Here is a 112,707-nt window from a genome sequence, read left to right on the forward strand (position 1 = left end):
GCGTCAGCCCGAAGAGCAGGTCGTTCCAGATCCACGTGAACTGGAACACGAACGCCGCGAGGAGGGCACTCGTGGACAGCGGCAGGTGGATCCGGAAGAACATCCGGACCCAACCGGCGCCGTCGAGCGATGCCGCCTCGCGGATCTCGATCGGCAGTCCGGTCATGTGCCCGCGGACGACGAAGAACGCGAACGGGATGGTGAGCGCGACGTACACGAGCAGCATGCCGTACTGGGTGTCGAACAACGACGCGGCGGCGTACCCGGTGAACAGCGGCGAGAGGAACGCCTGGAGCGGCAGGATCGTCCCGATGTAGATCACCCAGAACCAGAGGGTCGGGCGCTTGACGGGCATGATCGTCACCGCGAACGACGCGAGCGCCGCGATGAGGACCGCGGCCCCGGCACCGACGACCGAGTACAGCAGGCTGTTCAGCATGCCCTGCCCGACGTTGGCGTTGCGGAACGCGATCCCGATGTTGTCGAACAGCGACCACGACGTCGGCCACCACGACGGTGATCCGGAGTAGTCGGCGCCCTTCGTGAACGCGTTGACGACGAGCAGGTACGACGGGACGAGCCAGATCAGGGACACGAGTGTCAGGACGACCGCGAGGACGCGGCGGGATGTCTTCGTCACGGGGTGGTTCCTAGTTCTCGTTCGGGCGGAGCTGGCGGCGGAGGTAGGCCCAGGACGCGACCACGACCACGACGGTCAGGAACACCGCGACGGCGGCACCGGCCCCGTACCGCGACAGCGTGAAGGTCTCGCGGTACATGGTGAGGGCGAGCGTCTCGGACGCCGTCCCCGGACCGCCGTTGGTGAGCAGGAGCACCTGGTCGAAGACCTTGAGGCTCCCGACGATGGAGATGCCGACCACGACGATCGTCATCGGCCGGAGCTGCGGGAAGGTGACGCTCCAGAACAGCCGCCACCCGGATGCACCGTCGAGCGACGCTGCCTCGAGCGTGCTCGGCGGGATCGACTGCAGTCCGACGAGGAACAGGATGACGCACGCCCCGCTGGCCTGCCAGGTCGTCGCGATGATCATCATCACGGTGTTGAGCGGCCACTGCAGGAGCCACTGCGACACGAGCGCGTCGAGGCCGAACAGCCGCAGCACGGAGTCGAGCCCGCCGTCGGTGGACAGCATGAACGTCCACACCACCGCGGTCGCCGAACCGGAGATCGCGTACGGCAGGATGATCGCGAACCGGGCGAGGCTGCCGAGCTGCAGCTTCCAGGTGCCGACCGCGACCGCCAGGCCGATCCCCACCGGGAGCAGCAGCGTGCCGACGACCCAGAGGAACGTGTTGAAGACCGACTGCCCGAAGGCCGGGTCGGCAAACATCGCGCGGTAGTTCTCGAGCCCGATGAAGCGCCGGGTGAACCCGTTGTCGTCGAAGAAGCTGCGGTAGATGGTGAACCCGAACGGCACGACGAGGAGCAGGACGACGAGCACGACGGCGGGCGTCAGGAACGCACCGCCCACGAGCCGGGTCCGGATCGACGCACTGCGGGGTGCGGTCGTCCTCGCGCGACGGGGTGCAGGGGTGTCGTCCACCGCATCGCGCGGGATCGGGGGCTGGGTGAGTGTCATGCGGCGTTCCAGGTCTTCCACTCGGTCCGTGCTCGGTCCTGCATCGACTGCAGCGTCGACACTCCGTTCGCCTTCGTCGGGTTCACCATGAAGGCGCCGAGGTCGGCCACGTTGCCCTCGATGAGCGGCGTCGGCGAGGCTTCCCAGTACCGCGTCAGCTCGGTCGGCTTCGTCGTGGCGATGTCCTTCGCGAGGTCCTGCACGAGGTGCGACTTCGGGAGTGCTGCCGGGTTCGGGCTCGTGTCGCCGAGGAACCCGACCCACGCGGTCTGGACGTCCGTGGCGAGCCAGTTCCCGGCGACCTCGACGGCAGCGCGGTGTCGGTGCGCCTTGACCGGCACCGAGAGCGAACCGCTCTCGACGACGATCGCCGGATCGACCGACGCGGTGTGCGGCGGGACCCGGAAGAACCCGATGTCGTCGTCGGTGAGCCCGGCGGCGAGCAGGGTGTTGGCGAACCAGGTGCCGTAGAGCATCATGCCGAACTTGCCCTGCTTGACGAGCCCCGGCAGGTCGTTCGACGTGACGTCCGGCGCGGAGAACATCTTGTCGGCGTACATCGAGGACCACATGTCCATCGCCTGCTTCGCCGGGTCGTCGAGGTAGCTCGCGTGGTTCGTCGTGACGGCCTTGTAGTAGGCCGGGTCGATCGACGCCAGGAGCTGCATGAACCAGATCTCGGCTTCCCAGGTGGTCGCGCCCGGCGACAGGAACGGGGTGATCCCGGCGTCACGGAGGGTGGAGGCCGCGCTCATCAGCTCGTCGAAGGTGGTCGGGACGGTGATGCCCTGCTCCGCGAACGCCTTCTTGCTGTAGAACACCGCGTAGTAGCTCTTGTAGAGCGGGACGCCGAAGGCCTTGCCCCGGTAGGTGAACGACGCACGCTGTTCGGGGTCCACCCACTTCCGCTCGATCGCCGTGTCCCAGACGTCGTTGAGGTCGGTGAGGATGTCGGCGCGGGCGATGTCCTGCAGCCGGTACCCGTTCGTCCACTTGATGAGGTCGGTCGTGCTGTCCGTCTGGGCGGTCATCCGGATGATCTGGGTGTAGTTCGCGACGCTCGCGATCGACCGAGACGTGATCCGGTAGCCGATCCGGTCCGCCAGGACGGCGGAGGCCGCAGCGTAGCCGGGCCCCCACGTCGGGTTGTCGCTGTTCAGGGTGACCGTGCCGGCGGCCGACGGCCGGGTGTCGGACCCCTTGGCGCATGCCGCGAGCAGCGCCGCGAGCATGCCGGACCCACCGACCGCGAGCGCGGTCCTGCGGGTCACCTGGGCTGCGCCGGGACCGGGGCGTCCGGTTTCGGGATGGGGCATCGCCGCTCCTCTGTCGTCGTCGACTGGTGTTGATAACGTTACCAACCACCATACACGCCTGTCGGGGCCGCACAAGGTGAACGGTCCTGTATACCTGGGACATGGGCTCGTCGGCAGATTCGTCCCCGATCGGGACCGGACGGGGTGCCGCGATCACCGTCAAGGACATCGCGCGGGCCGCCGACGTGAGCCCGATGACCGTCTCTCGGGTGCTCTCCGGTGGCAAGAACGTCCGACCCGCGCTCCGAGAACACGTCGAGCAGGTCATCGCCCAGGTCGGCTACCACCGCAACGAGAACGCCAGGAGCCTCCGACCGGGACACCGCTCGGGCCTGATCGGCGTGATGATCACGAACATCAGCAACCCCTACTACGCCGGCGTCGTCCAGGGCATCGAACGGGTGGTCGCGGCCACGGGTCGACGGATCCTCGTGGGGACGACCAACGAGGACGCCGAGCTCGAACGACAGCTGCTGTCGGACTTCCTCGGGCGTCAGGTCGAGGGACTCGTCGTGGTCCCCGTCGGACAGGACGCCGAACGGTTCCGTCCGGAGCGGCTGCACGGCGTGCCACTGGTCCTGGCGTCGAGGACCGTCGAGGGGGTCGCCGCCGACTCGGTGCTGATCGACGACGTGCACGGGGCGCAGCAGGCGGCCGAGACCATGCTCGACGAGGGGCACCGGCGCATCGCGTTCCTCGGCAACAAGGAGACCGTGTCGACCGGGCAGCGGCGCCTCGTCGGGTTCCGGTCCGCGCTCGATGCCCGGGGCGTGCCGCTGGCCGACGACCTCGTCGTGTTCGGGCTGCAGGACGCCGAGGCCGCCGAGTCCGCCACACGCGATCTCCTCGAGCGACCGGACGCGCCGACGGCGGTGTTCGCGGCGAACAACCGGATCAGCATCGGTGCGATCCGGGCCATCCGCGCCGCCCAGCTCGCCGGGGGTGCGCCGGTGCGCCTCTTCGCCTTCGACTCGTTCGACCTGGTCGACATGGCGCCGATCCCGCTGTCCGTGATCGACCACGACCCGGAGGAGCTCGGTCGCGTGTCCGCCGAGATGCTCCTGTCCCGACTCGACGGTCGGAGCGACGGCGAGCGTGCTGACGCCCGTGACGAGGACCATGGGGACGACCGCGGGGATCGCCCGGACGACGTCGGCGACCCGGCCACCGGCCCGCGGCTCGTCGAGCTCCCGGTCCGCGTCGTCCACCACTGAGCGCCGCCGTTTGCGCTGCCGCCGGGGGTCTCGACTAGGGTTGGTAACGTTATCACCGCACAAAGGAGTTCTCCGTGACGACTTCCCTCCCCGCCGGAGTGGTCCCCGGCCTCTACGACAAGACACCGACGATCGACCTGCCCGACGGACACGAGGCATGGTCGGGTGCGGCGACGTGGGCTCGGATCGCGGCGGAGCTCTCCGGGCGGACTCGACGTGTCGTGGCCATGGACACCTACCCGGGCACCGACCTCGTCGCACTCCGCGCCGAGCTCGAGTCCGTCGCTCCGGATGCCGTGCTCATCAACGTCGAGGACGCCGCCGCCAAGTCCTCCGGCGAGATCGATGCACTGATCGCCGGGAACCTCACGGACGACCGGGTCTTCGGCGTGCTCGGGCACCAGGTGCTCTCCGACTTCTACGACCGGGACCGCCTCGACACGACCGCGGCGCGCATCGAGCGTGCCGACGGACCGGTGGTCGTGTTCGGCTGGGGTGCAACCCTCGTGCCGACGTCGTTCGACACCGTCGTGCTCGCCGACCTCGCCCGCTGGGAGATCCAGCGGCGACAGCGAGCCGGCGCCCCGAACTGGCGGGCGGACAACGGGGACGAGGACCAGCTCCGGAAGGTCAAGCGCGGCTACTTCGTCGAGTGGCGCGTCGCTGATCGGCACAAGCGCGACCTGTTCGACCGGATCGACTTCGTCCTCGACGCGAACGACTCGATGCGGGGCGCGAAGCTGATCGAGGCGAGGGCCTTCCTCGCGGGGCTCGAGATCGCGAGCCGTCGGCCGTTCCGGGTCGTCCCGTTCTTCGACCCGGGCGTCTGGGGCGGCCAGTGGATGAAGGACGTGCTCGACGTCGGCGACGAGAGCAACTACGCGTGGTGCTTCGACTGCGTCCCCGAGGAGAACAGCCTCCTCCTCCGCGTCGGCGACCCGACGGGCGCGAGCACGACGGTCGAGATCCCTGCGCTCGACCTGGTCTTCCGGCACCCGCGTGAACTCCTCGGCGAGAAGACCCACGCGCGCTTCGGGGCCGAGTTCCCGATCCGCTTCGACTTCCTCGACACGATGGCCGGCGGCAACCTCTCGCTCCAGGTGCACCCGCTGACCGACTACATGCAGAACACGTTCGGCATGCCGTACACGCAGGACGAGAGCTACTACCTGCTCGACGCCGCCGACGACGCCGTGGTGTACCTCGGGGTCCGGGACGACGTCGACCCGGCCGCCATGGAGTCCGCGCTCCGGGCCGCGGCGGCGGGCGGCGACCCGTTCGACGTGCCGGCGTACGTCAACGCGTTCCCGGCGGCCAAGCACGACCACTTCCTGATCCCGGCGGGGACGGTGCACTGCTCGGGGGCGGACTCGATGGTCCTCGAGATCTCGGCGACGCCGTACATCTTCACGTTCAAGATGTGGGACTGGGGTCGTGTCGGCCTCGACGGCGTCCCACGGCCCGTGCACCTCGACCACGCGCTCGCCAACATCCAGTGGAACCGCGACACCGGGTTCGCCCGCGACGAGCTCGTCGGCCAGGTGGAGCAGGTCGCGAGCGGTGACGGCTGGGTGGAGGAGCGGACCGGGCTGCACGAGCTCGAGTTCATCGAGGTCCGGCGACACTGGTTCGACACCACGGTCGAGCACGACACCCGCGGCACCGTGAACGTCCTCAACCTGGTCGAGGGTGCCGAGGCGGTCGTCGAGAGTCCGACCGGCGCGTTCGAGCCGTTCGTGGTGCACTACGCCGAGACGTTCATCGTCCCGGCGTCGGTCGGTCGGTACACGATCCGCCCCTGCGGCCACGGCGAGGGCCAGCGCTGCGGAACGGTCCTCGCCTCGGTCCGGGGAACCTCGATCGACGACTGAGCCCGGGGTCCCCGACGGGCGACAGACTCCCGGGGACCCCGGGCGACAGACTCCCGGGGACCCCGACGGGCGACTGCGTCCTGAAGAACCTCGTCCGACGACGCCGTCGCGCTGGTCAGGCGGCCCAGGCCGCGGCGCCGACGAGGGGCGCACGCGCTCCGAGCCGGGCGGGCACGAGCTCGGGGGCGATCGTCGGCGCGCCCGCCGCGAGTCCGCGTCCGAGCGGGACCGCGATGACGTCCCACGACCCCGCGATGGCGCCACCCACGACGACGCGGGTGGCGCCGAACCGCTGCACCCACGGCGCCAGCGCACGTCCGAGCGCCCCGAGTGCCGCATCGACCACGACCATCGCGTCGTCGTCCCCGGCGCGCGCGGCCGCGCACACCTCGGCGACGGTCCGTTCCTGGCCGGTCCGTTCGCGGAAGGCATCCCGGATCGCCGGCGACGACATCACCCGCTCGAGCGGGACCCCGTCGATCTCGATCCGGTGCGCGTCGCCGTTCGGGGGCACGTCGGGGCCGCCGTCGACCTCGTGGCCGTCCGCCAGGAACGCCGATCCGACACCGGTGCCGAGCGTGACGCACAGCAGTCGAGCGGCGTGCTCACCGGCGCCGGTGGCCCACTCGCCGATCCCGTAGGCGACCGCGTCGTTCAGGAACCCGATGCGGTCGGTCGTGGTGCCGAGCCGCATCGCGAACTCCGCGCGGAGGTCGACACCGGCGATCGAACGGAACTTGTCGACGCCCTCGAAGCTGCCGACACCGGCGGCCGCGTCGAACGGCCCGGGGATGGCGATCGCCCACCGAGTCGGGGCCGCCGCCGAACCGTCGGACAGCAGGGACCGCGCCGGCGCCGCGAGCCCCGCGAGCAGGACCTCCCGCGGGGCGTGGGGGTCGAGGGACCCCGCGGCCTCCGCCAGGACCTGCCCGGGCTCGGCCGGGTCGATCAGCGCTGCTGTGACGTGTCCGCCGCCGATGTCCATGACACCGACGACGGCTCTGTTCGACACGGTTCCCACACGTCCTCCACTCAGCTGATGTCCCCGAGACGGTCGCTCGACCACCCGAGTGCCGCGAAGACCTGGATCATCGCCGCCTGGTCCAGTGTGGCGGCCGGACGGGTCAGATCGACGTCGCCCCCGCCGCTCGGCTGGAAGTGGAAGAGCCCGGTCGCGGGGTCACGGTTGTCCCGCCACGTCGCGTTCGCCCAGGCCTCGGCCGCCGCGCGGTAGGCCGGGTCGTGCTGCACCGAGTCGAGCAGCAGGAGGTCCTTGAAGTAGAACGCGTTGAACACGGCCGGCTGCTGCTGCAGACGGTTGTCCGTGGTCCAGTACGCCAGCGAACCTCTCGCCGCCGCCCGCGCCTGCTGGAGGTACTTCGGGTCCTGGGTCGCGCGGTACAGGATCGTCGCAGTCCCGATCATGGCGCCCGAGTTGTAGGTCCAGAGCGTCGTGTCGACGGTCCCGTCGTCGTTCCGACTGTTCTGGTAGAGACCCGCGGACTGGCGCAGGCACCGGTTGTTCCAGTCGTACAGCTTCGTGCTCCACCGCAGGTACGACGGGTCCTTCGTCTCCTCGTACAGGTGCGCTGCGAGCTGGGCCCCGAGCCCGGTCACGTTCGCGGCCCTGACGGTGTTGTCCGGCCGGTCGATCCAGTCGAGCCCGCCGGGGCAGGTGAGCGTCGTGTCGGTGTTCCATCCGCGCGAGGCGATGTCGAACGCCGTCCGCGCGGCGTCCAGGTACGAGGCGTTCCCGGTCGCGCGGTACTCGCTGATGTTCGAGAGCCCGACCACGTCGTTGTCGTCGTAGTACACGTCGCCACCCGTGCCGAGCGGTGCCGGCAAGTAGGACTCGTAGCCGGGTCGGCCGCCCGGGAGGACGGCGTAGTAGTTCTGGAACCCGCTGACCCGAGCCGCTGCGGAGTTCGTGTACGCGGCGCCCGCTCCGGGCAGCCCCTGCAGGTCGAGCGCCGCCTGCGTCGCCTCGCGGTACTCCCAGAGGTACGAGTACGGGTTCCCGGTGCTCGTGTCGGTGTTCTCGCGGTACAGCCCGTGCCCCGCGGCGCCGGTGTACAGGCTGTCCTGCATGGCGTCGTAGGTGCTGCTCGCACGGGACTGCCAGACGCCGTCCGGCGAGGTGGCGGCATGAGCGGGGGTCCCCGTCCCGGCGACGATGCTGCCGCCGATGGCGAGGGCCGCGACGGTGGCGACCGTCGCGACGCGTGTGAACGCGGTGGTCGTGGAGTAGCGCGTGGGCGTCATTGCACATCCTGCTTCCGTTTGGTATCGATACCATAACCGGAAGGACCGACCTCCGCCAGCCCCTCCGGACGAGCAACCCATGTTCGACGGTTCGTGTGTTGACTGTTTGAGTTCTAACGGTTAGAGTTCTGATCATGAACGAACCGGGTCCCTCGCTGACGACCAACCTCGACCTCCTCCGGTGGATCGGGTGGGCGCAGCAGCAGGCCGGGCTCGAGTGGATCCGGGAGCGCGACCTCAGCCACCAGCAGAGCTTCGTCCTCGGGTACCTCGTCAAGGCCCCCGGCGCGATCCAGCGAGACATCGCGGAGATCTCCCACACCACACCGGCGAGCGTCTCGAGTCTCCTGCAGGGGCTCGAGCGTCGCGGGCTGGTCGAACGACGCGCCGACCCGGACAACGAACGCAGCAAGCGCGTCCACGCCACCCCCGCCGGAACCGACCTGATCGCCGGGTTCGACACCGCCATGCGCGACACCGAGGAGACGATCCTCGCGCCGCTCGACCAGCACGAGCGGGCGACCCTGCACGCGCTGCTGACCAAGATCACCGCGGTCCTGCCGCAGCCGACCCGGAGCTGACCGGCGGCCGACCGGCCGACCGGCACCGCCCCTCCCGGCCGACTCCGCACCCCACGCGCCCGTCAGGGCGTCCCCCACCACGCGCCGTCCGTCGGCGCTCCCTCAGTCATGCCCGAACGCGCCCCGCGCGCGGGCGCACCATCCCCGAAGGAGCACTCCATGAGCACCTCGAACCCCACCACCGACACCCCCACCACCGACACCGCCGACACGCCCACCGCCGACGCCCACACCCCCGCCACCCCGGGCCCGACCCCGGACGCCGCCGCGACCGTCGGCAGCAACCGCTGGTACCTCGCCACCGCCCCGATCCCCCGCGCCCTCGTGCACCTCTGCGTGCCGATGGCAGCGGCGCTCATCGTCAGCGCGCTCTACAACGTCATCAACGCGGGCGTCATCGGCTCCCTCCACGACGCGACCCTGCTCGCCGCCGTCACGCTCGGGTCCCCGATCCTCGGGCTGGTGATGGCCGTCGGTGGTGTCTTCGGCACCGGCGGCAGCGCGCTCATCTCGCGGTTGCTCGGCGCCTCGGAGCACGACCCCGCGAAGGCGGCCGACATCAAGCACGTCGCGTCGTTCTCGGTGTGGGGCGCCGGGATCGTCGGGGCCGCCCTCGGCGTGGTCGGACTGCTGCTCCTCCGGCCGCTCGTCACCGTGCTCGGCGCGCACGGTGCGACCGTCCCCGACACGAGCGCCTTCGTCGGGGTCATGCTCGCGTTCGTGCCCGTGCTCGCCGCGTCGTTCTGCCTGGAGCAGCTCGTCCGCGCCGAGGGTGCCGCCCGCCAGGTGATGATCGGACTCATCGGCTCGACGGTCGCGAACCTCGTGTTCGACGTGCTGTTCATCCTCGTGCTGCACTGGGGCGTGGCCGGCGCCGCGCTGTCCGTCGGCCTCGCGAACGCCCTGACGATCGTGTACTTCGTCACCTGGCTGACCCGGCACAGCGAGCACGTCAGCCTCGCCCCGAAGTGGTTCACGCTCTCCCCCGCCGTCATGAAGCCCGTCTTCGGCATCGGGGTCGGGGAGCTGCTGCAGGCCGGGTTCCTGATCGTCACGTCCCTCGTCCTCAACAACATGGCCGCCGGGTACGGCGACGGTCCGCTCGCCGCGATGGGCGTCGCCGTCCGCATCGCACAGGTGCCGGAGTTCCTCATCATGGGCGTGACGCTCGGCGTCCTGCCGCTCCTGGCGTACTCGTTCGGCAAGGGTGACGCGGCGCGACTGTCCGCGTCGCTCCGCGGGTCGGCGCTGACCGTGGGCGGGATCGCGCTGGTCTTCTCGACGATCGTCTTCGTGTTCCGCGACCAGGTGTTCTCCGCGTTCGTGTCAGACCGGTCGCTCCTGGCGCTCGGTGCGACGATCATCACGGCCCAGCTCGTCTCGATGGTGTGCAACGGGTTCACGGGACTCATCACGTCGATGTTCCAGGCGGCCGGCAGGGCGCTCCCGGCGACGATCATGTCGATGACCCAGGGCGTGGTGTTCATCCCGATCGTCATCCTCGCGAACCTCTGGTTCGGGCTCGACGGCCTCATCTGGGCGCTCACGGTCAGCGAGGGGCTCGTGCTCGTCGCGGGGATCGTGATGTGGCTCGCCGCTCGTGGCGGCATCGCGCGGGGGCTCGCCGAGGGCAGCCCGGAGCGCGCCGAGGAGGTCCTCGAGGGCGCGGAGGCCTGACACGGGCGAGCAGACCCGGACGCCGTGTCCGGGTCTGCAGGCGTCCCGAGTACCGTCACGCATCGACGCCCCATCCCCCGAGGAGAGGAACCCCATGGCCATCCCCGCCATCGACTACGCCCACGTCCGCATCACCGTCACCGACATCGCCCGCTCACGGAAGTTCTACGACGACGTCTTCGGCTTCGAGGTCCTCGCGGAGGCTCCGCCGGAGGACGCGGACCAGGCGACCAAGGACGCCATGTGGTGGGTCTTCGGCGGCGTGGTCTACCAGTTCCACGGCGGCGTGTTCGGCGTGCGGCCCGTCGCCCCGGCCGGCGACGAGTTCGACCCGGACCGCGTCGGTCTCGACCACGTGAGCTTCGCCGTCCCCTCGCGTGACGACCTCGACGCCGCGGCGACGCTGCTCGACGGCCTCGGCATCGCGCACGAGGGCGTCAAGGACATCGGCTCCGGTCTCATCCTCGAGTTCCGCGACCCCGACGGCATCGCGCTCGAGCTCTTCACACCCACCGCAGGCTGACCGGCGGCCGGTGCGATGCCGGCCACGGTGCGGACTGGAGGGACGGTGCCAGGCCGCCCCGTCCCTCCAGTCCGTCGTTCCGTCACCCTGGTGAGCCGGCCCTCCCATCGGTCGGTCTGGCAAGGTGGGGTCCGTGACCGACATCGCGTGGGACTCCGGGCAGTGGACGAACGAGCCGAAGGCAGTGCAGGTCGCCGACGAGGGCATGCACGTCACGGCGCGCGAGGGCAGCGACGCGTGGCGCACGACGTCCTACGGCTTCGTCCACGACACCGAGCACGCGCTGCTGAACGACCTCCCGCAGGGCACCGCGGTCGAGGTCTCGTTCCGTCTCGACTTCACGGCGCAGTTCGACCAGGCCGGTGTGTTCGTCCGGGTCGACGAGTCCACCTGGGTCAAGGCCGGGGTGGAGCTGAGCGACGGCGAGCAGAGCCTCGGCGCCGTGGTCACCCGCGGGGAGTCCGACTGGTCGCTGTCACCGGTCCCGGACTGGGCCGGCCGCGAGGTCACCGTCCGCGCCAGCCGCTCGGGTGACGCCCTGACGGTCCGGGCCCGCGTCGACGCCGAACCGTGGCGCCTCGTGCGGGTGGCTCCGCTGCCGGTCGATGCCGTCGTCGGAGCCGGACCCTTCTGCTGCGCGCCGTCCCGCGCGGACCTGACGGTGCACTTCACTGCGTGGCGGCAGACGACGGCGGACGCTTCTCTCCACCCGGACGACGGCGACGCCTGACCTCGCGGAGCCGCCGGACGGTCGGCCAGGCTCCGGGCCGCCCTGCCGTCATCGCCACCGGACGATCGCGTCGATGACCGGCTCGTGCCGCGCGGCCATCTCCTCGGACCACGCGTCGAGCAGGTGCAGGGTCGCCATCCGGAAGGCCATCGCGCGGACGACGAGCTGTCGCCACTCCGCGAGCCCGGTGCCGAGCGCCGCGAGGCCGTCCGCGGGATGCCCGTGCCAGCACACCGCGTCGACCGCCGCGATCGCCGCCCCGAACGCCGCCGGTCGCCAGTAGGGCGCCCAGTCGATGACCGCGGGAGGCTCCCCCGGCGCGAACAACACGTTGCCGAGCAGGTCGCCGTGGATCACCTGCGAGGGCGACGACACCGGCGCGAACTCCGCCGCCAGACGATCGAGCAAGCGGTCCCGCGGGAGGACGTCCTCCTCCCACGCCATCCGGTCCGCGCGGCTCCACGGATCGTCCGACGTGGCGATGAACTCGGGCCGCTCGAGTCCGGCAACGGCCGCGTGGAACGCCACACCCGCTGCGATGACGTCCTCGACCCGCGTCTCGTCGGCCGAGCCGGACAGCCGTTCCCAGGCCTCCCAGCCGCCGTGGACCCACCCTCCCTCGACGGTGGCGACGGGTCGCGCGGTCCGGAACCCGGGGTCGGGGCGGATGTCGGCGAGGGCCTGAGCCTTCCAGATCGACTCCTCGACGTCGCCGAGCGGGCGGAGGACCACATCGCCGACCCGCCAGGTGAGGCCCCGACCACCTGCGAGCCGTTCCGGCTCGACGCCACGGACTGGTCCGGCCGTACCAACCGCTCGGACCGCTCCGATGCCGAACGCAGCGAGGACCTCGTCAGCAGGCTTCGTCGCTCCGAGCATGACGCAAGGTTAGGGGCTCGCATGCGCTGGGCGCGCGACCACCTGACGGACTGGAGGCGCGGGACGGCGCCGCCCCGCGCCTCCAGTCCCATGGCGGTCCGGTCCGGCGGGCGTCCGGTCCGGTGCGGCGTCCGGGGATACCCTGGCAACCCTGGGCGCCCAGCCCGCTCGACACCGTTGGAGTCCCATGTTCGTCGGCATCGCGATGCTCGTCCTCGCAGCGGTGTTCGCGGCCCTGTACCTGCTCGCCCGACACCGGGACCGTCGGATGCTCCGCAACGGGGTGTTCCTCACTGCGGCGGTGCTCCTGGCGATGCTCGGAGTCCTCACCGTGCTCGCCGCCCTGCTCCCGGGGGTCGGCGTCGTGGTGTCCGGCCTGCTGCTCCTCGTGCCACTGGTGATCCTCGTGCTCGGCATCGCCCTGATCGGCAACGGCGTCACGATGCTCCGGCTGGAGGGTCGGAGCCTCGGGAACCTCCTCTCGCTCGTCCTCGGCGTGCTGGTGTTGGTCCTGCCGGCGCTCGCAGCGACGCTCATCCTGGTGAACACCTCCGAGCGCGCGGGGTTCCTGACCGCCCTCGGTTCCGCGGTCGCCGTGGTCATCGTGTTCGTGTCGACCTACTTCGCGTTCGCGTTCGTCGCGTTCGGCTTCTACTCGATCGTCTACGGGCGGATGCGACACCGGAAGGCCCCCGACGCCATCGTGGTGCTCGGCTCCGGGTTGGTCCGGGGCGAGGTCCCGCCGCTGCTCCGGAGTCGCCTGGACCGCGCGATGACGGTGTACCGCTCCGAGAAGGACGCCGGCCGATCCCCCGTCCTGATCCCGTCAGGCGGACAGGGAGACGACGAGCCCCGATCGGAGGGTGCGGCGATGGCGGAGTACCTGGTCTCCGTCGGCGCTGACCCGGCCGACGTGCTGCCCGAGACCGAGTCGCGGAACACCGCCGAGAACCTCCGGCTGTCGCTCGCGGTGCAGGCGGCCGCAGGTCGGGCCGGGAGCGTCACGGTCGTCACGAACAACTACCACGTCCTCCGCGCGGCGACACTGGCGCGCAAGGTCGGTGCCGACGCGCAGGTGATCGGGTCGCCGACGGCCCGGTACTACGTCCCGAGCGCGTTCATCCGCGAGTTCGCCGCGGTCGTCGTCGAACACCGCTGGTTCAACCTGCTGGCGTGCCTGCCGTTCGTCGTGCTCGCGGGGTTCCTGCTCTGGGAGACCTACCAGTACCGCTGACGTGTGCGCGGACGCCCGCCATCGCACCAGGTGGCACGCGCCCGCGGCGCATCCGACGAGCGTGATGCGTGCGGCTTGCCGAGAATGCACGCGACCAGCTGCCGGACTGGAGGGACGGGTCGGCCCCGCACCGTGCCTCCAGTCCGGATGCGGTCGCCTCGGCGACTCCGGTCGGCGGACCGGACTGTCGGTCTCCTGATCCGCCCCGATCGGCCGTCATACACCGAGAGTTACGAGGCTGTGACCTGGCATGCCCGATCCGCTCAGGGCTGCTGATGCGTCCGGTTCGGAACGAGCAGGATCCGCCGTTCCGGAGCTGTCGCGAGGCGACATCCGTCGCCCATCTCGCTACCGTCGGTGGCTGTGTCCGCGTGCCGGAACCCGCCGGCCGGACCATGCGAGGAGCGATCAATGGGGTCCGATCCCAGCAGTACCGAGCGTCGACGGCCAGCACGTCGACTCCGCGAGAGCGACATCACCGTCGTCGACAAGGGCATGATGCGCAGGGCCGTCGGCGGGATGGTGGTCGGCAACACGATGGAGTGGTACGACGTCGGCGTCTACGGCTACCTCGCCGTGACCATGGGTCGGGTGTTCCTGCCGACCGCTGAACCGTCGGTGCAGATCCTCTTCAGCCTCGGCGTCTTCGCCGCCACCTACATCGCACGACCGCTCGGCGGCATCGTGTTCGGTCGCCTCGGTGACCGCATCGGTCGGCAGCGCGTGCTGGCGACGACACTGATCATGATGGCGGCGTCGACGATGCTCATCGGCGCACTGCCGGACTACGCCCTCATCGGCGCGACGGCCCCGGTGCTGCTCGTCGTCCTCAAGCTGCTGCAGGGGTTCTCGACCGGCGGTGAGTACGCCGGTGCGACCACGTTCGTGACCGAGTACGCACCGGACCGCCGCCGCGGGTTCTTCGCGAGCATCCTCGACATGGGCAGCTACCTCGGCTTCGCACTGGGCGCCGCTGTCGTGACGGTCCTGCAGCTGACGCTCGGGCAGGACACGGTGACCGCGTGGGCATGGCGCCTGCCGTTCCTCCTCGCCGGACTGATCGGCGTCGTCGCGATCTGGTTCCGACTGCGCATCGAGGAGTCCCCCGCCTTCCAGGCCACCCAGGCAGCGCAGGAGGCCGCGACCGGGCGACGAGCCGACGCCGAGGGACGACCGACCTCCGTGTGGGCGATGGTCCGGCAGTACTGGCGCCCCATCGTGATCGCCGTGATGCTCGTCGCGGCGTCGAACACCGTCGGCTACGCACTGACGTCGTACATGCCGACGTACCTGACGGACGCGCTCGGGTACTCCGCGATCAACGGGACGCTGCTGACGATCCCCGTGCTGGTCCTCCTGGCGGTCCTGCTGCCCCTCACCGGTCGCCTCTCCGACCGCATCGGACGCCGCGTCGTCATGTGGATCGGCGCCGCGACGACGGTCGTGCTCGTCATCCCGGCATTCCTGCTCATCGGGCACGGCGCCCAGTGGTCGACACTCCTCGGCCTCGCGTTGCTCGCACTCATGACGGCGCTGTGGGTGTCGAACCAGGCGGCGTCGTTGCCCGCGCTGTTCCCGACCTCGACGCGGTACGGCGGCATGGGGTTCGCGTACAACTTAGCGATCGCGGTCTTCGGCGGCACGACACCGCTGATCGTGCAGGCGCTGCTGCAGGCCACGGGTGACGACCTCGCCCCGGCGTACTTCCTCATGGCCACGAGCGTGCTCGGAGCGGTGGGCGTGCTCTGGATGAAGGAGTCGTCGCGACGTCCGCTGCCCGGGTCGATGCCCGCGGTCGAGACCGCCGACGAGGCCCGCGAGCTCGTCCGGACACAGGACACCAACCCGCACCTGGACACCAGCGAACTGCCGTTCGTCGCGATGGAGACGCAGGCCGAGACCGCAGCCGCCGGAACCACGAGGGCGTGAGCGCCCGCGTGGTCGCGACGGTGATCGGCCGGCGGGCGCGACTCCGGCCGAGATGCGTGCTGTCGCCGCGGACGAGCGGCCCGCGCCCATCACACTCCGTCGATGTCACATGGCGAGGAGTTGCGCGTTCCGGGCTGCGATCTCCTCGTCGGTGTCCGGAGAGATCATCGGCAACCCGAACTCGACGGTCTCGGACTGGATCTTCTCCACCGTGGGGCGGAAGCTGCGCTCGTACTCCGCGAAGGCACCCACCATGTCGCCGCCGGCCGTGACGAACGCGTCGTACAGGGCCGTCGCGCCGAGGATCGCGACGGACCCACCCATGCCGGCAGCAGGTGAGGGGCAGTACGCGGCGTCACCGACGAGTGCGACCCGACCAGATCCCCACGCGGGCAGGCGGTTCTGGCTGAGCTTGTCGAAGTAGAAGTTGTCGGCGTCCAGGGCCTGGTCGAGGACGCCCGAGAACGGCTCGCCGGCGTCGGCGAACTTGTCGCGGATGATCTGCTTCTGCTGCTCGATGTCGTGGTGGTCGTAGGGGATCTCATCGTCGGAGTGGAACATGAACACCACGTCGGTGGTGGTCGCGTACGAGTTCAGCAGCAGCGTGCGGCCCGGCGCGTTCTGGATCCGGGACGTCCACGGTTGGATGAACATGTCGTCGACCACGGTGACGGACGTGTAGTGGTGCAGGAAGTGGCTGTGGTCCGATTCCGGACCGAACCAGAGGCGCCGCACGGTGGAGTGGTTGCCGTCGCAGCCGAGCACCATCGCGAAGTCCCGCTCCGGGCCGTTGCGGAACGACACCCGCACACCGTCCGCCGTCTCGGCGAGTGCGGTGATCGAATCCCCGAACACCACCTCGACGTGGTCCCGGATCTCGGCGTGGAGGATGTCGAGGAGGTCATCGCGGTGGACCTCGACGTCGTCGAAGCGGTGGATCTCGTACTCGTCGATGACGATGCTCCGGTCCGAGGCGTCCACCGTGTCGGGCTCGTCCGGATCGGCGGTGACGATGGGGGTGCCGTCGAGGTCGGCGATGAGGGTCGTCCGTGGTGGCAGCGCCTTCGCGCGGACGGCCGGGAGGATGTCCATCCGCTCGAAGATGTCCATCGCGTCCCGCCGGAGGTCGACCGGCGTTCCGCCCCGGCGGAGTCCCGGTGCCTGCTCCACGATGGTGACCTCGTACCCGAGGCGACGCATCCAGATCGCCGTCGTCATCCCCGCGAAACTCGCCCCCGAGATCAGGACCCGGCCGGGCTGCTCTGTGGTCTGCGTGTTCATGATGTGTTCCTCCCTGGCGAACCGCCAAGATGTTCTTGGAGTGACTCTACTTTTTCGAGCGTAGCACCGATTTTAGAGTGACACCATGATTGTGCGATGATGATGCGGTGACAGGAGACATGGGCCGTCGTGAGCGCAAGAAGCTCGAGATGCGCCAGCGGCTGACCGACGTCGCGGCGCAGCTCTTCATGGATCGTGGGTACGACGCGGTTGCGATGTCGGACGTCGCACGGGTCGCCGGCGTCGCGGACCAGACCGTCTACAACTACTTCCCGACCAAGCCGAACCTCGTCCTGGACCGCGCTGACGACATGCTCGAACGATCGCGCCGCGCCGTCCTCGAACGGGCACCGGACACGACCCCGGCCGAGGCCCTACGCACGCAGGTGCACGCCGACATCGACCACTTCGCCGCTCGCGACGCCGTCTTCGCGCGCGGCGAGTTCCCCGCGCAGTCCGTGGCCAGCGAATCGCTCCGCCGCTACGCGCTGGAGTTCCGCCACGACCAGGCCGGAGCGATCGCGTCGGCGATCGGTCAGACGGATCCGAGTGTGCCGCCCCTCGTTGCCCGCGCACATGCCAGCGCCCTGACGACCGTCATGCAGGCGGTGACCGATCGGATCGGGGCAGCGATCCTGTCCGGCGCGGACCTCGCGGTGGTCGCCCGAGGTCTCCACGTCGATGCAGACATCGCGCTCACGGATGCTGCGGAGGCGTTCCGATCCACGACCGCGCGGTTCGCCGGCTCAGCCTGACGTCGGAACTGGGCGAACCACCGGAAGTGCCCCTGGAGGGACTCGAACCCCCAACCCTTTCCTGAGGACGGAACTGGGCGAACCACCGGAAGTGCCCCTGGAGGGACTCGAACCCCCAACCCTTTCCTTAGGACGGAACTGCTCTTCCATTGAGCTACAGAGGCCGGCCCGACCACTCTACCGAACGGAACCGCCGTCCCGCCGTCACGCGGCGCCGGCCCCCTCCGCAGCGGGATCCACCACCGGGAAGACCAGGAGGGTGCTGGACGCGGTCGCCACGACCCTCCCGTCCGCATCGCGGAGCTCAGCCTCGGCGAACGCGACCCGCTTGCCGGGCTTCGTCACCCGCCCGACCGCGGACAGGGTGCCGGAAGCGGCCGTGACCGCGCGCAGGTAGCTCACCTTGATCTCGAGCGAGGTGTACCCGAGCCCCTTCGGCAGGGTCGACTGCACGGCGCAGCCGGCTGCGGAGTCGAGCACGGTGCATGCGAACCCGCCGTGCACGGCGCCGATCGGGTTGTAGTGCGACTCCCCCGGCTCGCAGGAGAACTCGACCTCGCCCTCCTCGGCGCGCACGAGGGTCATGTCCATCAGGGCGACGATGGGCGGCGACGGGACCGTCCCGTCGATCATCGCCCGCAGGAAGTCGAGGCCCGCCATCGACATCGCGCGAGTCGCCCCGATGGCCGGGTCCTCCCACTCGACGAGGCGGCTGCGGGCGGTGGTGGCGTCAGTGGTCATGTCCGCCATGCTGCCGCGGCCGCGGCGCTCGGCCTGGAGGGACTGTGCAGGTCCCACAAGCCGGGTCGCCGCCCCGGGCGGTGGCGTTGTGCACTCCCGCGGTGACGCCCGGTGCGGATGCCGGAGCCTCTCCGGGTCACTCCGGCGCGAGCAGCCCCTGCAGGAACGCGAAGTGTCCTCGGAGGGCCCTCGACCCGGCGTCGGTGAGCGACACCCACGTCCGCGCCTGTCCCCGCGCGCGTTGCACCCGTCGGAGCACGACGTACTCGGCCTCGGTCAGGGTCTTCAGGTGCTTGCTGAGGGTGGCGTCCGACACGTCGAGGCCGTCACGGAGCACGGCGAACTCGACCTCGCCGCCGCGGGAGAGCATCGCGCAGATCTGCAGGCGCTGGGGCGCGTGCACGACCGCGTCGAACACCGGCTCGACGCTCGTCACCGGTCGAGACCGCCGACGAGGTCCCGCTCCACGCGCCGTCGTGCGGCACGGTCGGCGAGCGGTGAGCAGACGGCCGTCACGGCAGCCGACACGAGCGCGACGACGGCGACCTGCCAGAGCGGCAGGTGGTGTTCGACGATGAGGAACGCCATCGCGACCACGACCACCGCGAGGACCACCACGGACCACGGCGCACCGAGGCGGAGGAAGGCCCACCGCTCCGGGTTCGCGCGGCTGAACCCGACGGAGCTGGTGCGCCAGCGGCCGATCACCGCGAGGCCCAGGACACCGGCGGGGACGAGCCAGGCGGCACCCTCCGGACGCCCGGCGATGCCGAAGACGGTGATGCCGATCAGGAGGGCACGGAGTCCGTGCACCCACCACGCCGACCGGACGCGGGAGGCCATGCGACCCTGCGCGTCCTGCATCACGCGGCGTGCGGCGACGGCGTCGGGGTACTGCTCGGACTGGTCGTTCGATAGGCTTTCCATGTCGGCAACACTAAGTGTTTCCGCTATGGAAAGTCAACTGCTGATCCCTGGGCCGGCTCTGTGCGTGCGCAGAGGGTGTTCCGTGCCGGGCTTGCTGGGTCATGGCCCGGGGTGACACCACCCTCGTCGCATCACACCACCCGCGACCCGTGGTGTCACGCGCCGATCGTGGTGTCACGCGTCGATCGTGGTGTCACGCACCACGGGGTCGGTGGCTCACAGCGTGGGCTGGAACCCCACCTCGAGGAGCAGGTTGGCGTGCGAGCGCTGGTCGCCCGTCGCGATGACGAGTCCGAGCTCGGGGCCGCGGACGGCGTCGTAGAAGGCGAACCGCTCGAGCGAGGTGAACTGCACGTCCGCACCGAGCGCGGATCGGTAGCCGTCGTGTGCTGCGACGTGCTCGTCGGCCTCCATCACGGTCGCGGACTCCACCGGCACGGCCTCCAGGAGCGTCTCGAGCACCTGGTCGACGTCGAGCAGGCCCGGGCGGTAGTTGAGGTACACGAGCTCCGCCGATGGGTTCATCGCCGTCCGGAACGGGTAGTTGCCGTCGGCGAGCAGGATCTTCGAACCGTGGCCGAGGCCGGCGAGCGCGCTGATCGTCGGCTGGTGCGTGAGGGTGTAGCGGAGCACGGGGCTCTCCTGTCGTTCGGCGAACGGGGTCGTGCGGGCGGTCAGGGCATGTGGGCGAGCGGGGCATGCGGGCAGTCAGGGCATGCGGGCAGTCAGGGCATGCGGGCGGTCAGGGCATGCGGGCGGTCGGGGCGTGCGGGCGGTCGGGGCGTGCGGCGGACGACCGAGCCACCGGCGACGAGTCGTGGGGCGACCGCGACGTCGACCGTGTCATGGCTCGCGTCGGGCGCACCGCCGGCCGCCAACCGCGCGCGGATCCGATCGGCCGCGAGCACCGCCAGCTCGTGGGTCGGCTGCGTGATCACGGTGAGCTTCGGCACCGTGACCCGGGCGAGCTCGAGCCCGTCGAACCCGAGCACCGAGAGGTCGCGGCCGAGCATCAGCCCCGACTCGTTCAGGGCGATCACCGCGCCGAGCGTCAGCTCGTAGTTGGCGCAGAACACCGCGGTCGGTCGGGGATCCGCGACGAGGATTCGCTGCATCGCCGCATGGCCGTGCTCCGCCGTGAGCGGCCCGGAGAGCACGAGTGGCTCGGGTGCGTCCACCCCCGGTCGATCGAGCACCGCGCGGAACCCGGCGGCGCGCTCCCGCATCGTCGAGACCGCCGGGTCGCCGCCGATCACCGCGAGGTGTTCGTGCCCGTGGTCGAGGAGGTGCCTGGCCGCCATGGCTCCAGCCGCCTGGTTGTCGAGGAACACGCCGTCGACGCGGAGCCCCGACGCCCGCCAGTCGATCTGCACGACGGGGATCTGCTCGGCGGCTCGCGACAGCGGCTCGACGTCGTGCTCGGACGGAACGGCGATGATGCCGTCGACCATCCGGCTGCGGAGCAGTTCGACGGCGCCGGCGGCCGCGTCCGGGCTCGATGCCACGATGACGCTCATGCCGTGCTCGCGCAGAGCGCTCTCGACGCCGGCGATGACGGTCAGGTGGAAGTCGTTGTCGAGTGCGGGCAGGAGCACCCCGATCGCGCCGGACCGCCGTGACCGGAGGTTCCGTGCGAACCCGTTCGGTCGGAACCCGAGGCGCCGGGCCGCGTCCTCGATCGCGATCCTGTTCGCCGCGAGCACCGTGCCGCCGTTGTAGTGCTTGGAGATCGTTGCGAGGGACAGCCCGGTCTCACGCTGGACGTCCTTGTACGTGGCCGCCGCCCGACCCGGGTCCACCGAGCGGCCGAGGTCCGTCACGCGACCGGGTTCCCGGACCCGCCGCCCGTGATGGTGCCGTCCTCGTCCCACAGGTCGCGCCAGCTGTGCGCACCACGCCAGAGGAACACCTGGCCCTTGATGAGCCGGGCATCGCGGTCGACGTCGCCCATCGCCGAGAGCTCCTCTGCCGTGAGCGGATCCGTGAGCGCCCCCTCGAGGTTCGCCCGGTACTGCTCCGGCTTCACCGAGAACGGGATCGGGACCTGCCCCCGCGCGACGGCCCACTTGAGGCAGACGATGGCGGGGTGGACGCCGTGGTCGCGAGCGATGCGCCGCACGGTCGGGTGCTCGACGTCCACGGGGTCGTCGTCCTCGCGGTCACGGTCCGGGCGTGACGGGGAGCCGAGCGGCGAGTACCCGACCGGCTGGATGTCCATCGCTCGGCAGAGGTCGAAGAGTTCCGTCTGCTGGAACGTCGGGTGCAGCTCCATCTCGTTGAGCGACGGCGGGACCCGCGCGTCGTCGAGGAGCAGCCGCAGCTTCGGGATGGTCGTGTTCGAGGTCCCGAGGTGGTCGACCAGCCCCGCGTCGACGAGGTCCTCGAGTGCCCGCCAGAGCGCCAGGTACGCGGCATGGTCGTACGGACGCGCCGCAGCGTCCCGGTCCTCGACGGAGGCGTGCGGCGGGTGGTGGTTCGGGAACGGCCAGTGCACGAACACGGCGTCGAGTCGGTCGACCCCGAGGTCCGCGATCGAGCGGTGCACGGAGGCCACCGCGTCGTCGGGGTCGTGCGCGTCGTTCCACACCTTGCTCATCACGAAGAGTTCGTCGCGGGGCAGACCGCTCGCGGCGATCGCGGCGCCGACGGCCGGCTCGTTGCCGTACACGGACGCGCAGTCGATGAGCCGGTACCCCGCGTCGATCCCGCCCTGCACGGCCTCCGCGACCTGCGCCGGCCCGTACCGGTCGGACCCGAAGGTGCCGAGGCCGATCGGTGGGATCACCCGTCCTGTGCGCAGTCGCCGACCGGCCGTCTCGCCGACCGCGGCCGTGTCCGTCGGAGCCATGGCGTCCCTCCAGTCCGGTTCGCGCGCCGGCGCGGACGCGACGGAACGTTTCGCCACCGTAGCGCACGTTCCGTCTCGCACAACATCCTTGACTCCGCAGCACAGCACTCGTACCGTCCTCGGTACAGCGGAACGTTTCGTTCCCGATTCGAACCCGGTCGAACCGCTCGTTCGAACCCGGCCGAACCGCTCGTTCGAACCCGGCGGAACCGCTCCCCCGACCCAAGGACGTGTCATGACCCCGCTCGACCTCACCGCCCTCCCGGACCCCGTCGACGTGTCGGACAACAGCCGTGCGCTCGCCGAGGTCGCCGCGGTCGTCACCGCCGGCCCGTTCGACGCCACCTGGGACTCGCTCCGCCGGTACACGCCGCCGCGCTGGTACGAGGACGCCAAGTTCGGCATCTTCCTGCACTGGGGCGTCTTCTCCGTGCCGGCGTTCCGGAACGAGTGGTACTCCCGCGACATGTACCGCGAGGGCACCCCCGAGTACGAGCACCACATCGCGACCTACGGCCCGCACCGGGAGTTCGGGTACAAGGACTTCATCCCGTCGTTCACCATGGAGCACTTCGACCCCGCGGCCTGGGCGAACCTCTTCCGCCGAGCGGGCGCGCAGTTCGTCGTGCCGGTCGCTGAACACCACGACGGCTTCGCCATGTACGACACCGACCGGTCTCGCTGGAGCGCCACGAAGATGGGGCCGGAACGCGACGTGTTCGGCGACCTGCTCGCCGCGGTCGACGACGCCTGGATGGTCCGGGGCGCCTCGTCGCACCGGGCCGAGCACTGGTTCTTCATGAACGGCGGCACGCGGTTCGACTCCGACGTCCTCGATCCGCGCACGATCGACTTCTACGGGCCGGCGCAGCGCGAGGAGACCGCGCCGAACGAACGCCACCTCGAGGACTGGCTGCTCCGCACCGTCGAGATCATCGACAAGTACCGGCCGCAGGTGCTGTGGTTCGACTGGTGGATCGAGCACCCCGCCTTCGCCGAGGCGCTCAAGACCCTCGCCGCGTACTACTACAACCGGGCGGCGGAGTGGGGCCGCGAGGTCGTCATCAACTACAAGTGGGAGGCGTTCCCGGACGGCGCAGCGGTCTACGACGTCGAGCGCGGTGCCCTCGCGGGGATCCGTCCGGTGGTCTGGCAGAACGACACGTCGGTCTCCAAGACCGCCTGGAGCTTCGTCGAGGGGCACGACTACAAGACGGTGGCCGAGATCATCGCCGAGCTCGTCGACGTGGTGTCCAAGAACGGTGTCCTGCTCCTGAACGTCGGCCCGAAGTCCGACGGCACGATCCCGGAGCCCGAGCAGCGCATCCTCGAGGGCGTCGGCGCGTGGCTGACCCGGAACGGCGAGGCGATCTACGGCTCGCAGCCCTGGACGATCCCGGCCGAGGGACCGACCGAGCAGCAGGTGGGATCGTTCATCGACGGTGCCGCTCCGGCCTGGACGTCGGCGGACATCCGCTTCACGTCACGGCACGACGTCACCGGCACCTACGTCTACGCGACGCTCCTCGCCACCCCGGACGACGGGGTCGCGAGGATCCGGGCGTTCGGGTCGGGCAGCGGTCTCCTGCCGCGGCCGATCCGGAGTGTCGAGGTGCTCGGCACGGGTCCGGTGAACTCGAACACCGGAGGCCTCAACGCGTTCGAGGACACACCGGCGGACGGCTCCGGTCCGGTCTCCTGGCGCCAGACCCCGGAGGCGCTCGAGGTCACGATCGACGGCGAGGTCGGCCCCGACTCGGGGCCCGTCGTGAAGATCTGGCTCGCGCCCGAGCGGCCGACCGAGCGGACCGACGCCCTGCACGGCTGAGCCCGCCATCCCGGCCGAGCCCGCGGTGCGGCCCCCCACCGGACGGGAGGCGCGGTGCCAGCCCGCACTGCGCCTCCCGTCCGCGGACTGCCGGACTGGAGGGACGGTGCAGGCCCGCACCGCTCGTCCCGACCCGCAGACCCCCCCCCCCGGGCCGTCGGGCCGCTAGTGTTCCTGGACGGGACGATCGCCGGCCATCACCACGTCGGCGCGTCCTCGAGGATCGGGGAACACGATGGCGGACACCACGGACGACGACACCGGGCGACGGTCCAACGCCTGGCGACGCTTCTGGGGACGCGGCGGATGGTGGCACGCCGTCCTGCTCGCCGTGGCCTACCTCGTGGTGTACCTCGGGATCAGCCAGCTCATCGGCCTGGTCGTCCGACCGTTCATCGACCTCGGCGACGTCTACGGCGATCCGACGAGCGTCCTGCTCGGCGTGATCCTCCCGATCCTCGTGATGGGATCCCTGCTCCTCGCGTTCGGCAGGAGCCTCGGGTGGTTCCCCCATCTGTTCCGCCGCCGCACCGACCGCGCACCTCGGTGGATGTGGGTCGCCGTCGTGATCACGGTGCTCCCGCCCGTCCTGAAGCTCGCCGGCACGGACTGGTCGCGGTTCACCCCGGCGCTCGTGCTCGCGATCCTGTTCTTCGGACTCTGCGTCGGTCTGGCCGAGGAGCTGCTGACGCGTGGGTTCGCCGTGGAGCTGCTCGAGCGGCACGGGTACAGCGAGCGGGCGGTGTTCGTGCTCTCGTCCCTGGTGTTCGGCCTCATCCACCTGCAGAACCTGCTCGGCGGCGGCAATCCACTCCTGGTGTTCGCCACCGTGGGGTACGCCATGGGGTTCGGCGCCATGATGTTCCTCGCCCTCCGGGTGAGCCGGTGGCTGATCGTGCCGATGCTCCTGCACGCGATCACCGACCCGACGACGCTCATGGCCGCGGGCGGCATCAATGACGTGGCGGCGGCGGGCGCGTCGTCTCCGCTCGTCACGATCGCGTCGCTGTTCAACTTCGTCTACATCGCGTTCGGCGTCGTCGCGATCTTCCTGCTCCCCGGCCGGGGAGCGACGACAGGTGCCGAGGCGTCCACAGACGACGGGCGGGGAGCCGAGCGCCGCTGACCCTCGCTACGCGGCCACGAGGTACTCGTCCCACGCCGACTCCGGCCGCTCGATCCCGCGGACGACCCACGCAGAGCCGTGCGGAGCCTTCGGGCGGAATCGGAGCGTCCAGCCCATCTCGCGCGGGGTGCGGTCGCCCTTGGCGTTGTTGCACGCCAGGCAGCACGCCACGAGGTTCTCCCAGGAGTCCTCGCCGCCGCGCGACCGGGGCTGCACGTGGTCGATCGTCGTCGCGTGCCGGTCGCAGTACGCACAGCGGTTGGCGTCGCGGCGGAGCACCCCGCGACGCGACACCGGGACGAGCCGCGACTGCGGGATGCGCACGTAGCGCGTGAGGATGATGACCGACGGACGGTCGAAGCTCACCGTCGAGCCGAACACCGGGTGTTCCGCATCGACCGTGACGATGGCGGCCTTCTGGTTCATGACCAGTACGAGGGCCCGTCGGAACGAGATGACCGCGAGGGGCTCGTAACCGGCGTTGAGGACGAGAGTGCGCATGGGTTCCCTTTCGACGTGCCTGGACGGCTTCCAGGCGGACGACGTGTCGCCGGTCCACGTGCTCCCGACGGGCGACCACCGGCCCCACAACGAAGAAGAGCACCACCCTGACGGGCAGTGCTCCACGATGCGGGTGCGCCTTGCGACGCGGCGTGCAGGTGCACGCTGGTGGTGGTCGATCGTATGTCGACATGCGCGCGCCGACCCATGGTGCGGGTCGTGCGACAGGCTGACATCTGATCTCCCGTTCGGGCCGAGTGGACCGGTACGGAGAGGTTAACCCACAAACCGGCCGGACACGAGATGTGTCAGGCCGGTTCACGGAGAGTTCGCCGAGGAGCGCCAGGGCTCCGGTCGGGGTTACTTGATGCCGAAACGGACGATGTGGTAGTCGCTCGTCCAGATCGGGCGGATGCTGACGGCACCGCCGGGCTTCGGGGCGTCCATGATCATGCCGTTGCCCATGTAGAAGCCGTCGTGCGCCTCGTTGTTGAAGATGACGACGTCACCGGGCTGCGCGTCGGCCGTGGCGATCCGGGTGCCGGCGGCGTCCTGCAGCGGCACCGAGTGCGCCAGCGAGATGCCGAACTGGGCGTAGACGTACATGACGAAACCGGAGCAGTCGAAGCCGGCCGGGGTCGCACCGCCGAAGACGTACGGGGTGCCGATGTATTGCTGGCCGACGGCGGCGACCTGGTCGAGGCTGAAGCTCGGGTACTTGGGGCTCGCGACGTAGTCCGCGGCGGTCGGTCCGGTGTACGAGGCGTAGGACTTGGCCGTCTGCGCACGAGCGGCCTGCACCGCGGCGGTCTGCACGGCCGCGGTCTGCACGGCTGCCGCGACGGGCTTCGGTGCCGGGGCGGTCGCGGTGTAGGCGTCGCGGGAGGTGTCGGCGAGGGACGCGACGCTCGACACGGACACCGACTGCGACTCGGTGGAGCGGAGGTTCGAGACGTCCGCCGCTGCCTGCGAGGAACCGTCCGCCTGGTCGACGGACTGCTGCGCGGCGATCGCGGGGAGGACCTGGGTGCTGAGGAGACCGGCGGTCAGGGTCATCACGACGACGGGCAGGAACCGGCGCTTCTTCGACGCGGTGCTCCGGCGAGCGACGCTCGGCGCGGAGCTCGTGGCGACGGCCGCTGCTCGGGGCGCGCCGACGCGGGCGACCCTGGCGCGGGTGACCGTGCGGACGGGCTGCGCGGGTGCTGCCTGCTGGCGCTCGGGCACCGCCGCCTGCTCGCGCGGCTGCACCGCCGCCTGCGGGACCTCGGGCGTCACCGCGGCCCGCTCGAGCGCCCGGGCGTCCTCGCGGGTACGGGCCTCGCGGAGGGAACGTCGGGTGGGGAGGGCTTCGGGAGCCTGGTCGCCGTTCGTGGCGTCCGTGCTGGAACCGGTCTGCGTCAAGAGTGTGGTCTCCGGCGCCTCGATCGCACTCGGGTGGCATGCTGCGCCGTTCGGGTACGACCCCATCCGTTCGTCATCGTTTCCGATCAGGCAGGAGACGGGTTCGAGACGTCCTGCCACGGTTCCCGCCAGCTCGCTTCCAGGCTGGTGGGACTCGTCGAGTGTACGTACTGGCCGTGGTGGTGTCGAGCCGAAACCGGCCTTTTGTAACAGAATGGTAAAGAACACCTGATCAGGTCGGTGTTTCGACATCTCGTGGCGAGTCGCCGTCATGACCACCACATCTGGGGGCAGTGCGTACCCCGACCACCCCGAGACGGGGTACAGCAGGGGGGACTCAGGCGCCGATCGCCGGTCAGGCGTCGATGTACACGTGCTGGGCGACCTCGACGGGCAGCTCGAGCCCCTCGTCCTCGCCGTCGACCCGGACGGAGACGTAGGCCCCGGCGCGCTGGACGTGCGCGGCCCGCCCGGGCATCACGCCGGCCGCACGCAACTGGTGCAGGAGCTCCGGCTCGAACTGCACCGGTTCGCCGAGCCGACGGATGACACCACTCGCGATCGCGTCGGTGCCCTCGGTCGCGACGACGATGTTCCGCACGCCGTCGAGGAACCGGCCGGCCGGAGAGTCCCCGAGCTCGTCGAGCCCGGGGATCGGGTTGCCGTAGGGCGACTCGCGCGGGTGGCCGAGCATCTCGATGATCCGACGCTCGACCTGTTCGCTCATCACATGCTCCCACCGGCACGCCTCGTCGTGGACGAACGCCCAGTCGAGGCCGATGACGTCGGCGAGCAGTCGCTCCGCCAGACGGTGCTTGCGCATCACGTGGGTGGCACGCTGCCGGCCTTCGTGCGTGAGCTCGAGGTGCCGGTCGCCGGAGACGACGACGAGCCCGTCGCGCTCCATCCGGGCGATGGTCTGCGAGACCGTCGGCCCCGAGTGTCCGAGGCGCTCCGAGATCCGAGCGCGGAGGGGGACGATCGCCTCTTCCTCGAGATCGAGGATCGTGCGGAGGTACATCTCGGTGGTGTCGACGAGATCGGTCATCGGTTCGCCTCCCGGTCTGGCGGACGCCCCGGTCGGTGGGCAGCCCCGACCAGCCTACCGGCCCCGGGGCGCGGTTCCGGCCCCGGGGCGCGGTTCCGAACCCGCGCGCGGGTGCGCGGCGGCGCAGTGGACGGGTGGACCACCGGACGGGAGGCACGGGTCGGTCCCGCACCGTGCCTCCCGTCCGCGCACCGCAGGTCGGGCATCGCCCGCGCACCGCAGGTCGGGCATCGCCCGCGCACAGCGGGTGGGATACCAATCGGTAGGATCGCTCCATGGCAGACATCGTCATCCCCGCCGAGTTCCTCCCCACCGACGGCCGCTTCGGATGCGGTCCGTCCAAGATCCGTGGCGCGCAGCTGGAGTCCCTCGTGACCCGCGGCGCATCGATCCTCGGCACGAGTCACCGTCAGGCGCCCGTCAAGGACCTCGTCGGCTCCGTGCGCGCCGGCCTCGCGTCGCTGTTCGACGTGCCCGACGGGTACGAGGTCGTCCTCGGCAACGGCGGGTCGACGGCGTTCTGGGACGCCGCCGCGTTCGGGCTCATCGAGCGCCGGGCGGAGAACCTGTCGTTCGGGGAGTTCGGGTCGAAGTTCGCGAAGGCCGCGGCCGCCCCGTGGCTCGAGGCACCGCACGTGGTCACCGCTCCGGGCGGATCGCGTGCCGAGCTCGAGATCGTCGAGGGCGTCGACGTGTACGCGTACCCGCACAACGAGACCTCGACCGGCGTGATGGCCCCGGTGGTCCGAGCCGAGGGCGACGACGGCGCGCTGACCGTCGTGGACGCCACGAGTGCCGCGGGTGGCGCGCTCTTCGACGCCGGTGCCGCCGACGTCTACTACTTCGCGCCGCAGAAGAACTTCGCCTCCGACGGCGGGATCTGGCTCGCGCTGTTCTCCCCGGCCGCCCTCGAGCGCGTGGAGCGGATCGCCGCGAGCGACCGGTACATCCCGGAGTTCCTGTCCCTGAAGAACGCCGTCGACAACTCGCGGCTCGACCAGACGTTGAACACCCCGGCGATCTCGACGCTGCTGCTCCTCGACGACCAGATCGAGTGGATCAACAGCTCGGGGGGCCTGGCGTGGGCGGACGCTCGCACCCGGGAGTCCTCGTCGGCGATCTACGACTGGGCGACCGCGTCCGACTACGCGACGCCGTTCGTGGTCGACCCCGAGCACCGGTCGCAGGTCGTGACGACGATCGACTTCGACGATCGCATCGATGCGGCGCAGGTCGCGAAGGTCCTCCGGGCGAACGGCATCGTCGACACCGAGCCGTACCGGAAGCTCGGCCGGAACCAGCTCCGCGTCGCGACGTTCACGGCGATCGAGCCCGACGACGTCCGGAAGCTCATCGGCGCGATCGACCACACGGTGAGCGCCCTGGGCTGACGCCCCCGCCCCTCCCGTCCCGTCCCGTCCCTCCCGCAAAACACCGAGAAGGCGGCTTCTCGCAGAGCTATTTCCCTGCGAGAAGCCGCCTTCCTGGTGTTTTGCGGGCTCGGGGCCTAGTGGTCCCCGTCGGACTCCAGCGCCTCGGCAGCATGCTCCACGTCGACGCGCTCGAACTCGTCCTCGACATCGTCGTCGAGGTCGTCCTCGTCGTCGTCCAGGTCGTCGTCGTCCTCGTCGTCGTCCGAGTCGTCCTCGTCCGAGTCGTCGTCGTCGTCCGAGTCATCGTCGTCGTCCGAGTCATCGTCGTCGTCCGACTCGTCGTCATCGTCGTCGTCCGACTCGTCCTCGCCCGACTCCTCGTCGCCCTGCGCCGCACGCCAGTCCGCCATGCGCTCGGACCACGGCACCCAGTCCGGCGCGAGCAGCGAGCCGTCGCCCGGCATGAGCTCGACCTCGAGCACGGTGGGCGCGTCGCCCTCGACCTGGGCGACGCTGACCGTCCACCGCCAGCCCGGGTACCCGGGCATGGTGTTCGCGAAGCGCACCGACACGACGCCGTCACCCTCGTCCACGGTGTCGAGGACCGCGCCGACGGTCGATTCCGGGGTGACCTCGAGCAGCGCCTGCTTCGCGAGGATGGTGGGATCGTCGATCATGGTGTGCTCACGCGTCCAGCTGGTCCGCCACGTGGCGGAGGATGGTGGCCGTCCGACGACCGTTCTTGGGGTAGTGGCCGTGCCGCAGGTCGCCACTGATGCGGTCGAGCTCCTTCACGAGGTCCTCGATGATCACCGCCATGTCGTCCGCGGAGCGCCGCTGGATCTTCGCGAGGCTCGGCCCCGCGTCGAGGATGCGGACGGACAGCGCCTGCGTGCCGCGCTTGCCCGCGACCACGCCGTACTCCAACCGCGCACCGGCCTTGATGGTCTCGGCACCGTCGGGGAGGGCGGACGCGTGCAGGAAGACCTGTTCGCCGTCATCGCCAGTGATGAAGCCGAACCCCTTCGCGTCGTCGTAGAACTTGACCTTGCCGGTCGGCATGACTGCACTCCTGTGGTTGATGGTGGATCCGCGTGGTGTGACTGCGCGTTCCGTGGTCTGCGCCACCGCCCGGGATGGGCAGCACCTGTCCGGCACGTTCCCGGTCGTCTATCCTTGCCAGGTGGCCAAGCAGACCCGAAGCACTCCCGAGGCCCGGAACGCCGGTACGCCGATCCAGACACCTGGTCGGACGCCGAGCACACCGGAACCCTCGGTGACGCCCAATCGTAGCGAACGCGCGCTGGCGTTCATGCTCGCCGGGGTCGTCGGCGTCTCGATCCTCTGCATGATCATCATGATCGTGGCGTGGTTGACCATCAAGGAGATCCCCGGCACCGGTGTCTGGCCGGTCATCACGGTGCTCCCGGAGATCGGGTTCCCGATCGGGATCGTGCTCCTCCTGACGCTGCTCGCGGTGAACTGGACCCGCAAGGCCCGCGCGAACCGGAACGAGACCCGCTGAGCGTCCGGCGCACGACCGGGCGACCGGACAGCACCCCCGAGGGTCGATGACGACCGCGGCGGACCTCGCGGCGCGCCTCCGGGCGATGCCGAGCGACCAGCTCGTCGAGCTCGTGACGCGGCGACGGCTCCCCGGCGGTGCCCTCGCGGTGAACGGCCCCGCTGCGATCACGGACTTCTTCGACCTCGCCGACGCGCTGCGGACCCCCGAGTCCGTCGACCGCGCGCTCGACCGGCTCCCCCGCCGGGCACTCGAGGCCCTGCTCGACCCGGCGACCGCCGCGCCCGGAGACCTCGAGCCCGCGGTCGCACTGGTGCTCGCCGATGAGCACGAGGCCGACGACGCCGTCGCTGCCCGACTCGCTGCGCGCACCGATCTCCAGCGCGCCCTGGCCGCCGGACCGGCACCGTCCCTCCAGTCCGGATCGTCCGCGAGCGCGGCCGCGGCCGCGACCGCAGCCGCAGCCGCCGACGCAACCGGACCCGCCGACGCGACCGGACCCGACGACGCAACCGGCGCATCCCGGTCTGGAGGCACGGCTGGCGTCACCGGCGCACCGACCGACCCCGACACGCTCACCAGGGCACGCGGCATCGCCGCGGAACGCGCGTTCACGACCATGACCGCACTCGCCGAGCTCCTCCGGCAGGTCGACGACGGCGCCGTGCACGAACTCGCCAAGGGCGGCATCGGCGCGCCGCTCGCACGCGCCCTCTCCGCGGCCGCCGGCACCGAACAGGGTCAGGTCGCACCGCTGCTGCAGCTCCTCACGATGGTGGACGCCGTCGACACGGGCGAGCAGGTCTGGACCGCCACGGAGACCGGCCGTGCCTGGCTCGTCACCGACTGGGCGGAGCGCTGGGCCGAGCTCGTGGCCCGCTGGCGGAACGCGCTTCCGGACCCGGTCCGCTCGGTGCTCGCACTCGCGGCGGACGACTGGGACCACGTCGCCGAGCTCGGTCGCTGGGCGTACCCGGGCGGGGCGGACTGGCTGGACGCCGACCTCGCTGCGGCCGCCGATGCCGCGGAGCAACTCGGTCTCGTGGTCGACGGGCACACCACCTCGACCGGTCGGACGCTCCTCGCGCTGCCGGAACACCCCGGCGGTGACGTGCCGGACCGCGACGCCGCGGTGGCCGTGGCCCGGGCCGACCTCCCGCCGATCGTCGACTCGGTGTACCTGCAGCACGACCTCACGGTGATCGCACCCGGCCCCCTGGCCCCCGCCGACGACGACCGGCTCCGGGCCGTCGCGGACGTCGAGGCCCCGGGGCTCGCCACGCGGTACCGCATCTCCGAGGACAGCATCCGTCGGGCCCTGCTCGGCGGACGTGGCCGCGAGGAGATCCTCGGCATCCTCGGGGACCTCTCCGCCACCGGGCTCCCGCAACCGGTCACGTACCTCGTCGACCAGGTCGCCGCGCGCGCCGGCAGCATCGTCGTCGACCGGGACACCGGTGGCATCGGCACGGTCGTCCGCGGCCCGGCCGACCAGCTCGACCTGATCGGCGTGGACGCGGAGCTCCGGCACTTCACCTGGGACCGCCGCGCGCTGACGGTGCTCGTGACGCGCTACCCCCTCGACGTCGTCGCGGCCGAGCTCGAGCGGCAGCGCTACCCCGCCGTCGTCGCGGCCGGTGCCCGCGAAAGCCGGTCGACCGCGCCGTCGCCCCGTCGTCCGGCCGCCAGGACGCCCGAGACGCAGGCCAGGGACCTCGTCGACCGGCTGCGGGTCGCCACCGAGCGCGGGGATCGCGAGCCGGAGCAGGAGTGGCTCGGGCGACAGATCGACCTCGCGATCCGCGGCAAGGTCCCGATCCGGGTGATCGTCAGGATGCCCGACGGCACCGAGGCCCCGTTCACGATCGTGCCGACGTCCGTCGCCGCCGGGCGGGTCCGCGGGCGGGACACCCACGCGGACGTGGAGCGGACGCTGCCGCTGTCGCTCGTGGTGACGGTGGAGTCCGAGGCGTAGTCCGAGCCGCCCGCCCTGCCCCGCCCTGCCCTGCCGCCCGCCCTGCCTGCGCTGCCCTGCCCCGCCCTGCGCGAGAGGTCTCACTTGAGCCGTCTCGCGTGCCGACGCGTCGCAGATGAGACTCCTCGGCCCAGGAGCTCGGGCCTGCGGACCTCGCCCGGCGGACCATCGCAGCCACGACGCACCCGCGACACGTAAGCTGGAACGTCTATGAACGGGCCACTCATCGTGCAGAGCGACCGCACCGTGCTGCTTGAGGTCGCACACCCGGACGCCGACGACGCACGTCACGAACTCTCCACCTTCGCCGAACTCGAACGCGCCCCCGAGCACGTCCACACCTACCGGATCACCCGGCTCGGCCTCTGGAACGCCCGGGCCGCAGGGCACGACGCCGAGCAGATGGTCTCCACGCTCGAACGCTTCGCCAAGTTCCCCGTCCCGCAGAGCGTGACGGTTGACATCCGCGACACGGTCGCCCGCTACGGCAAGCTCGTCATCCGGCGCGAGGAGGCCGTCGACGCCCCCGCCGTCGCGAACGACCCGCGCGAGGAGCTCGAGCGCCAGCCGAAGCTCGTCCTCACCGCGCTCGACCCGTCGGTCCTGGCCGAGGTCACGCGCTCCAAGCGCATCGCTCCGCTCCTCGGCGAGCGCCGCTCGGACACCTCGGTCGAGCTGCAGCAGTGGGCCCGCGGGCAGGTCAAGCAGGAGCTCGTCAAGATCGGCTGGCCCGCCGAGGACCTCGCGGGCTACACCCCCGGGCAGCCGCACGCGATCGACCTCGACACCACCGAGTGGAACCTCCGCGAGTACCAGCAGGACGCCGTCTCGAGCTTCTTCGCGCAGGGGTCCGGTGTCGTGGTGCTCCCCTGCGGTGCCGGCAAGACCCTCGTCGGCGCGGGTGCGATGGCCACCGCGAAGGCCACGACGCTCATCCTCGTCACGAACACCGTCTCCGCCAGGCAGTGGCGGGACGAGCTCCTCCGCCGGACGACCCTGACCGCGGACGAGATCGGCGAGTACTCCGGCAGCGTCAAGGAGATCCGCCCGATCACCATCGCGACCTACCAGATCCTCACCGCCAGGCGGAAGGGCGTCTACACGCACCTGTCCCTGCTCGACGCGATGGACTGGGGTCTCGTGGTCTACGACGAGGTCCACCTGCTCCCCGCGCCGGTGTTCAAGCTCACCGCGGACCTGCAGGCGCGTCGCCGACTCGGACTCACCGCGACCCTGGTGCGGGAGGACGGCCGCGAGGGCGACGTCTTCTCCCTCATCGGCCCGAAGCGCTACGACGCCCCGTGGAAGGAGATCGAGGCCCAGGGCTACATCTCCCCCGCCGAGTGCTACGAGGTCCGCATCGACCTGCCGCACGAGGACCGCCTGGAGTACGCCGCGTCGAGCGACGAGGACCGCTACCGCCTCGCAGCGACGAGCCCGGCGAAGACGCCGGTGGTCCGGGAGCTCATCGAGAAGCACCGTGGCGAGCAGATCCTGGTCATCGGGCAGTACATTGACCAGCTCGACGAGCTCGCGGCGCAGCTCGACGCCGCCGAGATCACGGGTGCCACGCCCGTAGACGAGCGGGAGCGGCTCTACCAGCAGTTCCGCCAGGGCGACATCGATGTCCTCGTCGTCTCGAAGGTCGCGAACTTCTCGATCGACCTGCCCGATGCGACCGTGGCGATCCAGGTGTCCGGCTCCTTCGGCTCCCGCCAGGAGGAGGCGCAGCGCCTCGGCCGGCTCCTCCGCCCGAACAAGGACGGCGTCCCGGCGTCGTTCTACACGCTCGTCACGCGGGACACGGTGGACCAGGACTTCGCCCAGAACCGGCAGCGGTTCCTCGCGGAGCAGGGCTACGCCTACACGATCCTCGACGCGGACCAGCTCGCGCCCGCCTGATCCGCGCGGCCAGGAACGCGACCGGGGAGACGGACTGGAGGGACGGTGCCAGCCCGCACCGTCCCTCCAGTCCGGTGATGGGTCGCGTTCCGGACACGCACCGGCCTCGTTCCGGCACCACCCCATCCGTTCCCAGGAAACCCCGAGGGAACGGCCAGATACTTGGGACATGACCGATGGCCCCAAGATCCTGATCGTCGACGACGAGCCGAACATCCGCGACCTCCTCACCACGTCGCTCCGCTTCGCGGGCTTCGCGGTCCGTGCCGTCGGCAACGGCGCCCAGGCGATCTCCGCCGTGCTCGAGGAAGAGCCTGACCTCATCATCCTCGACGTCATGCTCCCCGACATGAACGGCTTCGGCGTCACCAAGCGCCTCCGCTCGTCCGGCTACACCTCGCCGATCCTGTTCCTCACCGCGAAGGACGACACCGAGGACAAGATCACCGGCCTCACGGTCGGCGGCGACGACTACGTCACGAAGCCGTTCTCGCTCGACGAGATCGTCGCCCGCATCAAGGCGATCCTCCGTCGCACGATGAACGACGAAGAGGACGCGATCATCCGTGCCGGCGAACTGACGATGGACCAGGACACGCACGAGGTCACGATCGGCGACGCACAGATCGAGCTGAGCCCCACCGAGTTCAAGCTCCTCCGCTACCTCATGCTCAACCCGAACCGGGTGCTCTCGAAGGCGCAGATCCTCGACCACGTGTGGGAGTACGACTTCAATGGGGACGCCGGCATCGTCGAGTCCTACATCTCCTACCTCCGGCGCAAGCTCGACCAGTACTCGGCCGAGCCCGTCATCCAGACCAAGCGCGGCTTCGGCTACATGCTCAAGGCGTCCAAGGCGTCCTAGCCGCAGGTTGTCGGCGCGACCCCAGGTCCACGGGGGTCGCGCCGATTACTGTGTACGCAGCATGCACACACGCCTCTCACGCTGGTGGAGCGGAATCTCGCTCCGCACCAAGATCACCGGGATCACGGTCCTCCTGGTGACCCTCGGGCTGCTCGTGGCCGGGCTCGGCACGATGACCGCGCTCTCGACCTACCTCATGGGGCAGATCGACAACAACGTCAAGACGACCGCCAAGAGCCTCGACGGGCAGCAGAACTCCGTGACCGCCGAGGGGTACTGCAACTTCTCGATCCAGCTCGGCAGCTCGACGTACATCAGTGTCTACAACAGCAACGGCGACCTCATCTGCCACACCAAGTCCTCGGACTCGGAGCCGGACATCAGCGGCCTCGACCCATCCGCCGCCGCCAGCCAGAGCCAGGACGCGCCGTTCAGTCTCTACGACGCAGAGCGCAACCACGAGTGGCGCGCGATGGTCGTCAACGCCTCGGTGAAGGGCTCGGGGCAGGACCTCCGGATCCTCGTCGCGGTGTCGAGCGAGAACGCCGATGCCACGATCGCCCGGTTCACGTTCATCTTCCTGGGCTTCGGCATCTCCGTCGTGCTCCTCGGCGCGATGCTCACCCGGCTCCTAGTCACCGCGACCTTCGACCCGCTGCGCGACGTCGAGGACACGGCCGCCCGGTTCGCCGCCGGGGACTTCTCGCAGCGACTCGGCGACGACACCCCGAACACCGAGGTCGGGCGCCTCAACCGCTCGCTCAACACCATGCTCGAGCGCATCGACTCCGCGTTCGACGACCGGCAGCGGACGATCGAGCAGATGCGCCGGTTCGTCGGAGACGCCTCCCATGAACTCCGGACCCCGCTGGTCTCCCTCCGCGGGTACGCCGAGCTCTACCGGATGGGCGCCCTCCGGAAAGAGGAGGACGTCGCCCAGGCGATGGAGCGCATCGAGAAAGAGGCCCAGCGCATGGGGCTCCTCGTGCAGGACCTCCTGCAGCTCGCGCGCATCGACGAGTCGAAGCCCCTCGAGCTCGGCCCGGTCGACCTCGTGTCGATCGCCAGGGACTCCGCGCTCGACACCATGGCGTCGAACCCCGACCGCGAGATCCAGGTGCTCCTCACCGACTCCGTGACGGGTGTCGGCGTGCCGCAGTGGGTCGGGCCGGCCGCGCTCCCGCCTGCCTCCCCTGTGCCCGGGTCGCCGTCCGCGAACCTCACCGGACCGATCGCCTTCGCCGGGCAGACGCTCGCGCGGCTCCGCGCACGTCGTGGTCGTGCCATGGACGTCGAGTCGTCGGTGTCGGACTCCGAGACGACGCCGATGCCGGCCGTGGTGCTGCCCGCACGCGCGCCGGTGGTGCTCGCCGAGGAGAACAAGGTCCGGCAGGTGATCACGAACCTGATGGGCAACGCGATGCGGTTCACCCCGTACGACGACGCCATCGAGATCGGCATCGGGGTCGACGAGACCCGCGGGATGGCGCACCTCGACGTGATCGATCACGGGGAGGGCATCCCGCCACAGCTCCGCGAGAAGATCTTCCAGCGCTTCTGGCGTGCGGACACCTCGCGTGCTCGGGACACCGGCGGCTCGGGCCTCGGGCTGGCGATCGTGTCAGGCATCGTGGCGGCGCACCGCGGCGAGGTCGAGGTGTTCGACACCGTCGGCGGAGGTGCGACGTTCCGGGTGTGGCTCCCGCTGCTCCCTCGTGACTACGTCGCGCCCGAAGCGCCCGAGGCCTCCGAGGCGTCCGTCACCCAGTAGGTCCGCCGCGAGGTGCCGTGGGCCGTTCGTGCGCCGCACGGTCGGATCGCGCACGTGTCGCTTTCCCCCCGAACCGACAAGCTCGGCGCGCTTTCCGGCCGCGCCTGTCGCTTTCCCCCCGAACCGACAGCCTCGCCGTCCGTTCTGCGCGTGCCGTGCATGCCGTGCGCGCATGTCGCTTTGCCCCCAAACCGACAACCGCGCCGTACGTTCCGGGCAGACATGTCGCCTTCCCGTGAAACCGACACGGGTGTCCGCGTTCCGTTGTGGGGGCCGCGTACACCGGCCCAACATCCCGCCCGTGAAACGACGTCGGGAACCGCTCGAGGTGTCGCTCGATGCCCCGGAAGAGTCTGCGTTCGCATGGAGCGACATCACCGGGTGAAATCGACGTCGCATCTCGGCCCCGTTGTCGCATCATGCGCACGCATGGTGCCACTGGCCCGCAGCCGCGTGAGCGCAGGTCGGCATGAGACGGACGGGAGGCACGGGCCCCGCCCGCAACGCGCCTCCCGTTCGACACCGCGCGCGATCCACACCCCGCTCGCGCCCGCACCGCACCTTCCGCCCGGCGCCGTGCGCGCCCCACCCGCACCCGCACTCGCGCCCGCACCGCACCTTCCGCCCGACGCCGCGCGCGCCCCACCCGCACTCGCGCCCGCACCGCACCTTCCGCCCGGCGCCGTGCGCGACCCGCGCACGCGCATCCGCGGTCGCGGTCGCGGACACGCGGAACGGGCCGCCCTCCCGGAGGAGAGCGGCCCGTTCGTGGTGCTGTCGGCCAGCGGCGGGACTAGAAGTCCATGCCACCCGTCGGGTCGCCAGCCGGAGCCGGCGTGCGCTCGGGCTTGTCCGCGACGACGGCCTCGGTCGTGAGGAACAGACCGGCGATCGACGCAGCGTTCTGCAGTGCCGAGCGAGTCACCTTGGCCGGGTCGATGATGCCGGCCGCGATGAGGTCGACGTACTCACCGGTCGCGGCGTTGAGGCCCCACCCGGAGTCGAGCTCGCGGACCTTGGCGGCGACGACGCCCGGCTCGAGACCGGCGTTGAGCGCGATCTGCTTGAGCGGTGCGTCGATCGCGACGCGGACGATGTTCGCCCCGGTCGCCTCGTCGCCGACGAGCTCGAGGCTGTCGAGCGCGATCTTGCCGGCCTGGATGAGTGCGACGCCACCACCGGCGACGATGCCCTCTTCCACAGCGGCCTTGGCGTTGCGGACGGCGTCCTCGATGCGGTGCTTGCGCTCCTTGAGCTCGACCTCCGTTGCGGCACCCGCCTTGATGACGGCGACGCCACCTGCGAGCTTCGCGAGGCGCTCCTGGAGCTTCTCGCGGTCGTAGTCGGAGTCCGTGGCCTCGATCTCGCTGCGGATCTGGCGCACGCGACCGGCGATCTGCTCAGTGTCACCCGCACCTTCGACGATCGTGGTCTCGTCCTTGGTGATGACGACCTTGCGAGCACGGCCGAGCAGGTCGAGGGTGGCGTTCTCGAGCTTGAGACCGACCTCCTCGGAGATGACCTGGCCACCCGTGAGGATCGCGATGTCCTGGAGCATGGCCTTGCGACGGTCACCGAAGCCCGGAGCCTTGACGGCGACGGACTTGAAGATGCCGCGGATCTTGTTCACGACGAGCGTGGCCAGGGCCTCGCCGTCGACGTCCTCGGCGATGATCAGGAGCTGCTTGCCCGACTGGATGACCTTGTCCACGACGGGGAGCAGGTCCTTGATGTTCGAGATCTTCGAGTTGACGATCAGGATGTAGGCGTCCTCGAAGACGGCTTCCTGACGCTCGGGGTCGGTGACGAAGTACTGCGACAGATAGCCCTTGTCGAAGCGCATGCCCTCGGTGAGCTCGAGCTCGGTGCCGAACGTGTTCGACTCCTCGACCGTGACGACGCCTTCCTTGCCGACCTTGTCGATCGCCTCGGCGATGAGCGCGCCGATCGTCGGGTCCGCAGCCGAGATCGACGCGGTGGCGGCGATCTGGTCCTTGGTCTCGATCTCCTTGGCGTCCGACAGCAGCTGAGCGGAGACGGCCGCGACGGCCTTCTCGATGCCCTTCTTCAGGCTGATCGGGTCTGCGCCGGCGGCGACGTTGCGGAGGCCCTCGCGGACCAGTGCCTGCGCCAGGACGGTCGCGGTGGTGGTGCCGTCGCCCGCGACGTCGTCGGTCTTCTTGGCGACCTCCTTGACGAGCTCCGCACCGATCTTCTCGTAGGGGTCGTCGAGTTCGATCTCCTTGGCGATGGAGACACCGTCGTTCGTGATCGTGGGGGCGCCCCACTTCTTCTCGAGGACGACGTTGCGGCCGCGCGGGCCGAGCGTCACCTTCACGGCGTCAGCCAGGATGTTGAGGCCGCGCTCGAGGCCACGGCGGGCCTCCTCGTCGAAAGCAATGATCTTAGCCATTTGTGTTTTTCGTCCCTCCCGGACGTCGTGCTGGACGCGATGGTCTTGGCACTCGGTGGAACTGAGTGCTAGCCGATTCTGGCACTCGCACCTGGTGAGTGCAACCTCGCGTGCCGGACCCGCCGCGGCCGTGGGCGAACACCCAGGCGCCGAGGGCTGCCGCATCGGGAACGTCCAGAACACCGCGGTCCACCCCGAACACGCGGATCCCCGTGTTCCGTGCGGACGCGCGTGTTCAGAACACCCGTTCGCCCGGCCCGCAGAACACGCCGGCACCCCGCCACACGCAGAAGCGCGCCGTCCGATGTCGGACGACGCGCCTCGCGCTGCTCGGGTGCCGGCTCGGCGTCAGGCCGGCCTGACAGCCTCCGCCTGCGGGCCCTTCGAGCCGGTGCCGACGTCGAAGACGACCGCCTGCCCCTCCTCGAGCACCTTGTACCCGTTCATGTCGATCGCCGAGTAGTGCACGAAGACATCCTGTCCGCCGCCGTCGACGGTGATGAATCCGTAGCCCTTCTCAGCGTTGAACCACTTGACGGTCCCGTTGGCCATGTTCCAGCTCCCTGCGATGTCGCTGACGGCGGGGCGTGGGTTCGCACTCCGCCGGGTCCGAGTGCATCTGTGCCTCACCCGGGTTCTTCCTGACGATCCGCGAGAGCTTCGTCGACATTCCGTCGCTGGGGTGACCAGTTGCGATGCTATCCGCGGACACTCGTCGGACAAGGCCCGCGAACGCCTTTCGACGCGGGTATTCCCGGAACTCAACATGCCGGAAACACACCCGAAACGAACGACGCGGAATCCCCCGATGGAGGCGAGACGACGCCGGTCGCTCAGCGCGCGTAGTCGGCGCCGAGGACGACCGTCACGTCGGCGTTCGGGAACGCGGCGGACTGCTGCACGGAACCGACCCCGAGTGTCTTCACGACGCCCCTGGCGACCGCTGCCTGGTCCGCCGACTGGTAGTAGACGATGGTCCCGGTCGCGCCCTTGGTCGACGCGTTCCCGTCCGACGCGACCTGCCACCCGGCGCTCTCGAGCGTGGCGGTCCCGGTCGCGGCGAGACCGGTCGTCGCCGTGCCGTTCAGCACCGTGAGCGTGAGGTCCGCGGGCTGCGAGGACGGATCGGCGGTCGCCTCCTGGGTCGCGGACGGCGACGCGGACGCACTCGCCGAGGCCGACGTCGACGGGTTGGCGCCGCCGGTGAACTGGAAGCTGTCGTTCAGGAGCCCGAGTCCGAGCGCACCACCGCCGACGAGCACGCCGGTCGCGAGCGCCGCCCACGCGAAGACGATCCATCCGCGTCCGCGTCTGGGGAGTCCGCGGTGTGCGCCGACCCGCGGTCCGTCGGCGACGTCGTCGAACCGGTCTCGGGGGTGTCTAGTCATGCTGTTCGGAGAGTCCTTCACGTTCGGCGGATCCGAGGGTCCCGGACCCCGGAGCCCACGGCCCGATGGTCCCGGAGCCGAAGGTCCTGGTGGCGCGGGCACTCGTCCTCGCGTGGCGGAGGCGCTGCAGCCTGGTCACGAGCTGCGGGTCGACCGCGAGCGCTGCCGCGGAGTCGATCACACGGTTGAGCACCTGGTAGTAGCGGGCCGGGGACATGTCGAACTCGACGCGGATCTCGGCCTCCTTGGTTCGGTCGTGCCGCGCCCGGTCCTGCTCGAACGCCAGGATGCGCCGCGCGAGCTCCGACAGTTCGGAGTCGGTTCGGGGTCCGGTCACGTCGATCCGTTCGGTTGCTGATCGCGCCGGGCGGTTCGGGTCCGACGGCGCTCACGGTCGTCGCAATAGTAGGGGGGATGAGGTGCTGGATCCTGGCATGGCCCTGGCACGTCGCGAACCGGCACTCAGGTCCCCCGACCCAGCCAGCGCACCGCCGTGCCGTGGGCGTCGGCGACCGCCCGCGCCTCGCCGTCGATCGACACGGTCGCGAACGCCGCCGGATCCGCGGGGTCCACGGCACCGGGCAGCGTGGCGGCGACCCCGTGCAGGATCCCGGTGCGCTCCATCGCGATCCACCGCACGCCGAGTCGACGCACCGAGTCGATGAACTCCTGGCGCGCGGCACCCGGCACGTACACGAGCGTCCCCATGGTCACGACGACGGGGGTGCACCCCGCCGGCAGTGCGGCGAGCGCACGCTCCAGGTCGTCGGGGACGCCACCGACCACACGGACTGGAGGCACGGTGCGCGCCACCGACGCCGCCGCACGCATCAGGGTGGTCCGGTCCGTCGCCTCGGGCGGGACTGCCTCGACGAGCCGGTCGAACGCCCCCGGTGCGTCGAGGTCGATCGGGGACGGGTCGAGCGAGACCCTGGCGACGACGTCTGGGCTCGCGAACGGTGCGGGGACCCAGCCGGATGCTCGCGCCCGGAGGACGATCGACCCCGCGCCCGTGCTCGAGGCCGGCCCCGAGCCCGAGCCCGATCCCGACGCGCGGCTCGTCACCATGCGCACCCGATCCGGACCGGCCCCCGCTCCGACACCGTCCGCCCCGGAGCGACCCGCACGGCTCCCGACGTCACGGCCCCGGGTGATCTCGTAGTCGAGCGTCACCCGGTCCGGGATGCCGCAGAGCCCGGCGCTCGCCCCGACGTCCACGATGCCGATCGGCCCGTCCACCTCGGCGAAGAGCGGCAGGACGGCCGCCATCCGCTGGGGGTCGTTCGCCTGCATCGTCGCGGCGGCGAGCTCGTCGACGAAGCCGTCCGGATCCCGCAGGACGACGTCCACGATCGCCCCGGGGTCGGCCGGGTCCGCTCCGAGCCTCCTGGCCACCGCGAAGACGAGCTCCGGCTGTCGCTTGGTCGGTGGCACCCGGTCGAGCACGGCGACGACGGGGACGGATCCGGCGACCGATCTCGACCACGCGGCGTACGTCGGGGACGCGGCCCCGATCCTCCCGGCATGGTCGACGTACCGGTCTGCGGTCCGTGGCGCCGACGTCACGGCCGTCCGGGGCGGTACATGCCGACGTGGCCGATGCCGGCCTCGACGTACGGGGACCCGAAGACCTCGAAGCCGCTCCGGCGGTAGAGCCCGGCGACGTACTCCTGGGCGTGCAGGAGCACGGGGTCGGATCCGTGCGCCTCGAGGACCGCGCCGACGAGTCGATGCGCGAAGCCCTTCCCGCGGTGCTCCGGCGCGGTGGCGACACGGCCGATGACCCACCCGGCCGGCACGACACCGTCGGGCTGGACCTCGTCGACGGCCGGCCGGATGAGGCGGAGGTAGGCGAGAACTCCCGCGGCGGCGTCGTCCCCGGCCGCGATCCACCAGTGCTCGGTGTCCGGCTCGCGGTCCCGGCCGTCGAAGTCCTCGGCGGTCACACGCTGCTCGAGGGCGAACACCCGGTTCCGCAGCCGGACGATCCCGTAGAGGTCGTCGAGGCCCAGTTCCGACCAGTGGGCCCGTCGTACGGAATGTTCACTCACCCGGGAGAGTTTAATGACGGTGACCGTCGCCGGGCCCTGGACCCGGCGGGCAGCGGTCACGAACAGGAAGGACCGAACCCATGGCATACAACGTCGAGAAGTCCGATGCCGAGTGGCGCGAGGAGCTCGATCCGGACCAGTTCGCCGTGCTTCGGCAGGCCGCGACCGAGCGTCCCTGGACCGGCGAGCTGCTCGATGAGGAGCGATCCGGCGTCTACACCTGCGCCGCGTGCAACGCCGAGCTCTTCAAGAGCGGCACGAAGTTCGACTCCGGCTGCGGCTGGCCGTCGTTCTACGAGTCGGTCCGCCCCGAGGCCGTGCAGCTGATCGAGGACAACACCCTCGGGATGAAGCGCACCGAGGTCCGGTGCGCGAACTGCGGATCGCACCTCGGGCACGTGTTCCCGGACGGGTTCGGCACCCCGACGGGCGACCGCTACTGCATGAACTCCGTCTCGCTCAACTTCGCCCCGGTCAAGGACTGACCAGGGACTGGCCGCTGAGCGCCCCGTCGGCCGGCCACCAGTACACTGGTCTCGCCAGCCGACATGGCGCAATTGGTAGCGCACCGTACTTGTAATACGGGGGTTGCGGGTTCAAGTCCCGCTGTCGGCCCCAGTCGGGTGCGCAACACGCCGCGCATCCAACACGGTGGGCACGCAACGCGGTGCGCACGCGCGGCACGGTCAGCACGACGGGCTCGGTGCACGCAGCCGAGCCGTGCAGGGCAGAGAACGACCCCGGACCGCACCCGCGATCCGGGGTCGTTCTGCGTCGTGCCCTCGTTCGGACGCCCGGTCAGCCGCAGGCGACGTTCCAGTCCTGGCCCGAGGCGACCGTCCCGACGACGTACTGGCTCATCGTGATCCGACCTCCGGGCAGGAGCGGTGTCCCCGCACACGCAGCCTTCGCCGCCGCGAGCGTCGTCGGGCCGTTCGCCACCCAGTTCGGAGCGGTCCGGAGCGCGCTCCTCGGGGTGACCCCCGCTGCGATCTGACCCCACTGCAGGTTCGTCGAGTAGAGCCCGACCGAGACGCCCTTCGTGGCGAAGAAGTCGGTCATGCCGTCGAGCACCGCCACGTTCGTCGCGCCGTCGCGCCACGTGGCCCCGGTCTCCACGTCGAGCCACCAGCGGTACGACGACGGAGCGGTGACCCCGCTGTTCGCGAGGTCGTTGTAGGCCAGCGTCCATCCGTACATGTACGAGCACGCGGTGCCGTAGGCGTTCGCACCCGGGGCGCAGTTGCCGTACACGCTCATGACGGTGGTGCCCGAGGGGTCGACGTTCGAGGTGGGCCACACCGCTGCCTGCTGTCCCGCGTTCGCCGCGAGCACGTAGAGCGCTGCCGCCGGCTGCGACGTCCCGCCGCCCGACGACCTGGCCCACGCGAGCTGCTGGGCGAGGCACGGGTTGATCTTGTTCGCGATGCCGTCGTTCACGCCGACGACACCGAACTCCTGGCCGACGGGCAGCTGGGCGCCGCACTGCGGGTACGACACGTCGTTGCCGAGACCCGACGTGGCAGCCCCGTCGGTGAAGTACCCGGCGACGTCGATGAAGAGCCCCGCGCTCCCGCCGCCGCTCGACAGCTTCACCTGCACGGACGCCTGCGACACCTTCGCGATGACGAGGTTCGAGATGGTCTGGCCGGCGCTGAACACCTGCGTGGCGACCGTCGGGTCCTGACCGTACGGCGTGACCCGGACGTAGCCCGCTCCGGCCGGCTTCGACACCTCGACGGTCGCCACGACCGCGGTCGCGTTGCCGGGCACCCCGACGGGCCCGGCGAGCTGGATCTGCTGGGGCGTGGTGGTCACGGAGCCGGCGAACGCGCGCGCGGTGTCGAGCGGCACGAAGACCGATCCCGTCGTCGCGGTCGAGTAGTACCCCGCGACGTCCATGAACAGGGTGGCCTGTCCACGCGAGAGCTTGGCCTGCACGGCGCCGCCCGCGAGCTTGGCGATGACGAGGTTCGAGACGGTCTTGCCCGCGGTGAACTCCTGCGTCGCGACGGTGGCGTCCTTGCCGAACGGTGTCACCCGGACGTACCCGGTCGCCGTCGGCACGGAGACCTCGGCGTTCACCACCACCGCGGTCGCGTCGGACGGCACCCCACCGAGGCCGGCCACCGGGATCTTCGTGGGCGTCGTGCCGACCGTGCCACTGAAGACCCGGCTGTTGGCGAGCGGCGTGTAGGTCGAGGCGGAGGCGTCGTCGGCGTAGTAGCCGGACACGTCCATGAACACCGTTGCGGACCCCGCCGACAGCTTGACCTGGACCGCCCCGCCCACGAGCCGGACCGTCGCGAGGTTCGAGATGGTGGTCCCGGCGACGAACTCCTGGGTCGCGACGGAGGCGTCGCGCCCGGCCGGCGTCACCCGCACGTAGCCGTCGGCCGTCGGGTTCTCGGTCTCGACGTTCACGACGACCGCGGTGGCGTTCGACGGGATCCCGCCGCGGCCACTGATCGGTACCCGCACGATCGTGGTGCCGACGGTGCCGGTGAACACCCGGGCGGTGTCGACGGCGGTGAACCGGCCGCTGGACGGCGCTGCCGCGGACGTGGCGGCGGATGCCGAGGTGGGAGCATGTCCCGCGACGACGGTCACGGCGATCACGAGCACCGCGACCAGCACTGCGACGACCCCGGACACGTGCCACGACCCCGTCGGACGACCCACCTGCAGCACGTTCTCCCCCTCGATGCCCGCGCCGTCGTCGGCGCACATCGGAAGCATACGGACCCGCACCGACCCCGCACATCCATCGTTCGACGGGGAGCGCGACCCAGCAACCGACCGGACGAGGGACGGACCGACCGACCGCGGACGCACACGAGGCCACGTCCCGCACCGGAGCAAGCGCTCCTGGCGGACGTGGCCTCGTTCGCAGCCGGACACGGATCAGGTGGTGGCGGCCGCTGCGGCGGGTAACCAGCCCACCGCGGGCGATCTTCTCAGCGCACCTGCCGGTCCACAAGGCTCATGCGCGCATTCCGGACGCTTCCGGACCCGAAACTGTGCGGATCCACAGTCGACCGCGACAGATCACCGACCTCCGGTGAGTGTCCTCCGACGCTGTGCGGTACCGGCGGTGCCGTACGGGTAGTCGTCGATCCGCGGTGCACTCGCGGTGCCGAGCTCCTCGAGCTCGTCGTCGGTCAGGGCCACGTCGACCGATCCGAGGTTGTCGACGAGCTGCTCCACGGTCCGTGCGCCGAGGATGACGCTCGTCACGGCGGGCTGTGCCAGCAGCCACGCGAGCGAGACCTGCGACGCCGACACACCGTGCGCGTCCGCCGCGGCCGTCACGGCGTCGAGGACGGCCCACGTGCGCGGGTCGCCGTTCCGTGCCTCCCAGGCCTCCATGCCGCGCGTCGGGTTCTCCCCGAGTCGGGTCGCACCGGTGGGCGCCTGGTCCTTGACGTACTTGCCGGAGAGCCATCCGCCGGCCAGGGGCGACCACGGGAGGAGACCGATGCCCGCGTCGAGGCACGCCGGGACGATCTCGTGCTCGATGTCACGGACGAGCAGGTTGTACTGCGGCTGCAGTGTCACCGGCGGCGCCCAGTGGTGCGCCTTCGCCTCGTAGACGGCCTTCGTGATCTGGTAGCCGAGGTAGTTCGAGAACCCGTAGGCGCCGATCTTGCCGGCGGACACGGCGTCGTCGAGGAACCGCAGGGTCTCCTCGATCGGGGTGAGGGCGTCCCAGGCGTGCATCTGGTAGAGGTCGATGTACTCGACGCCGAGCCGGTCGAGGGACGCGTCGAGGGCCTTCGTGAGGTGCCGGCGGGAGAGTCCGACGTCGTTCGGACCGTCGCCCTGCGGGAAGCGGCCCTTCGTCGCGATGACGACCTGGTCGGCCTCGGTCGGGTGATTGGAGAGCCAACGCCCGATGATGCGCTCCGACTCGTTGCCGGAGTACACGTCGGCGGTGTCCACGAAGGTGCCGCCGTGCTCGACGAACGTGTCGAGGATCTGGTGTGAGGTGGGTTCGTCGGCTTCGCTGCCGAAGGTCATGGTGCCGAGTGTCAGCGATGACACGACTGCGCCGCTGTTGCCGAGGAGTCTGTAGTCCATGCACCGGACGGTAGCCCTCACGGGCTGCGGCGCACGCAGGGTGCCGGTATCCGCACTGGCGGTGTGCCGGACGGGAGGCGCGGTGCGGGCCGGCACCGTCCCTCCAGTCCGTCAGGAGGTCGCGTGGTCCGCCGACGGATCGCGTCGTGCGTCAGCGAGTGGCGTCGAGGAACGCGATCGCCGCGTCGCGGAAGACGCGGGACGTCGGGGCGTTGAAGTGGTTGCGCCCCGGGATCTCAAGGAACTCGGCGTGCGGAGCCCTCGCCGCGAGTCGCTTCGACGCCTCGAGGATGCCGTCCTCGCTCCCGGCCGCCATGAGCATCGGCTGCGCCGGCGCGTTCTCCGGGGTCGGCTCGACACTGTCGCGCATCCCCTCCACCATCGCCACGATCGCGGTGAGGTCGTTGCCGTGGACCCCCGCCGCCATCGTCAGGTACTCGTTCGTCAGCCGGTCCTGCACCGGCGTCCCGGACTCCACGAACGCCCGGGCCTCGTCGACCCGCACGCGGCGCATCGGGTCGGCGTCCGGGATGCCCCCGAGGACCGCGCGGGTGATCCGGTCGGGGATGAGGTCCGCCGTGTGCCATCCGACCCGCGCTCCGAGTGAGTACCCGAGGTACGCGACGTCGTCGAGCAGGTAGGTGTCGATGACGGCCGTGACGTCGGCCACGAGGGTCTCCATCGAGTAGTCCGCGGGGCGGTGCGGCTTCGCGCTCCGCCCGTGTCCGCGCTGGTCGATCGCGACGACCCGGTGGCCGGCCCGCGTCAGGTCCCGGGTCCACCCGGACGCGTGCCAGTTCAGGAGCGCGGCGGAGGCGAACCCGTGCACCGCGACGACGGCCGGGGCGTCGCGGTCGCCGAAGTCGTAGGTGGCGATCCTCGTCGAGTCCTGGGAGATCACGAAGGTGGGCTGCGGGGCGTCCGGCACGAGTGACATGTCCGGACAAGGGTACCGATCGCGTGCCATCGTGTCGGACATGGACGAACACCGCTCCGGGTACGGCGCCGACCAGATCCGCGCCGCCGAACGACCCCGTCTCGACGCGGGCGAACCGCTCATGCAGCGTGCCGCAGCCGGCCTCGCGGACGTCGTCGCCGAGCTGCTCGACGACCGGGCGGTCACCGCGTCGGACGAACCGGGCCGAGTGCTCCTGCTCGTCGGGAGCGGTGACAACGGCGGCGACGCGCTGTTCGCGGGCGCATCGCTCGCCGCGAGCGGTCACGTCGTCGAGGTCGTCAGGACGGGGTCGCGCGTGCACGAGGACGGGCTGGCGGCGGCGCTGGGAGCCGGGGCGGGCCTCCCGGCCGAGCACGTCCTGACCGACGCGACCCCGGCGGCGGACGTCACCAGGATCGTCACCGACGCGGCGCTCCGCGCCGACCTGGTCCTCGACGCGGTCCTCGGGATCGGGCGGACGGGGTCGACGGCGCTCCGGTCGCCCGCACGGGAGGCCGTGGTCGCCATCCGCGAGCTCGCCCGGGATCAGCGTGCACCGTTCGTCGTCGCGGTGGACGTGCCGAGCGGGATCGATGCCGACACGGGCGCCGTGACGGACGACCACGTCCTGCAGGCCGACGTCACCGTGACGTTCGGCGGGGTCAAGGCCGGGCTCCTCCGCGGCCCGGGGCGGGCGCTCGCGGGGCGGGTCGTCCTGGTCGACGTCGGCATCGGCGAGGACCTCGCCCGTGTGGAGCCCCTCGTCCGGACCTGACCCCCTGCCCGTGCTCCGGCCCCGGCCCGGCCCCGCGGCATCACCGTCGAGGAGTCACACTTGCGCCGTCTCGGCAGTCGGGACAGCTCGGATGCGACCTCTCGGCGGGGCCGTCCGGCCCCTCGATACTTCCAGACGTTCGGCTCGACACCGTGGTCCTGGAGGTACCCGATGACCTCGACGGTGAGTGACGGCCGCAGTCGACGAGGACACCGGTCCGCGCACGGTCGGCACCGCCCAAGAGCCTCCTCAGACCGAGGGGGACGGACCATTCCGAGTCGGCGGGTTTCCCGTAGGTTGCAGGGCATGACGTTCAACGACGACAGCCGACTGCAGGGCGGCAAGGTCAAACGGCGCGGACGCACGGCCGGGATCGCCGGCGGCGGTGTCGGGGTCGCCGCGATCGTGGTGTTCCTCATCGCGCAGTTCACCGGCGTGGACGTCTCCGGGCTCGTGGGCGGCGACGGGACCTCCACGATCCAGACCGGCGCAGACGCGACACCGGTCGCGGGCTGCGACACCGGCCGCGATGCGAACGCCAGCGTGGACTGCCGGATGGAGGGCGCCGCGGAGTCACTCGACGCGTACTGGACGACCGAGTCACGGCAGCTCGGGTTCTCGTACGCCAGTCCGGAGTTCTTCCTCTTCGACGGTGCGACGGACACCGGGTGCGGGGGCGCGACGAGCTCGACGGGGCCGTTCTACTGCCCCCCGGACAAGGCGATCTACCTGGACACCGCGTTCTACGACGACCTCCAGAGCAAGTACGGGTCCTCCGGCGGGCCGCTCGCGCAGATGTACGTCGTCGCGCACGAGTGGGGCCATCACATCCAGCAGCTCGAGGGGACGTTCGCGAGCACCGACCGGTCGAGCGGCGCGTCATCGGGGAGCGTCCGGACCGAGCTGCAGGCCGACTGCTACGCCGGCGCGTGGGTCGGCGCGGCAGCCACGACGAAGGACAGCTCCGGGACGACGTTCTTCGAGCCGATCAGCCGCGCGCAGGTCGGGGACGCACTGAGTGCCGCGTCGGCCGTCGGGGACGACCGCATCCAGGGGGCGTCCGGCGGGCAGGTCGATCCGGACTCGTTCACGCACGGCACGTCGGCGCAGCGCCAGCGCTGGTTCGAGCAGGGGTACGAACAGGGCGCCGGACAGTGCGACACGTTCAGCGTGTCGGCTGGTCAGCTCTGACGCGGTCGCGTCGCAGCTCTGACGCGGTCGTCTCCCACGCCAGGGCCGGGAGGCGCGACCAACGTCCGCGACGCGACGCCCGCGTCCGACGTCGGCACCGCCTCCAGACCGGGAGGCGCGACCAACGTCCGCAACGCGACGCCCGCGTCCGACGCGAGCGCCGCCTCCAGACCGCTCAGTCGGTGCTCGCGGACGCCGACGGGGTCGGCGTGGGCGTCGGTGTCTCGTCGTCGGACGAGGCGAAGCTGCTCCCCGCCGCGGTCACGACGAACGTCCGGAACTCGGCGTTCGAGAACGGCAGGCTGTAGTCGTACTTCTTGCCGTTGACGAGGATCGTCGGCGTGCCGGAGAAGTCCTTGACGTCCGCGTTCGGGATCCCGTTCGAGGTGACCTTCGTGGTCTCGGCGTCGACCCACTTGGCGAACGTCTGGTCCTGGATGCACCGGGTGATCGCGGCGACGTGGGTGATCCCCTTCGTCTTCGCCACGAGGGCCGTCAGTGCCGCGTCGTCGAGGCCCTTGGTGTTCTCCTCGGGCTGGGCGTCGAACAACCGCTGGTTCACGGCGAAGAACTGGTCCGGGCTGGAGTTCGCCACGCACGCCGCGGCGTTGCCCGCGCGCAGCGAGTACTTGGTGCCCTGCGACCGGTTCGCGAGGATGGCGATGGGGTGGATCTGCACCGTGGCGGCCCCGGAGTTCACGAGACCACGGATGTAGGAGGAGTTCTCCTGCTCGAACTGTCCGCAGATCGGGCAGAGGTAGTCGACGTACAGGGTGATCCGTACGGTGTCACTCGCACTCGCACCCGAGGGTTCGGTCGCGTCGTCGGTCGCGGACGCGTCGTCGGTCGCCGATGCACTGGGTGTGCTCCCGCTCGCTGCGTCGGAGGGAGCTGCGGAGCCACTCGCGCTCGCAGTGGCGCTGGCGCTGGACGACTCCGCCGGTGCCGACTGACTGTCCGCGCTGACCGCCTCGAGGCCGCGGCCGATGGTGATGCCGCCGTCGGACATGTTCTTCGGGCCGGGCCCGGCGGGCTGCACGGAGTTGACGAGCACGAGGGTGACCACCGCGACGACGGCCAGCAGCACCACCGCGATGCCGACCTGCAGGCCGACCCGGGTCCGACGCTGCCGACGCTTCTGCTGCGCGCGCGCCTTCTGGGCACGCACGCGGGCCGCCGCCCTGCGGTGGTTCCGTGCTTCGCGCCCCGGCTTCTCGGGGCGACCCGAGTTCTCGGGACGGCCCGTGTCGCCGGACCTTCCCGTGCTGTCGGGGCGGTTCGTCATGCGGGAGTCCTCCATGGTGGTCGACGGCGGCTCCGTCTTCGTGTCCGACCGACGCGGGACCCGCGCTGGCCCGGACGGACCTCGGAAGTGTAGTCGGGAGGGCTGGGAACAGTCCAAACGGTTGCATGGACAACGTCGATGTACTGGCGCAACGGGCCGAAATCGTGTTCTATGAGCATCGATGGTCGATGTCGCCCATCCGGGGGCCCTCGGGTCGCCGTTCCTCACTACGGATCGTCCGGCACGTACCTGCCGGTGAAGGAGCACGAACGCTCATGGCGTCAGTCACCTACGACAAGGCAACCCGTCTCTACCCCGGAGGCACCCGCGCAGCGGTCGACTCCCTCGACCTCGAGGTCGCCGACGGCGAGTTCCTCGTCCTCGTCGGACCGTCCGGTTGCGGCAAGTCCACCTCGCTCCGCATGCTCGCAGGGCTCGAGGAGGTCAACTCCGGCAACATCCTGATCGGCGACCGCGACGTCACCGACATCCCGCCGAAGGACCGCGACATCGCGATGGTCTTCCAGAACTACGCGCTGTACCCGCACATGACCGTCGCCGAGAACATGGGCTTCGCGCTCAAGATCGCCGGCATCGGCAAGGAAGAGCGTGCCACCCGCGTGCAGGAGGCCGCCAAGCTCCTCGACCTCGAGGAGTACCTGGGCCGCAAGCCCAAGGCGCTCTCCGGTGGTCAGCGTCAGCGCGTCGCGATGGGCCGAGCGATCGTCCGTCAGCCCCAGGTGTTCCTCATGGACGAGCCGCTGTCGAACCTCGACGCCAAGCTCCGCGTCCAGACGCGTACCCAGATCGCGTCGCTCCAGCGTCGTCTCGGCGTCACGACCGTCTACGTCACGCACGACCAGACCGAGGCCCTGACCATGGGTGACCGCATCGCGGTCCTCAAGGACGGCGTCCTGCAGCAGGTCGGCTCCCCGCGCGACCTGTACGAGAAGCCGCAGAACGTCTTCGTCGCCGGCTTCATCGGCTCCCCCGCCATGAACCTGCTCCCCGCCGACGTCGTCGACGGTGGCGTGCAGTTCGGCACCTCGGTCGCCGCTGTCGACCGCGACGTCCTCGGCAACGCCAAGTCGGCCAACGTCACCATCGGTGTCCGCCCGGAGGACGTCGTCGTCTCGAACTCCGGTGAGGGCCTCAAGGTCCAGGTCGGCCTCGTCGAGGAGCTCGGCGCGGACGGGTACCTCTACGGTCACACCGAGGTCGGCGGCAAGCGCGTCGACGTCGTGGCCCGCGTCGACGGCCGCAACCACCCGTTCGCGGGCGACACCGTGTACGTCACGGCGCACGCCGGTCGGGTGCACGTGTTCGACACCGAGTCCGGCGAGCGCCTCGGCGACAAGGCCGTCGTCTCCGCGTAGTCCCCGGAAGCAGTGGCATCGGAGCCTGTCGGACCGCCTCACGTGGGCGGGCCGGCAGGCTCCTCGCCGTCTCCCTGATGTTCCGCCGTACACCCCGGGCCGCACTGCCCGGCCGCACCTGAAAGGTCTGCACGACGTGCCCGACTCGATGTCCATCACCGCAGCCACCGTCGACCCGGGGCTCCTCGACCTCCCCTGGGACCTGCCACTCGACCTCTGGCCCGACGAGACCATCGCGGCGCTCCCGAAGGGCATCTCGCGGCACCTCGTCCGGTTCGTGCACCTCAGCGGGTACGTCGCTGCCGTCAAGGAGACGAGCGAGGAGCTCGCGCGGAGCGAGTACGACATGCTCCGGACGCTCCAGCGCATGGACGTGCCGTGCGTGGACCCGCTCGCCGTCATCACGAACCGCGTCGGGACCGAGGGCGAGTTCCTGCAGCCGGTGCTCGTCACGCGGCACCTACGGTTCTCGCTCCCCTACCGCGCGCTGTACTCGCAGACCCTCCGCCCGGACACCGCGACCCGACTCGTCGACGCCCTCGCCGTGCTCCTGGTCCGCCTGCACATCATCGGGTTCTTCTGGGGCGACGTCTCGCTCTCGAACACGCTCTTCCGCCGGGACGCCGGGTCCTTCGCCGCGTACCTGGTGGATGCCGAGACCGGCAAGCTCTACCCGGGTGGTCTGTCGAACGGGCAGCGCGAGAACGACCTCGAGATCGCGCGCGTGAACATCGCCGGCGAGCTGCTCGACCTGGAGGCCGGCGGTCGCCTCGACGAGAACGCGGACCCTGTCGCGGTCTCCGACGGCATCGTCGCGCAGTACCGGATGCTCTGGAAGGAGCTCACCGGCACCGAGCAGTTCGCGGCGTCGGAACGCTGGCGCATCAACGACCGCGTCGAGCGCCTGAACGACCTGGGGTTCGACATCGAGGAGCTCGCGATCAAGACGGCGGAGGGCGGCACCCAGGTCCGCATCCAGCCGAAGGTCGTCGATGCCGGGCACCACCAGCGCCGGCTGCTCCGCCTGACCGGGATCGACGCCGGTGAGAACCAGGCGCGCCGCCTGCTTAACGACCTCGATGCCTACCGCGCACGGAACGGTCGCGACGAGCTCGACGAGGAGATGGTGGCACACGAGTGGGTCTCGAAGGTGTTCGAGCCCGTCGTCCGTGCGATCCCCCGCGAGCTCCGCGGACGCCTGGAGCCCGCCGAGGTGTTCCACCAGCTGCTCGAGCACCGCTGGTTCATGGCGCAGCAGCAGGAACGGTCGATCTCCCTGCCCGAGGCGACGACGGCGTACGTGAACGACGTCCTGCGACACCGCCGTGACGAGCGCTTGCTCATCAACCCGCCGACGACGTCCATCCCGGTGCTCGACGGCAGCGAGGACCTCGCGGAGCCGGTCGCCGACGACGACGTCGTGGAGGACTGGCGCGCGAACGTCTGACCCCCGGCCCCCTCCCGTCTCCGCAAAACACCAGGAAGGCCGGATCGCGCAGGGAAATACCTCTGCGCGGCCCGGCCAACCTGGTGTTTTGCGGACGGGGATGGGGGCGGGGCCGGGGCCGGGGTCAGCCCTTCCGGCGCCGGGAGACCTCCCACAGCGTGACGCTCGCCGCGATGCCCGCGTTGAGGGACTCGGCGGCACTCGAGATCGGGATCGACACGATCGCGTCGCACGTCTCGGTGACGAGTCGGGAGAGCCCCTTGCCCTCGCTCCCGACGACGATGACGATCGGCCGGTCCGCGAGCTCGAGGGCGTCGAGCTGCACGTCGCCGTCGCCGTCGAGCCCGAGCACGAACAGGCCCTGGGACTTCAGCGACTTGAGGGTCTGGGTCAGGTTCGACGCCATCGCGACCGGCACCCGGGCGGCCGCGCCGGCCGAGGTCTTCCACGCCGACGCGGTCACACCGACCGAACGGCGCGACGGCACGAGCACGCCGTGTCCGCCGAAGGCCGCCGTCGACCGGATGATCGCCCCGAGGTTCCGCGGGTCGGTGATGCCGTCGAGCGCCACGATGAGCGGCACCTGGTTCTTCCGGATCGCCCGCTCGACGAGGTCCTCGGCGTGCGAGTACTCGTACGGCGGCACCTTGAGCGCCACGCCCTGGTGGACGGCGTCGTGCCCGGAGATGCGGTCGAGCTCCGGACGCATGACCTCCATCACGGGGATGCCGCGGTGGGTGGCGAGCGACAGGATCTCCTTGACGCGGTCGTCCATCTCGAGGCGCGTGGCCAGGTACAGCGTCGACGCCGGGATCTTCGCACGGAGCGCCTCAACCACGGAGTTCCGGCCGGTCACGAGCTCCGAGTCGTCACTCGCGCGGCGCTGCTGCGGGCCGGGAGCGCGGAGCGTCCGGGGCTGCGGGGCCGTCGACGCACCGTGCCTGGTGCGTGCCGCGACGAGCCGTTCGGACGCGGCCTTACGCTTGCCGGCGGGGTGGTACGGACGGTCCTCGGCCTTCGGCGTGGGCTTCTTGCCCTCGAGCGCCTGGCGCCCCTGACCACCGGAACCGACCTGGCCGTTGCCCTTCGTGCCGGACCGGACGGCACCGGGCCGCCCCTTCTTCTTGCCGGATACGTTCTTCATGCGATGCTCCAATGGGTTCCGGACGCTGCGTCCTCGATCGTGATGCCGGCCGCCGCGAGGTCGTCGCGGACTCGGTCGGCTGTGGCGAAGTCACGGTTCGCCCTGGCGTGTGCGCGTTCCTCGACGAGTCGTTCGACGAGGGCTGCGAGTGGCGCGGCAGAGGGGTCCTCCGCCGCGGTGGACCACGTGTCCGAGGTCGGGTCGATCCCGAGCACCTCGACCATCGCGGTGACGTGTCGGAACGCGGTCTCGAGGCCGGCGAGGTCGTCGGTGTCGAGTGCGGCGTTCCCGGTGCGGACGGTCTCGTGCAGCACGGCGAGCGCCTGCGGGACCGAGAGGTCGTCGTCCATCGCGAGCGCGAAAGCGTCCGGAACCGCGGTCGGGGCCCCGCCGCCGACACCAGCGGCACCGTCCTCGAGCCGCCGCCGCGCCCGCACGAGGAAGCCGGTGATCCGCTCGAGCGCCGCAGCGGCCTCGGTCAGCGAGCCGTCGTGGTGGTCGATGGTGGACCGGTAGTGCGCGGCGCCGAGGAAGTACCGGACGACGATCGCCGGTGCCGCCGCCAGGAAGTCGGACGCGAAGATCGAGTTGCCGAGCGACTTCGACATCTTCTGGCCCGCGACCGTCACGAGTCCGTTGTGCAGCCAGTAGGTCGCGAACGGGTCGCCCGCTGCCGTCGACTGCGCGAGCTCGTTCTCGTGGTGCGGGAAGCGCAGGTCGAGCCCACCGCCGTGGATGTCGAACGCCGGGCCGAGGTACCGCCTGGACATCGCCGAGCACTCGATGTGCCAGCCGGGTCGTCCAGGGCCCCACGGCGAGTCCCACGACGCGGTCGCGGGCTCCCCGGTCTTCGTGCCCTTCCAGAGCGCGAAGTCCCTGGCGTCCCGCTTGCCCCGCGGGTCCGCGTCGGCAGCCTCGACCATGTCCTCGCGCTGCTGCCGCGTGAGCGCGCCGTAGGACTCCCAGCTCGCGGTGTCGAAGTACACGTCACCGGAGTCGTCCGCGGCCACGTAGGCATGTCCGCGCGAGATCAGCCGGGTGATGATCTCCTGCATCTCCGGGATGCTCGCGGTCGCGCGGGGTTCGTACGTCGGCGGCAGGATCCCGAGCGCACGGTAGCCGGCCGTGAACTCGAGCTCGACCCGGTACGCCCGCGCCCACCACGGTTCGTCGGTGCCCGCGGACAGGTCGAGGACCTTGTCGTCGATGTCGGTCACGTTCCGCACGAGCGTGACGGTGTGGCCGCGGTAGGTCAGCCAGCGTCGCCAGATGTCGTACACGAGCGCGGACCGGAGGTGTCCGATGTGCGGCGACGACTGCACCGTCGGCCCACAGACGTACATGCTGACCCGACCCTCGACGAGCGGGGTCAGGTCGACGACGTCGTGTGCGCGGGAGTCGTAGAGGCGAACGGTCACGGTGACCAGCCTATTCGGGGTCGGAGCGTGCGTCGGCAGGCTGCGGTGACCGGTGCACGAGCGCGGTCGCGATCGACGCGAGGCCCTCGTCGCGCCCGGTGAACCCGAGACCGTCCGTCGTGGTGCCGGAGACGCTGACGGGTGCTCCGACCACGGCGGCGAGCGCGGTCTCCATCTCCGTCCGCCGTGCACCGATCCGGGGCCGGTTGCCGATCACCTGGACCGTGACGCTCGACGGCGTCCACCCGGCCTCGGCGAGCAGTCCGACGGCGCCCGTCAGGAACACCGATCCGTCGGCACCGGCATACCGCGGGTCGTCCGTCCCGAAGGTGCCGCCGATGTCGCCGAGTCCGCCCGCCGACAGCAGCGCGTCGCACACCGCGTGCGCCACGGCGTCGCCGTCGCTGTGTCCGGCGAGACCCGGCTCACCCGGGAAGTCCAGGAGTCCGACGCGGCACGGCGCCGACGGGTCGAACGCGTGCACGTCGACCCCGAGACCGACGCGGGTCGCGATCGTGGGTGGTGCGGTCGGACCGGACGGGAGGATCGGTGCGGCCCCGACGGTCGCCGGTGCGTCCCGCGGACCCGCACCTCCGGTACCCGCGGCGCCCTGTCGTTCGCCGAGGATCGCCTCGGCACGGCGGAGGTCCCACGGCGTGGTGATCTTGAACGCATCGGCGTCGCCCCGCACGGTGCGGACGACCCCGCCCGCTGCCTGGAACACCCCGGCGTCGTCGGTCTCCGAACGGGATGACCGCGCGTAGGCGGCGCGGAGCTCGGCCGCGGGGAAACCCTGCGGGGTCTGCACGCCGACGAGTTCGGACCGGTCGACGGTCTCGAGGACGACGCCGGACCCGACGTCGTCGTGCTCGCCGCGGTCGATCCGTTTCACGGTGTCCGTGACGGGCAGGGCGGGGACGATGCCGGCGCCCGTCGACTCGACCGCGTCGAACACCCGCAGGACCTGCGTGACCGGTGTCAGCACCCGTGCCGCGTCGTGGACCAGCACCGTGGTGACGGAGTCCGGCAGCACACCCAGACCGGCGACGACCGACGCATGGCGATCCGAGCCTCCCGGCACGACCGCCGTGTACCCGACCATCGACCCGGCGACGGACGCGACCAGTCTGCGGCACTCGTCGAGCCGGTCGGCGGGAGCGACCACGACGACGAACGTGGGCTCCGGCAGCATGAAGAGCGTCGCGAGCGCCCGGTCGAGCATGAGTCGGCCGGCCACCGGGACGAACGCCTTGGCGGTGCCGACACCCAGCCGTGTCCCCGATCCGGCCGCGACGACGACGACCGCCCGCGAGACCGGAGTCTCACGGGCGGTCGTTCGTGATGCCGTCGTCACGCTGCGTTCAGGAGGCGAGGACCTCGTCGAGGACGGTCGATGCCTTGTCCTCGTCGGTCTTCTCCGCGAGTGCCAGCTCCGAGATGAGGATCTGACGCGCCTTGGCGAGCATGCGCTTCTCGCCGGCGGAGAGTCCGCGGTCCTGGTCACGGCGCCAGAGGTCGCGGACGACCTCGGAGACCTTGATGACGTCGCCCGACGCGAGCTTCTCGAGGTTCGCCTTGTACCGGCGGGACCAGTTCGTCGGTTCCTCGGTGAACGGGGCACGGAGCACCTCGAACACACGGTCGAGGCCTTCCTTGCCGATGACGTCGCGCACGCCGACCAAGTCGACGTTGTCCGCCGGTACCTCGATCGTCAGGTCGCCCTGCGTCACGCGCAGCTTGAGATAGACCTTCTCCTCGCCCTTGATGATCCGTGTCTTCACTTCTGAGATGGTCGCTGCCCCATGATGGGGGTAGACCACGGTCTCGCCGACCTCGAATTGCATTAATCAGGCTCCGTTCCGAGATACCCAGTTTACCACAAGCTGAATTCGGGTAAGGGAGTCCTAACCACGGGCGGTCCAGGCGGATCGCTAAGATGGGCCGGGACCGCTCGGTCCGTCACGCCACCACTGGAGGAATCTTGCGAGCTCGGGTAACCGTGTCCGTCGCCGTCGCGGCAACCATCGCCCTCGGCACCGCCGGGTGCGGGTTCATGACGCCGCAGTCGACCACGGAGCACTACGACGCGAGTGACGGCGTCAGCGTCACGGTCGGCAAGGTCGACGTGCGCAACGCGATCCTGTTCACCGACGACGGCGAGAGCGCGCGGTTCGTCGCGACGCTCGTCAACAACTCGGACTCCCGCAAGGTCGTCACGATCCAGGCGAAGGGCAAGAACTCCGACGAGACGGACGTCACGGTGCCCGCCAACTCGAGCCTCGACCTCGCGAAGGACTCCGACGCGGTCGTGTTCGACCGGCTCGGCTCGAAGGCCGGGGTGCTCACCAGGGTCTTCTTCACCTACCCGTCCGCCGAGGGCGCCTCGATCCGCGTCCCCGTCCTGACCGGCGCACTCGAGGAGTACAAGACCCTCCTCCCGACACCGTCGTCGACGGCGACCGTCCCCGCGACGGACCCGACGCTGACCCCGGCGCCCTACACCGACGCCACGCCGTCCGAGTCCGCGACTCCCGCGGCGGGCTGAGCCCACGGAGCACGTGAACGCCCCCGGTCCGTCGGACCGGGGGCGTTCTGCGTGACCGGCACCGTGCCTCCCGGCCGTGCGCGTGTTCTGAACACGCCCGTCCACGGGGAACACGCGGATGTGGGTGTTCCCGCCGGACCCCCGTGTTCAGAACACGCGCGCGCAGCGGCGAGCCGGCCAGCCGGCCAGCCGGCGGCGGTCAGGCCTCGATGCGGTAGCCGAGCCCCCGGACCGTCACGAGCAGCTCGGGCGCGCTCGGGATCCGCTCGATCTTCGACCGGATCCGCTTGATGTGCACGTCGAGGGTCTTCGTGTCCCCGAAGTAGTCCGAACCCCACACCCGGTCGATGAGCTGTCCGCGCGTGAGCACCCGCCCGGCGTTCCGGAGCAGCAGCTCGAGGAGCTCGAACTCCTTGAGCGGCATCGGGACGTCCGAGCCGTCGACACTCACGGTGTGGCGCTCGACGTCCATCCGGATGCCGCCGACCTGGAGCAGCCCGGTGTCACCCGGGTCGTCCTCGGTGCGGCGACGGAGCACGGCACGCATCCGCGCGAGGAGCTCGCGCGTGGAGTACGGCTTCGTGACGTAGTCGTCGGCGCCGAGCTCCAGCCCGACGACGATGTCGACCTCGGAATCCTTCGCGGTGAGCATGATGATCGGTGCGTTCGACCGGGTGCGGATCTGCCGACACACCTCGGTGCCGGACAGCCCCGGGAGCATCAGGTCGAGGAGCACCAGGTCCGGGTTGTCGGCGTCGAACCGCGCCAGGGCGGTGACACCGTCCGCGGCGACGGAGGTCTCGTACCCCTCGCGCTGCAGCAGGAACTCGAGCGGGCCACTCAGGGCGGGTTCGTCGTCGACGATGAGGATGTGGGTCACGATCAGTGCTCTTCCAAGTGGTCTTCGAGTGCGGTGGTCAGTGCGGTGTCCGCCTCGGGCAGGCGGATGGTGAACGTCGAGCCCTTGCCGGTCTGCGACCAGACCTTCACGGAGCCACCGTGGTTCCCGACGACGTGCTTCACGATGGCGAGTCCGAGTCCCGTCCCGCCGGTGGCCCGCGACCGTGCGGGATCGACGCGGTAGAAGCGCTCGAACACGCGGTCGAGGTCGGCCTCGGGGATCCCGACTCCCTGATCGGTGACGGCGATCTCCACGAAGCCCTTGGTGCTCCGGACCCCCACGCCGACCCTGGTGTTGTCCGGCGAGTACTTGATCGCGTTCGCGATGAGGTTCGACACCGCGATCTGGAGCAGACCCGGGTCGCCGATGACCCGGAGCTTCGACTTCTTCTCGCGGGCGATGGCGATCCCACGGCTCGCGGCGACGACGGCGTTCGTGTCGACGGCGGCCTCGACGACGCCGTCGATACCGACCTCCTCGCTGGCCTCGATCGCGTCGACGGACTGCAGCCGCGACAGCTCGATGATGTCCTTGGTGAGCGCTCCGAGACGCTCGGACTCGGTGATCAGCTGCCCGGCGAAGCGCTTGACGTGCACCGGGTCGTCCGCCGCGGCGACCAGCGTCTCGGCGAGCAGGCCGATCGCGCCGATCGGGGTCTTCAGCTCATGCGAGATGTTCGCGACGAAGTCCCGCCGGACCTCGTCGATCCTGCGGCTCTCGGTGAGGTCGTCCGCCGTCAGGAGCACGTACCGGTTGCCGAGGGTCGCCGCTCGGAAGCTGAGGTACCCGACCATCTCGCCGCGACGGCCGCGCGGGAGCTCGAGGTCCTCGGACCCCATCTCACCGCTCGAACGGACCCGGTCGACCAGGCGCATGAGCTCCTTGTGCGCGAGCCGCCGCCGGACGACGAGCCCGACCGCGAGTGCCTGCGGCGAGGTCGCGACGACGGTGTTCGACGGATCGACGACCACCGCAGGGTTGTGCATGGTCGCGATCACGGCGGCGATGCCGTCGGGGAGCGCCCGGTCTGCGACGTCCGCAGCGCGTGCCGTTCGTTCCGCGGCGAGGATCACCACCACCACACCCGCACCGAACACACCGCCGAGGAGCATCGACAGTGGCACGAGCCACGCGTTGTCCATGCCGCCAGTGTAGGGATGGTCGGGTCCCGTTCCGCCACCGTCCGCCGGCCTCCCGGTCGCCGGGACGAAGCGTTCAGCCCCGCGTCACCGTCCGTTCACCTGGAGACCCCAGACTCGCTCGTGATGTCCAGGACCTCCGGACATGTGCCGAAGGAAGGGCTCACCATGCGCGAAGTGTTCCAGCAGGAGCTCGAAGACGTCCAGGTCCGCCTCGCGGACATCGCCGGGCTCGTCGCCACAGCGATCGCCCGCGCGACCGAGGCCTTCAACGGCCAGGACGTCGCGCTCGCCGAGCAGGTGATCGCGGACGACGCCAAGATCGACGCCGCCGCGATCGACCTCGACGAGCTCGCGATCGACATCCTCGCCCGCCAGGCCCCGGTGGCCCGCGACCTCCGGACCGTGGTCAGCGCACTCCGGATCAGCGCGTCGCTCGAGCGGATGGGCGACATGGCCGAGCACATCGCCCAGCTCGCCCGGTACCGCTTCCCGGACAAGGTCGTGCCGAAGAGCATCCGCCCGATCTTCAAGGAGATGGGTCAGCTGGACGTCGCCGTCGCGCAGAAGCTCGAGCGGCTGCTCCGCACCGAGGACGTGAGCCTCGCCGAGGAGATCCGCGACGACGACGACCGGATCGACGAGCTGCACGCGAGCGTGTTCGACGCGGTGCTCGGCGAGACGTGGAAGGGCAAGCCGGTCGACACCGTCGACTCGACGCTCGCCAGCCGCTACCACGAGCGGTTCGCGGACCACGCGGTCTCGATCGCCAAGAAGGTGCAGTACCTGGCGACGGGCGACTGGGTCGGCGCTCCGTCCGCGTAGGCCGGGTCGCGGTCGCGACCATCTGACGGACGGGAGGCGCGGTGCCAGCTGGCACCGCGCCTCCCGTCCATCCACCCGTCACGTCGCACACCGGCCGCCGCTCCGTGGGACCGGTGTGGTCTGGGAGACTTGCGGGCATGGCTGCTGTCGCGATCCTCGTCAACGGACTGCCCGGATCGGGCAAGACCACGATCGGGGCCTCCCTCGCCGAGGTCCTCGACTGCCCGTTCCTGTCGAAGGACGCCGTCAAGGAGCCGCTCGCGGACATCGTCGGACCGATGATCCCCTCGAGGCAGCTCGGCGGCATCGCGATGGACACCGTCTGGGCGATGGCGGGGGCCGTCGAGGCCGGGGTCGTCATCGACTCGGTGTGGCTCGAGGGCCGCGACCGGTCGTTCCTGGAGGCGGGACTCGTGGCCGCCGGGTCGCCCCGGGTGGTCGAGGTGTGGTGCGACGCCTCGCGGGAGTCCATCGTCGCCCGACTGGACGCCCGGTACGCGGCCTCGCCGGCCCGACACGTGGTGCACGGCACGCGCGACGAGGTCCTCGCAGCATGGGACGAGCACGCGGACGCCGAGCCGCTCGGCATCGCCGGCGGGTGGCCCGTGGTCCGCGTCGACACCGCGGCCGGGTTCGACGTCGCGGAGCTCATGCGCGAGATCGCCGGGCACTTCGGCGCGTAGCCCGCGGTCTCACCCCGGCCCCGGGACCCGGCCTCGTCCCGGACCCGGCCCGGATCCGGCCCGGATCCGGCCCGGATCCGGTCAGTCTGCGGACTACTTCTTGGAGCCCTGCGCCGCCACCGCCGCCGCGCCGGCCGCCGCGGCCTCGGGGTCGAGGTAGCGCGACGGACCGGTCGGACGGAAGTCGTCGTCGAGTTCGTACACGAGCGGGATGCCCGTCGGGATGTTGAGGCCGGCGATGTCCTCGTCGGAGATGCCGTCGAGGTGCTTCACGAGGGCCCGGAGGGAGTTGCCGTGCGCGGTCACGAGCACCGTCTTGCCGTCGCCGAGGTCGCGGGTGATGTCGGACTCCCAGTACGGGAGCAGTCGGTCGATCACGAGCGCCAGCGACTCGGTCCGGGGCAGCGCGTCACCGAGGTCCGCGTAGCGGCGGTCGCCGAACTGCGACCACTCGGCATCGTCGGCGATGGCGGGCGGCGGGACGTCGAACGACCGTCGCCACTCCATGAACTGCTCCTCGCCGTACTCGGCGAGCGTCTGCGCCTTGTCCTTGCCCTGGAGTGCGCCGTAGTGCCGCTCGTTGAGCCGCCAGTCGCGCTTGACCGGGAGCCAGGCGAGGTCCGCCTCGAGCAGAGCGATGTCCGCCGTCTGGATCGCACGGGTGAGGAGCGAGGTGTACAGGACGTCGGGGACGATGCCGGACTCGGCGATGAGCTGCCCGGCGCGCTTGGCCTCCTGCTCGCCGACGTCGCTGAGCCGGACGTCGACCCACCCGGTGAACAGGTTCTTCTGATTCCAGTCACTGTTGCCGTGGCGGAGGAGCACGAGTGTCGAGGTCATGCTCCGATCCTAGCGACGCGCTCCGCCCCCGTACCCTTGGCGGTATGCCGATCGGGAACGTCACGCGCGGGACGACCGGCACGAACCGGCTCCGCCGGGTGGATCGGTGGATCGCCGGGCTGCCGGTCCTCCGACGGGCCGCGGACCTGCTCGTGGCCGATGTCGGGTACGGCGCGAGCGCGACGACGACGCTCGAACTGCGCGACCGGCTGGCACGGGTCCGGCCGGACGTCGAGGTCACCGGGATCGAGATCGAGCCGTCGCGGGTCGCCCTCGCGAACCGGGCTGCGCGCGACGGCGTGACGTTCCGGCTCGGCGGGTTCGAGACGCCGACCCCCGATGGCCGGCGCCCCGCGGTGATCCGGGCGTTCAACGTCCTCCGGCAGTACGACGAGTCCGCCGTCCAGGCGTCGTGGGACCTGATGGCCGGACGGCTGCAGCCCGACGGCCGACTCGTCGAGGGGACCTGCAACGAGGTCGGCCGGGTGGCCTCGTGGGTGACGCTCGCACGTGGCCCGTCCGGTGCCGGCGTCCCGCTGACGTTCACGGTGTCGCTCCGACTCGCGGGGCTCGACGTCCCCTCGATCGTGGCCGAGCGGCTCCCCAAGGCGCTCATCCACCGGAACGTCCCGGGCGAGCGAGTGCATGCGTTCCTCGTCGACCTCGACCGGGCGTGGGCGATCGCCGCGCCCCTCGGCACGTACGGTCCTCGGCAGCGGTGGATCGCCGCGGTCAGGTCGATGCGCGACGGCTCGGCGGGTGGCAGGGGATGGCCGGTGCTGCACGGCGTGACGCGGTGGCGCCTCGGCGAGCTGTCCGTGCCGTGGGAGTCCGTCGCCCCGCGCTGACCGCCCCTTCCGCCCCGGGCAAGCGGGCGGGCGGGTCACGGGTCGACCAGTCGCGACCGGGCCTCCTCGTGGGACAGTCCCGTCGCCATGAGCAGGTCGATCACCAGGGGCCGGAGCATCAGGACCACGACGGCCTCGCCCGCGGCGCCTTGCTCGGCGGACTCCGGACCGAGCACCATCCGCGGGTCGAGTCGAGCGGCGACCGTCTCGAGGACCGAGCGTGCGCGGTCGAGCTCAGCCGTGCCTCCCGTCCGGTCCTCGGACGCCGACGCGATCGATGCGAGCGCCAACCGGACCTCGTCGAGGAGCGCCGCGATCGGCGCCCGGTCCACGACCGGCGGTCCCTGCGTCCCGATCCGACGGATCACCACACGGAGATTCCGGATCGCGAGGTCGACCTGTCGTCGGACTCGCTCCTGGCCGGCGAGCGCTCCGCGGCGTCGGCGGAGCCAGGGCGAGATGCGGCTCACCGCGACCGCGGTCTCGAGCGACGCCTGCCACGCATCGAGCAGCGGCTGCGTCGAGCGGACCTGGTCGAGCGCCGCATCGGCACGCCCGCGTCGGTCGTACCCGAGCGCCTCGATGGTGTCGACGAGCGCCGTGTCGACGAGCACGAACACACGCCGTGCGTCCGTCCGGGCCAGGCCGACGGGGTCGCGTGGGATGAGCGCCGTCGCGAGGAGCGCCACCACTCCCCCGACGACCCCGTCGATGCTCCGCACGAACGGGCCACCACCGGGGACCGGCAGGAACAGCACCAGGATCGACTGCGTCGCCGCGGCCGCAGCGAACGCGTTCGAGGCCGAGAAGAACCGGCCGACGAGCAGCGCCAGCACCATGAACGGCACGATCTGCCAGACCCCGGCGCCGATGACGGCGAGCAGGAGCTCACTGAGCAGGATCCCCACGAGGATGCCGACCGCCGACTCGAGGACCCGCACGGGCCGGGCGTCGCGGGCGAACCCGAGCGTCGAGATCGTCGTGGTCGCCGCGAGGATCGGGAACTCGTGCCCGAGCACCAGGTGCGCGACGGCGTAGGCGCCGAGTGTCGCCGCGGTGATCTGCAGCGCGGCCGGGATCGAGGCACGGACCCGCACCGCGGACGCGCGCACGTCGAACGGAAGCGGAGACCGACTGGAGGATCGTGGCGCGCTCACCACGTCCCTCCCGTCACCGGGACGGCCGGATCCGGCACCGCGGGGTGGACGGTCAGCGTCGGACGGCGCCGAGGCGCGGCATCCGCGGGACACCCGCCGTGGCACCCGCGTCGGTCGGCACGATCGTCTGCTGGGCTGCGGTCACGGTAACGTCGTCGGCCGCCGTGGTCAGGACGGTGGCCGGGTCGAGGGACCGCTTCACGACGGCGAGCGCGATCGGGCCGAGCTCGTGGTGGTTCGCGACGGCGGTGATCCGGCCGACCTCGGCAGGGTCGTCCTCGACGGTGCGGCCCGGCCCGTGCACGAGCGCGCCGACCGCGGGCAGCACGCCGTCCGACCCGTCGACGTGCAGCATCACGAGGCGCCGCGGCGGATGCCCGAGGTTGTGCACCTTGGCGACGGTCTCCTGCCCCCGGTAGCAACCCTTGGTCAGGTGCACCGCGGACCGGAGCCAGTCGAGCTCGTGCGGGATGGTGCGCTCGTCGACGTCTGCAAGGCGGGGCCGCCACGCGGCGATGCGCAGGGCCTCGAGGGCGAGTGTCCCGGCGACCGGGACGTCGGACGCCCCGAGTGTCGTCGCCGCGTCGAGGGGCAGGATGGTCTCGCGGTAGGTCCAGGTCCGGCCGGGGTGGTCCTCGGCGTCGGCGTAGCTCCACCCGCCGACGGCGACCTCGGACCACGGGTCGATCCAGGTCGCGATGACCGCGTCGTCGAGCCCGGCCGCCGTGATCGGTGCCGGGTCGAACGAGCCGACGACACGGACGTCGGCGGACCGGTCGGCGACCTCGACGCGGAGCATGAAGCGCATCGACGTCAGCCACGCGGCGAGCGGCTCGGCATCGCCGTGCTCGGTGAGGAGCCAGGTGGTCTCGCCGTCATCGACGACCCGCGCCGCGTGCTCCACACGGCCGGAGGCGTCGAGCACGAGCGTCTCGGTCGAGGTGCCGGGCGCGAGCCCGAGCAGGAGCTGCGACGTCATCGAGTTCAACCACGACAACCGGTCAGGGCCGCTCACGGTGACGATCCCGGTACCCCCGAGGTCCACCACCGCGCGACCGCGCTCGAGCAACCGCTGCTCGCCGATCGGGTTGCCGTAGTGGAGTGGGCTGGTGCCATCGGCGTCGAGCACGGCGCCGTCCCGGTCTCCGAAGGGCGACCGCGGCGAGGCTCCGGCCGACGGCGAGGTCATCACTCGACCTTGCTGAGCTGGCCGGACGCGTGCGAGGTGAGCTCCTGTCCGAGGGCGGCGATGTCCCAGGCCCAGAAGAGCTTGCCGTCGACGAGGCCGTACATCCGGGTCGCCGCGGAGTACTCCTTGGCCCGGGCCGACCGCATCACGGCATCGGTGGCGAGGTCGACGCGCGGCCCCTTGATGCGTCCGACGTAGAGCTCGTCGACGCCGGTGGGATGCACGATCGACGCCTCGATGTCGAAGCCGTCGTCGTTGTTGCGGAGCATCTCGACCGCGCGTGCCGTGGTGAACGGTCGCGCGCCGTCGCCCAGGAGCATCGCGGGTCCGGGGTCGCCCGGTTCCGACGGACGGTCGAGGCGCCAGTAGCCCATCTCGGCGGCGAGCGGCGTGTGCTCGTCGTCGAGCAGCCAGGTCGTCGAGCTGTAGTTCAGGTACGGCAGACCGTCGTGGCTGAAGCTCACGCGCTGGCCGAACTCGTGGTCGTGGACCTGGTCACCGACCGGGTAGTGCACGACTCCCGTTCCTTCCCAGATGCCGATCAGCCACGACAGCGGGACGATCTCGGCGGGGAGGCCGGTGGGGATCTCGATCAACGCTGGCCCTTGAACAGCTTGACGACGACCACGATCGAGATGAACGCGATCGCGAGCGACGCGAGGCCCAGGAGACCGACGTAGAAGAGCTCGAGCGGCAACAGGGAGTCCATGCCGCGAGTCTACGCGGCATCGCCGACACCGCGGGCGAGGCGCTCAGCGGATCAGGAGGAGCACCACGGTGGCGACGAGCACGACGACGAACGCCCCGGTCGACGCGATGCTGATGCGTTCGACGAGGCCGTCCTTGGTCTGCGTCGCGAGCTGGAGCGCGAAGCTCACGAGCATGCACGCCACGATGACGAGCAGCATCCACGCGAACGGGGCCTCGGTCGCGAACACGACCACGAGCACCGCACCGACCACCGCGAGCAGCCACACGGGCAGCACCGACGCCAGTCGCAGACTCCGCTGGGTCCTCGGCTCGCTCATGCCCCCATCCTTGCACCCGTCGCGGGTGACACATCGCTCGGATCAGTAAGATGTGGGGACCCCGACCCGTCTGGAGGCTCTGTGGCCCAGCTCCTGGTACTCACCTCGGCCGCGCCCGGAGACGTCCTCCCCGCCCTCGGCCTCCTGAGCCACCGGATCCGGCACGTCCCCGCCGAGGCGGCGCAGCTCGTGAACGCGCCCTCGTCCGACATGATGTTCGTCGATGCCCGGACGGACCTCGCGAGCGCCAAGTCGCTCTGCAAGATCCTCTCGACGACCGGCTCGACGACCCCCGTGGTGCTCGTCGTGACGGAGGGCGGCCTCACCGCCGTGAACAGCGAGTGGAACGTCGACGACGTGGTGCTCGAGACGGCGGGCCCGGCCGAGGTCGACGCCCGCATCCGTCTCGTCGCCGGCCGGGTCACGAAGGCGCAGTCCGGCTCGAAGATCCAGGCCTCCGGCGTCGTGATCGACGAGGCGAGCTACTCCGCCAAGGTGCGCGGACGGCCGCTCGACCTGACCTTCAAGGAGTTCGAGCTCCTGCGCTTCTTCGCCACCCACCCGTCGCGGGTGTTCACCCGTGAGCAGCTGCTCAGCGAGGTCTGGGGCTACGACTACTTCGGTGGTACCAGGACCGTCGACGTGCACGTCCGGCGCCTCCGCGCGAAGCTCGGCGACCTGGAGTCCCTGATCGGCACCGTCCGGAACGTCGGCTACCGGTTCAACGTCTACGACGACGACGCGGACCGGATGAGCGGCGAGGGTGCCTGAGGTCCTGACCGGGGACGCCGCCGTCGCGGTGGTCCGTGCGCTCGCGCAGGAGGCTGCCGCAGCCGGCGAGGCACCGCCGTTCTCGGACCAGACCCTCGTCGACGTCGGCGCCGGCCGGGCGACCGTGCTCGTCGACGACGGCAGGGCCGCAGCGGTCGTGCGGGACGGCGAGCTGGAGCTGATGGTCGGTCTGGAGGCCCGGGGCCGCGGCATCGGGACGGCCCTCGTCCGGCAGGCGCTCGCCTCCGGCACCGCGGACGCGCCCGCCCCGACGCTCGCGTGGGCCCACGGGGACGCACCCGCCGCCCGCGCGCTGGCCCGGGCGTTCGGCTGGTCCGCCGCGCGGACGCTCCTGCAGCTCCGGGCGCCGATCCCCGAGGGCGACGCCGACCCGGGCCTCCCGGCCGGCATGTCCCTCGTGCCGTTCGCGGCGGGCAGCGCGGCGGCGACCCCGTCGGAAGCCGCCTGGCTCGGCCTCAACGCGACGGCGTTCTCGCACCACCCGGAGCAGGGTCGGATGACACTCGACGACCTCCGCGAGCGCGAGGCCGAGGACTGGTTCGAGCCGGCGGACGTGCTGCTGCTGCAGGACGGGGACGGCGCGCTCGTCGGGTCCTGCTGGCTCAAAGTCGACGGACGCATCGGCGAGTTCTACGCCGTCGCGGTCCACCCCGGGCGGCAGGGGCAGGGGCTCGGCGGGGTGCTCATGCGCGCGGGGTCCGCGCGGCTCTCCGGGCGGGGACTCGACGCCGCCGCACTGTACGTCGAGGGCGACAACGTCCCGGCACTCGCGCTGTACCGCCGCACGGGCTTCGTCGACCACACCGTCGACGTGCAGTACGCCGCTCCGTCCGACGAGCAGGGCGCCGCTCCGTCCGCCTGACCGCAGCTCGTCCTGCACAGGCTGGCCGTTCACCTCCGGTCCACACAGCGTCCATGTCCACGCCACCGCCGACACCACGCGGATGGCAGGATGGCCACATGGATGCCGAACCGCAGCTCGACGGGGAATCCGTCGCCTCCGACCTGGACGACTTCGACGAGATCGTCGCGGTCGAGCACGAGTCGCTGCCCACCGATCGGTACTTCGACCGCGAGCTCAGCTGGCTCCGCTTCAACCAGCGGGTGCTCGAACTCGGCGAGGACCGCACGGTGCCGCTGCTCGAGCGCGCGAACTTCCTGGCGATCTTCGCCACGAACCTCGACGAGTTCTTCATGGTCAGGGTGGCGGGACTGAAGCGTCGCATCGACACCGGGCTCGCCGTGCCGACCAACGTGGGCCGCGCACCGCTCGACGTCCTCTCCGACATCGCGCGGGAGGCCCATGCCCTCCAGGACCGACACGCCAAGGCGTTCGCGGAGGTCCTCAAGCCGGACCTCGACGAGGCGGGCATCCACGTGGAGCACTGGTCCGACCTCGAGGAGGCCGACCGCGTCCGCATGCGCGAGTACTTCACCGGGCAGATCTTCCCGGTGCTCATGCCGCTCGCCGTCGACCCGGCGCACCCCTTCCCGTACATCTCCGGGCTCTCGCTCAACCTGTCGATCCGAGTGCGCAACCCGAAGACCGCCCGGCAGGAGTTCGCGCGTCTCAAGGTGCCGCAGATGCTCCCCCGCTTCGTGCAGCTCCCCGACGACGGCTCGGGGCGCCTCCGGTTCATCCCGCTCGAGGACCTCATCGCGAACCACCTCGGCGACCTGTTCCCGGGCATGGAGATCATCGAGCACCACGTGTTCCGGGTGACCCGCAACGAGGACGTCGAGATCGAGGAGGACGAGACCGAGAACCTCATCCAGGCCCTCGAGAAGGAGCTCCTGCGGCGCCGCTTCGGACCGCCGATCCGCCTCGAGATCACCGACGACATGGACGACGTCACACTCGACCTGCTCGTCCGCGAGCTCGACATCACCGAGAACGAGGTGTACCGGCTGCCGTCACCGCTCGACCTCGGCGGCCTGTTCGAGCTGTCGAAGATCTCGCGGCCGGACCTGCACTACCCGAAGCACGTGCCGACGACCGCGGTGCAGATGCAGCCGACGGAGCCGAACCTCAAGCCCGACCTGTTCCGCGCGATCTCGCGCGAGGACATCCTCGTGCACCACCCGTACGAGTCCTTCGCCACGAGCGTGCAGGCGTTCCTCGAGCAGGCGGCCGCCGACCCGCACGTCCTCGCCATCAAGCAGACGCTCTACCGCACCTCTGGCGACAGCCCCATCATCGAGGCGCTCATCGACGCCGCGGAGGCCGGCAAGCAGGTCCTCGCCCTCGTCGAGATCAAGGCGCGCTTCGACGAGCAGAACAACATCACGTGGGCGCGGAAGCTCGAGAAGGCCGGCGTGCACGTGGTGTACGGGCTCGTCGGGCTGAAGACCCACAGCAAGCTCGTGCTCGTCATCCGCCAGGAGAAGAACGGGCTGCGGCACTACAGCCACATCGGCACCGGCAACTACAACCCGAAGACCAGCCGCATCTACGAGGACCTCGGACTGTTCACCGCGGACGACATCGTCGGCAAGGACCTCACGCGCCTGTTCAACGAGCTGTCCGGGTACGCCATCGAGAAGAAGTTCCGCCGGCTCCTCGTCGCGCCCCTGCACCTCCGCAAGGGACTCCTCAAGCGGATCACCGCCGAGGCCGAGAACGCCAGGGCGGGCAAGCCCTCGGGGATCCGGATCAAGGTGAACTCGATCGTCGACGAGCAGATCATCGACGCGCTGTACCTCGCGAGCCAGGCCGGCGTGCCCATCGACATCTGGGTCAGGGGCATCTGCGCGCTCAAGCCCGGCATGGAGGGATACAGCGAGACCATCCGGGTCCGCTCGATCGTCGGCCGGTACCTGGAGCACTCGCGGGTGTTCTCGTTCCACAACGACGGCGACCCGACCACCTGGATCGGCAGCGCTGACATGATGCACCGGAACCTCGACCGCCGGGTGGAGGCACTCGTGCGCCTCACCTCGCCCCGGCACCTGGAAGAGGTCGACAACCTGTTCGCGCTGGCCATGGCCGAGACGACGAGTTCGTGGCACCTCGAGTCGGACGGCGAGTGGACGCGGCATTCGGTGGGTTCGGACGACGAGCCCCTCGAGGACATGCAGAATAGCCTCATGCGGCAGATCTCCTCCAGGAAGCGCTCGGCACGGTGAGTCCCACGCAGGGGCCGGTCGTCGCGGCCGGTGCCGTCTGCTGGCGCGTGCGTTCGGACGAGGTGCAGGTGCTCCTCATCCACCGCGAGCACCACCGGGACGTCTCGTTCCCGAAGGGCAAGGTGGATCCGGGCGAGTCCGTCCCGGAGGCGGCCGTCCGCGAGATCGAGGAGGAGACCGGGTACCGGGTGTCCCTCGGTGCGCCGCTCGCCGCCGCGGAGTACGTCCTGCCGAACGGCCGCGACAAGATCGTGCACTACTGGGTCGCCGAGGTGTCCGCCAAGGAGCTCACGCGCGCGGGGTCCTTCGCGCCGAACGACGAGGTCGCGGCGCTCGAGTGGGTGTCCGTGGCCGACGCGGGCCGGATGCTCACCTACGAGCGCGACGTCGCGATCCTCGAGCAGTTCGGTGAGCGCGCCGCCGCCGGTCTGCACGACACCTTCGCCCTCATCGCCCTCCGCCACGCCAAGACCGTCCCGGGCGGCGACTGGCACGGCCCCGACGCGACCCGGCCGCTCCTGCCCGTCGGTCGGTCACAGGCCAGGCACGTCGCGACGTCGATCGCCGCGTACGGTCCACGGAAGATCGTCAGCAGCACGGCCGCCCGGTGCCTCGCGACCGTCGAGCCACTGTCGGACCGGACGCGGGTCGGCGTCACGAGCACTGCGGACATCAGCCAGGACGCGTACGAGCAGGGCCGGAGCGACGTCAAGGGCATCGTCCGGAAGCGTCTCGCCAAGGCCAAGAGCGCCGTGCTGTGCTCCCATGGTCCGGTGCTCCCGGACATCATCGCGCGGATCGCCCGGGACACCTCGGACGACCCGTCGCGGTTCGACCTCCGACGCGCTGCCATGCTCTCGACGGGGGACTTCGCGGTGATGCACATCGCCGGGTCGGCGCTCGTGGCGGTCGAGACCCACTCCTCCGGCGTCCCGGCCTGAGCCACTCGCCGGCCCCCCGCGCACACGCTCCTCCAGAGGCACGCACCCTCCTACAGATACTCCCGAGCAGGCCCTGGTCGACCACGACCGGGGCCTGCTTCGTCGTGCGTTCACCTCCTGTTCACCAGGGGTCGCCGTGCCGGTCACCTCGGCTCCTTACTGTCACAGGCAGGACGGCACACAGCACTGCCGTCCGGCATGCTCCCCACACCACACGAGATCTTCCCCGAAGGGACCCCTGTGAACATCAAGCGAATCGGTTCGGTCGCAGCAATCGCGATCGCCGGCGCGATCGTCCTGTCCTCCTGCGCAGCGAACGAGGACGCGGCCCCCGCCTCCTCCGGTTCCGCCTCCGCATCGTCGGGCACGGACTACTCGAGCCTCTCCGGCACCCTGAACGGTGTCGGATCGAGCGCTCAGGGCACGGCGGAGACCACCTGGATCTCCGGCTTCCAGCAGAAGGCCTCCGGCGTCACGGTCAACTACAACCCGCAGGGCTCCGGCGCGGGCCGCTCGAGCTTCATCTCCGGTGCCGCGGACTTCGCCGGCTCGGACGCTGCGCTCTCCGACACCGAGCTCTCGAGCACCTTCCAGGCATGCAAGGCCGGCACGAAGGGCATCGACCTCCCGGTCTACATCTCCCCGATCGCCATCGCGTACAAGATCGACGGCGTCAAGAGCCTCACGCTCGACGCCGAGACCATCGCCGGCATCTTCAAGGGCGAGATCACGACCTGGAACGACCCGGCGATCGAGAAGCTCAACAAGGGCGTCGACCTCCCCTCGGCGAACATCAACGTCGTGCACCGCTCCGACGACTCGGGCACCACGCAGAACTTCGCCGACTACCTGTCGCAGAACGCACCCTCGGTGTGGGACGCAGCGGTCAGCCAGACCTTCCCGTACCAGGTCGGTGACGGTGCGCAGCTCACCTCCGGTGTCGCGAGCGCCATGGCGAGCGCCGACAACTCGATCACCTACATCGACGACTCCGGCGTCGGCAGCCTCTCGAAGGCGAAGCTCATGGTCGGCGACACCGCGACCACGATCAGCGCCAAGGGTGCGGCACAGGTCGTCGCCGGTTCCGAGGTCGCAACGGGCCGCGAGGACAACGACCTCGCCATCTCGATCAACCGCAAGGACACCGACAAGGGCGCATGGCCGCTCGTGCTCGTCTCCTACGCGATCGCGTGCCAGACCTACCAGGACAGCGCCAAGGCCGACCTGGTGAAGGCGTACCTCAGCTACGCCGCGAGCTCCGAGGCGCAGGACGCCGCCGCGACCCAGGCGAAGTCCGCGGCCCTGACCGACGAGCTGTCGGCCAAGGTCACGAAGGCCATCGCCACCATCAAGTAGCACCCACGGCCCAGGTGCCCGGTCCTCGCAGACCGGGCACCTGGGCCGGACCCCGTTCCGGTCGGCCTGGAGGGACGGTGCCAGCTGGCACCGTCCCTCCAGGCCGGCGGACGGAACCGCGGTACCCGCCGCACCCGACTTCCCCACCCGATCAGGAGTCCCGAAGGACATGACGACCGAAGCCCCCGCGCCCGAGGCCCCAGAGGTCTCCGCCGCGACGCCCCCTCGGCTGAAGGCCCCCGTCCGGATCGGCGACCGGGTGTTCTCGACCGCCACCGTCCTCGCCGGTGGCCTCATCCTCCTGGTCCTCGCCCTCGTCGCAGCGTTCCTCGTCTGGCAGAGCATCCCGGCCTTCTCCGCCAAGGCCGGCGAGCTGCCGAACGACGCGAGCGGCTTCTGGGACTACGTCGGCCCGCTCGTCTTCGGCACCGTCTGGGCGGCGATCCTCGCGCTCATCATGGCGACGCCGATCGCGATCGGGATCGCCCTGTTCATCTCGCACTACGCGCCGCGGCGGATGGCAGCGGTCCTCGGCTACGTCATCGACCTGCTGGCCGCCGTGCCGAGCGTCGTGTTCGGGCTCTGGGGCGTCGTCGTCCTCGCCCGGTTTGTGACGCCGTTCTACCACTTCCTGAACGAGTACTTCGGCTGGTTCCCGCTCTTCTCCGGGCAGGTCTCCGGCACCGGTCGCACGATCCTGACCGCGGCGATCGTCCTCGCGGTGATGACCATCCCGATCATGACCGCGATCATGCGCGAGATCTTCCTGCAGGCGCCCCGCCTGAACGAGGAGGCCGCCCTGGCCCTCGGCGCCACCCGGTGGGAGATGATCCGCATGTCGGTGTTCCCGTTCGCCCGGTCCGGCATGGTGTCCGCGGTGATGCTCGGCCTCGGTCGCGCGCTCGGTGAGACCCTCGCGGTGGCCATCGTCCTGTCGGTGTCGACGAACATCAGCTTCAAGGTGCTCACCTCGCTGAACCCCTCGACGATCGCGGCGAACATCGCACTGCAGTTCGCCGAGGCCTCCGGTGTGCGGCTCAACGCCCTCATCGCATCGGGTCTGATCCTGTTCGTGATCACACTCGTCATCAACATGCTCGCCCGCTTCATCGTGCGCAAGCGCGTGGGCTGACGGAAAGGCACACCCGATGTCACTCGCCATCCGCCAGAACGCCGGCGCCAGCAACGTCTACGCCGCCGGCAAACTCCCGAAGCCGTTCCCGTGGCTGCTCCTCCTCGGCAGCTGGGTCGTGTTCGGCCTCGTCTTCCTCCTGCTCAACGCCGGTGGCACCGTCAAGGACTTCAACATCGTCGCCGTGGTGTTCCTCGGCACGGTCCTGTTCGACGTGCTCATCGTCGTCATCTCGCGCATCGTCGAGGGCGGCCGCAAGGCCGTCGACCGGCTCATCACCTCACTCGTCGCGACCGCGTTCATCCTCGCGCTCCTGCCGCTCGTGTCGCTGCTCTGGACGGTGATCGCGAACGGGATCGCCCGGCTCGACGGCCAGTTCTTCTCGTACTCGATGCGCAACGTCATCACCGACGGGGGTGGCGCACTGCACGCCATCGTCGGCACCGTCGAGATCACCCTCTTCGCGACGCTGATCAGCGTCCCGATCGGCCTGCTGACGAGCGTCTACCTGGTCGAGTACGGACGCGGGTGGCTCGCCAGGTCGATCACGTTCTTCGTCGACGTGATGACCGGCATCCCGTCCATCGTCGCCGGGCTCTTCGCCTACTCGCTCTTCTCGCTCCTCATCGGCCCAGGGACCCGCAACGGCCTCGTCGCCGCCATCGCCCTCAGCGTCCTGATGATCCCGATCGTCGTGCGGAGCACCGAGGAGGTCCTGAAGATCGTCCCGATGGACCTCCGCGAGGCCTCGTACGCGCTCGGTGTCCCGAAGTGGCTCACCATCGTGAAGATCGTGCTGCCGACGAGCCTCGCCGGGATCACGACCGGGGTGATGCTCGCGATCGCCCGCGTCATCGGCGAGACGGCGCCGCTCCTGGTCACCGCCGGGTTCACGACGAGCATGAACTACGACGTGTTCAAGAACCCGATCATGACGCTCCCGGTGTTCGCGTACACGCAGTACTCGCAGCAGGGCGCGAACCCCGTCCCGTTCGTGGATCGCGCCTGGGCCGCAGCGCTCGTGCTCATCCTCATCGTGATGTTCCTCAACCTGCTCGCCCGGCTCATCGCCCGCGCGTTCTCCCCCAAGCTCGGCCGCTAGGCTTCCCCACCACCCTCCACGTCAGGATCACACTTGTCCAAGCGCATCGAGGTCGACGGCCTCAACGTCTACTACTCCAAGTTCAAGGCCGTGGAGAACGTCTCCATGACGATCGAGCCCCGCACGGTGACGGCCTTCATCGGCCCGTCCGGCTGCGGCAAGTCGACGTTCCTCCGCACTCTGAACCGCATGCACGAGGTCATCCCCGGCGCATGGGTCGAGGGCGAGGTCAAGATCGACGGCGACGACCTCTACGCGCCCGGCGTCGACCCCGTGCTGGTCCGGCGTCAGGTCGGCATGGTGTTCCAGCGCGCGAACCCGTTCCCCACGATGTCCATCAAGGACAACGTGCTCGCGGGCGTGAAGCTCAACAACAAGCGCATCAGCCGCTCCGAGGCCGACGACGTCACCGAGCGCTCACTCCGCGGTGCGAACCTCTGGAACGAGGTGAAGGACCGCCTCGACAAGCCCGGCATGGGTCTCTCCGGCGGCCAGCAGCAGCGCCTCTGCATCGCCCGCGCGATCGCCGTGCAGCCCGACGTGCTGCTCATGGACGAGCCCTGCTCCGCACTCGACCCGATCTCGACGCTCGCGATCGAGGACCTCATCGAGGAGCTGAAGAAGGAGTACACGATCGTCATCGTGACGCACAACATGCAGCAGGCGTCGCGGGTGTCCGACCGGACCGCGTTCTTCAACATCGCCGGGACGGGTGAGCCGGGCAACCTCATCGAGTACGGCGACACCGCCACGATGTTCTCGAACCCGACCGTGCAGGCGACCGAGGACTACGTCAGCGGCCGCTTCGGGTGATCGATCGGTCCCACTGGTCGCGCCGGTGACGGACGCGACGGGATGACGGACTGGAGGGACGGTGCCAGCTGGCACCGTCCCTCCAGTCCGTGGTGGTGCCGGCCCGGCGCGCGTCGGCGAATGAGAAGTGCCCACCTGTCGGACCGCGTTCGCGAACCCGACAGATGGGCACTTCTCATGCGGCAGATCCGCAGCGTGACTACGCGGTGGTCGTGACCGCTGCGATCGGGTCCGTCGTGGGCTGCGCCGAGCCGCCCTTCGGTTCGATCGTGATGCCGACGGTGATGCCGTCGGTCCGCTTGCCGGAGAGCACCGCCGACGACGTGCCGCCATCGACTTCGTTCATGAGGCCAGCCGACGTGATCTTCGAGCCGATGTACCAGAGCTCGTAGGTCTTGCCAGCCGGTGCGGGTCCGACACCCTTGAGGATGACCCCGCTCTTGCCGAGCTTGTCCGACCACACCACGGTCGCGGTCCCACCGGTCGAGACGTCCGTCGTCGACCGCTTGAAGTCCGCCGCCGCAGTGATGCGGTCGACCCCGGAGGCCTGCTGCGTCTGCGACTGCTCGGGGTTCGTGAGTGCGTTGAAGCCGAGGCCGGCGCCGGTGAACACCGCGGTGACGGCAGCAGCAGCTGCGAGCACCATCGCCGGACGCTGGAACCAGCGTGCCCGAGCTCGGCCGGTCGCCGTGTGGGTCGAGGCGCCGACGGTCGGTGCGGTGATGTCGGAGACCGTCGCCATGTCGGACACCGTGGCGTTCGGCTCGATCGTCGGCTCCGACACGGACTCTGCAGTCGTGTCGCTGTGCCGAGCGGTCTGCGCCGGACGCTGCGGGGTGGTGGCGATCTTCGCCATCAGGGACGCCTTGAGCTCGGCAGGCGGGTCCACCGTCTTGACCGCGTAGGCCAAGAGGAGTGCCGTCTGGCGGAGCGAGTCCGCCTCGGCCCGCATGTCGTCCGAGGTCGCGAGCGCTGCCTCGATCGCCTGGCGCTCGGCCTCGTCCACGGCGTCGAGTGCGTAGGAACCGGTCATGAGTTCCATGTCGTCGGATCGGCCGTTCATGACGTCACCCCCATCTCATCGCGAAGTCTGATCATCCCGTCACGCAGACGGGTCTTGACGGTGCCGATCGGGACACCGAGGATGCCGGCCATCTCGCTGTGCGAGTAGCCGCCGTAGTAGGCCATGGTGACGGCCTGACGCTGGAACTCCGTGAGCCTGGCGAGTGCGCGGCTCACGCGTTCGTGTTCGATGCGGATCTCCACCGACTCCGTGACGGAGTCGAAGTCCGTCTCGAAGTCGCGGATGCCGACCTTGACGTCGCGGTCCCGCGACGCCTGGGCGGCGCGGATCCGGTCCACCGCGCGGCGGTGGGCCATGGTGAGGATCCAGCTCGGTGCGGAGCCGCGGGCGGTGTCGAAGCGGCTGGCGTTCTGCCAGACCTCGAGGAACACCTCCTGCGTAACCTCCTCGGACTGCGCGTGGTCCTTGAGGAGCCGCGTGATCAGTCCGAGAACCCGCCCGGAGAGCTGGTCGTAGAGTGCGGAGAACGCCTGCTGGTCGCCGGACGCGACCTTGGTGAGCAGTTCGTCGGGCGACACGATCGGCGAGGCTGTTGCCTCGAAGCCTTCGGTATCGCGGGTCACGAGTGTCAGCATTGCAGGTTTTCCTCCTTCCGGTGTCCAAACAGTGGGTACATCTGGTCGGACCGACCCGGAACTCGGCATCGGCCGCGACGATCGGGGACGATGAAGCCACCGGACCTCGTGCGGCCCGCAGGGAATTGGCCCGGAGGCCCGGGTCGCACGAGGTTTCGTCCGGTGGTGCAATCGGCCGTCCCGCCGTCACACCACTCATTCGGCACCCGGTGCTGAACGGATTGGGTACCGATCTCGAGACGGGCTGCGGAGCGGGCGGTCCGCGGCGGAGCCGCCGGGTCGGCCTTGCGGCGGGGCGGCCGGTCGGCCTGGCCGGCGTCCAGCGAGGGGGGCACGGCCGGTCGGCCTGGCCGGCGGCGGGGCTGCGTGGCCGGCGGCCAGCGGCGGGGCGGTCGGCCTGGCCGGCAGTGGGCCAGCGACCAGCGGACTGGAGGCACGGCGCGCGCCCCACGGTCGGCGCGCGTCGCGCTCGCTGCCGGGCATGCGAAAGCCGGGCCGCAGAAACGCCTCTCGGCGCGAGGCCGCTCGAAGCGGCTAAATTTGGAGCCCGGGGTTACTGCGGCCCGGCGAGGATGAGCTTACAGAAGCCGAGCCGGATGTCCGCCCGTGTTCACTCAGGGTGGACAGCAACCGCTCCGGGCGTGTCCGGGTCCGACGGCCGGACCCAGAGGTGTTCAGAACACCCTCGTCCAGGTCGAACACGCGTATCGGCGTGTGCAGCATGGACGGGAGTGTTCAGAACACGTCCGCGGACCAGGCAGCGAACGACCATCGGCGGACCTGTCAGTCGAGGTCGTCGCGGCGCCACATCGCCGCAGCGGCCGTCAGGTCTTCCGCGAGCTCTGAGAGCCGGAGCGCACGACGCGTGAGTTCCGCCGCCCGCTCCCCCGCGGTCAGGTCGGAGTCGTCCGCGACGCTCGTCGCACCGGCGGCCGCGAGACGACAGAACGCCGCACCCCGCTCGAGTGCGACCGCGAAGTCGCCGGTGTAGAGGCCGCGGAGGATCTGATCGGCGAGCGCGACGATCTCCGCGGGGCCCGTCGGCTGCTCGGCGCCGGCGACGGCCTGGTCGATCGTGGAGACCGCGAGCGTGCCGCGCTGGAAGAAGTCCGCGACCTCCTCCGGGTTCTGCCGGATGAGCGTCCGCACGAGGTAGATGCGCCACAGCGCACCCGGGAGGGTGTGCGCGCCGACGGTGGCCCACAGCTCGGCGAGCGCGTCGATGCCGTGCGTGTCCGTGTAGGTGACGAGGCGCTCGACGACCTCGGGGTCTGGATCGGTGCGCACTCGATGCACGAGCGCCGACGCGGTCTCGTGCGCGACGCGGTTGATCAGTGCGGGGTCCGAGCCGCCCTGCAGGGACTCGAACTCCGCGTCGGTGAACTGCACGGGGCGGTGGTGTTCGCGTGGCATCGGTACGAGTGTAGGCGTGACCCCGGACAGCGTCCTGGCGGCCGGGTATGGTCATCCGGCAGGGAGCGCTCCCGGTCCGAGAGTCCATCAGTCGTGGATCTCCGGGGGCGGAATGGAGAACCTCATGAACGCACTCGTCATCATCCTGGCCGTCATCGCCGTCATCCTGCTGTTCGTCGGCGGGTTCGTCGCGAGCGTCAAGTTCCTGCTCTGGGTCGGCATCGTCCTGCTCGTCATCGCCGTCATCGCGTGGCTGCTCCGCACCCTGACCGGCCGTCGGAGCTGATCCGGTCCCATCCACACGCCGGCCCGTCATCCGTTCGCGGATGGCGGGCTGTCGTCGTTCCTGGCGACCTCGGCGGGGCGGGATCCGGTCACCGGCGGCGCGATACCCTGGTGCGGAGGGCCTCTAGCTCAGTTGGTAGAGCACCGGACTTTTAATCCGAGGGTCGTGGGTTCGAGCCCCACGGGGCCCACTCGACGGTTGGAACGCCCACTCGACTTTTCATCCGAGGGTCGTGGGTTCGAGCCCCACGGGGCCCACTCGACGGAAGTCATCGACGTAATTCGACCTGGGGGGCGCGTTAACGGCCCGGATGCCGTAGCGTGTCCTGCACCAGTCGATGCGCAGCACCGTGCACCGCAAGTAGCAGAACAAGGAAACAACGCAGTCATGGCAACAGGCATCGTCAAGTGGTTCAACGCTGAAAAGGGCTTCGGCTTCATCGCGGCCGACGACGGCAGTGGGGACCTCTTCGCCCACTACTCGGCAATCCAGACGGGCGGCTACCGCTCGCTCGAGGAGAACCAGCGCGTCGAGTTCGACGTCGCGACCAGCCCCAAGGGGCTCCAGGCGGAGAACATCCGCATCGTCTGATCTTCAGATACACCCCGGTCCCTCGAGGGACCGGTGGCGCACGCGGGCTTCCTTCGGGGGCCCGCGTTTCGTCGTTCCGGGGAAGCTGGCGGTCGGGCGGCAGCCCGGTACTCGCTCGGTCGCGCACCCTGATGCCCGCTCGGGCAGGAGCCCGGCGCTCGTGCGCGAGTAGCGTGAAGCGGTGCTCATGACTGCTGCCACGGCGCTCTCCGCCGCTGCCGACACGGGACTCCTGGCGGGCCAGGGGCCGGTCCAGATCGGTGAGCTGCTCCTGGCGTTCGGGCTGTCGTCCCTCATCGGCCTCGAACGACTGCTCCGCGGCAAGAGCGCCGGCCTCCGCACGCAGGCCATCGTCGGGACGACCGCGGCCCTCATGCTCATCGTGAGCAAGTACGGCTTCTTCGACGTGCTCGGCCCCGGTGTCACGCTCGATCCGTCACGCGTCGCCGCCCAGATCGTCTCCGGCGTCGGGTTCCTCGGCGCCGGGCTCATCCTCACCCGTCGCGGAGCCGTCCGCGGACTCACGACGGCCGCAGCGGTCTGGGAGACGGCGGCGATCGGCATGGCCGCCGGTGCGGGACTGTGGCTGCTCGCGCTCGTCGTCACGGCCCTGCACTTCGTGATCGTCTTCGGCTACACCGCCCTCGCCCGGCGGCTCCCCGGCGCGGGCGAGTCAGCTGTCCAGCTCCGCATCACCTACCTCGACGGCCAGGGCCTCCTCCGCACGATCCTCGGTGCGCTCACGACCGAGGGGTGGCGCGTGTCCCGACTCCGGACGGCGGACGACGTCGACCCGGGCGAGGGCGCCCGGCTCGCGACCGTCCTGGTGAGTATGCACGGCGACGAACCGGTCGAGCGCCTCGTGACGCGGATGGGCTCGCTCGTGGGCGTGACCGACGTGAGTCCGGTCGACGAGGACGACCTGGACTGAGCCGCGCGCCGATCTCGACACGCGCAGGGTACGTCCCTGACCGGTCATCGGGGTACATGCCGTCCACAGCACAATCACTGCTGATCTTGTGCACAGCCCAGGCTCCGTTCAGTGGATCACTGGGTCGGCGTCGATAGTGTCCTTCCTGGATCCGCTCCTCGGGTCCACGAGCACCATCGCACGATCACCATGAACGGGGTACACACCGTGACCAAGCCCATCGACGCCCTCCCGAACGACGCCACATCCCGCACGCCGCGGATGATGGACCTCGCCTCGGCGGTGTCGGAGCGCGTCGGCGGCGAACCGTCGGCGGCGAGCCGGCCGGTCATCCTCCCCGCGTCGGGTGCCTCGGCAGCGGATCGGACCCCGGCCGAGCGAGTGATCCACACCCACGTCGCGACCCTGGGCGACGACATACTCCTCGACGAGCTGCGCCGGAGCACCCGGGTGTCCACCCGTCAGATCCGCCTGGACTTCACCGAGGTCCACACGCCGGCCAAGGTGCTCGGCTACGTGCGTCGGCAGCGCAAGCAGTTCATCGCCCTCCGCGGTGACGACCCCGCCTGGGCCGAGGAGATCGGTCAGTACCCGAGTGAGTCCCTCGCGGTCGAGGCCCTCCGGATGCGGCGCGCCTGACGGAGCGATCACAGCGCCGCGACACACGGGCATGCAACGAGTGTCACCAGACGGCACCGGTGGCGGACGGGAGGCACGGGTCCAGCTGGATCCGTGCCTCCCGTCCGCCACGCGGTGCGTCCGTCAGGACGGGATCCGACGGATCCCCCAGCTGCCGGTCCACGATTCGTCGGGCTCGAGCCAGCGGAGGCCCTCCCCCGAGTTGAGCGCATTCGCCGGCGCCGTCATCGGCTCGACCGCGAGCGCGAGGCCCTTGCCGTCGCCGCGCGGGTACTCCCGCGAGGTGAACACCTGCGCGTAGGGGAACGATGCGTCCTGCCACAGCTCGACACCGTCACCGTCGGGCGCGTGCACGATCGTCCGCCGCACACCCTCCGCGTCCGGGGTGATGTCGGTGTACGCCGTGTCAAGCTCGCTCTCGCCGACCACCCGGCCAGCGCGGAGGTCGAGGGGTGTGCCGTCGACGGGCTCGGTGCCGTCCGGGATCTTCCGCTCGTCGGTGGTGAACGCCGTCGCCGCGTCGAGCGTGACGACGAGCTCCTCGACCGGGGCGTCCCCGGCGCGCAGGTAGGGGTGGTTCCCGACGGCGAACGGTGCCCGGACGTCGGAGCGGTTCACGACCTCGTGCGTCACGCGGATGCCGTCGTCGGTGAGTTCGTGGTGGACGCGTGTCTCGAGGACGAACGGCCAGCCGTGCTGCGGGTAGATCGTCGCCTCCTGCACGAGCGACGACTCCGTCTGCTCGACCACGCGGTAGGGGTGGTAGCGGAGCAGACCGTGCGACGCGTTGCCGTACTTCGGCTCCGTGACGTCGAGCTGCTGGGCGGTGCCGTCGTGCTCCCAGACACCCCCGGCGACGCGGTTCGGCCACGGCACGAGCACGATGCCACACGCGCCGGCCGGCACCTCGTCGGCACCGAACGCCTCGGTGAGCGCGAACCCGTTGACGCTCAGCTGCCGGATGCCCGCCGCGACCTGGGTGACCACGGCCTCGACGACACCGTCGGGTCCCGCGTGCCTGAGGTGGTACTGGCCACCGGTGGGTGCTGTGGTCATCGCTCGTGCTCCTGTCGTTCGCTGTCGCCCTGGTGGTGCCCGTCCGCGACGATCACCCGGAGTCCGGTGCCACGGAGCAGCGCGAGGTCGTCCTCGTCTGCGGCGGCGGTCACCAGGACGTCCACGCTGTCGAGTGCGCCGACCACCCCGATGTGCGACCGTCCGAGCTTCGCCCCGTCGGCCACCACCACCGTACGCCGGGCGGTGCTCGCGAGGAGCCGCTTGACCTCGGCCTCCGGGAGGTTCACGTTCGTGACCCCGTGCTCGACCGAGACCCCCGAGCACCCGATCACGGCGACGTCCGCGGCGATCATCGGGAGCACCGTCCCGACGAACGGGGCGACGAGCGAGTGCTGCAGCGGGCGGAGGGTGCCGCCGGTCACGACGACGGTGAACCGCGGCACGGCGGCCTCGAGCACGAGTGCGTTCGTGAGGGAGTTCGTCACGATCGTCACGTCGATGAGGTCCTCACGTGCCACGAGCGCCTCGGCCACGGCGGCCGTGGTGGTCCCGACGTCGAGCACCACGCACTCCCCCGAGCGGACGAGCGCCGCGGTCGCCCGACCGATGGCAGCCTTCGCGGGGGCATCCTGGACCGCGGTCTCCTCGAACGGGCGCTCCTGCCGGAGGACCGCCCCGACGGGGATCGCGCCGCCGTGCACCCGCCGCACCCGACCCGCGAGCTCGAGTGCACCGAGGTCCGCCCGGACCGTGACTTCGCTCGTGCCGAGGGCTGCTGCCAGCGACGACGTCCGGACGAGACCGGGAGCGGCGTCGACGATGGCGACGATCCGGTCCTGTCGGAGCGGGGCCGGCAGGACACCGCCCTGGAGGAACGCGGCGGCATCCGACGGATCGTCACGATGGGCGGGCGGCCGGGTCCCGCTCCCGTGCTGGTCGCGCCCGCCCTGGTCGCGCCCGCTCTGGTCTCGGGCCGATGTCATGCGCCCATCTTCGTCTGCTTGCGTTCTCTTTCGCAACGTTTCGGTCGGGGGTACAGTGTCGGGGTGGGCAGGGCGACCACGTGCGGTCCGCATGCGGACTCGTCACGCCGCCCCGGGCCTCCAGACCGAAGGGAACCACGTGAGCGGCATCACCAAGCGCGCGACGAAGCTCGCCGACGGGCGCGACCTCATCTACTTCGACGACGCGGACACCGTCCTGCCCGTCGAACGCCGGATCGACGAGCGCCCGCTCGACCCACGTCCCGCGACCGCCCGCATGCGGCAGGACCCGCTGACGGGTGAGTGGGTGTCCATCGCCGCGGCACGCCAGAACCGCGCGTTCCTCCCCCCTGCCGAGTTCGACCCGCTCGCACCGCAGTCCGCGACGAACCCGTCGGAGATCCCGGACGTGTACGACGTCGCGGTCTTCGAGAACAAGTCGCCGTCGTTCGGTCCGGACCTCGAGGCCGAGGACGCGCCGCCGTCGATCGCAGCGCTGTCGGACGTCGGCATCGGCCGGGAGTACCGGTCCGTCGGCCGGTGCGAGGTGGTCTGCTTCTCGCCCGAGACCGCGGGGTCGTTCGCGTCGATCTCCGAGTCACGCGCTCGCACGGTGGTCGAGGCCTGGGCGGACCGCACGGCCGCGCTCTCCGCGATGCCGGGCATCCAGCAGGTGTTCCCCTTCGAGAACCGGGGCGAGGCCATCGGCGTCACGCTGCACCACCCGCACGGGCAGATCTACTCCTACCCGTACGTCACGCCGCGGACCCAGCGCCTGCTCGCGTCGATCGAGCGGTTCGGCCCGGACCTGTTCGCGTCCGTCCTGGAGTCGGAGCGAGCCTCGGAGCGGGTCGTCCTCGCGGGCGAGCACTTCACAGCGTTCGTGCCGTTCGCCGCGCGCTGGCCCCTCGAGATCCACATGCTCCCGCACCGCCACGTCGCGGACTTCGCGGGGCTGACCGACGCCGAGAAGGACGAGCTCGCGCACATGCACCTGCGGCTCACGCGAGGCATGGACCAGCTCTACGACACCCCGACGCCGTACATCGCCGCGTGGCACCAGGCGCCGGTGTCCGTCGGTCGCGACACCGTTCGGCTCATGCTGCAGATCACGTCGCCCCGTCGCGCAGAGTCGAAACTCAAGTACCTCGCGGGCAGCGAGTCCGCGATGGGCGCCTGGATCGGCGACATCGTCCCCGAGCAGCAGGCCGCATTCATCCGAGGAGGGATCGAACGAGCATGACCATCGACCAGCAGACCACGTTCGCCGACGTCTTCGGGTACGACCCGACCGTCCGCTACTCCGCCCCCGGTCGGGTGAACCTGATCGGCGAGCACACCGACTACAACGACGGCTTCGTGCTCCCGTTCGCGATCGACCGTCGGACCACGGCGGACATCGCCGTGCGCGAGGACCGGCTGCTCCGGGTCGCGTCGGCGTTCGACCCGGACGGCGGCATCCACGAGGTGTCGCTCGACGCGCTGGACCCCGCGACGATGAACGGGTGGTCGACCTACGTGTTCGGCATCGCGTGGGCACTCCAGGACCGCGGCTCGGACCTGTCGCGAGCGACCGGACTCGACGTCTTCATCGACTCGGACGTCCCCGTGGGCGCGGGGCTCTCCTCGAGCGCGGCGATCGAGTGCGGCGCAGCACTGGCGTTCAACGACCTGTGGGACCTCGGGCTCGACCGTCCGGCGCTCGCGCGGATCGGCCAGTTCTCCGAGAACAACGCCGTCGGCGCCCCGACCGGGATCATGGACCAGTCGGCGTCGCTCCTCGGGGCCGCGGACTCCGCGGTGTTCCTCGACTGCCGGTCGCTCGACGCCGAGGTCGTGGATCTCGGGTTCGCGGCGGCCGGGCTCGAGCTGCTCGTGATGGACACCAACGTCGAGCACGCGCACGCCACGGGCGGGTACGCGGCACGTCGGGCGTCGTGCGAGCTCGGCGCGTCGACGATGGGCGTCCCGGCGCTCCGCGACCTCGCGGTGTCCGACCTGCACCGCGCCGAGGAGCTGCTCGACGACGAGACCTTCCGTCGGGTGCGCCACATCGTGACCGAGGACCAGCGGGTGCTCGACACCGTGCGGACACTCCGCGAGCAGGGGCCACGGGCGATCGGCGAGCTGCTCGTCCGGTCGCACGAGTCCATGCGCGACGACTTCGAGATCTCGGTGCCGCAGCTCGACCTCGCCGTCGAGGTGGCGCTGCGCGAAGGTGCCGTCGGCGCTCGGATGACCGGTGGCGGGTTCGGCGGGGCGGCGATCGCGCTGGTCGACCAGGCCGAGCGGGAGCGCATCGGCACCGCGGTGTCGGCGGCGTTCGCGGAGGCCGGGTACACCGCGCCGACGGTGTTCGTCGTGCACGCGGCGGCGGGCGCGCGGCGCGACTGACGCCGGCTGCGGGTCGGGGCTGCGCCGTCCCTCCAGGCCGCTGCGCGCGCCGTCGACGGACCCGCGCGTGCGGGTGTTCTGAACACCTCGGTCCACGGGGAACACGCGGATCGCGGTGTTCCCGGTGGACGCGCGTGTTCAGAACACGCCCGCCGCGGGCGACGCCCGCGGCGGGCGAGGCGCGAGGCGCCGACGCGCCTACGCCAGCCGGCGCTCCGCCGCCTCGACCACGTTCTTCATGAGCATCGCCCGGGTCATCGGCCCGACGCCACCCGGCACCGGCGACAGGAACCCCGCCACCGAGGCCGCCGCGGGGTCGACGTCGCCGCGCAGCTTCGCCTTCCCGGTGACCTCGTCCACCACCCGCGTGATCCCGACGTCCACGACCGCGGCTCCCGGTGCGATCCAGTCCGCCCGTACGAGCCCTGCCACACCCGCCGCCGCGACGACGATGTCGGCACGACGGGTCTCCGCCGCCACGTCCGCCGTCAACGAGTGCGTCAGCGTGGCCGTCGCCTCGAGCCGGGTCAGCAGGAGCCCGAGCGGCCGCCCGACCGTCAGCCCTTGCCCGATGATCGTCACGTGCTTGCCCCGGATCGGGACGTCGTACGCGCTGAGCATCTCCACGATCCCGCGCGGCGTGCAGGGCAGCGGTGCGTCGATCGTCCCGGCACCCCCGGGGACCGCGAGGACGAGCTCCCCGAGGTTCGTGGGGTGCAGGCCGTCGGCGTCCTTGGCCGGGTCCATCAGCTCGAGCATCGGTGTCGGGTCGATGCCGTCCGGCAGCGGGAGCTGCACGATGAACGCGGTGACCGCGGGGTCGTCGTTCATCTGCAGGATCGCCGCCCGGATGTCGGCGGGCGACGCCGTGTCGGGCAGGTCGATGCGCACCGACTCGATGCCGATCTCCGCCGAGTCACGGTGCTTGCCCGCGACGTACGACAGCGACCCGGGGTTGGCGCCGACGAGGATCGTGCCGAGCCCGGGGTGGATGCCGTGGTCGTGCAGCCGGGCGACGCGGACCGTCAGCTCGGCGCGGACCCGGGCGGCGAGCGCGTTGCCGTCCATCCGGATCGCAGTGGAGGCGTCACCGAACCGCTCCCGGGGCAGTGCAGCCGCGGGAGGAGGTGTCGTCGGGGTCACGCGTACAGCGGGAACGCGTCGGTGAGCACCTTGACCCGGGCGGAGAGGGCCTCGATGTCCGGGTTCGGCATGAGTGCGCCCGCGATGATGTCGGCGACCTCGGTGAACTCGGTGTCGCCGAACCCGCGGGTCGCGAGCGCCGGCGTGCCGATGCGGACACCCGAGGTGACCATCGGCGGACGGGGGTCGAACGGCACGGCGTTGCGGTTCACGGTGATGCCGACCTGGTGCAGGAGGTCCTCGGCCTGCTTGCCGTCGACCTCGGACTCGCGGAGGTCGACGAGCACCAGGTGCACGTCGGTCCCGCCGGTCAGCACGTCGATGCCCGCAGCGCGAGCATCGGGCTGCACGAGCCGCGACGCGAGCAGCTGGGCTCCGCGGATCGTGCGCTCCTGACGGTCCTTGAACTCCGGCTCGGCGGCGAGCTTGAACGCCGTCGCCTTGGCCGCGATCACGTGCATGAGCGGACCGCCCTGCTGCCCGGGGAACACCGCGGAGTTGAGCTTCTTGAAGAGCGACTCGTCGTTCGACAGGATCAGGCCGGAGCGCGGGCCGGCGAGTGTCTTGTGCACCGTGGTGGAGACGACGTGCGCGTGCGGCACCGGCGACGGATGGAGCCCCGCCGCGACGAGGCCCGCGAAGTGCGCCATGTCCACCCAGAGCTTCGCGCCGACCTCGTCCGCGATCGCTCGGAACTTCGCGAAGTCGAGCTGGCGGGGGTAGGCGCTCCACCCGGCGATGAGGACCGTCGGCTGGTGCTCGATGGCCTTCGCGCGGATGTCGTCGTAGTCGACCTCGAACGTCTCGGGGTCGACGCCGTAGGACACCGCGTTGTAGATCCGGCCGGAGAAGTTGAGCTTCATGCCGTGGGTCAGGTGCCCACCGTGCGAGAGCTCGAGGCCGAGGATGGTGTCGCCGGCCTTCGCGATGGCGTGCAGCACGGCGGCGTTCGCGGTCGCGCCGGAGTGCGGCTGGACGTTGGCGTAGTCGGCGCCGAACAGGGCCTTGGCGCGGTCGATGGCGAGCTGCTCCGCGATGTCGACGAACTCGCAGCCGCCGTAGTAGCGCTTGCCGGGGTAGCCCTCGGCGTACTTGTTCGTGAGGACCGAGCCCTGCGACTCGAGCACGGCACGGGGCACGAAGTTCTCGGACGCGATCATCTCGAGGTAGTCGCGCTGGCGACCGAGCTCGAGCTCGAGCACGCGCGCGATCTCGGGGTCGACCTCGGAGAGGGGGGCGTTGAAACTGGAGGGCTGCCCGGAAGCAGCGGATGCGGGGGCGCTGGTGCCGTCGGGAACGGGCGCTGTTGAGATGGACACGGGAACTCCTCGTGGTCGCGGATGCGTCGGTCTCGTCGTGGCCCAGGCGTACGGCCGCGTACCGTGTCAGGTGCCGCTCCCCGATGGTGACCCATCCAACGCCAGTCGCGACCCTGCGATCGTACCAAGCGGACCCGCCGTCGCGCGAGGTGTCCGGGAACGTGCGAACCTGGACGACATGACACTCCTCGACCCGGACCTGGACGTCCGCGAGCGCACCCGCTCGGACGTGCCGTGGGTCACGGTGGTGTGGGACGACCCGGTGAACCTGATGTCCTACGTGACCTACGTGTTCCGCTCGTACTTCGGGTTCCCGGAGGGCACGGCGGAGCGGCTCATGCGCCAGGTGAACGACGACGGCCGGGCGATCGTGGCGTCGGGGTCGCGCGAGGCGATGGAGCGGCACGTCGAGGCGATGCACGGCTTCGGCCTCCAGGCGACCGTCGACCGGAACGACCAGTGACCCGGTCCCGAGCCGCCGTGACCGCGGGGGCGAGCGAGTGATCCCCTTCGTCCGGAAGCGGGACGGCATCCACCTCACCCTGTCGTCCGGCGAGCGCGACGTGCTCGAGAGCCTGACGTCGCAGCTCCTGCAGATCCTCGGGACCGGCCTGCAGGACGATCCCGTCGCGCACCGGATGTTCCCGTCCGCGTACCCGGACGACCCCGAGGCCGCCGCGGAGTTCCGTCGGTACACGTTCGACGACCTGCAGGCACAGAAGACCGAGAACGCCCGCGTCGTGCACGCGTGGTTGACCGGGACGACCTCCGGGGTGTTCGACGAGCGGGCCGAACAGGCGTGGCTCCGGACGCTGACGGATCTCCGGCTGACGGTCGCCGAGCGACTCGGCATCGCCGACACCGACCCGGAGGACGGCACCGACCCGGACGGCACCGGTGCCGGGACCGACGACGGCTTCGGCCTGCGCGACGTCTACGACTGGCTCGGGTACGTGCAGGAACACCTGGTCGTGACGCTCACCGCCCGACAGGACGAGGACGGCCGGGAGGCACGGCGCGGCCGATCCTGACGGCCCCGGACCGCAGCATGGCCGGTATTGGAAGGCAGCCTTGCAAGGTGGCCTTGCAAGGCGTATCGTCCGACGACGTGACCACCACACGCGCCGACATCACCACGGCACCTGCGAGCAGGACCGACCTGGACCTCGCCGAGGAACTCCTCGCGACCTACGGCCGCCTCCGGCGAGCGCTCCTCGCCGTGAAGACCGACGACATCACCCCGACGCAGTCGGCCGTCATCGGCAGGCTCATCCGCGACGGTGCCCAGAGCACCGCGGACCTCGCCCGGGCCGAAGGGGTGCGCCCGCAGTCGATGGGGGCGACCGTCGCCGGGCTCGTCGAGCAGGGGCTCGCGGTCCGGGAGTCCGACCCCGAGGACGGCCGCAGGGCCGTCGTCCGGCTGACTGCGGCCGGCCACGAGGCCCGCGATGGTTCGCGCGCGACCAGGGCGCGCCTGATCGCCGAACGGCTGGCGGGCCTCCCGGCCGACGACCGCACCGCCCTGGAACGGTCGCTGACCGTCCTCGGCGACCTCATCGACGACTGACGGCGCTCCGCCGTCCCCCGTCCCCGTCCCAACTGCACCGATCCTCGAAAGCCGCCGCTCACGCCCACCTCCACCTCCCCAGTCCCCGTCGTCACCGCCTCGACCGCCGCCGCGTCCGAGGGATCCGGGTTCGGCCCGAAGCTCCTCGTCCCGGTGCTCGTCGGCCCCCTGCTCAACCCCATCAACACGACGATGGTGTCGGTCGCGCTCACACCGATCTCGCGCGACCTCGGCATCGGGTCCGCACAGGCGATCTGGCTCGTCGCGGCGCTCTACCTGGCCAGTGCGATCGCGCAGCCGACCATGGGCAAGCTCGCGGACCGGTTCGGCCCGAAGAAGGTGTTCCTGGTCGGACTCGTCATCGTCGGCGTCGCCGGTGTCGTGCCGGAGTTCCTGCAGGGGTTCGGCGGCGCGGTGTTCGCGCGCGTCCTCATCGGCATCGGGACGTCGTCCGCCTACCCGGCGGCGCTCACCACGCTCCGCCAGCACTCCGAGCGGATCGGGAAGCCCACCCCGCCGCTCGTCCTCGGCGCGCTGTCGATCACCTCGCTCGTCTCCGCGGCGGCGGGTCCACCACTCGGTGGTGCGCTCATCGCGGCGTTCGGCTGGCACGCGATCTTCCTCGTGAACGTGCCACTCGCCGCCTTCGGGCTCGTCGTCGCGTCGATGTGGTTGCCGTCGGACCGCGACCGGCCCGTGCGGGACACCGAGGTCCCCGTGCTCACCGCGCTCGACCCCGCAGGCATGCTGCTGATGACCGGGTTCGTGTCGGCCCTCCTCGTGTTCCTGCTCGACCTGTCAGCCGGGTGGTGGTGGCTCCTCGGGGTGGCGATCGTCCTGCTCGTCGCGCTGGTCCTGTGGGAGCTGCGCGCGCACGCACCGTTCGTCGACGTCCGGATGCTGGCACGGAACGGGGCGCTGTCCCGCACGTACGTCCGCCTGTTCCTCATCTACCTGGTGGCGTACACGATGACGTACGGGTTCTCGCAGTGGGTGCAGGACGTCGCGGGGTTCTCGAGCGACGTCGCCGGGTACATCCAGCTGCCCGCCGCGATCCTGGCCGGAGTCGTGTCGTTCGTCGTTGCCCGGAAGACCCGGGTCCGCGGTCCGCTCCTCATCGCCGCGGCCGTCCCGATCGTCGGTGGGCTCATGCTCCTGCTCCTGCACGCGGACGCACCGGTGTGGCTGATCGCCCTCGTGCCGACGATGTTCGGAATCCCGCAGGGACTCGCGTCGGTGTCGAACCAGGCAGCGCTGTACTCCCAGGTGCCGTCGTCGTACATCGGCACCGCCGCGGGGCTGTCCCGCACGAGCGTGTACATCGGCGCGATCGCCGCGTCGTCGCTCATCGGCGGGGTGTTCGGCGAGCGGCCGACCACGCCGGACCTGCACGTGCTCGGGTGGGTGATCGTCGGGGTCGCGATCGCGCTGACGGCGCTGACGGTCGGGGACCGGGCGCTCCGGCGGGGCGCGGTCGGGGCCGCCCGCGGCTGAGCGCGGCTGCGCCTGTCCGCGCGGCTGCGCCTGTCCGCGCGGCTGAGCCTGTCCGCGCGGCTGCGCCTGTCCGCGCGGCTGCGCCTGTCCGCGCGGCTGTCGCTTTCCCCGGAAAGCGACGAGATCCGCGCGGAGATCGCCCGGATCGGTCGTTCTGGCCGAGAACCGACAGCCCGCACGCCCACCCGCACGACGCCCTGCACCGGAGCCGCACAGGGCACCCGCGGTCCGGAGGCGTTGGATGGTCCCATGATCGACAAGAGCAGGATCCACCGGATCGAGAACGCGTCCATCCGGGACCGCGACGGCGCGTCGGTCGGCAAGGTCAAGCAGGTCTTCCCCGCCGACGACGACGGCAGCGCCGCCTACATCAGTGTCGCGACGGGGCTCCTCGGGACGAGCGAGTCACTCGTGCCCGCCGAGGACGCGACGTTCGACGGCATGGACGTCCACGTCGGCTACACGAAGGACGCGATCAAGGACGCTCCCACCCTGGGCCGCGACCGGACCCTGTCGCCGTCCGAGGCCAATGCCGTCCGGAAGCACTACGGCCTGTCGCACGTCGGCGCCGCGACCGGTGACATGGGCGACCGGGACGAGAACCTCGACCAGGCGGGCACCGGCACACCGGGGTCCGACGACACCGAGGGCGCCGGGGCGAACCCGCCGGCCTAGGCCCCCTCGGACCGCCCGAGGCTTTCAGCCCAGCCCGACAACCGTGCCTTGAGTAGTTCGAGGTCAGCCGCGCTGACACCGTACTCCCGGACCTGGCTGTGCTGGATTCGTGTCACGTTCGCGAGCTGCTGAGCGAACATGCGCACGTCGAACCCGGGATCGCGGTCGACAGCGGTGGCGATGAGGTCAGCATCGTCGTACCGTCCCGACTGACGGATTGCGTCGACATCGATGAAGTCGCGGGCCTCGGCTCGGCCGTAGAGGGCACTCACCTTGTTGGCCACCGCGTCGTGGAGTGCGAGTACCGGTCCGACACCGAGGACGACCGGCTCGTGTTCCCGCCAGTCCACGCCGAGATCCACCTCGACCGCGTCGGCACCCGGCACGATGACCTCGAAGCTCGCGAACAGCTCGGCTCGCCGACTCTCGGACACGGTGAAACCCCGGCCGCGGAGTTGGACTGCGAAGCGGTCGACGGCCGCGGCGAACCGGACGGGGTCGGTCTCCGCACTGAAGAGGTCCACGTCGGCGGTGGCACGCTTCGTGAGGCCGTGCTCCCGGATCGCCCCGGACCCAGCAAGGGCGAACGGTTCCGGGGCGAGGGCGACGAGCGCCGCCGTGGCCACGATCCGCTGCGCGTCGGCGTCACCGACTCTGGCAACGGTCATGGGCGTGACTCAAGCTCGGCGAACCGTTGCTCCCACGCCGACCGGACGCGACTCGGCAGCAGCAACGACGACCAGACCTCGCGAAGCCGATCCTCGTTCAGGATGGCCGTCTGATCGGCTGGCCCGGCTTCACGGATCGTCGCCTGGTACGCCTTCACAGTGTCACCGAACGTGCCGATGTCGACGACGGCGACCGGTCCCCAGTAGACCCTCCGAGGCAGCGTGAGGACACCGGTGCGAGGGCCGCGGAGATCCGACAGGCGCGCGGGCACGGCGAACGGTTTGACGTCCTGGATGTGAACGCGTTCCGTCATGTGCCGCCCTTCCCGCTTCGCCCAGGAGCCTAGCCACGAAGTCAGGCAAGCGGCGCGGGGTTCGTATGTGTGTGGAGAACGGAGCGGGCGAGGCGGACCCGCACCGCGCCTCCCGGCCGGACGGCGCACCCGGCTCGGTAGGCTGTCGGACGTGACCGACCCGACCCACTGGACCCTGACGCTCGTCTGCGAAGACCGCCCGGGCATCGTGCACGCGATCTCCGGGGCCGTCGTCGCCGCGAACGGCAACATCACCGAGTCGCAGCAGTTCTCGTCGGCGGACACGGACACGTTCTTCATGCGGCTCCAGGTACTCGCACCCGTGACCCGCATCGAGTTCGAGGACGCCCTCGCACCGATCGCCGAGCAGTACGCCATGACGGTGCACGTCGACGAGGTCGGGCGCCCCCTCCGCACCCTCGTGCTCGTGTCCAAGGCCGGACACTGCATGAACGACCTGCTCTACCGCCAGCGCGCGGGGCAGCTGCCGATCGAGGTGCCGCTCGTCCTGTCGAACCACCGCGACCTCGCCGAGCTCGCGTCGTTCTACTCGGTGCCGTTCGAGGCGCGTCCCGTCACGAGCGACGCCGACAAGGTCGCGATGGAGAACCGCATCCTCGAGGCGGTGGAGGAGCACGACATCGAGCTCGTGGTCCTCGCGCGGTACATGCAGATCCTGTCGCCGGAGCTCTGTACGGCGCTCGAGGGCAAGGCCGTCAACATCCACCACTCCTTCCTCCCCGGCTTCAAGGGCGCGAACCCCTACCGGCAGGCGCACGCCCGCGGCGTCAAGCTCATCGGTGCGACAGCGCACTTCGTGACGAGCGAGCTCGACGAGGGGCCGATCATCGAGCAGAACGTCGTGCGGGTCGACCACTCGCGGACACCGGAGCAGCTCGTGTCGATCGGGCAGGACGAGGAGTCGCGCACCCTCACCCAGGCCGTCCGGTGGATCGCCGAGGACCGGGTGCTCCGCGACGGCGCGCGGACGATCATCTTCCGCTGAGGACCACCATGACGAACGCACCGCAGTCCCCCGTCGACTGGGACGACACCCCACCGCCGGGTCCGACACCGGCGCACGCACCGACACCCCGGCGCGACCTCGATCTGTGGAGCATCCTCCGCAACGTCGTCCAGGTCGTCGGGCTGCTCACCCTGGCGTACTGGGGCTACATCTCGTGGCCGTTCCCGTCGCCGGCACTGTTCTTCATGGTCGGTGCGCCCGGGTTCGCCGCGGTCGTCTGGTTCCTCTTCCGGTCACGGCGGGCCCCGATCCAGACGGACTCGGTCGGCAAGGTGATCGTCGAGACGGCGCTCGTCGTCGCGGTCGGAGCGGCCTGGGTGTCGATCGGGTACCCGGTGGTCGGGCTCGTGTTCGTGCTCGTCGCGGCCACCACGGGGATCATCGCGTTCCGTCGGGAGACGCCGGCGTGACCGGGCGCACCCTCCTGACGAACGCCCACCTCGTCGACGGGGCCGGGTCCGTCGACCGCGCCTGGCTGCTGTTCGTCGGCGACACGATCCGCGCGACCGGCACCGGGTCGGACGTCCCCGAAGCGGAGGAGGTGATCGACCTCGGGGGCGCGACGATCGTGCCCGGCTTCGTCGACCTGCACGCGCACGGCGGTGGTGGCGCCGCGTACGACGACGACGCCGCGGCGATCCGGACAGCGCTCGCCACGCATCGCGCGCACGGCACGACGCGCTCGGTGCTGTCCCTCGTCGCGAACCCGATCCCGGCGCTGTCGTCCTCGCTCGACACCATCCGGTCCGTCATGGCGTCCGACCCGCTCGTCCTCGGGGCGCACCTCGAGGGACCGTTCCTCTCGCCCCACAACAAGGGTGCGCACAACCCCGAGTTCCTCGTGGCGCCGACCCCGGGAGCCGTCGGTGCGCTGCTCGACGCCGGCGCGGGGGTCATCCGCCAGATCACCATCGCCCCGGAGCTCGACGGTGCCGAGGCTGCGGTCCGTGCGATCGTCGGGGCGGGGGTCGTCGCCTCCGTCGGGCACACCATGGCGGACTTCGACGCCGCACGCCGGGCGTTCGACGCCGGTGCGACGATGCTGACGCACGCCTGCAACGCGATGCCCGGGATCCACCACCGTCACCCGGGGCCGATCATGGCGGCCGTCGCGGACGAACGGGTGACCCTCGAGCTCATCCTCGACGGGGTGCACGTCGCCCCGGTCGTCGCGCAGACCCTGCTCCGCGCAGCCCCCGGTCGCTTCGCGCTCATCACGGACGCGATGGCAGCGGCCGGCTCCCCCGACGGCGAGTACACGCTCGGCTCGCTCGGGGTCACCGTGACCGACGGCGTCGCCCACGTCGCGGGGACCGACACCATCGCCGGGTCGACGCTCACGCAGGACGCCGCGCTGCGCCTCGCGGTCGAGCGGGCCGGTGCGAGCCTCCCGGAGGCCGTCGCGGCGCTGACGAGCGTGCCGGCGCGGGCGATCGGTCTCGGTGACCGCCTCGGCCGCCTCGCTGCCGGGTTCGCGGCGGACGTGGTGGTCCTCGACGCCGGGTTCCGGGTCCAGCGGGTGTGGGCGGACGGTCGCCCGCTCTGACGCGGCCGGGCCTTCGTTCTGGCCCGCCCGCGGCCGGGCCTTCGTTCTGGCGCGCCCAGGCCTCGCGCCGACGCTCAGCCGAGGAGCAGGGCCCGCACCCTGGACGCCGCACCGAGTGCCACGGCGTCCGACCCCAGCAGCGCCCGCTCGAGACGGATCGACGCGCCGCTCACCGGCGGCTCGGCCTCGAGACCGGCCCGGATCGCGGGTTCCAGCAGGTCCCAGCTCCTCGTGACCCCGCCCCCGATGACCACCGTCGTCACGTCGAGGATCCCCGCGGTGAGCAGGATCGCCCGAGCCAGGCCGAGGCCGGCCGCACGGAACACCCCGACGGCGACCGCGTCCCCGGCAGCAGCGGCGGCGGCCACCTCGTGCGCGTGCATCGTGGTGCCGGTCCGCTCGGCGTACCGAGCCACGATGCCGTTCGCGGCCGCCAGGGTCTCGAGGTGCCCGGTCCCGCCGCAGGTGCACCGCGCATCGCCGAACCCGGGCACGTGGCCGATCTCCCCCGCGGCACCCCGCGGCCCGTCGAACAGCGCGCCGCCGAGGAGCAGTGCTCCGCCGACACCCGTCCCGAGGGTCATGCCGAGCACGTCGGACTCCCCCGCGACGGCGCCGGCGGACACCTCGCCGCGGAGGAACGCGTTGACGTCGTTGTCGAGAGTCGCCGGCACGCCGAACTCCGCCTCGACGGCCGCGGTGACACCGAACCCGGCCCACCCGGTGAACGAGTCCGCCGTGACCAGCACGTGTCCGGTCCGCGGATCGACGACGCCGGCAGCGCCGACACCGACGCCGACGAGCTCGACGGGTCCGGTGCGACGGAGGAGCTCCCGCACCGCGGCGACGGCGGTAGCGACGATGGCCGCACCCCCCTCGTGCGCCGGGGTCGACACGTCGAGGCGGTCGAGCACGACCAGGTCCTCGGACGCGACGAGCACCTTCGTGTTGGTGCCCCCGATGTCGATGCCGGCGAGCACGCGTGGAACCCGAGCAGCCGGGAGGATCGTGGTCGGGACGTCCGTGCGGCTCACGACCGCGGTCCGTCCGCGGGCGCCTCACCCACGGTGACGTCCGCCGCACCGGTGGCGCGACCGTCGTCGAGGTCGGTCGCCCCCGCGGCGAGTGCTGCCTGCCGCTCCGTCCGACGCTGCCGCTGCAGGACCGGGTCCGGGACGGGGACGGCCGCGAGCAGCCGACGGGTGTAGTCGGTCTCCGGATGCAGGAGCGTCGACGAGGTCGGCCCCTGCTCCTCGATCCGACCCTGGCGCATCACGACGACGCGCTCGGCGAAGTGCTGCACGACGGCCAGGTCGTGCGAGACGAACAGGCAGGCGAACCCGAGCTCGTCCTGGAGCTCCGTGATGACCTCGAGCACGGTCTGCTGCACACTGACGTCGAGGGCACTCGTCGGTTCGTCGGCCACCAGGAGCCGGGGCGACAGGACCAGCGCACGCGCGAGGCTGACCCGCTGCCGCTGGCCGCCGGAGAGCTCGCGGGGTGCACGGTTCGCGAGTCCGCGCGGCAGTCGCACGGCGTCCAGGACCTCGGCGATGCGGGCGTCACGCTCCGCAGCACCCATCCCCCGTCGGTGCACCCTGAGCGGCTCCGCGATGCACTCCCCGACGTCCATCCGCGCGTCGAGCGAGGCGACCGGGTCCTGCAGGACGACACCGATGCCGGCCTGGAGTGCACGGCGTGCGCGGCCCTTCGTGCGCCGGAGGTCCTGGCCGAACAGCGACGCGCTGCCGGTCGTCGGGGCGATGAGCCCGAGCGCGACCCTGGCCGCGGTCGACTTGCCGGACCCGGACTCGCCCACCAGCCCGAGCGTCTCGCCCGCGTGCACCGTGATGTCGATGCCGTCGAGGGCGTGGACGGCACGACGGCCCCTGCCGAAGGTGACCCCGACGCCACGGAGGTCGACGACCGGGGTCTCCCCGTGCCTCCCGTCCGGCGTCCCGGTGGTCACCGGCTCCGCGACCGGCGTGACGGACCGCACCGTCCCCGGCTCCGCGACGTCGAGTCGCGGCACCGCGGCGAGCAGCCGCTGCGTGTACGCGTGCTGGGGGCGGAGCAGCACCTCCTCGACCGGACCGGTCTCGACGATCTCGCCCTGCAGCATCACCGCGACCCGGTCCGCGAAGTCCGCGACGACGCCCATGTTGTGCGTCACGAGGAGCACACCCGTGCCGGTGTCGATCGCCAGACGGCGGAGCAGCTCGAGGATCTCCGCCTGCACCGTCACGTCGAGTGCCGTGGTCGGTTCGTCCGCGATGAGCAGCCGCGGCTCGTTCGCGATCGCCATCGCGATGACGACGCGCTGCCGCTGCCCTCCGGAGAGCTGGAACGGGAACGCCGAGGACCGCTGCTCCGGATCGGGGATGCCGACCCGGCGGAGGAGCTCGACGGCCTCGGTCGCCGCTGCCCGAGCGGACACCGACCGGTGGTTCCGGATGACCTCGGCGATCTGGGCACCGATCCGGGTCAGCGGGTCGAGCGCCGTCGCCGGCTCCTGGAACACCATCGACACGGTCTGTCCGCGGAGCCCGTCGAGGGTCTGCTCCGACGCGGCGACGACGTCCGTGCCGTCGATCGACGCACGGCCGCTCGCCGTGGCGTTCGGCGAGAGCAGCCCCATCGCGGCGAGGGCGATCGTCGACTTGCCGGACCCGGACTCGCCGACGAGCGCCAGGGTCTCACCGGGCCGGACCCGGAGGGACACCCCGCGGACCGCCGGCACGTCGCCGGTCTCGGTGCTGAACGTCACGCCGAGGTCCTCGACGTCGAGGATCGGCGCGACGGAGGACGGGTCGAGTGTGGTGGTGGAGGTCATGCCCGTCCCGATCTCGTCGCCGCCGGCGGTCATCCGCGTCCCCGGACGTCGAACGCGTCACGCAGGCCGTCGCCGATGGCGTTGAACGCGCAGACCACGAGGATCACCGCGAGCCCCGGCGGCAGGATGAGCCACCACCGCCCGGAGTAGGCGGCGGTGAGACCCGCAGAGAGCATCCCGCCCCAGTCCGTCGCGGGCGGCTGCACCCCGAGCCCGAGGTAGGACACGTACGCGACGAGGAGGATGGCGTCGGCGATCTGGAACGTCGCGGCGACGACGATCGTCGACACCGAGTTCGGCAGGACGTGTCGCATCACCGCGCGGGCGTGCGTGCCGCCGATCGCGCGGAGCGTCAGGACGTAGTCGCGGTTCTTCAGGGTCAGTGTCTCGGCACGGATGAGCCGCGACGGGACGAGCCACGACACGAAGCCGAGGATGACGATGAGTCCCAGGACGTCCGGAGTCGAGATCGCCGAGATGACGAGCAGGATGAACAGCGCGGGGATCGCGATGCCGGCGTCGACCACCCGCATCATCACCGCGTCCACCCAGCCGCCCGCGTACCCGGCGACCGCACCCCAGAGCGTGCCGATGACGGTCGCGAGCAGTCCCGCGGCGAGTCCGACGAGCAGGGAGACCTTGCCGCCGTACATCAGCCGGCCGAGCTCGTCATGGCCCACCGCGTCCGTCCCGAGCAGGTGCCCGGCACCCGGCACGAGGTTCGCGCTCGACAGGTCGGTGTGCGTCTGGTCGGTCGGGAACAGGAGCGGGCCGACGAAGCAGAACAGCACGAACAGCACGACGACCGCGAGGCCGATCACGGCGAGCCGGTTCCGGAGGAACCGGCGGATCGCGAGGTTGCCGGGTGGCGTGCCGACGACGTCGACGACGGAGCCGGGCGCGTCTGGTGACAGTTGGATCGTGCTCATGCCTGGCCTGCCTTCACACGGGGATCGACGATGGACTGCACCACGTCGGCGAGCAGCGTGCCGACGACGGTCGCGATCGAGATGACGAGCACGCAGCCGAGCAGCACCGGGTAGTCCGACGACTGCGCCGCACTCCAGAACAACAGGCCCATGCCCGGGTAGTTGAAGAGCTGTTCGACGACGAGTGCGCCGCCGAACAGGACCGGCACGTAGTAGCCGAGCATCGCGATCACCGGGGTGAGCGAGTTCCGGAACACGTGACGGCGGAGGATCGCACCGCGCGTCGCACCACCGGCGCGGGCGGTGCGGACGTAGTCCTCCTGCAGGTTCTCGAGCGTCGCGCTCCGCATGTACCGGCTGAAGACCGCGATCATCGCAGCGGCGCCGGTGACCACGGGGAGCACCAGGCCCGCCGGGTCCTGGAACACCTCGGTCAGGGTCGATCCGCTCGGAGCCTGGGACGGGAACCACGGGAGGACCTGGCTGAACACGATGATGATGACGAGCCCGAGGAAGAACACCGGCGTCGAGTACGCCACGAACGCCAGCGTCGTGACGACGTAGTCGACCGGCTTGTTCCGCCGGACGGCCTGCCACATCCCGAGCGGGATCGCGATGACGAGTGCGACGACGGCCGACAGGATCGTCAGCACGAGCGTCTTCGGGAGCCGCTCGACGATCAGCTGGGTGACCGGCTCGTTCAGCGAGTACGACGAGCCGAGGTCGCCGCGGAACAGCGTCCCGAGGTAGTAGAAGTACTGCACCACGAGCGGCTTGTCGAGGCCCTGCTCACGGTTGAACGCGGCGAGCTGCTGGGCGGTGGCCTGCGCCCCGAGGATCCCGCGTGCGGGACCCCCGGGGAGCGTGTGTAGCAGGGCGAACACGACGATCGTCACGATGAGGATGACGACGACGGCCTGCAGCACGCGTTTGCCGAGGTGGAGCGCAGTGGTCACTTGCTCCACTTCCACTGCGCGGGGTGGAAGTTCGCCAGGGAGTCCTGGTCGAACGAGCCGCCCGTCAGCCCGGTCTTGACGACCGAGATCTGGTAGTCGGGGCTCGGCAGCCAGATCACCGGGAGGTCCTTCGCCACGGCGGCGGAGTAGTCCTGGACCGCGGTGGAGTCGGTGCTCGTCGTGCTCGCGGTGATGAGCTGGTCGACGTCGGCGTCCGAGTAGTTCCCGAAGTTCGAGCCGCCGTTCGTCTGGAACAGCGAGTCACCCGTGGGGTAGGCCGCGAAGTACCAGCTGCCGGCGGTGCCGAAGAACGACAGCTGCCACTTGCAGATGTCCTGGTCGGCGGTGCACTGCGGCGTCTGCGAGAGGACCGAGTTCACCGGGGCCGTCTTGATCGAGAAGTCGATGCCGGTCTTGGCGAGCGAGGACTGGATCGCGCTCATCATGTTGTCGGTCACGGTCGAGCCGGACTGCGACAGGACCTGCATCTGGAACTTGGTGCCCTGGTCGACGCCCTCGCCGCACTGGCTGTCGCCGGTCCCGGGGTCGGTGCAGACCATCGTCCCGCCCTTCGCGGTCCAGCCGTGGCTCGTGAGGAGCGCCTTGGCCTTCGAGGTCGAGAACGGGTACGGGTTGTCCTTCTGCGTCTCGGACACGAAGTCCGAGGTCTGCGCCTGCGGCACCGGACCGTAGCCGGGGACCGCCGTGCCGTTGAACACGACCTTGGACAGCGCGGTCTGGTCGATCGACATCTGCACGGCCTGACGGGCGTAGAGCTGCTTGTAGACCGGACCCATCGTCGGGTTGTTGAAGTTGTACGGCATGTAGGTGATCGACCAGCCGCTCCAGGGCTCGACGTCGTAGCCCTTCGCGGTGAACGAGCTCTTCTGGTCGATGTCCGAGGCGCTGATGTAGCCGTAGTCGACGGATCCGGACCGCAGCGCGTTCGTCTCGGCGTCCGCCGTCGTGAAGGGCAGCAGGTTCACCGTCGTGATCGCCGGCTTCTCGTTGCCGTCGTACTTGCCGTTCGCAGCGAGGACGACCTTGCCCGACGTGGAGAACGAGTCGATGCCGTACGGGCCGCTGATCGTCTTCCAGAGCGGGTTCGTCGCGTAGCCGGAGATGTCCTTCGCGGCGGTGTTGAGGTACTTCCAGACCTGCTTGGCGCCCGCGGTGGTCTCGTCCGCGTTCCCGACCGATCCCGACGCCGAGGTCTTGTCCCACGCGTGCTGCGGCAGCGGCGTGATGAGGCTCAACTCGTTCGCGAGCATCCAGTCGTTGTTGTACGTCTTGTCGAACGTCAGGGTGAAGTGGGTGTCGTCGACCGTCTTGAACGAGGTCCAGTTGTCCGGCGCCTTGCCCTCGTTGTAGCTGGCCCACTGCGCTTTGTTCGCCGTGATGAGGTTGAACCAGAACTCGACGTCGCGTGACGTGATGGGCTTGCCGTCGCTCCACGTGCGGTCCCCGAGGGTCACCGTGACGCTCTTGCCGTCCTCGGCGAAGTCCGCGGCGGTCGCGATGGAACCGGCCTTGTTCCACGCGATCTTGCCGGTGGAGCCGTCGTAGGCCACGAGGGGCTCCCACAGCGAGTGCGCGATCGAGCTGTTGTTGGTGTTCAGGTGCGCGGCGGTGCCGATCGGGAGGATCCAGTTCGGCGTGAAGTTGGCGGGGAGCGCGTAGTTGATCTCGTCGGAGTCCGACGTGGACGCGTTCGACCCACCGGCACATCCGGCGAGCAGGGCACTCGCAGCGATGGCGACGCCGGCGATGAGAGCCAGGCGGCGGGGCTTCGACATGGGGTTCTCCTAGGTGTCGGGCGACGGGCCCGGATGGGTGTCGGACGACGGGTCCGGATGGGTGTTCCCACAGTCAATGGCCAAAGGCACTGGAAAAACAAACCCTCGACGGTAACAAGTGCGTTACTGCCGTTCTGCGGAAACTCCCGGGACGCCAGAGGCCGCTACAGTCGGTCGCACGTCGACTCGTCCAGACTCAGCCCCTCTCGCAGAAGTAAGTGCCTCATGATCGAACGAAGTAGCCGCGGTGTCTGAGCTCAGCGCGCGCGTCCTCGAGCTGATCGCGTCCGGGCAGGCGACGAGCCGCACGGAGATCGCCACGCTGCTCGGTGCGGCGCCGTCGACCGTGTCACTGACGGTCGGGCAGCTCATCGAGCGCGGCATCGTCGCGGAGCAGGGCACCACCGCCTCGACCGGTGGTCGTCCCCGCAAGGCGCTCCGGCTCGGGGGCGTCGACGAGTACGCCGTCGCGGCCGACGTCGGCGGTGGGCACGTCCGCATCGGGATCGTCCTGCCGGGCGGCGGGCTCAGTGACGTCGCGAACGTGCCGTTCTCGATGGACGACGGCCCCGTCGCCGGCCTCGAGCGGCTCGCTGGTCTGATGGAGGGCCTCGTCGAGGCACGCGGTCGCGGGGCGCTCCGCGGCGTCGGGGTCAGCCTGCCCGGTCCCGTCGACGTCGAGGCGGGGATCGTGGACCTGCCGAGCCGGATGCCGGGCTGGAACGGGTTCGAGGTCGCCGCGTGGTTGACCGAACGGTTCGGTGTCCCGACGGCGATCGACAACGACGCGAACTGCATGGCCGTCGGCGAGCAGGCCGTCCAGCCCGCGGAGCGCCGCCAGGCGATCATGGTGAAGGCGGGGTCGGCGATCGGTGCGGGGATCATCGCCGACGGCCGCCTGTACCGCGGCGCGACCGGGGCGGCCGGCGACATCACGCACGTGCGGATCGACGCCGCCGGCGACATCCCGTGCTCGTGCGGGAACACCGGGTGTCTCGAGACCATCGCGTCCGGGGCGGCGCTCGTCCGGATCCTGGGCGAGGCCGGCGTGACGATCACCGACGACGGCGAGGTCCGGGCGGTCGAGACCACCAACGACGTCGTCCGGCTCGCGTCCGACGCACACCCGGCGGCCACGCGGGCCGTCCGCCGAGCCGGCAAGTACCTCGGCGAGGTCCTCTCCGCGAACGTGAACTTCTTCAACCCCGACGCGGTCTACCTCGGCGGCATCCTCTCGACGCTCGAGCCGTTCGTCGCCGCGGTCCGGAGCCAGCTCTACGAGGGCTGCCACCCGCTCGTCACGCAGCACCTGGCGATCGAGCGGGCGTCGCTCGGGGCGGACGCCGGGCTCGTCGGAGCGGGGCAGTTCGCCCTGCAGCGCGCGCTCTCGGCCACGCTCGACGCCATCACCACCACCGCAACCACCCCCACCATCCGGAGGAACCGTGTCCACTGATCCCGCGACGTCGTCCACCGTCCGCCGCCCCGTGATCGCGATCGCGGGGCTCGGCATCGAGTCCTCGACGTTCTCCCCGGCCCGGACGGACGCTCCGGCGTTCCACCCGCTGCGCGGCGACGAGGTCATCGAGCGCTACCCCTTCACGCAGCCGGGGTCCGAGCTCCGCGAGGCCGCCGACTGGCGCGGTGCACTCGTCGGCAAGTCGCTGCCGGGTGGGATCGTCACGCGGGCTGCCTTCGACGAGCTCGCGGAGGAACTGCTCGCGCGGCTGGCCGACATCGTCGCGACCACCCCGGTCGACGCGCTCTGGTACGACATCCACGGCGCGATGACGGTCGAGGGACTCGACGACGCCGAGGCGCTCCTCCTCGCGCGGATCCGTGCCGTGACCGGGGCGGACGTGCTCGTCGGGACGACGATGGACCTGCACGGGAACGTCTCGCGGGAGCTCGCGCACATGTCGGACCTCATCACCTGCTACCGGATGGCGCCGCACGAGGACGCCTGGGACACGAAGGAGCGCGGTGTCCGGAACCTGCTCGCGCTGCTCGCGGCGCAGCCCGCACCGGGCGAGGCCTCGTCCGCCACTGCCTCCGGCACCGCGTCTGCCACTGCGGACACCGCGGAACGGACGGGAGGCACGGCTGGCGCTGGCAGCGTCGGCCTCCGTCGTCCGGTCAAGGCGTGGATCCCCGTGCCCGTGCTGCTCCCCGGGGAGCAGACGTCCACGCGCATCGAACCGGCGAAGCACATCTACGCGGCCGTGCCCGGCGTCGAGGCCACGGACGGGGTGATCGACGCCGCGATCTGGGTCGGGTACGCCTGGGCCGACGAGCCACGGAACCGTGCCGTGGTCGTGGTCACCGGCTGGGACGAGGCCGCCGTGGCCGCCGGCGCCGAACGGCTCGCGCGCTCGATCTGGGACGCGCGCGACGAGTTCCGGTTCGTCGCGCCGACCGGCTCCTTCGACGAGTGCCTCGACGCCGCGCTCGCGTCCGATGCCCGCCCGTACTTCATCTCCGACTCCGGCGACAACCCGACGGCGGGCGGCGCAGGGGACATGACCTGGGGGCTCACCGAGCTCCTCGCCCGCCCCGAGTTCCGGTCTGCCGACGGCCCCACCGTGGTCTACGCCAGCGTCCCCGGTCCGCGGGCGATCACCACGGCCGTCGCCGCGGGGGTCGGGGCGACCGTCACGGTGACGGCGGGGGCCGAGGTCGACGATCGGCACGCCGGACCGCTCACCATGACCGGGCGGGTCCACGCGATCCGGCACGGGGACGCCGACGCCGTGACCGAGGTCGTCCTGCAGGTCGGGAGCGTGTTCGCGATCCTCACCGAGCTGCGGAAGCCGTACCACCACGAGCACGACTTCACGGACCTCGACCTCGACCCCCGATCGGCGGACATCGTCATCGTCAAGATCGGGTACCTCGAGCCGGAGCTGTTCGACATGTCCGCCGACTGGATGCTCGGGCTCACCCCCGGCGGCGTCGACCAGGACCTCGTCCGCCTCGGACACGAGCGCATCCGCCGGCCGATGTTCCCGTTCGACCGCTCGTTCGAGCACGAGCCCGACCTGTCCGCGCGGATCATCCCCGCGTCCGACCAGCCCCTGACCGGAGCCGACGATTGAGCACGGCCGACACCACACCGCCGTCCGCACACGACACCGCTCCCGAGCACGGTGCGGTGTCCGGAGGGCGGTGTCTGGCGCTCGAGATCGCCGTCGTCTCCACCGCCGGCGCCGTCATCGCACGCGACGGAGGGGCCGACCGGATCGAGCTCTGCGCCGCACTCGAGCTCGGCGGGGTCACCCCGTCGCAGGGGCTCGTCGAGGCCGCCGTCGCGACCGGCATCCCGGTGCACGCACTCGTCCGGTCGCGGCCGGGCGACTTCCACTACGACGACGACGACATCGACACGATGCTGCGCGAGGTCCGATCCATCGCGGCAGCGGGTGTCGCCGGCGTCGTGGTGGGCGCGCTCCGTCTCGACGGCACGCTCGACGAGACGGTCATCGGGCGGTTCGTGGACGTCGCTCGACAGACCGCGCCCGGCATCGAGGTCACGGTGCACCGGGCCATCGACCGCACGGCCGACCCCGTCGTCGCCGCCGGGACGCTCCCCCGGCTCGGCGTCACCCGCGTCCTGACCTCGGGCGGCGCACCCGTCGCCCCGGCGGGGATCGACACACTCGCGCGGATGGTGCTCGCGGCCGAGGGCGTGCAGGTCCAGGCGGGTGGGGGTGTCTCACCCGAGGACGTCGGCGCGCTCGCTGCGACGGGTCTCGCGGCCGTACACCTGTCCGCGAAGCGCCGGGCTCCGGTCCGCCCGACGACGACCAGGGCGGGCCGGGTCCCGATGGGCGCGCAGGACGACGTGCACTCCGTGACGGACCCGTCGGTGGTCGCGGCAGCCCGCCGGGCGGTGGACGCCCTGCGGTAGCCGAGCCGTCCCTCCAGGCCGATCACGGTCTCGATCCCGATCACGGTCCCGATCCCGATCTCGATCCCGGTCCCGGTCCCGGTCCCGGTCCCGGTCCCGGTCCCGGGCCACGTTCTGGTCCCGCCGAGGCGGCGCACGTGCGCCACTTCGGCACTCGATGCGTCACGAACGTGACTTCCCGGCCAGCCGACCGACAGGATGGACCCCATGAGCGTCATGATCTCCCCGTTCGATGCCCGCGCCACCCGCACGAGCGAGAAGTTCACCGCCTTCCCGCCCGAGGTCCTGCCGATGTTCGTGGCGGAGATGGACTGCACGCTCGCCGAGCCGGTGCGGGATGCGATGGTCCGGGCCGTGCAGGCGAGTGACACGGGCTACCTCGGGCGGACGCGCGAACTCCCGGACGCCTACGCCGACTTCGCCGAGCGTCGCTGGGGATGGCACGTCGAGCCCGACCTCGTCCGGACGACCACCGACGTCTCCGTCGCGATCGTGGAGACGCTCCGGCAGGTGACGACTCCCGGCGACCAGGTCGTGATCATGCCGCCGGTCTACCCGCCGTTCTGGGACCTCGTCATCGAGGCCGCCTGCACCCCGACCGAGGTCCCGCTCGTCCGACCGGCGGACCCCGCCGACCCCTTCGAGACCTCGGCGCTCTGGTCGATCGACCTCGACGGTGTCCGCGCCGCGTTCGAGACCGGTGCCCGCACGGTCCTCCTCTGCAACCCGCACAACCCGCTCGGCCTCGTGCACACCGCGGAGTCGCTCGCCGCACTCGCCCGGCTCGCGGCGGAGTTCGACGCCGTCGTGGTGAGCGACGAGATCCACGCGCCGCTCGTGCACGCCGACGCTGTGTTCACGCCGTTCCTGGCCGCATGTCCGGAAGCGGCTGCGGTCGGCGTCGCGGTCACGTCGGCGAGCAAGGCGTGGAACATCGCCGGGACGAAGTGCGCGCTGATGATCGGTGGGAGCGAACGGGCCGGGGGCTGGTTCGACGCCATGTCGCACGAGGTCGTCGCACGTACGAGCATCCTCGGGTACGTGGCGAGCGTGGCGGCGTTCCGCGAGGGCGAGCCCTGGCTCGAGACCCTGCTCGGCGAGCTCCAGGGCAACCGTCGGCTGCTCGCAGAGCTCCTGCCCGAGGCGCTCCCCGGGGTCGGCTACCGGCAGCCGCAGGCGTCGTACCTGGCGTGGCTCGACCTCCGCGCGCTGCCCTGGGGCGACGACCCCGCCGGGCCGATCCTCGACGCGGCGGGGGTCGCGCTCGGGCACGGCCCCGACTTCGGGACGCAGGGAGCGGGGCACGTGCGGTTCAACTTCGGGTGCTCGGAGGAGACCCTCCGTGAGGCACTCGACCGACTCGCCGGAGCGCTCGGCACCCGGTGAGCCGCGCGCTCGGCACCCGGTGAGCCGCGCGCTCGGCGCCAGGTGAGCCGCGCGCTCAGGCCGCGCTGACCCGACGTGCGCGACGGTGCTCGCGCCATGCTCGCCACGCGCCGGTGGCCCACAGTGCCCAGAGCACGAGGATCGGCTGGAACACCAGCCGCACCGCCCGGGCTGTGTCCGAGCTCAGCCCGAACGTGCTCCGGTGGTCGACGAGCTGCGCGATGTTCCCCGGGAAGATCACGACGAAGAACAGTGCCACGAGCCAGCCGACGACGTTCCGGGCCGGCCGCTTCCACACGAGCACGAGCGCCAGCCCGAGGACGAGCTCGGCGATGCCGGAGAGCACCACGACCGTGTCGACGGGGAGCGGCACCCACGGCGGCACCTGGGCGCGGAACGACTCCCGTCCGACGGTGAGGTGCACCGTCCCGGTGAAGAGCAGGACGGCGCCGAGGAGCGCCTGCCCGATGGTGCGGAGGATCTCGAAGCGCGACACAGGCTGCATTCGGAGCACCGTACCCGGATGACGGGTCCCCCTCACAGCGCATACTCATTGTGCACAACTCAGTTGTGTGCAATCGTTGGGCCATGGCAACCGAGAGCAGTCCCGTCGACGAGATGGTCTGCTTCTCGCTCTACGCGGCCTCCCGCGCCACGACCCAGGCGTACCGCGCACTACTCGCCCCCTGGAACCTGACGTACCCGCAGTACCTGGTGCTCGTGCTGCTCTGGTCGGACGGTCCGTTGACGGTCGGCACGCTCGGCGACCGCCTCGACCTGGACTCCGGCACGCTCTCCCCGCTCCTCCGCCGGATGGACGAGGCCGGGATCGTCACCAGGACCCGGAGCATCGAGGACGAGCGCGTCGTCACGGTCGACGTCACGGACCACGGGCGCACCCTCCGCGCGGAGCTCGCGCACGTGCCCGCGTGCATCGCCGGAGGGACCCAGCTCGGGTCCCTCGACGAGGCACGCGAGCTCATCGACACCCTGCACCGCCTCACGGCGGGGATGCAGGCGACCACCGCCGACGCACGCTAGCCGCGCCTCCAGTCCGTCCTGATCCCGGACTGGAGGCGCGGTGCCAGCGCGCGCCGACGCTCACGGACCGCAGGTCCGCACCACCGAAAGGAACACCGCATGGACGTCCTCTACACGGCAGAAGCGCTCTCCACCGGCGAGGGCCGCAACGGCCACGTCGCCACGAGCGACGGAACGCTCGACCTCGACATGGCGATCCCGAAGGACATGGGCGGCTCCGGCAACGGCGCGAACCCCGAGCAGCTGTTCGCCGCCGGCTACGCCGCGTGCTTCCACTCCGCGCTGCAGGGCGTCGCCCGCTCGCAGAAGGTCAAGGTCACCGACTCGTCCGTCGGCGGACGCGTCCAGATCGGCCCGAACGGCGAGGGTGGCTTCCAGCTCGCGGTGCTCCTCGAGGTCGTCATCCCCGGCATGGAGCACGACCAGGCGCAGGCCCTCGCCGACGCGGCACACAAGGTCTGCCCCTACTCGAACGCCACGCGGGGCAACATCGAGGTCACGGTCACCGTCTCCGAGGACTGACCCGTCCTCCTCCGGAAAACACCGAGTTGGCCGGTTCTCGCAGAGCAATGTCTCTGCGAGAACCGGCCAACGTCGCGTTTTGCGGAAGGAACAGGGCTACTCGAACCGCTGCCACTCCGGCTTGTTGTCGTAGGTCCAGCGGTAGTAGTCGCCGAGCGTGAGCCGGGATGCGGCCGCCTCGTCGACCACGACCGTCGCGTGCTCGTGCAGCTGCAGGGCCGACCCGGGGAGCATCGCGCTGAGCGGACCCTCGACCGCGCCGGCGATGGCGGCCGCCTTCGCCTCGCCCTGGGCGACGAGGACGAGGTTCCCCGCCTCGAGGATCGTGCCGAGGCCCTGGGTCATGCAGTGCGTCGGGACCTGGTCGATCGAGTCGAAGAACCGCGCGTTCGCCTGCCGGGTGTCCGGGGCGAGGGTCTTGATGCGGGTGCGCGAGGCGAACGACGACGTCGGCTCGTTGAACCCGATGTGTCCGTTCGCCCCGATGCCGAGGATCTGGACGTCGATGCCGCCCGCGGCGCGGATCGCGGCGTCGTACTCCTTGGCGGCGAACTCGATGTCGGTGGCACGACCGTCCGGCACGCGGACCCTGGACGGCTCGAACCCGAGCGGTTCGACGACGTCACGGGCGATGACGCTCGCGTAGCTCTCGGGATGGTCGAGCGGGATGCCGACGTACTCGTCGAGGGCGAAGCCGCGGGCCTCGGCGAAGGAGATCTCGCCGGCGCGGACGCGGCGTTCGAGATCCGTGTAGATGCCCTGGGGGCTCGAGCCGGTGGCCAGGCCGATGACGGCGCTGGGCTTCCGGGCGACGATGGAGGCGATCTTGGCCGCGGCGACACGGCCGACCTCGGCGGCGTTGGGCAGGATGATGATTTCCATGGCGATCCCCACCCTATTGCGGATCGGCTGGACTGGTCATGACCAGGTGGAGACTGGCGTGCGGCAGATCGGTACGGTGGAGGCATGGCCACCCCCGACTTCGTCCTGGCACTCCGCGAGCAGGTCGGGCACGATCTCCTCTGGCTGACCGGCGTGACGGCCGTCGTGACACGGGGCGAGGGCGGCGACCAGCAGCTCCTCGTCGTCCGGCGCGCGGACAACGGCGCCTGGACCCCCGTGACCGGCATCGTCGACCCCGGTGAGCAGCCCGCCGTCGCCGCCGAGCGCGAGGTCCTCGAGGAGGCCGGCGTCGTGGCGGTCGCCGAGCGCCTCGCGTGGGTGCAGACGATCCCGCCGATGCGCTACCCGAACGGCGACGAGGCGCAGTACATGGACCTCGTCTTCCGCTGCCGGTGGGTGAGCGGGGACCCGCACCCGGCCGACGGCGAGAACACCGAGGCCGAGTGGCGGACGGTGTCCGGCCTCCCGGCCATGTCCGACAACATGCGGATGCGCGTCGAGGTGGCGCTCAGCGACGAGTCGTCGGCACGCTTCGAGCGCTGACCCGCGCCCACCCCTCTGGCGTCCGCTCGATCGCACCGTCGGCGGCGAAGGCGTCGAGCCAGCCGCCCATCGGCCACTCCCCCCACCGACCGGCGAAGACCGCGCCGTTCCGCAGGATGTCGTCGAGGTGCTGCCAGGGCGGGGAGGACGTCGGGTGGTGCTGGTGGTAGGCGTCCGCCCCACCGACCCAGACGAGCGGCACACCCTGCTCCCGGGCGGTGAAGGCGAAGTCGGTGTCCTCGCCGCCGTACCCCTCGTACGCCTCGTCGAACCCGCCGAGCGCGGTCCAGACCTCGGCCCGGACGGCGAACGACAACGACCAGAACAGCGGGTACTCGTGGTCGCCGCCGACGACGGTGGTCCCGGCCGCGGGCGCAGGACGCGCCGGATGCGGACGCGTCGCCTGGTCGAGCGTCTCACCACCGCCGAGTGCGAACCCGGCCGGGAGGTACGTCACCGGTCCGACGAGCAGCGCACCCGGGTGCGCGGTCGCGGCCCGCAGGTACATCGGGACGAGGCCCGGCCCGGGGACGCAGTCGGCGTCGAGGAACACCAGGACCGACGCCCCGAGGTCGATGGCGGCTGCGGCACCCGCGTTCCGCCCGGCGGCGAGACG

111 protein-coding genes, 3 tRNA genes and 1 riboswitch (2 of these 115 cut by a window edge) are annotated in these 112,707 nt (G+C 70.8%); of the genes, 57 read left to right on the plus strand and 57 right to left on the minus strand.

The features are described from left to right. The 3 genes in view from ASF23_RS05575 to ASF23_RS05585 are tightly spaced (at most 10 nt apart) and all read right to left on the minus strand, a layout consistent with a single transcriptional unit that may run on beyond the window. Positions 1 to 640: the 5' portion of a carbohydrate ABC transporter permease gene (locus tag ASF23_RS05575; RefSeq protein WP_055950376.1), read on the minus strand. 179 nt of this gene lie to the left of the window's left edge; only the first 640 of its 819 coding nucleotides appear in the window; it begins with the start codon at positions 638 to 640; the stop codon falls past the left edge of the window. A 10-nt stretch (positions 641 to 650) separates the two neighbouring features. After that, positions 651 to 1,601, minus strand: a complete 951-nt coding sequence (locus ASF23_RS05580) for a carbohydrate ABC transporter permease (protein ID WP_055950378.1) — start codon at positions 1,599 to 1,601, stop codon at positions 651 to 653. Next, positions 1,598 to 2,917 (minus strand): ABC transporter substrate-binding protein, encoded by a 1,320-nt coding sequence (locus tag ASF23_RS05585; RefSeq protein ID WP_082473865.1) that lies wholly within the window; start codon positions 2,915 to 2,917, stop codon positions 1,598 to 1,600. Before ASF23_RS05585 ends, ASF23_RS05580 begins: the two co-directional genes overlap by 4 nt. Before the next feature lie 101 nt (positions 2,918 to 3,018). Between ASF23_RS05585 and ASF23_RS05590 the strand changes: the two genes are divergently transcribed. Both ASF23_RS05590 and ASF23_RS05595 read left to right on the plus strand, forming a co-directional pair. Then, positions 3,019 to 4,131: a LacI family DNA-binding transcriptional regulator gene (locus tag ASF23_RS05590; RefSeq protein ID WP_055950383.1), complete on the plus strand. Its 1,113-nt coding sequence runs from the start codon at positions 3,019 to 3,021 to the stop codon at positions 4,129 to 4,131. 74 nt (positions 4,132 to 4,205) lie between these two features. Continuing rightward, positions 4,206 to 6,002 (plus strand): class I mannose-6-phosphate isomerase, encoded by a 1,797-nt coding sequence (locus ASF23_RS05595; protein ID WP_055950387.1) that lies wholly within the window; start codon positions 4,206 to 4,208, stop codon positions 6,000 to 6,002. Positions 6,003 to 6,117: 115 nt separating this feature from the next. Here the strand turns inward: ASF23_RS05595 and ASF23_RS05600 are convergent, their stop codons facing one another. Further along, complete coding sequence (locus ASF23_RS05600) at positions 6,118 to 7,014, minus strand: ROK family protein (protein WP_200919312.1); 897 nt, start codon at positions 7,012 to 7,014, stop codon at positions 6,118 to 6,120. A gap of 20 nt (positions 7,015 to 7,034) precedes the next feature. Beyond that, complete coding sequence (locus tag ASF23_RS05605; RefSeq protein WP_055950392.1) at positions 7,035 to 8,264, minus strand: glycoside hydrolase family 76 protein; 1,230 nt, start codon at positions 8,262 to 8,264, stop codon at positions 7,035 to 7,037. A gap of 134 nt (positions 8,265 to 8,398) precedes the next feature. On the opposite strand from ASF23_RS05605, the gene ASF23_RS05610 reads away from it, so the two are divergent. From ASF23_RS05610 to ASF23_RS05625, 4 genes are all read left to right on the plus strand, one after another. After that, positions 8,399 to 8,845, plus strand: a complete 447-nt coding sequence (locus ASF23_RS05610; RefSeq protein WP_055950394.1) for a MarR family winged helix-turn-helix transcriptional regulator — start codon at positions 8,399 to 8,401, stop codon at positions 8,843 to 8,845. Between the two features lie 159 nt (positions 8,846 to 9,004). Continuing rightward, positions 9,005 to 10,522: an MATE family efflux transporter gene (locus tag ASF23_RS05615; RefSeq protein WP_082473866.1), complete on the plus strand. Its 1,518-nt coding sequence runs from the start codon at positions 9,005 to 9,007 to the stop codon at positions 10,520 to 10,522. Positions 10,523 to 10,616: 94 nt separating this feature from the next. Beyond that, positions 10,617 to 11,045 (plus strand): VOC family protein, encoded by a 429-nt coding sequence (locus ASF23_RS05620; protein WP_055950397.1) that lies wholly within the window; start codon positions 10,617 to 10,619, stop codon positions 11,043 to 11,045. A 133-nt stretch (positions 11,046 to 11,178) separates the two neighbouring features. Further along, on the plus strand, positions 11,179 to 11,775 hold the full coding sequence (locus tag ASF23_RS05625) for a DUF1349 domain-containing protein (protein ID WP_156364273.1): 597 nt from the start codon (positions 11,179 to 11,181) through the stop codon (positions 11,773 to 11,775). Positions 11,776 to 11,823: 48 nt separating this feature from the next. On the opposite strand, the gene ASF23_RS05630 is transcribed toward ASF23_RS05625, so the two are convergent. Beyond that, entirely contained in the window at positions 11,824 to 12,654 is an 831-nt protein-coding gene (locus tag ASF23_RS05630) for a phosphotransferase (protein ID WP_082473867.1), read from the minus strand. Positions 12,655 to 12,841: 187 nt separating this feature from the next. Here ASF23_RS05630 and ASF23_RS05635 point away from each other — a divergent pair, with 187 nt between their 5' ends. Then, positions 12,842 to 13,888, plus strand: coding sequence for a YdcF family protein (locus tag ASF23_RS05635; RefSeq protein WP_055950407.1), 1,047 nt, complete (start codon positions 12,842 to 12,844; stop codon positions 13,886 to 13,888). 411 nt (positions 13,889 to 14,299) lie between these two features. After that, complete coding sequence (locus tag ASF23_RS05640) at positions 14,300 to 15,817, plus strand: MFS transporter (RefSeq protein ID WP_055950410.1); 1,518 nt, start codon at positions 14,300 to 14,302, stop codon at positions 15,815 to 15,817. A gap of 105 nt (positions 15,818 to 15,922) precedes the next feature. Here the strand turns inward: ASF23_RS05640 and ASF23_RS05645 are convergent, their stop codons facing one another. Next, positions 15,923 to 17,098 (minus strand): FAD-dependent monooxygenase, encoded by a 1,176-nt coding sequence (locus ASF23_RS05645; RefSeq protein ID WP_055950413.1) that lies wholly within the window; start codon positions 17,096 to 17,098, stop codon positions 15,923 to 15,925. A gap of 107 nt (positions 17,099 to 17,205) precedes the next feature. Between ASF23_RS05645 and ASF23_RS05650 the strand changes: the two genes are divergently transcribed. Next, on the plus strand, positions 17,206 to 17,853 hold the full coding sequence (locus ASF23_RS05650; RefSeq protein WP_156364275.1) for a TetR/AcrR family transcriptional regulator: 648 nt from the start codon (positions 17,206 to 17,208) through the stop codon (positions 17,851 to 17,853). Positions 17,854 to 17,945: 92 nt separating this feature from the next. On the opposite strand, the gene ASF23_RS05655 is transcribed toward ASF23_RS05650, so the two are convergent. The 7 genes from ASF23_RS05655 to ASF23_RS05685 form a co-directional block, all read right to left on the minus strand. Then, positions 17,946 to 18,017, minus strand: a tRNA-Arg gene (locus tag ASF23_RS05655). A gap of 40 nt (positions 18,018 to 18,057) precedes the next feature. Then, entirely contained in the window at positions 18,058 to 18,594 is a 537-nt protein-coding gene (locus ASF23_RS05660; RefSeq protein WP_082473932.1) for a PaaI family thioesterase, read from the minus strand. A 136-nt stretch (positions 18,595 to 18,730) separates the two neighbouring features. Further along, the gene (locus ASF23_RS05665) at positions 18,731 to 19,030 is read right to left on the minus strand and encodes a transcriptional regulator (RefSeq protein WP_082473868.1); all 300 of its coding nucleotides are present in this window, start codon (positions 19,028 to 19,030) and stop codon (positions 18,731 to 18,733) included. Next, positions 19,027 to 19,521: a hypothetical protein gene (locus ASF23_RS05670; RefSeq protein WP_055950423.1), complete on the minus strand. Its 495-nt coding sequence runs from the start codon at positions 19,519 to 19,521 to the stop codon at positions 19,027 to 19,029. The genes ASF23_RS05665 and ASF23_RS05670 overlap by 4 nt, the downstream gene beginning before the upstream one ends. A 216-nt stretch (positions 19,522 to 19,737) precedes the next feature. Beyond that, positions 19,738 to 20,154, minus strand: a complete 417-nt coding sequence (locus ASF23_RS05675) for an RbsD/FucU domain-containing protein (protein WP_055950426.1) — start codon at positions 20,152 to 20,154, stop codon at positions 19,738 to 19,740. A 92-nt stretch (positions 20,155 to 20,246) separates the two neighbouring features. Further along, the gene (locus ASF23_RS05680; protein WP_055950430.1) at positions 20,247 to 21,341 is read right to left on the minus strand and encodes a LacI family DNA-binding transcriptional regulator; all 1,095 of its coding nucleotides are present in this window, start codon (positions 21,339 to 21,341) and stop codon (positions 20,247 to 20,249) included. Then, positions 21,338 to 22,369 (minus strand): aldo/keto reductase, encoded by a 1,032-nt coding sequence (locus ASF23_RS05685; protein ID WP_055951502.1) that lies wholly within the window; start codon positions 22,367 to 22,369, stop codon positions 21,338 to 21,340. Before ASF23_RS05685 ends, ASF23_RS05680 begins: the two co-directional genes overlap by 4 nt. A 235-nt stretch (positions 22,370 to 22,604) precedes the next feature. Here ASF23_RS05685 and ASF23_RS05690 point away from each other — a divergent pair, with 235 nt between their 5' ends. Further along, the gene (locus tag ASF23_RS05690; RefSeq protein ID WP_055950433.1) at positions 22,605 to 24,197 is read left to right on the plus strand and encodes an alpha-L-fucosidase; all 1,593 of its coding nucleotides are present in this window, start codon (positions 22,605 to 22,607) and stop codon (positions 24,195 to 24,197) included. A 235-nt stretch (positions 24,198 to 24,432) separates the two neighbouring features. Then, positions 24,433 to 25,323 (plus strand): CPBP family intramembrane glutamic endopeptidase, encoded by an 891-nt coding sequence (locus tag ASF23_RS05695; RefSeq protein ID WP_055950436.1) that lies wholly within the window; start codon positions 24,433 to 24,435, stop codon positions 25,321 to 25,323. A gap of 6 nt (positions 25,324 to 25,329) precedes the next feature. On the opposite strand, the gene ASF23_RS05700 is transcribed toward ASF23_RS05695, so the two are convergent. The 3 genes from ASF23_RS05700 to ASF23_RS05710 form a co-directional block, all read right to left on the minus strand. After that, the gene (locus tag ASF23_RS05700; RefSeq protein ID WP_055950439.1) at positions 25,330 to 25,824 is read right to left on the minus strand and encodes an HNH endonuclease; all 495 of its coding nucleotides are present in this window, start codon (positions 25,822 to 25,824) and stop codon (positions 25,330 to 25,332) included. A 360-nt stretch (positions 25,825 to 26,184) separates the two neighbouring features. After that, positions 26,185 to 27,294: a C40 family peptidase gene (locus ASF23_RS05705; RefSeq protein WP_055950442.1), complete on the minus strand. Its 1,110-nt coding sequence runs from the start codon at positions 27,292 to 27,294 to the stop codon at positions 26,185 to 26,187. Between the two features lie 289 nt (positions 27,295 to 27,583). Then, positions 27,584 to 28,276 carry a metal-dependent transcriptional regulator gene (locus ASF23_RS05710; RefSeq protein WP_055950445.1) on the minus strand — a complete coding sequence of 231 codons (693 nt, stop codon included), beginning with the start codon at positions 28,274 to 28,276 and terminating at the stop codon, positions 27,584 to 27,586. Positions 28,277 to 28,551: 275 nt separating this feature from the next. On the opposite strand from ASF23_RS05710, the gene serC reads away from it, so the two are divergent. Then, positions 28,552 to 29,667 carry a phosphoserine transaminase gene (gene serC / locus ASF23_RS05715; RefSeq protein ID WP_055950447.1) on the plus strand — a complete coding sequence of 372 codons (1,116 nt, stop codon included), beginning with the start codon at positions 28,552 to 28,554 and terminating at the stop codon, positions 29,665 to 29,667. Positions 29,668 to 29,783: 116 nt separating this feature from the next. On the opposite strand, the gene ASF23_RS05720 is transcribed toward serC, so the two are convergent. Both ASF23_RS05720 and ASF23_RS05725 read right to left on the minus strand, forming a co-directional pair. Beyond that, positions 29,784 to 30,326: a DUF3027 domain-containing protein gene (locus ASF23_RS05720; protein ID WP_055950450.1), complete on the minus strand. Its 543-nt coding sequence runs from the start codon at positions 30,324 to 30,326 to the stop codon at positions 29,784 to 29,786. A gap of 7 nt (positions 30,327 to 30,333) precedes the next feature. Further along, positions 30,334 to 30,711: a cold-shock protein gene (locus ASF23_RS05725; protein ID WP_055950454.1), complete on the minus strand. Its 378-nt coding sequence runs from the start codon at positions 30,709 to 30,711 to the stop codon at positions 30,334 to 30,336. A 214-nt stretch (positions 30,712 to 30,925) separates the two neighbouring features. Here ASF23_RS05725 and ASF23_RS05730 point away from each other — a divergent pair, with 214 nt between their 5' ends. The 5 genes from ASF23_RS05730 to ASF23_RS05750 all read left to right on the plus strand — a co-directional run bounded on the left by ASF23_RS05730 (position 30,926) and on the right by ASF23_RS05750 (position 37,687). Beyond that, positions 30,926 to 31,174 carry a hypothetical protein gene (locus ASF23_RS05730; protein ID WP_156364279.1) on the plus strand — a complete coding sequence of 83 codons (249 nt, stop codon included), beginning with the start codon at positions 30,926 to 30,928 and terminating at the stop codon, positions 31,172 to 31,174. Between the two features lie 46 nt (positions 31,175 to 31,220). Then, complete coding sequence (locus tag ASF23_RS05735) at positions 31,221 to 33,149, plus strand: helicase-associated domain-containing protein (protein WP_055950460.1); 1,929 nt, start codon at positions 31,221 to 31,223, stop codon at positions 33,147 to 33,149. A gap of 210 nt (positions 33,150 to 33,359) precedes the next feature. Beyond that, on the plus strand, positions 33,360 to 35,051 hold the full coding sequence (locus ASF23_RS05740; RefSeq protein ID WP_055950463.1) for a DNA repair helicase XPB: 1,692 nt from the start codon (positions 33,360 to 33,362) through the stop codon (positions 35,049 to 35,051). Positions 35,052 to 35,220: 169 nt separating this feature from the next. After that, a complete protein-coding gene (locus ASF23_RS05745) occupies positions 35,221 to 35,916 on the plus strand; it encodes a response regulator transcription factor (protein ID WP_055950466.1) in 696 nt (231 codons plus the stop codon). 61 nt (positions 35,917 to 35,977) lie between these two features. After that, positions 35,978 to 37,687 carry a sensor histidine kinase gene (locus ASF23_RS05750; protein ID WP_055950469.1) on the plus strand — a complete coding sequence of 570 codons (1,710 nt, stop codon included), beginning with the start codon at positions 35,978 to 35,980 and terminating at the stop codon, positions 37,685 to 37,687. A 793-nt stretch (positions 37,688 to 38,480) separates the two neighbouring features. On the opposite strand, the gene groL is transcribed toward ASF23_RS05750, so the two are convergent. The 6 genes from groL to ASF23_RS05780 all read right to left on the minus strand — a co-directional run bounded on the left by groL (position 38,481) and on the right by ASF23_RS05780 (position 43,539). Then, positions 38,481 to 40,100: a chaperonin GroEL gene (gene groL, locus ASF23_RS05755; RefSeq protein ID WP_055950472.1), complete on the minus strand. Its 1,620-nt coding sequence runs from the start codon at positions 40,098 to 40,100 to the stop codon at positions 38,481 to 38,483. A gap of 348 nt (positions 40,101 to 40,448) precedes the next feature. Further along, positions 40,449 to 40,652, minus strand: coding sequence for a cold-shock protein (locus ASF23_RS05760; protein WP_055950475.1), 204 nt, complete (start codon positions 40,650 to 40,652; stop codon positions 40,449 to 40,451). Positions 40,653 to 40,933: 281 nt separating this feature from the next. Beyond that, positions 40,934 to 41,488 (minus strand): LytR C-terminal domain-containing protein, encoded by a 555-nt coding sequence (locus ASF23_RS05765; protein ID WP_055950478.1) that lies wholly within the window; start codon positions 41,486 to 41,488, stop codon positions 40,934 to 40,936. After that, positions 41,481 to 41,825 carry a DUF3263 domain-containing protein gene (locus tag ASF23_RS05770; protein ID WP_235510795.1) on the minus strand — a complete coding sequence of 115 codons (345 nt, stop codon included), beginning with the start codon at positions 41,823 to 41,825 and terminating at the stop codon, positions 41,481 to 41,483. The genes ASF23_RS05765 and ASF23_RS05770 overlap by 8 nt, the downstream gene beginning before the upstream one ends. 125 nt (positions 41,826 to 41,950) lie before the next feature. Then, on the minus strand, positions 41,951 to 43,054 hold the full coding sequence (locus ASF23_RS05775) for a DUF2332 family protein (protein WP_055950481.1): 1,104 nt from the start codon (positions 43,052 to 43,054) through the stop codon (positions 41,951 to 41,953). Continuing rightward, positions 43,051 to 43,539 carry a GNAT family N-acetyltransferase gene (locus ASF23_RS05780; protein ID WP_200919313.1) on the minus strand — a complete coding sequence of 163 codons (489 nt, stop codon included), beginning with the start codon at positions 43,537 to 43,539 and terminating at the stop codon, positions 43,051 to 43,053. Before ASF23_RS05780 ends, ASF23_RS05775 begins: the two co-directional genes overlap by 4 nt. Positions 43,540 to 43,619: 80 nt before the next feature. Between ASF23_RS05780 and msrB the strand changes: the two genes are divergently transcribed. After that, a complete protein-coding gene (gene msrB, locus ASF23_RS05785) occupies positions 43,620 to 44,024 on the plus strand; it encodes a peptide-methionine (R)-S-oxide reductase MsrB (protein ID WP_055950487.1) in 405 nt (134 codons plus the stop codon). A 57-nt stretch (positions 44,025 to 44,081) separates the two neighbouring features. After that, positions 44,082 to 44,157 (plus strand) — tRNA-Thr (locus tag ASF23_RS05790). Between the two features lie 180 nt (positions 44,158 to 44,337). Here ASF23_RS05790 and ASF23_RS18225 read toward each other — a convergent pair. The 3 genes from ASF23_RS18225 to ASF23_RS05805 form a co-directional block, all read right to left on the minus strand. Next, on the minus strand, positions 44,338 to 46,269 hold the full coding sequence (locus ASF23_RS18225; RefSeq protein ID WP_055950492.1) for a hypothetical protein: 1,932 nt from the start codon (positions 46,267 to 46,269) through the stop codon (positions 44,338 to 44,340). A gap of 318 nt (positions 46,270 to 46,587) precedes the next feature. Then, positions 46,588 to 47,619 (minus strand): aldo/keto reductase, encoded by a 1,032-nt coding sequence (locus ASF23_RS05800; protein WP_055950494.1) that lies wholly within the window; start codon positions 47,617 to 47,619, stop codon positions 46,588 to 46,590. Between the two features lie 151 nt (positions 47,620 to 47,770). Continuing rightward, positions 47,771 to 48,556 carry an alpha/beta fold hydrolase gene (locus ASF23_RS05805; protein WP_055950498.1) on the minus strand — a complete coding sequence of 262 codons (786 nt, stop codon included), beginning with the start codon at positions 48,554 to 48,556 and terminating at the stop codon, positions 47,771 to 47,773. Between the two features lie 40 nt (positions 48,557 to 48,596). On the opposite strand from ASF23_RS05805, the gene ASF23_RS05810 reads away from it, so the two are divergent. Together ASF23_RS05810 and ypfJ are read left to right on the plus strand one after the other, a co-directional pair. Continuing rightward, positions 48,597 to 49,331, plus strand: coding sequence for an NAD(P)H-hydrate epimerase (locus ASF23_RS05810; protein WP_055951506.1), 735 nt, complete (start codon positions 48,597 to 48,599; stop codon positions 49,329 to 49,331). Between the two features lie 306 nt (positions 49,332 to 49,637). Then, positions 49,638 to 50,522 carry a KPN_02809 family neutral zinc metallopeptidase gene (ypfJ, locus tag ASF23_RS05815; protein WP_055950501.1) on the plus strand — a complete coding sequence of 295 codons (885 nt, stop codon included), beginning with the start codon at positions 49,638 to 49,640 and terminating at the stop codon, positions 50,520 to 50,522. A 175-nt stretch (positions 50,523 to 50,697) separates the two neighbouring features. On the opposite strand, the gene ASF23_RS05820 is transcribed toward ypfJ, so the two are convergent. After that, entirely contained in the window at positions 50,698 to 51,807 is a 1,110-nt protein-coding gene (locus tag ASF23_RS05820) for a DsbA family protein (RefSeq protein WP_162236724.1), read from the minus strand. A gap of 275 nt (positions 51,808 to 52,082) precedes the next feature. On the opposite strand from ASF23_RS05820, the gene ASF23_RS05825 reads away from it, so the two are divergent. Both ASF23_RS05825 and ASF23_RS05830 read left to right on the plus strand, forming a co-directional pair. After that, positions 52,083 to 53,183: an ABC transporter ATP-binding protein gene (locus tag ASF23_RS05825; RefSeq protein ID WP_055950507.1), complete on the plus strand. Its 1,101-nt coding sequence runs from the start codon at positions 52,083 to 52,085 to the stop codon at positions 53,181 to 53,183. A 148-nt stretch (positions 53,184 to 53,331) separates the two neighbouring features. After that, complete coding sequence (locus ASF23_RS05830) at positions 53,332 to 54,630, plus strand: DUF4032 domain-containing protein (protein WP_055951508.1); 1,299 nt, start codon at positions 53,332 to 53,334, stop codon at positions 54,628 to 54,630. Between the two features lie 124 nt (positions 54,631 to 54,754). On the opposite strand, the gene rlmB is transcribed toward ASF23_RS05830, so the two are convergent. The 4 genes from rlmB to ASF23_RS05850 are packed head-to-tail and all read right to left on the minus strand — an operon-like array spanning position 54,755 to position 59,036. Further along, complete coding sequence (gene rlmB, locus ASF23_RS05835) at positions 54,755 to 55,774, minus strand: 23S rRNA (guanosine(2251)-2'-O)-methyltransferase RlmB (RefSeq protein ID WP_055950511.1); 1,020 nt, start codon at positions 55,772 to 55,774, stop codon at positions 54,755 to 54,757. After that, positions 55,771 to 57,192 (minus strand): cysteine--tRNA ligase, encoded by a 1,422-nt coding sequence (cysS, locus tag ASF23_RS05840; RefSeq protein ID WP_055950515.1) that lies wholly within the window; start codon positions 57,190 to 57,192, stop codon positions 55,771 to 55,773. The genes rlmB and cysS overlap by 4 nt, the downstream gene beginning before the upstream one ends. Before the next feature lie 10 nt (positions 57,193 to 57,202). Next, entirely contained in the window at positions 57,203 to 58,546 is a 1,344-nt protein-coding gene (gene ispD, locus ASF23_RS05845; protein ID WP_055950518.1) for a 2-C-methyl-D-erythritol 4-phosphate cytidylyltransferase, read from the minus strand. A 7-nt stretch (positions 58,547 to 58,553) separates the two neighbouring features. Then, positions 58,554 to 59,036, minus strand: a complete 483-nt coding sequence (locus ASF23_RS05850) for a CarD family transcriptional regulator (protein ID WP_055950522.1) — start codon at positions 59,034 to 59,036, stop codon at positions 58,554 to 58,556. A 155-nt stretch (positions 59,037 to 59,191) separates the two neighbouring features. Here ASF23_RS05850 and ASF23_RS05855 point away from each other — a divergent pair, with 155 nt between their 5' ends. Continuing rightward, a complete protein-coding gene (locus ASF23_RS05855; protein WP_055950525.1) occupies positions 59,192 to 59,737 on the plus strand; it encodes a hypothetical protein in 546 nt (181 codons plus the stop codon). Positions 59,738 to 59,936: 199 nt separating this feature from the next. Here ASF23_RS05855 and ASF23_RS05860 read toward each other — a convergent pair whose 3' ends face one another. Together ASF23_RS05860 and ASF23_RS05865 are read right to left on the minus strand one after the other, a co-directional pair. Further along, entirely contained in the window at positions 59,937 to 60,617 is a 681-nt protein-coding gene (locus tag ASF23_RS05860; protein WP_055950528.1) for a response regulator transcription factor, read from the minus strand. A gap of 2 nt (positions 60,618 to 60,619) precedes the next feature. Continuing rightward, a complete protein-coding gene (locus tag ASF23_RS05865; protein ID WP_055950530.1) occupies positions 60,620 to 61,780 on the minus strand; it encodes a sensor histidine kinase in 1,161 nt (386 codons plus the stop codon). A 165-nt stretch (positions 61,781 to 61,945) separates the two neighbouring features. Here ASF23_RS05865 and phoU point away from each other — a divergent pair, with 165 nt between their 5' ends. Both phoU and ASF23_RS05875 read left to right on the plus strand, forming a co-directional pair. Further along, positions 61,946 to 62,602, plus strand: coding sequence for a phosphate signaling complex protein PhoU (gene phoU, locus ASF23_RS05870; protein WP_055951511.1), 657 nt, complete (start codon positions 61,946 to 61,948; stop codon positions 62,600 to 62,602). A gap of 137 nt (positions 62,603 to 62,739) precedes the next feature. Next, on the plus strand, positions 62,740 to 63,285 hold the full coding sequence (locus ASF23_RS05875; RefSeq protein WP_082473871.1) for an AAA family ATPase: 546 nt from the start codon (positions 62,740 to 62,742) through the stop codon (positions 63,283 to 63,285). A gap of 93 nt (positions 63,286 to 63,378) precedes the next feature. Here ASF23_RS05875 and ASF23_RS05880 read toward each other — a convergent pair whose 3' ends face one another. After that, positions 63,379 to 64,125, minus strand: a complete 747-nt coding sequence (locus ASF23_RS05880; RefSeq protein ID WP_055950534.1) for a phosphoglyceromutase — start codon at positions 64,123 to 64,125, stop codon at positions 63,379 to 63,381. A 44-nt stretch (positions 64,126 to 64,169) separates the two neighbouring features. Here ASF23_RS05880 and ASF23_RS05885 point away from each other — a divergent pair, with 44 nt between their 5' ends. Next, positions 64,170 to 64,973, plus strand: a complete 804-nt coding sequence (locus ASF23_RS05885; RefSeq protein ID WP_055950537.1) for a class I SAM-dependent methyltransferase — start codon at positions 64,170 to 64,172, stop codon at positions 64,971 to 64,973. A gap of 35 nt (positions 64,974 to 65,008) precedes the next feature. Here the strand turns inward: ASF23_RS05885 and ASF23_RS05890 are convergent, their stop codons facing one another. From ASF23_RS05890 to ASF23_RS05905, 4 genes are all read right to left on the minus strand, one after another. Beyond that, complete coding sequence (locus ASF23_RS05890) at positions 65,009 to 66,085, minus strand: FUSC family protein (RefSeq protein WP_055950540.1); 1,077 nt, start codon at positions 66,083 to 66,085, stop codon at positions 65,009 to 65,011. A 97-nt stretch (positions 66,086 to 66,182) separates the two neighbouring features. Beyond that, positions 66,183 to 67,319, minus strand: coding sequence for a CAF17-like 4Fe-4S cluster assembly/insertion protein YgfZ (gene ygfZ / locus ASF23_RS05895; RefSeq protein ID WP_055950544.1), 1,137 nt, complete (start codon positions 67,317 to 67,319; stop codon positions 66,183 to 66,185). After that, on the minus strand, positions 67,319 to 67,915 hold the full coding sequence (locus ASF23_RS05900; RefSeq protein ID WP_055950546.1) for an FABP family protein: 597 nt from the start codon (positions 67,913 to 67,915) through the stop codon (positions 67,319 to 67,321). Before ASF23_RS05900 ends, ygfZ begins: the two co-directional genes overlap by 1 nt. Positions 67,916 to 68,071: 156 nt before the next feature. Next, positions 68,072 to 68,347, minus strand: coding sequence for a hypothetical protein (locus tag ASF23_RS05905; protein ID WP_055950549.1), 276 nt, complete (start codon positions 68,345 to 68,347; stop codon positions 68,072 to 68,074). Positions 68,348 to 68,428: 81 nt separating this feature from the next. Between ASF23_RS05905 and ASF23_RS05910 the strand changes: the two genes are divergently transcribed. From ASF23_RS05910 to pstB, 8 genes are all read left to right on the plus strand, one after another. Continuing rightward, positions 68,429 to 69,118, plus strand: coding sequence for a winged helix-turn-helix domain-containing protein (locus tag ASF23_RS05910; protein WP_055950553.1), 690 nt, complete (start codon positions 68,429 to 68,431; stop codon positions 69,116 to 69,118). Beyond that, complete coding sequence (mshD, locus tag ASF23_RS05915) at positions 69,111 to 70,001, plus strand: mycothiol synthase (RefSeq protein WP_055950556.1); 891 nt, start codon at positions 69,111 to 69,113, stop codon at positions 69,999 to 70,001. The genes ASF23_RS05910 and mshD overlap by 8 nt, the downstream gene beginning before the upstream one ends. Before the next feature lie 98 nt (positions 70,002 to 70,099). Beyond that, on the plus strand, positions 70,100 to 72,265 hold the full coding sequence (locus ASF23_RS05920; protein ID WP_055950558.1) for an RNA degradosome polyphosphate kinase: 2,166 nt from the start codon (positions 70,100 to 70,102) through the stop codon (positions 72,263 to 72,265). Next, a complete protein-coding gene (locus tag ASF23_RS05925; RefSeq protein ID WP_055950560.1) occupies positions 72,262 to 73,206 on the plus strand; it encodes an NUDIX hydrolase in 945 nt (314 codons plus the stop codon). Before ASF23_RS05920 ends, ASF23_RS05925 begins: the two co-directional genes overlap by 4 nt. Positions 73,207 to 73,446: 240 nt before the next feature. Further along, complete coding sequence (locus ASF23_RS05930) at positions 73,447 to 74,562, plus strand: phosphate ABC transporter substrate-binding protein PstS (protein ID WP_055950563.1); 1,116 nt, start codon at positions 73,447 to 73,449, stop codon at positions 74,560 to 74,562. Positions 74,563 to 74,731: 169 nt separating this feature from the next. Next, the gene (gene pstC / locus ASF23_RS05935; RefSeq protein ID WP_055950566.1) at positions 74,732 to 75,694 is read left to right on the plus strand and encodes a phosphate ABC transporter permease subunit PstC; all 963 of its coding nucleotides are present in this window, start codon (positions 74,732 to 74,734) and stop codon (positions 75,692 to 75,694) included. 16 nt (positions 75,695 to 75,710) lie between these two features. Continuing rightward, positions 75,711 to 76,796 (plus strand): phosphate ABC transporter permease PstA, encoded by a 1,086-nt coding sequence (pstA, locus tag ASF23_RS05940; protein WP_055950569.1) that lies wholly within the window; start codon positions 75,711 to 75,713, stop codon positions 76,794 to 76,796. A 33-nt stretch (positions 76,797 to 76,829) separates the two neighbouring features. Next, complete coding sequence (pstB, locus tag ASF23_RS05945) at positions 76,830 to 77,609, plus strand: phosphate ABC transporter ATP-binding protein PstB (RefSeq protein ID WP_055950574.1); 780 nt, start codon at positions 76,830 to 76,832, stop codon at positions 77,607 to 77,609. 199 nt (positions 77,610 to 77,808) lie between these two features. On the opposite strand, the gene ASF23_RS05950 is transcribed toward pstB, so the two are convergent. The 3 genes from ASF23_RS05950 to ASF23_RS05960 all read right to left on the minus strand — a co-directional run bounded on the left by ASF23_RS05950 (position 77,809) and on the right by ASF23_RS05960 (position 80,681). Next, positions 77,809 to 78,672, minus strand: coding sequence for an anti-sigma factor (locus tag ASF23_RS05950; RefSeq protein WP_055950577.1), 864 nt, complete (start codon positions 78,670 to 78,672; stop codon positions 77,809 to 77,811). Next, positions 78,669 to 79,268 carry a sigma-70 family RNA polymerase sigma factor gene (locus ASF23_RS05955; protein WP_055950580.1) on the minus strand — a complete coding sequence of 200 codons (600 nt, stop codon included), beginning with the start codon at positions 79,266 to 79,268 and terminating at the stop codon, positions 78,669 to 78,671. The genes ASF23_RS05950 and ASF23_RS05955 overlap by 4 nt, the downstream gene beginning before the upstream one ends. A 783-nt stretch (positions 79,269 to 80,051) precedes the next feature. Then, positions 80,052 to 80,681: a hypothetical protein gene (locus ASF23_RS05960; protein ID WP_055950584.1), complete on the minus strand. Its 630-nt coding sequence runs from the start codon at positions 80,679 to 80,681 to the stop codon at positions 80,052 to 80,054. Between the two features lie 124 nt (positions 80,682 to 80,805). Here ASF23_RS05960 and ASF23_RS18550 point away from each other — a divergent pair, with 124 nt between their 5' ends. From ASF23_RS18550 to ASF23_RS05980, 5 genes are all read left to right on the plus strand, one after another. Beyond that, on the plus strand, positions 80,806 to 80,967 hold the full coding sequence (locus ASF23_RS18550) for a DUF2207 domain-containing protein (RefSeq protein WP_162236726.1): 162 nt from the start codon (positions 80,806 to 80,808) through the stop codon (positions 80,965 to 80,967). Between the two features lie 117 nt (positions 80,968 to 81,084). Next, a tRNA-Lys gene (locus ASF23_RS05965) sits at positions 81,085 to 81,157 on the plus strand. A gap of 197 nt (positions 81,158 to 81,354) precedes the next feature. Then, positions 81,355 to 81,558, plus strand: a complete 204-nt coding sequence (locus tag ASF23_RS05970) for a cold-shock protein (protein ID WP_055950585.1) — start codon at positions 81,355 to 81,357, stop codon at positions 81,556 to 81,558. A gap of 187 nt (positions 81,559 to 81,745) precedes the next feature. Further along, complete coding sequence (locus tag ASF23_RS05975) at positions 81,746 to 82,489, plus strand: MgtC/SapB family protein (protein WP_055951517.1); 744 nt, start codon at positions 81,746 to 81,748, stop codon at positions 82,487 to 82,489. A gap of 207 nt (positions 82,490 to 82,696) precedes the next feature. Then, on the plus strand, positions 82,697 to 83,128 hold the full coding sequence (locus ASF23_RS05980; RefSeq protein WP_156364283.1) for a hypothetical protein: 432 nt from the start codon (positions 82,697 to 82,699) through the stop codon (positions 83,126 to 83,128). Between the two features lie 123 nt (positions 83,129 to 83,251). Here ASF23_RS05980 and ASF23_RS05985 read toward each other — a convergent pair whose 3' ends face one another. Both ASF23_RS05985 and ASF23_RS05990 read right to left on the minus strand, forming a co-directional pair. Further along, positions 83,252 to 84,184, minus strand: coding sequence for an aldose 1-epimerase family protein (locus tag ASF23_RS05985; RefSeq protein ID WP_055950591.1), 933 nt, complete (start codon positions 84,182 to 84,184; stop codon positions 83,252 to 83,254). Beyond that, on the minus strand, positions 84,181 to 85,128 hold the full coding sequence (locus tag ASF23_RS05990) for a DeoR/GlpR family DNA-binding transcription regulator (protein WP_082473873.1): 948 nt from the start codon (positions 85,126 to 85,128) through the stop codon (positions 84,181 to 84,183). The genes ASF23_RS05985 and ASF23_RS05990 overlap by 4 nt, the downstream gene beginning before the upstream one ends. A 91-nt stretch (positions 85,129 to 85,219) precedes the next feature. On the opposite strand from ASF23_RS05990, the gene galT reads away from it, so the two are divergent. Together galT and galK are read left to right on the plus strand one after the other, a co-directional pair. Continuing rightward, on the plus strand, positions 85,220 to 86,371 hold the full coding sequence (gene galT, locus ASF23_RS05995) for a galactose-1-phosphate uridylyltransferase (RefSeq protein WP_055950592.1): 1,152 nt from the start codon (positions 85,220 to 85,222) through the stop codon (positions 86,369 to 86,371). Next, complete coding sequence (gene galK, locus ASF23_RS06000) at positions 86,368 to 87,522, plus strand: galactokinase (RefSeq protein WP_055950595.1); 1,155 nt, start codon at positions 86,368 to 86,370, stop codon at positions 87,520 to 87,522. Before galT ends, galK begins: the two co-directional genes overlap by 4 nt. Before the next feature lie 198 nt (positions 87,523 to 87,720). Here galK and ASF23_RS06005 read toward each other — a convergent pair whose 3' ends face one another. Continuing rightward, complete coding sequence (locus tag ASF23_RS06005; protein WP_055950598.1) at positions 87,721 to 88,590, minus strand: tetrahydrofolate dehydrogenase/cyclohydrolase catalytic domain-containing protein; 870 nt, start codon at positions 88,588 to 88,590, stop codon at positions 87,721 to 87,723. A 71-nt stretch (positions 88,591 to 88,661) separates the two neighbouring features. Next, on the minus strand, positions 88,662 to 89,978 hold the full coding sequence (glyA, locus tag ASF23_RS06010; protein WP_082473935.1) for a serine hydroxymethyltransferase: 1,317 nt from the start codon (positions 89,976 to 89,978) through the stop codon (positions 88,662 to 88,664). 39 nt (positions 89,979 to 90,017) lie between these two features. Further along, positions 90,018 to 90,103: riboswitch (ZMP/ZTP riboswitch) on the minus strand. A gap of 59 nt (positions 90,104 to 90,162) precedes the next feature. On the opposite strand from glyA, the gene clpS reads away from it, so the two are divergent. From clpS to ASF23_RS06035, 5 genes are all read left to right on the plus strand, one after another. Next, entirely contained in the window at positions 90,163 to 90,447 is a 285-nt protein-coding gene (gene clpS, locus ASF23_RS06015) for an ATP-dependent Clp protease adapter ClpS (protein ID WP_055950601.1), read from the plus strand. Positions 90,448 to 90,484: 37 nt separating this feature from the next. Then, entirely contained in the window at positions 90,485 to 91,015 is a 531-nt protein-coding gene (locus ASF23_RS06020; RefSeq protein WP_055950605.1) for a DUF2017 family protein, read from the plus strand. A gap of 77 nt (positions 91,016 to 91,092) precedes the next feature. Then, positions 91,093 to 91,551 carry a MarR family winged helix-turn-helix transcriptional regulator gene (locus tag ASF23_RS06025; RefSeq protein WP_055950608.1) on the plus strand — a complete coding sequence of 153 codons (459 nt, stop codon included), beginning with the start codon at positions 91,093 to 91,095 and terminating at the stop codon, positions 91,549 to 91,551. Positions 91,552 to 91,704: 153 nt separating this feature from the next. Next, positions 91,705 to 93,045, plus strand: a complete 1,341-nt coding sequence (locus tag ASF23_RS06030) for an MFS transporter (protein WP_055950613.1) — start codon at positions 91,705 to 91,707, stop codon at positions 93,043 to 93,045. A 249-nt stretch (positions 93,046 to 93,294) separates the two neighbouring features. Further along, entirely contained in the window at positions 93,295 to 93,720 is a 426-nt protein-coding gene (locus ASF23_RS06035; RefSeq protein ID WP_055950616.1) for a PRC-barrel domain-containing protein, read from the plus strand. On the opposite strand, the gene ASF23_RS06040 is transcribed toward ASF23_RS06035, so the two are convergent. Together ASF23_RS06040 and ASF23_RS06045 are read right to left on the minus strand one after the other, a co-directional pair. Next, on the minus strand, positions 93,717 to 94,388 hold the full coding sequence (locus tag ASF23_RS06040) for a nucleotidyl transferase AbiEii/AbiGii toxin family protein (RefSeq protein WP_055950617.1): 672 nt from the start codon (positions 94,386 to 94,388) through the stop codon (positions 93,717 to 93,719). The two genes, ASF23_RS06035 and ASF23_RS06040, sit on opposite strands and share 4 nt — an antisense overlap. After that, the gene (locus ASF23_RS06045; RefSeq protein ID WP_055950619.1) at positions 94,385 to 94,702 is read right to left on the minus strand and encodes a hypothetical protein; all 318 of its coding nucleotides are present in this window, start codon (positions 94,700 to 94,702) and stop codon (positions 94,385 to 94,387) included. The genes ASF23_RS06040 and ASF23_RS06045 overlap by 4 nt, the downstream gene beginning before the upstream one ends. Before the next feature lie 151 nt (positions 94,703 to 94,853). Here ASF23_RS06045 and purU point away from each other — a divergent pair, with 151 nt between their 5' ends. From purU to nagA, 3 genes are read left to right on the plus strand one after another with little or no spacing between them, the layout of a single operon-like run. Beyond that, the gene (purU, locus tag ASF23_RS06050) at positions 94,854 to 95,708 is read left to right on the plus strand and encodes a formyltetrahydrofolate deformylase (protein WP_055950623.1); all 855 of its coding nucleotides are present in this window, start codon (positions 94,854 to 94,856) and stop codon (positions 95,706 to 95,708) included. Positions 95,709 to 95,716: 8 nt separating this feature from the next. Beyond that, entirely contained in the window at positions 95,717 to 96,139 is a 423-nt protein-coding gene (locus ASF23_RS06055; protein ID WP_055950626.1) for a YrdB family protein, read from the plus strand. Next, entirely contained in the window at positions 96,136 to 97,275 is a 1,140-nt protein-coding gene (gene nagA / locus ASF23_RS06060) for an N-acetylglucosamine-6-phosphate deacetylase (protein ID WP_055950628.1), read from the plus strand. Before ASF23_RS06055 ends, nagA begins: the two co-directional genes overlap by 4 nt. Before the next feature lie 74 nt (positions 97,276 to 97,349). On the opposite strand, the gene ASF23_RS06065 is transcribed toward nagA, so the two are convergent. Genes ASF23_RS06065 through ASF23_RS06085 form a run of 5 tightly spaced genes read right to left on the minus strand, consistent with a single transcriptional unit; the run spans position 97,350 to position 103,789 of the window. Further along, positions 97,350 to 98,309: an ROK family protein gene (locus ASF23_RS06065; protein WP_235510796.1), complete on the minus strand. Its 960-nt coding sequence runs from the start codon at positions 98,307 to 98,309 to the stop codon at positions 97,350 to 97,352. After that, positions 98,306 to 100,108, minus strand: coding sequence for a dipeptide ABC transporter ATP-binding protein (locus ASF23_RS06070; RefSeq protein ID WP_055951527.1), 1,803 nt, complete (start codon positions 100,106 to 100,108; stop codon positions 98,306 to 98,308). Before ASF23_RS06070 ends, ASF23_RS06065 begins: the two co-directional genes overlap by 4 nt. 29 nt (positions 100,109 to 100,137) lie before the next feature. Continuing rightward, the gene (locus tag ASF23_RS06075; protein ID WP_082473875.1) at positions 100,138 to 101,037 is read right to left on the minus strand and encodes an ABC transporter permease; all 900 of its coding nucleotides are present in this window, start codon (positions 101,035 to 101,037) and stop codon (positions 100,138 to 100,140) included. Next, entirely contained in the window at positions 101,034 to 101,993 is a 960-nt protein-coding gene (locus tag ASF23_RS06080; RefSeq protein WP_055950631.1) for an ABC transporter permease, read from the minus strand. Before ASF23_RS06080 ends, ASF23_RS06075 begins: the two co-directional genes overlap by 4 nt. After that, a complete protein-coding gene (locus ASF23_RS06085; RefSeq protein ID WP_055950633.1) occupies positions 101,990 to 103,789 on the minus strand; it encodes a peptide ABC transporter substrate-binding protein in 1,800 nt (599 codons plus the stop codon). The genes ASF23_RS06080 and ASF23_RS06085 overlap by 4 nt, the downstream gene beginning before the upstream one ends. Positions 103,790 to 104,036: 247 nt before the next feature. Here ASF23_RS06085 and ASF23_RS06090 point away from each other — a divergent pair, with 247 nt between their 5' ends. The 4 genes from ASF23_RS06090 (at position 104,037) to ASF23_RS06105 (ending at position 109,082) form a co-directional block, all read left to right on the plus strand. Next, positions 104,037 to 105,245, plus strand: a complete 1,209-nt coding sequence (locus tag ASF23_RS06090; protein ID WP_055950635.1) for an ROK family transcriptional regulator — start codon at positions 104,037 to 104,039, stop codon at positions 105,243 to 105,245. Continuing rightward, complete coding sequence (locus ASF23_RS06095) at positions 105,235 to 106,884, plus strand: M81 family metallopeptidase (RefSeq protein WP_055950640.1); 1,650 nt, start codon at positions 105,235 to 105,237, stop codon at positions 106,882 to 106,884. Before ASF23_RS06090 ends, ASF23_RS06095 begins: the two co-directional genes overlap by 11 nt. Further along, on the plus strand, positions 106,881 to 107,696 hold the full coding sequence (locus ASF23_RS06100) for a copper homeostasis protein CutC (RefSeq protein WP_326998994.1): 816 nt from the start codon (positions 106,881 to 106,883) through the stop codon (positions 107,694 to 107,696). Before ASF23_RS06095 ends, ASF23_RS06100 begins: the two co-directional genes overlap by 4 nt. 207 nt (positions 107,697 to 107,903) lie before the next feature. Next, positions 107,904 to 109,082 (plus strand): MalY/PatB family protein, encoded by a 1,179-nt coding sequence (locus tag ASF23_RS06105; protein ID WP_055950643.1) that lies wholly within the window; start codon positions 107,904 to 107,906, stop codon positions 109,080 to 109,082. A gap of 55 nt (positions 109,083 to 109,137) precedes the next feature. Here ASF23_RS06105 and ASF23_RS06110 read toward each other — a convergent pair whose 3' ends face one another. Beyond that, on the minus strand, positions 109,138 to 109,587 hold the full coding sequence (locus ASF23_RS06110) for a DoxX family protein (protein WP_055950646.1): 450 nt from the start codon (positions 109,585 to 109,587) through the stop codon (positions 109,138 to 109,140). Between the two features lie 83 nt (positions 109,588 to 109,670). Between ASF23_RS06110 and ASF23_RS06115 the strand changes: the two genes are divergently transcribed. Beyond that, a complete protein-coding gene (locus ASF23_RS06115) occupies positions 109,671 to 110,123 on the plus strand; it encodes a MarR family winged helix-turn-helix transcriptional regulator (RefSeq protein ID WP_235510797.1) in 453 nt (150 codons plus the stop codon). A gap of 99 nt (positions 110,124 to 110,222) precedes the next feature. Continuing rightward, on the plus strand, positions 110,223 to 110,645 hold the full coding sequence (locus ASF23_RS06120; RefSeq protein ID WP_055950651.1) for an organic hydroperoxide resistance protein: 423 nt from the start codon (positions 110,223 to 110,225) through the stop codon (positions 110,643 to 110,645). A gap of 96 nt (positions 110,646 to 110,741) precedes the next feature. Here ASF23_RS06120 and nagB read toward each other — a convergent pair whose 3' ends face one another. Next, positions 110,742 to 111,527 carry a glucosamine-6-phosphate deaminase gene (gene nagB, locus ASF23_RS06125; protein ID WP_055951539.1) on the minus strand — a complete coding sequence of 262 codons (786 nt, stop codon included), beginning with the start codon at positions 111,525 to 111,527 and terminating at the stop codon, positions 110,742 to 110,744. 84 nt (positions 111,528 to 111,611) lie between these two features. Between nagB and ASF23_RS06130 the strand changes: the two genes are divergently transcribed. After that, complete coding sequence (locus ASF23_RS06130; RefSeq protein WP_055950654.1) at positions 111,612 to 112,091, plus strand: NUDIX hydrolase; 480 nt, start codon at positions 111,612 to 111,614, stop codon at positions 112,089 to 112,091. Here ASF23_RS06130 and ASF23_RS06135 read toward each other — a convergent pair. Beyond that, positions 112,057 to 112,707: the 3' portion of a glycosyltransferase family 2 protein gene (locus ASF23_RS06135; RefSeq protein ID WP_055950657.1), read on the minus strand. The gene runs 207 nt beyond the window's last position; 651 of the gene's 858 nt are visible here — the last part of the coding sequence; its start codon lies off the right edge, out of view — the gene reads right to left on this strand; its stop codon occupies positions 112,057 to 112,059. The two genes, ASF23_RS06130 and ASF23_RS06135, sit on opposite strands and share 35 nt — an antisense overlap.

The organism is Curtobacterium sp. Leaf261 (assembly GCF_001422205.1).
Taxonomy (GTDB): domain Bacteria; phylum Actinomycetota; class Actinomycetes; order Actinomycetales; family Microbacteriaceae; genus Curtobacterium.

Coding starts and splice junctions, on each gene's coding strand:
- ASF23_RS05580 (WP_055950378.1), bottom strand. CDS start 1,601: ATGACACTCACCCAGCCCCCGATCCCGCGCGATGCGGTGGACGACACC.
- ASF23_RS05585 (WP_082473865.1), bottom strand. CDS start 2,917: ATGCCCCATCCCGAAACCGGACGCCCCGGTCCCGGCGCAGCCCAGGTG.
- ASF23_RS05590 (WP_055950383.1), top strand. CDS start 3,019: ATGGGCTCGTCGGCAGATTCGTCCCCGATCGGGACCGGACGGGGTGCC.
- ASF23_RS05605 (WP_055950392.1), bottom strand. CDS start 8,264: ATGACGCCCACGCGCTACTCCACGACCACCGCGTTCACACGCGTCGCG.
- ASF23_RS05610 (WP_055950394.1), top strand. CDS start 8,399: ATGAACGAACCGGGTCCCTCGCTGACGACCAACCTCGACCTCCTCCGG.
- ASF23_RS05615 (WP_082473866.1), top strand. CDS start 9,005: ATGAGCACCTCGAACCCCACCACCGACACCCCCACCACCGACACCGCC.
- ASF23_RS05620 (WP_055950397.1), top strand. CDS start 10,617: ATGGCCATCCCCGCCATCGACTACGCCCACGTCCGCATCACCGTCACC.
- ASF23_RS05630 (WP_082473867.1), bottom strand. CDS start 12,654: ATGCTCGGAGCGACGAAGCCTGCTGACGAGGTCCTCGCTGCGTTCGGC.
- ASF23_RS05635 (WP_055950407.1), top strand. CDS start 12,842: ATGTTCGTCGGCATCGCGATGCTCGTCCTCGCAGCGGTGTTCGCGGCC.
- ASF23_RS05640 (WP_055950410.1), top strand. CDS start 14,300: ATGGGGTCCGATCCCAGCAGTACCGAGCGTCGACGGCCAGCACGTCGA.
- ASF23_RS05645 (WP_055950413.1), bottom strand. CDS start 17,098: ATGAACACGCAGACCACAGAGCAGCCCGGCCGGGTCCTGATCTCGGGG.
- ASF23_RS05660 (WP_082473932.1), bottom strand. CDS start 18,594: ATGACCACTGACGCCACCACCGCCCGCAGCCGCCTCGTCGAGTGGGAG.
- ASF23_RS05670 (WP_055950423.1), bottom strand. CDS start 19,521: ATGGAAAGCCTATCGAACGACCAGTCCGAGCAGTACCCCGACGCCGTC.
- ASF23_RS05685 (WP_055951502.1), bottom strand. CDS start 22,369: ATGGCTCCGACGGACACGGCCGCGGTCGGCGAGACGGCCGGTCGGCGA.
- ASF23_RS05690 (WP_055950433.1), top strand. CDS start 22,605: ATGACCCCGCTCGACCTCACCGCCCTCCCGGACCCCGTCGACGTGTCG.
- ASF23_RS05695 (WP_055950436.1), top strand. CDS start 24,433: ATGGCGGACACCACGGACGACGACACCGGGCGACGGTCCAACGCCTGG.
- ASF23_RS05700 (WP_055950439.1), bottom strand. CDS start 25,824: ATGCGCACTCTCGTCCTCAACGCCGGTTACGAGCCCCTCGCGGTCATC.
- ASF23_RS05705 (WP_055950442.1), bottom strand. CDS start 27,294: ATGGGGTCGTACCCGAACGGCGCAGCATGCCACCCGAGTGCGATCGAG.
- ASF23_RS05710 (WP_055950445.1), bottom strand. CDS start 28,276: ATGACCGATCTCGTCGACACCACCGAGATGTACCTCCGCACGATCCTC.
- serC (WP_055950447.1), top strand. CDS start 28,552: ATGGCAGACATCGTCATCCCCGCCGAGTTCCTCCCCACCGACGGCCGC.
- ASF23_RS05720 (WP_055950450.1), bottom strand. CDS start 30,326: ATGATCGACGATCCCACCATCCTCGCGAAGCAGGCGCTGCTCGAGGTC.
- ASF23_RS05725 (WP_055950454.1), bottom strand. CDS start 30,711: ATGCCGACCGGCAAGGTCAAGTTCTACGACGACGCGAAGGGGTTCGGC.
- ASF23_RS05735 (WP_055950460.1), top strand. CDS start 31,221: ATGACGACCGCGGCGGACCTCGCGGCGCGCCTCCGGGCGATGCCGAGC.
- ASF23_RS05740 (WP_055950463.1), top strand. CDS start 33,360: ATGAACGGGCCACTCATCGTGCAGAGCGACCGCACCGTGCTGCTTGAG.
- ASF23_RS05745 (WP_055950466.1), top strand. CDS start 35,221: ATGACCGATGGCCCCAAGATCCTGATCGTCGACGACGAGCCGAACATC.
- ASF23_RS05750 (WP_055950469.1), top strand. CDS start 35,978: ATGCACACACGCCTCTCACGCTGGTGGAGCGGAATCTCGCTCCGCACC.
- groL (WP_055950472.1), bottom strand. CDS start 40,100: ATGGCTAAGATCATTGCTTTCGACGAGGAGGCCCGCCGTGGCCTCGAG.
- ASF23_RS05760 (WP_055950475.1), bottom strand. CDS start 40,652: ATGGCCAACGGGACCGTCAAGTGGTTCAACGCTGAGAAGGGCTACGGA.
- ASF23_RS05765 (WP_055950478.1), bottom strand. CDS start 41,488: ATGACTAGACACCCCCGAGACCGGTTCGACGACGTCGCCGACGGACCG.
- msrB (WP_055950487.1), top strand. CDS start 43,620: ATGGCATACAACGTCGAGAAGTCCGATGCCGAGTGGCGCGAGGAGCTC.
- ASF23_RS18225 (WP_055950492.1), bottom strand. CDS start 46,269: ATGTGCGCCGACGACGGCGCGGGCATCGAGGGGGAGAACGTGCTGCAG.
- ASF23_RS05800 (WP_055950494.1), bottom strand. CDS start 47,619: ATGGACTACAGACTCCTCGGCAACAGCGGCGCAGTCGTGTCATCGCTG.
- ASF23_RS05805 (WP_055950498.1), bottom strand. CDS start 48,556: ATGTCACTCGTGCCGGACGCCCCGCAGCCCACCTTCGTGATCTCCCAG.
- ASF23_RS05810 (WP_055951506.1), top strand. CDS start 48,597: ATGGACGAACACCGCTCCGGGTACGGCGCCGACCAGATCCGCGCCGCC.
- ypfJ (WP_055950501.1), top strand. CDS start 49,638: ATGACGTTCAACGACGACAGCCGACTGCAGGGCGGCAAGGTCAAACGG.
- ASF23_RS05820 (WP_162236724.1), bottom strand. CDS start 51,807: ATGACGAACCGCCCCGACAGCACGGGAAGGTCCGGCGACACGGGCCGT.
- ASF23_RS05825 (WP_055950507.1), top strand. CDS start 52,083: ATGGCGTCAGTCACCTACGACAAGGCAACCCGTCTCTACCCCGGAGGC.
- ASF23_RS05830 (WP_055951508.1), top strand. CDS start 53,332: ATGTCCATCACCGCAGCCACCGTCGACCCGGGGCTCCTCGACCTCCCC.
- rlmB (WP_055950511.1), bottom strand. CDS start 55,774: ATGAAGAACGTATCCGGCAAGAAGAAGGGGCGGCCCGGTGCCGTCCGG.
- ASF23_RS05850 (WP_055950522.1), bottom strand. CDS start 59,036: ATGCAATTCGAGGTCGGCGAGACCGTGGTCTACCCCCATCATGGGGCA.
- ASF23_RS05865 (WP_055950530.1), bottom strand. CDS start 61,780: ATGGACAACGCGTGGCTCGTGCCACTGTCGATGCTCCTCGGCGGTGTG.
- phoU (WP_055951511.1), top strand. CDS start 61,946: ATGCGCGAAGTGTTCCAGCAGGAGCTCGAAGACGTCCAGGTCCGCCTC.
- ASF23_RS05875 (WP_082473871.1), top strand. CDS start 62,740: ATGGCTGCTGTCGCGATCCTCGTCAACGGACTGCCCGGATCGGGCAAG.
- ASF23_RS05880 (WP_055950534.1), bottom strand. CDS start 64,125: ATGACCTCGACACTCGTGCTCCTCCGCCACGGCAACAGTGACTGGAAT.
- ASF23_RS05885 (WP_055950537.1), top strand. CDS start 64,170: ATGCCGATCGGGAACGTCACGCGCGGGACGACCGGCACGAACCGGCTC.
- ygfZ (WP_055950544.1), bottom strand. CDS start 67,319: ATGACCTCGCCGTCGGCCGGAGCCTCGCCGCGGTCGCCCTTCGGAGAC.
- ASF23_RS05905 (WP_055950549.1), bottom strand. CDS start 68,347: ATGAGCGAGCCGAGGACCCAGCGGAGTCTGCGACTGGCGTCGGTGCTG.
- ASF23_RS05920 (WP_055950558.1), top strand. CDS start 70,100: ATGGATGCCGAACCGCAGCTCGACGGGGAATCCGTCGCCTCCGACCTG.
- pstC (WP_055950566.1), top strand. CDS start 74,732: ATGACGACCGAAGCCCCCGCGCCCGAGGCCCCAGAGGTCTCCGCCGCG.
- pstA (WP_055950569.1), top strand. CDS start 75,711: ATGTCACTCGCCATCCGCCAGAACGCCGGCGCCAGCAACGTCTACGCC.
- ASF23_RS05950 (WP_055950577.1), bottom strand. CDS start 78,672: ATGAACGGCCGATCCGACGACATGGAACTCATGACCGGTTCCTACGCA.
- ASF23_RS05955 (WP_055950580.1), bottom strand. CDS start 79,268: ATGCTGACACTCGTGACCCGCGATACCGAAGGCTTCGAGGCAACAGCC.
- ASF23_RS05960 (WP_055950584.1), bottom strand. CDS start 80,681: ATGCCACGCGAACACCACCGCCCCGTGCAGTTCACCGACGCGGAGTTC.
- ASF23_RS18550 (WP_162236726.1), top strand. CDS start 80,806: ATGAACGCACTCGTCATCATCCTGGCCGTCATCGCCGTCATCCTGCTG.
- ASF23_RS05970 (WP_055950585.1), top strand. CDS start 81,355: ATGGCAACAGGCATCGTCAAGTGGTTCAACGCTGAAAAGGGCTTCGGC.
- ASF23_RS05975 (WP_055951517.1), top strand. CDS start 81,746: ATGACTGCTGCCACGGCGCTCTCCGCCGCTGCCGACACGGGACTCCTG.
- ASF23_RS05985 (WP_055950591.1), bottom strand. CDS start 84,184: ATGACCACAGCACCCACCGGTGGCCAGTACCACCTCAGGCACGCGGGA.
- ASF23_RS05990 (WP_082473873.1), bottom strand. CDS start 85,128: ATGACATCGGCCCGAGACCAGAGCGGGCGCGACCAGGGCGGGCGCGAC.
- galT (WP_055950592.1), top strand. CDS start 85,220: ATGCGGACTCGTCACGCCGCCCCGGGCCTCCAGACCGAAGGGAACCAC.
- galK (WP_055950595.1), top strand. CDS start 86,368: ATGACCATCGACCAGCAGACCACGTTCGCCGACGTCTTCGGGTACGAC.
- ASF23_RS06005 (WP_055950598.1), bottom strand. CDS start 88,590: ATGGACGGCAACGCGCTCGCCGCCCGGGTCCGCGCCGAGCTGACGGTC.
- clpS (WP_055950601.1), top strand. CDS start 90,163: ATGACACTCCTCGACCCGGACCTGGACGTCCGCGAGCGCACCCGCTCG.
- ASF23_RS06035 (WP_055950616.1), top strand. CDS start 93,295: ATGATCGACAAGAGCAGGATCCACCGGATCGAGAACGCGTCCATCCGG.
- ASF23_RS06040 (WP_055950617.1), bottom strand. CDS start 94,388: ATGACCGTTGCCAGAGTCGGTGACGCCGACGCGCAGCGGATCGTGGCC.
- ASF23_RS06045 (WP_055950619.1), bottom strand. CDS start 94,702: ATGACGGAACGCGTTCACATCCAGGACGTCAAACCGTTCGCCGTGCCC.
- ASF23_RS06055 (WP_055950626.1), top strand. CDS start 95,717: ATGACGAACGCACCGCAGTCCCCCGTCGACTGGGACGACACCCCACCG.
- ASF23_RS06070 (WP_055951527.1), bottom strand. CDS start 100,108: ATGACCTCCACCACCACACTCGACCCGTCCTCCGTCGCGCCGATCCTC.
- ASF23_RS06075 (WP_082473875.1), bottom strand. CDS start 101,037: ATGAGCACGATCCAACTGTCACCAGACGCGCCCGGCTCCGTCGTCGAC.
- ASF23_RS06085 (WP_055950633.1), bottom strand. CDS start 103,789: ATGTCGAAGCCCCGCCGCCTGGCTCTCATCGCCGGCGTCGCCATCGCT.
- ASF23_RS06105 (WP_055950643.1), top strand. CDS start 107,904: ATGAGCGTCATGATCTCCCCGTTCGATGCCCGCGCCACCCGCACGAGC.
- ASF23_RS06110 (WP_055950646.1), bottom strand. CDS start 109,587: ATGCAGCCTGTGTCGCGCTTCGAGATCCTCCGCACCATCGGGCAGGCG.
- ASF23_RS06115 (WP_235510797.1), top strand. CDS start 109,671: ATGGCAACCGAGAGCAGTCCCGTCGACGAGATGGTCTGCTTCTCGCTC.
- ASF23_RS06120 (WP_055950651.1), top strand. CDS start 110,223: ATGGACGTCCTCTACACGGCAGAAGCGCTCTCCACCGGCGAGGGCCGC.
- nagB (WP_055951539.1), bottom strand. CDS start 111,527: ATGGAAATCATCATCCTGCCCAACGCCGCCGAGGTCGGCCGTGTCGCC.
- ASF23_RS06130 (WP_055950654.1), top strand. CDS start 111,612: ATGGCCACCCCCGACTTCGTCCTGGCACTCCGCGAGCAGGTCGGGCAC.